Raw genomic sequence first — 115,343 nt, 5'->3', positions numbered from 1 at the left:
CCCGCCTCAAAGGTCGTTACGACGTCAGCGGCCTGCCGCTGGAACCCTACCTGCGCGCCAACGTTTGGCATACCTTTTCCGGGACCGACACGGTCACTTTTGCCGAAACCACCGACATCGACACCGAACAAAAGACTTCGTGGGCCGATCTTGGCCTCGGCGCCATCCTGACCCTCGCCCCCAGCGTCAGCGTGTACGCCAACGCCGATTACAGCAGCAATATCGACAGTAATCAGCAGCGAGGAATGGCCGGCAACCTGGGAATCAGGGTCAGCTGGTAACGCCGAGCAATCGCTCTAGCCCGCGAGTTTTTTGACGAATTTTCCAATAAACAAGAACTTAGGGATGCGCCGTAAATCAGTCACTTATATAAGCAAAAATAGCCCTACCATTTATCGGCCATTTTCTTGACGCAGTGGCAGGGGTCTTCTTGACTTCACCGTACTACCCCCGGAAACACAATCAGGGACAAGCCCGCAAGACACCCGCGAAAACGGGCGGCCCCCGGCTTGCCCCCATACATTCGGTCGCCCCTCGTTCGGGGTAGGAGAGACGCCAAGGCAAGTACGGCACGCGATTGCAAGGTAGCCCCGCCATGAGAACTTCACTCACCCAACAAGAGATCAAAGTCACTTTTTGCACTGTCTCGAGTTCACTCCTGCTGTGCTCCTCCATGGAAGTACAGGCCCAACCGGCCGAGGAAGAAGTAACGCCCTGGTACCGCCAGGACGTTCCCGTGCTTACCTTGCCTGCTCTTGACACCACTTACCCTGGCCGTTTCAGCCCCAATCCCGACATACGAAGTAGCCGCTTCACCACCGAAGACGCAACGCCCTATGCCTGGGATCAGATTTACGGACAGGCATCACGCCAGGCACAAACCGACGCCCTCGCCCAAGGCTTTACCAATTTCGGTTCAGGCGAACTCAAAGGCCCGGCGATCCTGACCCTGCAAAGCAACAGCGGCCATACCCAACGGGTCGGCCTGATTGGCGGCACCAGCCAGATCCAGGGCAACAGCAATGGCCTGGTGACCAATCGCGGCATGTCCGACCCGAATACCGATACCCTCAACCTGCAAGGCCAAAGCCTCGGCGCCTACTACAGCCTGACCGGCCCACAAGGCTGGCACGTCGATCTGTCGGCCAGCGGTGGCCGGGTCAACGGTGTCAGTCGCAACGAACAAGGCGCGCGGCAAATTACCGAAGGCAGCGCGATGACACTGTCGGTCGAAGGTGGCTTCCCGATTGGCATCAGCGAAAATTGGGTGGTTGAACCCCAAGCGCAATTGATCAATCAGCGGATCACCCTGGATACCCCTTACGCGGGCTCAGCCAATGCGTCGTCCAGCGACTTGACGTCGTGGAGCGGCCGGGTCGGTGCCAAATTGAAAGGGAGTTACGACATCAACGGCCTGCCCGTCGAACCCTATGTGCGGACTAACTTGTGGCACACGGTGTATACCGGCAATACCGTGACGCTCGATCAGGTCGACAAGATCAGCAGCAGTCGCAACTCTTCGACGGTCGAGTTGGGATTGGGGTTGGTGGCAAAGGTCACGCCGACAGTGAGCCTGTATGTCAGCGCCGATTACAGCAGCGATGTGGATGACAATGATCTGAACGGGATCATCGGCAGCCTGGGTGTGCGGATGCGGTGGTGAGGAACAGACCTCAAGAGTTGTATTGACTGGGCTGACGCCATCGCGGGCAAGCCTTGCTCCTACAGGTATTCGGCGCTTTTGCCTTTGTAGGAGCATAGCTTGCTCGCGATCAGCGGTTTGGGATCAGCCCTCAGGACTCAACATCAACACCGCCAACGGCGGCAAGTTCAGCACCAGCGACAACGCCTGCCCGTGGCTCGGCGCTTCCTCGGTAAACGCCCCGCCACTGTTGCCGTAATTGGAACCGGCATAGGTCGCCGAATCGCTGTTGAGCAACTCGGTCCAGCGACCGGCGAACGGCACGCCGACCCGATACGCCTCACGGGGCACCGGGGTGAAGTTGGCCACCACCAACACCGGCCGCCCTTCCTTGCTCCAACGCAGCCACGCATAGACGCTGTTGATCGCGTCGTCACCAATCAACCACTGGAAGCCTTGCGGCACATCGTCCTGCTCGTGCAGTGCAGGCTCTTCGCGGTACAGGCGATTGAGGTCGCCCACCAGCTTCTGCACGCCTTTGTGTTCGGAGTATTGCAGCAAGTACCAGTCCAGTTGCTGGTCGTGATTCCACTCGCGCCACTGACCGAACTCACAGCCCATGAACAACAGCTTCTTGCCCGGATGCGCCCACATGAAACTCAGGTAGGCCCGCAGGTTGGCGAATTTCTGCCAGCGGTCGCCGGGCATCTTGTCGATCAGCGAATGTTTGCCGTGCACCACTTCGTCGTGGGAAATCGGCAGGATGAAACGCTCGGACCAGGCGTAGACCAGACCGAAACTCAGCTCGTTGTGGTGATGCGCGCGGTACACCGGGTCTTGCTGGATGTAGTGCAGCGAATCGTGCATCCAGCCCATGTTCCATTTGTAGGCGAAGCCGAGGCCACCCTGTTGCGTACTTTGGCTGACACCCGGCCACGCGGTGGACTCTTCGGCAATCACCAGTGCACCCGGTGCTTCGAGTGCGACCACATCGTTGAGGTGGCGCAGGAAGTCGATCGACTCAAGGTTTTCCCGACCGCCATGGCGGTTTGGCACCCACTCGCCGGCCTTGCGTGAGTAATCGCGGTAGAGCATCGAGGCCACGGCATCGACCCGCAGGCCGTCGACGTGGAAGTGCTTGAGCCAGTGCAGCGCCGAGGCCAGCATGTAGCCGTGCACCTCGGTGCGGCCGAGGTTGTAAATCAGCGTGTCCCAATCCTGGTGAAAGCCTTCCTGCGGGTTGCCGTATTCGTACAGCGCCGTGCCGTCGAACTGCGCCAAGCCATGGGTATCGGTGGGAAAATGCGCCGGTACCCAATCGAGAATTACGCCGATTTCGGCCTGGTGGCATGCGTTAACGAACGCCGCGAATTCATCCCCCGTGCCGTAACGGGCGCTGGTGGCAAATTGCGAGAGCAACTGATAACCCCACGAACCACCGAACGGGTGTTCCATGACCGGCATCAGCTCGATGTGGGTGAAACCCAGCTCTTTGACGTAAGGAATCAGCCGCTCGGCCAATTCGGGCCAGGTGTACTGGCGAGCCACTTCGCCAAGATCGTCCAGTTCGCATTGCCAGGAACCGGCGTGCAATTCGTAGATCGACAACGGCGCGGTCGGGCGATGACGTTCGCCTCGGGACAGCATCCAGTCCTGGTCCTGCCAGTCAATCTTCAAGGGTGAGGCGACTTTCGACGCGGTATCCGGCGGCAGGCTGGTGGCCAGCGCCATCGGATCGGCCTTCAGCGGCAGAATCCCGTCCTTGCCGAGGATTTCGTATTTGTAGGCTTCGCCCGCTTGCAGGCGTGGAATGAACAACTCCCAGACGCCGGTCGGGTGGCGCAGGCGCATCGGATGACGGCGACCGTCCCAGACGTTGAAGTCACCGACTACCGATACCCTCTTGGCATTCGGTGCCCACACCGCGAAGCGCACGCCGTCGACCCCGTCCACGGTCTTCAACTGTGCGCCGAGGGCGCTGCTCAGATCACGGTGATTGCCCTCGGCGAACAGGTACAAGTCCATGTCACCGAGCAATGGGCCAAAGCTGTAAGGATCTTCGGCAGTCTGTTCGCCACCGGCCCAGCGGGTCCGCAGCAAATACGGTTGCGCCCGGTCGAAGTGCCCGACGAACAACCCCGGTGTCTGGGTCGCTTCAAGGTTGCCGAGCTCTTCCCCGGATTCCTTGGCCACCACCTGCACGCTCAAGGCGTCCGGCAGGTACGCTCGAATGAATTGTCCGCCGGCACCGTCGCCGTGAGGGCCGAGAATTGCAAAAGGGTCGTGATGCTCGGCACGCACCAGTGCGTCGATATCGCGCGCCCTGGGTAGCAGCGCCTCTTTGTGATGATGACCCTGTTCCTTGTTCGAGAAACTCATGACTACTCTCCACCAAGATCGGAAAAGGGTTTAAGCCCACTCAATAATCCATATAAACCGTGCAACGGCACGGGCAGCCAGGTGGGGCGATTTTCCGCCTCATAGGCCACTTCATACGCCGCCTTCTCCAGGCCGAACAACGCCAGTGCGGCGTCCTCGCCTTCGGGATCTTGCCATGCATGGCCAAGCGTAGCTGCCGCCAGCCGATAAGCGTCGACAAATGCCTGTTTTGCTTCACTCAAATAACGATCCGCCACTCGCTTGCGAGCCGCCTGTGCCTGCTCCGTGTTGTCGACGTTGTGCACGTTGATGGTCATCGCCGCCGCATAGTCGAAGGAACGCAATACACCGCTGACATCCTTGTACGGGCTGTGCTTGCCTCGGCGTTCATGCAACGGTCGCGCCGGTTCGCCTTCGAAATCGATGAGGTAGGCATCGCCCTTGATCACCAGTACCTGGCCAAGGTGCAAGTCGCCATGTACGCGAATCCGTAGCCCACCCGTAGTCTTTTTGCCCAACTCCTGCACGTGGCTGAGGATGGTTTTTTTGTTGTCCAGTAAACGGCTGACCAGGGTTTTGTCCGCCGGGTTCAGTTCGTTTTGATGCTGCTTGAGCAATTTCAGCGCATGCTCGATCTGCGCCGCCACATCCTTGGCCGTTGCCATTGCATCTTTTTGCGTGGTGTTTTGCGGCTCGAAATCAGAGTTGTTGCTCGGCGCTGCAAGCACCTGATGCATTTCGCCCAGCCGTTGACCGAGCATGGCCGCGAAATCCTTCAGCTCGCCAAGCGCGTTGTAGTGCTGGTCCTGATCGGACATGGCGTCCGCCAGCTCGTCGCGCAACGCCCGTTCCAGGTTGTTCTGGGTCCATTCCCAGGCATCGCCCTGATTGCTCAGGTAGCCTTGGGCAATCATCAGCAGGTTGTCTTCGCCCGCCGCATCCCGACGCACCACCGCCCCCAGCAGCGGCGAGATATTGCCGAACCCGGCACTGGTCAGATACGCGCTCATTTCCAGTTCCGGGTGCACGCCCGATGCAACTTTGCGGATCAGCTTGAGCACCAGGCTGTTGCCGATCACCACCGAGCTGTTGGATTGCTCGGCGGACAGGTAGCGCACTTCCGACTCTGCCGTCAGGCCCAGTTTCGCCAGTTCGGCCGTCGGTTCGAAACGGATCTCGCCGCCATCGGAAGGCAACACCCGATTGTCGTGCATGCCTTGCAACACCGTGCGGATAAAGTTCTCCAGGCTGAAGGCATCGGTGATCAAACCGACCTGCGGCCCACGGCGCACCCGTGACAGCGCCAGTTGCTGGGGCAAAGCCGCGCCGACCTGATCTTCTGCAATAAAGCCGAACGGCAGTTGATAGCGACTGGTCTGGCCGCCGCTGGTGACTTCGATTTCACTCAACAACACCGGATGCTGCGCATCACCAAAACGCACGCCGTAAGCCAGGTTGACCTGCTCGATGGCCGCGTCCTTGCCGGCAAACCAGCGACGGTTCTGCAACCAGTTCGGCAGGATGCCCTGCTCCAACGTATTTCTGGACGGTGACTCCAGCAGTTCTTCCATGCGTTTTTTCAGCACCAGCGTGGTGAAGTCCGGCAGGCTTTGCGCCGGTTCCACGTGCCAGCTCGGCATCTGGTTTTCGGCGGCGAGGCCGAACCAGTAGAACCCGTAAGGCGCCAGGGTCAGAAGGAAATTCAACTGGCCGATGGGCGGGAATGCGTTACCGCCGAGCATTTCCACCGGCACCATGCCGACATAAGCGGACAGGTCGAGTTCCACTGCCTGGGCGCTGCGCGACACGTTGGCCACGCACAGAATGATTTCGTGCTTGCCGTCAGGCCCGGTGTATTCGCGGGTGTAGGCGAGAACACGACGATTGGTCGGCGACAGCATTTTCAGTGTGCCGCGACCGAAGGCCTTGGACTGCTTGCGCACCGTTAGCAGGCGCCGGGTCCAGTTCAGCAGTGAATGAGGATCACCGGACTGGGTTTCGACGTTGACCGACAAATAACCGTACAAGGGGTCCATGATCGGCGGCAGGACCAGACTGGCCGGATCGGCGCGGGAGAAACCGCCGTTGCGGTCAATCGACCATTGCATGGGCGTGCGCACGCCGTCGCGGTCGCCGAGGTAAATGTTGTCGCCCATGCCGATTTCATCGCCGTAGTACAGGGTCGGCGTGCCGGGCATCGACAGCAGCAAACTGTTGAGCAATTCCACCCGGCGACGGTCACGTTCCATCAGCGGCGCCAAGCGGCGGCGAATCCCCAGGTTGATCCGCGCCCGACGGTCGGCCGCGTAGTAATTCCACAGGTAATCGCGCTCCTTGTCGGTGACCATTTCCAGAGTCAGTTCATCATGGTTGCGCAGGAAAATCGCCCATTGGCAGTTGGCCGGGATTTCCGGGGTCTGGCGCAAAATATCGGTGATCGGGAAACGGTCCTCCTGGGCCAGCGCCATGTACATGCGCGGCATCAGCGGGAAGTGGAAAGCCATGTGGCATTCGTCGCCGTTCAGGCCCTTTTTGTCGGTGTCGCCAAAATACAGCTGGGTGTCTTCCGGCCATTGATTGGCCTCGGCCAGCAGCATGCGGTCGGGATAATTGGCGTCGATTTCGGCGCGGATCTGTTTGAGGACGTCGTGGGTTTCCGGCAGATTTTCATTGTTGGTGCCGTCGCGCTCGATCAGGTACGGGATCGCGTCCAGACGTAAACCGTCGATGCCCATGTCGAGCCAATAGCGCATCACCGACAGCACAGCTTTCATGACCTGCGGGTTATCGAAATTCAAATCGGGCTGGTGGGAGTAGAAACGGTGCCAGAAGTACTGGCCGGCGACCGGGTCCCAGGTCCAGTTGGATTTTTCGGTGTCGAGAAAAATGATCCGGGTGCCGTCGTATTTCTGATCGTCATCGGACCACACGTAGAAGTCCCGCGCCGCCGACCCTTTCTTGGCCTTGCGTGCGCGCTGAAACCACGCGTGCTGATCCGAGGTGTGGTTGATGACCAGCTCGGTGATCACTCGCAAGCCGCGCTTGTGCGCCTCGGCGATAAAGCGCTTGGCATCGGCCATGGTGCCGTAGTCGCTGTGCACGCCGCGGTATTCGGCGATGTCATAGCCATCGTCGCGGCGTGGCGAGGGATAGAACGGCAACAGCCAGATGGTGTTGACGCCGAGGTCGGCGATGTAATCGAGTTTGGCGATCAGGCCGGGAAAGTCGCCGATCCCGTCGTTGTTGGAGTCGAAATAGGATTTGACATGAACTTGATAGATCACCGCGTCCTTGTACCAGAGCGGGTCCTTGATGAAGGTGGCTGCCTTGGGTTTCTTCGCCATTGGAAACTCCTGTTGAACTCTCTACACATCGGTCAGATGTGCTAATCCTCTGTAGGAGCTGCCGAAGGCTGCGATCTTTTGATCTTCGATTTGAAAGGCAAAAGATCGCAGCCTGCGGCAGCTCCTACAGGGCTAATTGCCTGGAAGACTGCTCGGCGCGATCAAGACGCGGTAATCCTCCAGATCCCGAACGGCTGATACGCCGGGTCGATCCGCATGAACTGGTACTTGCCGTGCCACGTCCAGCGATGGCCGTTCATCAAGTCTTCGCCCTGGGTGCTGGCGTCGTCCGGCAAACCCATTTCCCACAGCGGCAATTCGAAGTTCGCCTCCTGTACGTTATGCGGATCGAGGCTGACCGCCACCAGAATGAAATTGCTGCCGTCGGCGCTGCGCTTGCCGAAGTACAAAATGTTGTCGTTCCAGGCGTTGTAGATTTTCAGCCCCAGATGCGTGTGCAGCGCCGGGTTCTGCCGGCGAATGCGGTTGAGCTGGGCGATCTCGGCAATGATGTTGCCCGGCGCAGTGAAATCCCGAGGGCGGATCTCATACTTCTCGGAGTTGAGGTATTCCTCTTTGCCCGGCACCGGTGCCGACTCGCACAACTCGAAACCGGAATACATGCCCCACAGGCCCGAGCCCATGGTTGCCAGCGCCGCGCGAATCAGAAAGCCGGGGCGTCCGGAATCGTGGAGGAACGCCGGGTTGATGTCCGGTGTGTTGACGAAGAAGTTCGGCCGGTAGCATTCACGCCATGGCGACTCGTTAAGTTCGCTGAAATAAGTGGCCAGTTCGTGTTTGGTGTTGCGCCAGGTGAAGTAGGTGTAGCTCTGGGAGTAACCGACCTTGCCCAAGCGCGCCATCATCGCCGGCGTGGTGAACGCTTCGGCGAGGAAAATCACGTCAGGGTAAAGCGCCCGCACATCGGCGATCAGCCATTGCCAGAACGGCAGCGGTTTGGTGTGCGGATTGTCGACGCGAAACAGCTTCACGCCCTCCTCGACCCAACCAACGACGATGTCGCGCAGTTCGACCCACAGGCTCGGAATCGCCTCGGCGGCATAGAAATCGACATTGACGATGTCCTGGTACTTCTTCGGCGGGTTTTCCGCGTATTTGATCGTGCCGTCGGGGCGCCAGTTGAACCAGCCCGGATGTTGCTTGAGCCAAGGATGGTCCTGGGAACACTGGATGGCGAAATCGAGGGCGATCTCCAGACCGTAGTCCTTGGCCGCCGCCACCAGCCGACGAAAGTCTTCGCGGGTGCCGAGCTGTGAATGAATCGCCTCGTGGCCACCCTCTTCGCTGCCGATGGCATACGGGCTGCCCGGATCATCCGGTCCCGCCGTCAGAGAGTTGTTGGGGCCTTTGCGAAAGCTGCGACCGATCGGGTGGATCGGTGGAAAGTACAACACGTCAAAACCCATGTCCTGGATCATCGGCAGCCGTGAATGCACGTCGTTGAAGGTGCCGTGGCGGGTCGGATCGTCAGTGATCGAACGCGGGAACAATTCGTACCAACTGGCGAACTGCGCGAGTTCTCGCTCGACGTCCACCGGATACTCGGGGCTGAGACTGAGGTAAGCGCGGTGATCGGCCAGGGCCATCAGTTCGGCGCTACGCTGGTGCAGAAACAGCGCGATCTGCTCGGTTTCGAGCAGGCCCGACAATTCATGATGCAGTGCTGCCAACTGTTCGCTCAGTTGCCCTTCGCTACGTTCGGCGGCTTGTTGCACGTGAAGGCGGCCTTCCTGCAATTCCAGGCTGACCGGCACCGCGGCGGCGTGCTTCTTTTCCAGTTCATAACGGAAACTGGCGAACTGGTCGATCCAGGCTTCGATGCAGTAGACATGACGGCCCTGGTTAACCACGCGAAACCGGCCCTGCCAACCATTGTTGCCCAGGTCGTTCATGGCTTCGCTTTGCCAGACCTCATCACCCTCGGACCGCCAGCGAATGCGCACGGCCAGTTTGTCGTGACCGTCGGCAAACACTTTACTGGTGACCACTACGTCCTCGCCCACCACGGCCTTGACGGCGAACTGCCCGCCATCGAGGGTCGGCATGGTGTTTTCGATCGCGATACGTGGCAGCAATAAAGCCTGCGACAGTGGAATGTGCGGGTTGTAATTCAATTCATTCGGTTTTTCAGCCGTCATCGAGCATCACTCCTGTACGCCCCAAGGACGCTCTTGTGTCTGGTTGCCACCCCGTCAGGCAATCCGCCCCGGAATGAACTCACTTAGGTTCCGAGCGACATCCGCCGGGAAAAGTTCATCGGCAATTGGCTGGAATCAAATCCCTTGCGAAGCGGTCAATCAACTTAAGCACGACTCACGCCATGTGCCACTGGAGGCAGGAAGATGAACAATCCATTCCCGGCTGAAACACCTGATCCGAACATCGACAACCCGGTGATTCCACCAACCGATCCGCAGCCCGTGCCCGAACAAGACCCGCCGGGCATCCAGCCACCGCCACGGGAAGAACCGCCTACGACCATGCCACCGGTGATTGTTGCGCCGGAATGAAGACAGTTGATCGGTGCTTCGCCAATCCCCTGTAGGAGCTGCCGGAGGCTGCGATCTTTTGACTTTGCTTATTAAGATCAAAAGATCGCAGGCTCCGCCAGCTCCTACGGTTCGCGGTCCTTTTCGAACAGGCTCACGATCCTCGGCATCACCCCGAGTATCAGCAGCGCCAGCAACGTACTGAGCAACGCCGTCGCCTCCTTTCCCAACCCCGCCGAGACACCGATCGCGGCGGTCATCCACATGCCAGCCGCCGTGGTCAGGCCTTTGACGTGGCCTTCATCACCCTCCTGGTTTTTCAGGATGGTGCCGGCACACAGAAAACCGATCCCGGCGATCACGCCTTGAATGACCCGACTCATGGCGTCGGCCTGTGAGCCGGACATCTGCGGCACCAACACAAACAGCGCCGCGCCAATCGCCACCAGCATGTGGGTGCGCACCCCCGCCGCCTTGCCCTTGTGTTCGCGCTCGAAACCGAGAATCCCGCCGAGGACGGCCGCCATCAGCAAGCGCACCGTGATGCGCGTCAGTTGCGCGGCATCGCCGATATCGGCGAATTCCGCTTGCAGGGTCACCCAGACTTCATGCCACCAGGCGTTCATGGTGCTGTCCTTTTGAAGTACTCGCGAAAGGTCATGGAGGATGGACCGCGTCGACCATTAATCGGTTGCACAGAACGATGGCCGGTACAGACGCCCTAACCTTTTAATACCCGTTGAAAAAAGGATCACGCCATGACCGTGCGCATCGAAAACCAGACCTGTTTCTTCACCACCGAGAATGGCGAAGAGATTCGCTTGTGCCCCGACGTGACCATCGTCACTGACAGCGCCAAAGCCATGTCGGCGGTGGACCTCAATGGCCAGCGCATCTACATCACCGAAGCAGAAGCCGATGCATTGACCGTAGCAGGTGCAGTGGACGGACGCCGGCACTTGAAGGCCACCGACAGTGATTCGGTGATTTGACTGACCCGGATCAACAACTTCCGCCAGCGCCTGATATAGGCGCTGACGGCCCGCCGAGACAGGTGCTTCAACTTGTCGCAGGTGGTTCTGCAATACGCATCTGATCCGGTTTTTAAAGCAATAGCTGAGTCTGTTATGCAAACAGATCGCCGCTCATAGTGCTCATGCCTGATGGAGGCTGATGAGCGAAAGACCATGAGCGAGAGAATCCCCGTCCGAACCGTTGAAACATTCGAACCTTCACGCCCGAAGATGAAGGTCAAAACCAGCGACAACCTGATCCACACCCGTAGCTTCACCGGCCTGTTCCGTTCCTTGCGTATCAGCGGCGCGGGATTTCTGTTTTTGCTGTTCTTCGGCACGGTGTGGCTGAACTGGGGCGGCCGTCAGGCAGTGCTCTGGGACCTCTCCGAAAGCAAATTCCACATCTTTGGCGCAACGTTCTGGCCGCAGGATTTCATCCTGCTCTCGGCGCTGCTGATCATTGCCGCGTTCGGCCTGTTTGCGATTACCGTGTTCGCTGGCCGCGTTTGGTGCGGCTATACCTGCCCACAGAGCTCCTGGACCTGGATCTTCATGTGGTGCGAGAAAATCACCGAGGGCGAACGCAACCAGCGCATCAAGCTGCAAGCCGCGCCCTGGGGCCTGAACAAACTGATGCGCCGCTCGGCCAAACACACCTTGTGGCTGGCCATCAGCCTGCTGACCGGTTTGACCTTCGTCGGCTACTTCACCCCGATCCGCCCACTGGCCGAACAACTGCTGACCTTGCAAATGGGCGGCGTCAGCCTGTTCTGGGTGCTGTTCTTCACCGGGGCCACTTACATCAACGCCGGATGGCTGCGCGAAGCGGTGTGCATGCACATGTGCCCGTATGCGCGCTTTCAGAGCGTGATGTTCGACAAAGACACCCTGACCATTTCCTACGACGTCGCCCGTGGCGAGAACCGTGGCCCACGTAAACGCGAGGTCAAACCGGCCGAGGTCGGCCTGGGTGATTGCATCGATTGCCAGCTCTGCGTACAGGTCTGCCCGACCGGCATCGACATCCGCGATGGCCTGCAGATGGAATGCATCGGTTGCGCGGCGTGCATCGACGCCTGTGATTCGATCATGGACAAGATGGGCTACGAGCGCGGCTTGATCAGCTACACCTCCGAGCGCCAGTTGCAAGGCGGCAAGACTCACTTGCTGCGGCCACGACTGATCGGTTACACCGCCGTGTTGCTGGTGATGATCGCCGCGCTGGTCGTCGCACTGGTCGAACGGCCAATGGTGTCGCTGGACGTGAGCAAGGACCGTGGCCTGTTCCGCGAGAACAGTCAGGGGCAGATCGAAAACATCTACAGCCTGAAGGTCATCAACAAGACCCAACAACGTCAGGGCTATCGACTGACCCTCGTCGACGGTGACGGCTTCCAGTTGCAAGGCAAGACTGATTTGAGCCTGGCGCCAGGCGAGATTGTCGACGTGCCGGTATCGGTGGCGATGACTACAGACCGGCCGAGCAGCAGCTCGCAGGGCATCAGCTTCAAGGTGGTCGACAGTGACGAACCCGGCATCTACAGCGTGGCCAAAAGCCGGTTTGTTGCGCCGATGAATCGTTGAGCCTTTAAACTGCAAAGCCTAAAAGATCGCAGCCTTCGGCAGCTCCTACAGGTGTATGCCGTACCATGGTAGGAGCTGCCGAAGGCTGCGATCCTGGCGATTTCAACCGCGACCACTTTTCGATTCACGACACCAATTCGGGATACCGATGAAACGCTACGAAAAATTCGCCGACGACATCGCTGAACTGATCCGCACCGGCGTCCTTGACCCCGGCCAGCGCGTGCCTTCGGTGCGCTACGCCAGCCAGACTTACGGGGTCAGCCCGTCCACGGTGTTCCAGGCTTATTACCTGTTGGAGCGCCGCGGCCTGATCCGCGCCCGGCCGCGCTCCGGCTATTTCGTCAATGCCAACGCACCGCGGCCATTTTCCGAGCCGGTGATCAGCAGCCAGGTCAACGAATCCACCGAAGTCGACGTCAGTGAACTGGTGTTTTCGGTCCTCGATTCGATCAAGGACCCGAACACCGTACCGTTCGGCTCGGCGTTCCCCAGCCCCACGCTGTTTCCGCTGCAACGGCTATCACGCTCGCTGGCCAGTGCCAGCCGTGAGATGGACCCGCGCATGGTGGTCACCGACATGTCGCCGGGCAACCCGCAACTGCGTCGGCAAATTGCCCTGCGCTACATGGTCGGCGGGCTGATGTTGCCCATGGAAGAACTGCTGATCACCAACGGCGCGCTGGAAGCGCTGAACCTGTGCCTGCAAGCCGTGACCCAACCCGGCGATCTGGTGGCCATCGAAGCCCCGGCGTTCTACGCCTGCCTGCAAATACTGGAACGGTTGAAACTCAAAGCCGTGGAAATCCCGGTCCATCCGCGGGACGGCATCGACCTCGGCGTGCTTGCGCAAACCCTGGAACGCCATCCGATCAAGGCCTGCTGGTGCATGACCAGTTTCCAGAACCCAATGGGCGCGACCATGCCCGAGACGAAGAAACAGGACCTGGTGGAGTTACTGCGCCAGCATCAAGTGCCGCTGATCGAAGACGATGTCTACGCCGAGTTGTATTACGGACAACAGGCGCCAAAACCGGCCAAGGCGTTCGATACCGAAGGGCTGGTGATGCATTGCGGTTCGTTCGCCAAAAGCCTCGCGCCGGGCTATCGCATCGGTTGGGTCGCGGCCGGCCGCTATGCGCAGAAGATCGAACGCCTGAAGCTCATGACATCGCTCTGCGCCTCGATGCCGGCCCAGGCCGCCATTGCCGATTACCTGCAACACGGCGGCTACGACCGGCATCTACGCAAGTTACGTCACGCGCTGGAAGACCAGCAAGCCGCCATGCTCGCCGCCATCGCCCGTTATTTCCCGGCGCAGACGCGGGTCAGCCAACCGGCGGGCGGATACTTTTTGTGGCTGGAACTGCCGGCGCAGATGGACTCGCTGAAACTGTTTCAGATGGCGTTGGCCCAGGGGATCAGCATCGCGCCGGGTCCGATTTTTTCGCCGGCACAGCGCTTCAGGAATTGCATTCGGTTGAATTACGGCAGCCCATGGACCGAGGACTCGGAAAAGGCGATGGAGACGTTGGGGCGGATTGTCAGGTCTTTCTGAAGGCCTCGACCGGCATCACATACGGGCTGAGCGCCGGCATGAACCGGGCGATCAGCCTCGGTTCACAGTTGGTTTTATAGAACTCAGCCTATGTCGTCTAACTCCAAGACACCGGCGCCTCTGACTTGCACGCCAAACTCAGCGGGCAGCGGGTTCCAGATAACATTCTCGGCCCCCAGGAATGTGTCGGAGAAGTATTGCTGCCCATCGTTTTCGAGTGACGTTTTATTATTGTAAATATAAGTAGCACCCTGAACTTGATCCTGTATGAACGATGCGGTCTCACTCGCGATCGGCGCAATTAACAAACTTTCATCTACAACAAGCTTTCGAGCGACATTGAACAACCGCTGATCACCCTGGCCAAATACATTCATATAAAAGCGTGTTGGATTCTCCGGCATCACCACAATATTTCCGACGTCCGTCGTCTGCCCGTTGGTTTCCCGTATTTTCTCCATGCTCAGGAAATAACCAAAAAACTTCCCAGGTGTGGCCACGCGTAAGGTGTATCGATCATTTTCCGAGCGAAAATGAATCAACAATGGCTCATCGTCGTCACGATCCGCCACGGTTAAAAAGCCCCCTTCGCTTTTGAGTTGGCGGGTATATTCCGTACGTTGAGCCGGCGTCAGGCGCGGGCGTGCGAGCCGCTTCTCCATCAGTTGGTAATTCAATACCAGTGGCTTTCCCCCCAGGAAAAGATGAGCGATAACTGATTTGTTCAGGTCGTCTTGGTTCATATCAGTCTTCCACCACATTACGCTTGCGACGTTCAACAATCATCTGATCCGCCAGGTAGGCAGCTCCCGCCAGATAATCAATCGATGCCAGGCCCGAGTATTCCCGGTGCAAATAACGCAAAACAAATTCATCCCAGAAAGCGACTTCGTCTTTGTAAAGATCCATTTACTTACATCTCCATGATTTAAATTAGAACCTCGCTAACTGCGAAGTCGATTCAAAGGTATGATCGGCACTCAACACTTTCAAGCAATACATAAATCACATGTAATGCACGATATATCAAACACCACGCAGCAAGATTTAACGCAACAAGCAACGCAACCTGATTACAGGATGCGTTGCTTGTTGCGTTAGTATTCTTGAAAGAAAAACTACAAGCGTTTCAAAGTCGATATGTTCAATGACTTATCCGACTTCAACGACCACCGCCCAAATCAACAAAAGTCCCTGTGGCATACGAAGCCTTGTCCGACAACAACCAGACAATCGCCTCGGCCACTTCATCCGGCCGGCCACCACGGGCCATGGGAATCGCCGACTCCAGTTTGCTGACCCGGTCCGGATCACCGCTCAAGGCATGGAAATCGGTATAGATGTAGCCGGGGCGCACCGCATTGACGCGAATGCCTTCACCCGCCACTTCCTTGGACAGGCCGATGGTGAAAGTGTCGAGCGCGCCCTTGGAAGCGGCGTAGTCAACGTACTCGTTGGGCGCACCCAGGCGTGAGGCAACCGAGGACACGTTGACGATGCTGCCGCCCTGCCCGCCGTGTTTGGGCGACATGCGCAGGATCGCGTGTTTGGCGCACAGCACCGGCGCCAGCACGTTGGTCTTGAGGATTTTCAGGATGCGGAATTCGGACATTTCGTCGACCCGGGACTTGTGCCCCACGGTGCCGGCGTTGTTTACCAGTGCCGTGACCCGGCCGAGTTCGCTGTCGACCCGATTGAACAGCGCGATTACTTCGTCTTCGATGCTGACATCGGCGCGCACCGCAATGGCTTGCGCACCCAATGCGCGGAGTTGCTCCAGCACACTGAGCGCCGCCTGTTCATCGGCCTGATAGTTGATGCAGATCCGATAGCCTTGACTGGCGGCCAACAGGGCTGTGGCGGCTCCAATGCCGCGGCTGCCGCCGGTGATGACGATGACTTTTTCCATGCAAGCTTTCCCCGTTTAAAGCGTAAGCGGTCGGGGGCAAGAATAACCGTCCTTTACGGTTTTTGCATGGGCTGTAGCAGCTGCCGAGCCTGCGAGGCTGCGTTCGGCGGCGCAGCCGTCGTGAAATCAGGCACTGCGGTGTTTCAGATGAATCTCAGGTTCAGGGTTTACGACGGCTCTGCCGCCGAACGCAGCCTCGCAGGCTCGGCAGCTGCTACGGGCGCGAGTTCCAACTGCTCCGCACGATGGATTTCCACCATAAAGCGTTCAGCCGGCAACGGATGCCCAAGCAGGTAGCCTTGCAGCGAATCGCAACCCAGTTGAGTCAGGAAATCCTGCTGCACGCCGGTTTCCACGCCTTCGGCAACGATCCGCAGCCCCAATGCCTGACCGAGGGCGACGATGGCGGAAACGATGGCCGCATCATCGCTGTCACGCTCCAGATCACGCACGAAACCACGGTCGATCTTCAGCTCATTGGCCGGCAGGCGCTTGAGGTACATCAGGCTCGAATAACCGGTACCGAAGTCATCGATGGAAAGGTCGACCCCCATTTCCGACAGTTCCTGCAACACCGTCATGCTGGCATCGGCATCGCTCATGGCAGTGGTTTCGGTGATTTCCAGGGTCAGGCTGTTGGCCGGCAGATGGTGCGTGGCCAGCGCCTTGGCCACGCTTTGCACCAGCCCGGCGTGGCAGAACTGCAACGCAGACAGGTTCACGGCAATGCGCCAATCGGTGTAGCCGAGCACGTACCATTCGCGCATCTGGCGGCAGGCCTCGTTGAGCACCCATTCACCAATCGGAATGATCAGGCCGGTCTTTTCCGCCAGCTCGATGAATTTGTCCGGCAGCAGCATGCCCTGCGTCGGGTGTTCCCAGCGCAACAGCGCCTCGGCACCGACCGGCCGGCCGTTGTTGGCATCGAACTTGGGCTGGTAATACAGGCTGAACTCTTGATGCTCCAGGGCATGGCGCAGGTCTTGCAGCAATTGCAGTTGCTTGCGTGCATTGCTGTTCATCGAGGCGTCGAAGAAGCTGTAGCCGTTTTTGCCCGCCCCTTTGGCGTGATACATCGCCGCATCGGCGTTCATCAGCAACTCATGAGCGGTTTGGCCGTTGCCCGGATACAGCGCGATGCCGACGCTGGCCGAGATCTGCAAATCATGTTCGGCAACGCGGAATGAGCGGGCGATCAATCCGACCTGCCGCGCCGCGAGGCCCATCGCGTCGTTTTGTTCGCTGAGTTGCACCAGCAACACGAATTCGTCGCCACCGATGCGCGCCAAAGTGTCCTGACTGCGCAAATCCTCACGCAGGCGCAGGCTGACTTCTCGCAGCAACTGGTCGCCCATGTGATGGCCGAAGGCGTCGTTGACCGGTTTGAAGCCATCCAGATCGATGAACATCAGCGCAAAGCAACCGCCCTCGCCGTTCACCCGCGACATCGCCTGGTCGATGCGATCGGCGAGCAGTATCCGGTTCGGCAAACCGGTCAGGGTGTCGTGCAGCGCCAGTTGCGTCAGTTCGCGGTTGGCTTCGGTCAGCGATTGGGCCAGGTCTGCGGTGCGAGCTTCGAGCCGGGCGTCGAGAATAGAAGTCAGCAAGGCAATGCTCAGCACCGCCAGGGTGGTGATCAGCACCAGGTTATCCAGGCCCTTGCCGTTCAAACCGTCGACCGCAGCCCCGCAAAAACTGCCATCGGCGAAGCGTGCCGCGGCCATGCCGGTGTAATGCATGCCAACGATGGCTATGCCCATGATCATTGCCGCGCCGCCGCGAATCAGTCGCACATAAGGCGTGTGCTGGCGCAAGTGGAACGCGATCCACAGCGCCGCGCCGGAAGCGACGACCGCAATGAGCAGTGACGCGCCGAACAGCGTCGGGTCGTAATCGATGCCCGGCTGCATGCGCATGGCGGCCATGCCGGTGTAATGCATGGCGCTGATGCCGGCGCCCATGATCAGCGCACCGAACGCCAGTTGCCACAGCGGCAAACGCGGCTGGCTGACCAGCCACAAGGCGAAGCCGCTGGAGAGAATGCCGGTCAGCAGCGAAAGCAAGGTAATGCCGATGTCGTAGCCCAGATCGATGGGCAACTTGAAGGCGAGCATGCCGATGAAGTGCATCGACCAGATGCCCACCCCCATGGCGAAGGCGCCGCCGGCAGTCCATAGATGCACGGCGCGACCCTTGGCCGTGGCGATACGGCCTGTCAGGTCGAGGGCGGTGTATGAGGCAAGAATCGCCACACACAGCGAGATGATGACGAGCGTGGGGGAATAACTACCGATGAGCATGGGGATGTCTCGCAATCACCCTCGTACTGCTTCCGTTCTCGAGGGCGCAAATTTTGCGCGATTGTACTGATTCCAAATGAGAACGCACTCACAAAATGAGCAAAGGGCCATCAAGCCGATGAAACGCTTGTTTGATCGACCCTAAACCCTCTAGAGCAACCCACTCCGCCCATGTAGGAGCTGTCGAGAGAAACGAGGCTGCGATCTTTTTGTTGAGCAAAATCAAGATCAAAAGATCGCAGCCTCGTTTCACTCGACAGCTCCTACAGTCCTACAAGCCTAGCTGTCCGTCCCAACCACCGCCCAGCGCGGCAATCAACTGCACGCTGGCAATCAGGCGGCTTTGCATCAAGTCCAGGTTGCTGCGTTCATTGCTCAGCGCTGCCGCCTGAACCACGACCACGTCCAGGTACGCAATGACCCCGGCCTTGTACTGGTTCTGGGTCAGGCGCAGCGATTCGCGGGCCGCATCCAGTGCCTGTTGCCGCACCACGGCTTCGTCTTGCAGCACCTTGAGCTGGACCAGATAGTTTTCCACTTCGCGGAAGCCGTCGAGCACGGTCTGGCGGTATTTGGCCACGGTTTCGTCGTAGGCCGCTTCGCTGCGATCCACCTCTGCCGAGCGCTGTCCACCATCGAACAAGGTCATGGCCAGTTGCGGGCCAACCGACCAGAAACGGTTCGGTACGCTGAACAGGTCTTTCGACGTGCTGCTGCTGTAACCCCCGTTCAGACTCAGGGTCAGGTCCGGGTAGTAAGCGGCCTTGGCCACGCCAATGTTGGCGTTGGCAGCGATCACCGAACGCTCGGCGGAGGCGATGTCCGGGCGCCGTTCCAGCAGTTGCGACGGCAGGCTCAAAGGCACCTCCGGCAACGCCGGAATGTTCTCTGTCTCCGCCAGGCTGAATTCGGCCGGCGGCAAGCCGATCAGCACGGCGATGGCGTTTTCGAACTGGGCGCGTTGCCAGATCAGGTCGACCATATCGGCTTCGGTGCCCTTGAGCTGGGTTTGCGCCTGCGCCACTGCGTCCTTGCCGGACACACCGGCGCGATACTGGTTTTCGGTCATTTTCAGCGAGCGCTGATAGGCCTCGACGGTCGCTTCCAATAGACGTTTCTGTTCATCGATCACCCGCAGTTGCAGGTAGTTCTGCACCAGCTCCGACTGCTGGCTCAGGCGCATCGCCGCCAGATCGGCAAAACTCGCCTGGGCATTGGCGGTGTCGGCCTCAAGGCCACGACGCAGTTTGCCCCAGATATCCGCTTCCCAACTGACGCCAGCCTGGGCGGTGTAGGTATCACGAATACCGCTGGACGAACTGGTCAGGCTGGAACTGCTACTGCCGGTGCCCTGGCTGGAACGGTTTTTCCCCAAGGTCAGGTCGACCGTCGGGAAAAACGCGCCCCGAGCGCTGCGTACCAACGCCTGGGCCTGCCGGTACTGGGCTTCGGACTGGGCAACGGTCTGGTTGGAGGCGTTGAGTTTCTCGATCAGGCCATTGAGTTGCCGGTCGCCATACAGCTCCCACCACGCACCACGGGCCAGGGAATCACTCGGGCTGGCCTGACGCCAGCCGGCCGCTTCCTTGTACTGCGCAGGCTCGGCGGTTTGCGGACGCTGGTAATCCGGGCCGATGGCGCAGGCACTGAGCATCGCCACGCACAGCGACAGGCTCAGCAAACGCGAACCTCGGGCGGTGATCAGCGGTGTAGCCAGTTTGAACAGCGAACGGTCAGTCATAGCGGAGTTTCCAGAGCAGCATCGGTACGCACCCCACGCCAATGGTTGAAACGATGGCGCAGTTTGTCGAGATAGAGGTAAACCACCGGAGTGGTGTAAAGGGTCAGCACCTGACTGAAAATCAGCCCGCCGATGATGGTCAGGCCCAGCGGCTGGCGCATTTCCGCCCCTTCGGCACGGCTCAGCAGCAACGGCAAGGCGCCGAGGATCGCCGCGAGAGTGGTCATCAGGATCGGCCGCAACCGTTGCAAACAGGCGTTGCGAATCGACTCCAGTGGCGCCATGCCCTGATGTCGTTCCAGTTGCAGCGCCAGGTCGATCATCAGGATGGCGTTCTTTTTCACCACGCCGATCAGCAGGAACAGGCCCAGCAACGAAATCAGACTGAATTCGCCACCCAGCGCATAGATCGACAGCAAGGCGCCGACACCTGCCGAAGGCAAGGTCGAGAGAATGGTCAGCGGATGAATATAGCTTTCGTACAGCACGCCCAGCACCAGATACACCGCCACCAGCGCGCCCAGGATCATCCACGGCTGGCTCTTCTGGGTCGCGGCGAAGGCATCGGCAGTGCCGGCCATTTTCGCAATGACATCTTCCGGCAGGCCCACCGAAGCAATTGCCCGTTCGATGGCAGCACTGCCCTGCTCCACGGTCACGCCTTCCGCCATGTCGAAGGAAATGCTCTCCGAGGCGAACTGGCCTTCGTGGCTGACCCGGTCGTCTTCCAGGCTGTTTTCGTAATGGGCAATGGTCGACAAAGGAATCCGCGCGCCATCGGCGGTAATCACCTGCACCTGCTTGAGGGTGATCGGGTCCTGGGCGTATTTCGGATTGACCTCCATCACCACCTGATACTGGTTGAGGCTGTCATAGATGGTCGAAATCTGCCGCTGGCTATAGGCGTTGTTCAGCACCGCCGTGACCATGTCCATGTCGACACCCAGGCGTTTGGCCTGGTCGCGGTCGACAATCAACGTCACCTGCTGCGCGCCTCGGCCTTCGCGGGCGTCAATCGCCGTGAGCTCCGGCAAAGCCTTGAGCGCGGTGACGACTTTCGGATACCACTCGCGCAACGCTCCCAGGTCACCGCTTTGCAGGATGTAAGAATACTGCGACGTGGTTTGCTCGCGGCCACCGCCGAATTGCAGGTCCTGATCGGCCATCAGCATCAGTTGCGCACCGGCAACCTTGGGCATTTCCTTGCGCAGGCGTTCGATCACCTTTTGCGCGGAAATGCTGCGTTCCTTGATCGGTTTGAGGCGTACCAGCATGAACGCGTTGTTGGTGCCGTTGGTGCCGCCGATGAAACCGGCGACGCTTTCCACCGCTTCGTCCTTGAGCACGGCGCGGCGGAAGATTTCCATTTTCGGCTGCATCACGCTGAACGACAGACCGTCATCACCGCGTACGAAACCGATCAGCTGGCCGGTATCTTGCTGGGGCAAAAATGTTTTGGGAACAACCACATACAGCGCAACGTTAACGCCAATCGTCACGAATAAACTGAGCAACGTCAGGCGCCGATGGCGCAGCACCCAGTCGAGACTGGTGGCGTATTTGCCGACCATCCATTCGTTGGCCCGCTGACTCCAGCGTTGCAAACGGTTTTCCTGCCCCGGCGTATGCGGCTTGAGCCAGCGGGCGCAGAGCATTGGGGTCAACGTCAGCGACACCACCAGCGACACCACGATGGCCGCCGCCAGCGTAATGGAGAACTCGCGGAACAGGCTCTCGATGATCCCGCCCATGAACAGGATCGACAGGAACACCGCCACCAGCGACACGTTCATCGACAGCAAAGTGAAGCCGACTTCCTGGGCACCGAGATACGCCGCTTTCATCGGGCGAATGCCCGCATCGATGTGCCGGGAAATGTTCTCCAGCACCACGATGGCATCGTCCACCACCAGGCCGGTGGCCAGGATCAGCGCCATCAGCGACAGGTTGTTCAGGGAAAATCCGTAGAGGTACATCACCGCAAACGTACCGACCAGCGACACCGGAACCGCCAGCGTCGGGATCAGCGACGCACGGAAGTTACCCAGAAACAGGAACACCACCAGAATCACCAGCACCACGGCGATCAGCAGGGTCATTTCCGCTTCGTGCAACGTGGCCTTGATCACTGGCGAGCGGTCCATTGCCACGTTCAGCTTGACGCTGGCCGGCAACACCGCCTGCAACGCCGGCAGTTGAGCCTTGATCTCGTTGACCGTCTCGATGATGTTGGCGCCGGCCTGCCGGTTGATCACCAGCAATACCGCCGCGTCGTCGTTGAAGAAACCGCTGTTGTAGCGGTCTTCGACGCCGTCGCTGACCTTGGCCACATCCTTCAGGCGCAGGGCCGCGCCGCCGTTGTAATGGATGATCAGCGATTCGTAATCCTTGGCCTTTTCCAGCTGGTCGTTGGCCTGAACCTGCCACAAACGCTGATCGTCCTCCACCGAGCCCTTTGGTCGACGCACGTTGGCATTGGCGATGGTGTTGCGCACATCGTCCAGCGCCACGCCGTACTGGTTCAGCGCCTGCGGCTCAAGCTCGATGCGCACCGCCGGCAGGGAGCTGCCGCCGATCTGCACTTCGCCCACGCCCTGCACCTGCGACAGGCTTTGGGACAGGATGGTCGAGGCCAGGTCATACAGCTGGCCTTTTTCCAGCACGTCCGAGGTCAGCGACAGCACCATGATCGGCGCCTGGGACGGGTTGACCTTCTTGTAGGTCGGCATGCTGCGCATCCCGCTCGGCAGCAGGTTGCGCGAGGCGTTGATCGCCGCCTGTACTTCCCGCGCCGCACCGTTGATGTCGCGATCGAGGTCAAATTGCAGGATCACCCGGGTTGAGCCCTGGCTGGAGCGGCTGCTCATGGTGTTGACCCCGGCGATGGCGCCGAAGGAACGTTCCAGCGGCGTGGCCACAGTCGAGGCCATCACTTCCGGGCTGGCACCGGGCAGGCTGGCCTGCACCACGATCACCGGGAAATCCATTTGCGGCAGCGGCGATACCGGCAGCAGGCCGAAACTCACACCCCCCAGCAGCATGATCGCCAGGCTCAGCAGCATGGTCGCGACCGGGCGTTTGATGAAAGGTCCTGACAGGTTCATGGCTGCCCTACCGCTTCCACGGGCTCAGGCTTGCGACCCCAACGTCGACCGAGACGGTCGAAGTACAGGTAAATCACCGGCGTGGTGAACAGCGTCAGAATCTGGCTGAGCAACAAACCACCGACCATCACCAGACCCAACGGCTGGCGCAATTCCGCACCGGAGCCGGTGGCCAGCATTAATGGCACCGCACCGAACAGCGCGGCCAAAGTGGTCATCAGGATCGGCCGGAAACGCAGCAACGCCGCTTGATAGATCGCCGTCTCGGGATCCATGCCCTGATTGCGCTCGGCGTCGAGGGCGAAGTCGATCATCATGATCGCGTTCTTCTTGACTATACCGATCAGCAGAATGATGCCGATGATCGCGATCATCCCCAGATCGTTGCCGCTGAGGATCAACGCCAGCAAGGCGCCGACCGCCGCCGAAGGCAAGGTCGAGAGAATGGTGATCGGGTGAATGTAGCTCTCGTAGAGCACGCCCAGCACGATGTACATGGTCACCACCGCCGCCAGAATCAGCAGCAAGGTACTCGACAGCGACGCCTGGAACGCCTCGGCCGCACCCTGGAACTGGGTCTGCACGCCGATCGGCATGCCGATGTCTTTTTGCACCTGTTCGATGATCTCGACTGCATGCCCCAACGCCACGCCAGGCGCGAGGTTGAACGACATCATCACCGCCGGGAACTGGCCGATGTGGGTGATCGCCAGTTGCGCCTGACGTTCTTCGATATGCGCCAGGCTGGACAGCCGGACCTGGCCGCCATCGGTGGTCTTGACGTGGATCTGGTCCAGCGCCTGCGGGCCGATCTTCTCGCCGGACTGCGATTGCAGCACCACGCGGTACTGGCTGGCCTGGGTGTAGATGGTAGAAATCTGCCGCTGGCCGAAGGCGTCATACAGCGCATCGGTGATGTTCGACACCGACACCCCAACCCGCGAGGCGGCATCACGGTCGATCACCAGATAAACCTGCAAGCCTTTGTCTTGCAGGTCGCTGGCAACGTCGGTCAACTCCGGCCGTTGGGCCAGGGCTTCCACCAGACGGCCGCTCCACAGGCTCAACAGTTCCGAATCCGGCGACGACATACTGAACTGGTACTGCGTGCGACTGACCCGATCTTCGATGGTCAGGTCCTGCACCGGCTGCATGAACAGGCGGATACCCACCAGTTTGTCCAGTTCCGGTTGCAGGCGTGCGATGACTTCTGTCGCGCTCAGGTCGCGGTTGCTGTGGGACTTGAGGTTGATCAGCAGTCGGCCGCTGTTGAGCGTCGAGTTGTCACCGTCGACACCGATGTAGGACGACAGGCTCTCGACCGCCGGATCCGCCAGAATCACCTTGGCCAGTTCCTGTTGCCGATCACTCATTGCCGCAAAGGAAATCGACTGCGGCGCTTCGGAAATCCCCTGGATCACCCCGGTGTCCTGCACCGGAAAGAAACCCTTGGGCACGACCATGTACAGGAACACTGTCAGCGCCAGGGTGCCGATTGCGACCATCAGGGTCAGCGGCTGGTGCTTGAGCACCCACTGCAATTTGCGTCCGTAGGCGGCGATCATCCAGTCGATGAAGGCACCGCTGGCGCGGTAGAAACGGCCCTGCTCTTCTTCCTTCGGTTCACGCTTGAGCAACCGCGCGCACATCATCGGCGTCAGGGTCAGGGACACCACCAGCGAGATCAGGATCGCCACCGCCAGGGTGATGGCAAATTCTCGGAACAACCGCCCGACCACGTCAGCCATGAACAGCAGCGGGATCAACACGGCGATCAGCGACAAGGTCAGGGAAATCAGGGTGAAGCCGATCTGCTTCGCACCCTTCAACGCCGCGTTCAGCGGGCTATCACCCTCTTCGATATAGCGGGAAATGTTCTCCAGCATCACGATTGCATCGTCCACCACGAAACCGGTGGCGATGGTCAGGGCCATCAGGGTCAGGTTGTTGACCGAGAAGCCCGCGAGGTACATCACGCCGAAGGTGCCGATCAACGACAGCGGCACGGCTACCGACGGAATGACCGTAGCACTGGCCCGACGCAGGAACAGGAAAGTAACCATGACCACCAACGCGATGGCGATCAGCAGTTCGTGCTGCACGTCCTTGACCGAGGCGCGGATGGTCTGGGTGCGGTCGGTCAGTACCACCACGTCGAGGCCGGCCGGCAGGTTGTCGGTGATGCTCGGCAGCAACGCCTTGATGCGGTCGACCACTTCGATGACGTTGGCACCGGGTTGTCGCTGGATGTTCAGCAACACGGCCTGGTTTTCGTTGGCCCATGCGGCCAGACGTTCGTTTTCGGCGCCGTCGACAATCTCGGCCACATCCTTGAGCCGCAATGGCGCGCCGTTGGCGTAGGCCAGGATCAGATTGGCGTAGTCCTTGGGCGACGTCAGTTGATCGTTTGCATCGAGCATCGAAACCCGGGTCGGGCCGTCGAAGTTGCCCTTGGGCTGGTTGACGTTGGACGCGCCGATCAGCGTGCGCACGTCCGACAGGTTCAGGCCATTGGCCGCCAGGGCCTCAGGATTGACTTTGATCCGCACGGCCTGACGCTGACCGCCGGCAATGCTGACCATGCCGACGCCGCTGATCTGGGCGATTTTCTGCGCCATGCGCGTGTCGACCAGATCGTTGAGCTTGGGCAACAGCATGGTCTTGGAAGTGATGGCCAACGTCAGCACCGGCGTATCGGCCGGGTTGACCTTGTTGTACACCGGCGGCGCCGGCAGGTCCTTGGGCAACAGGTTGGTCGCGGCGTTGATCGCGGCCTGCACCTGCTGCTCGGCGACATCCATATTGATGTCGAGGCTGAAACGCAGGGTCAGCACCGAGGCGCCACCGGAACTGGTGGATGCCATTTGCGTCAGGCCCGGCATTTGCCCGAACTGCCGCTCAAGTGGCGCGGTCACGGCGCTGGTCATGACATCGGGACTGGCGCCGGGATAGAGCGTCATGACACGAATGGTCGGGTAATCGACCTGAGGCAATGCCGATACCGGCAGCAGCCGATAAGCGATCACGCCGGCCAGGATAATGGCCAGCATGCTCAGCGTGGTGGCTACCGGGCGAAGGATGAACAGCCGCGAGAGATTCATGCGCCGCCCTTTTTCGCCTTGTCAGTGGTCGCCGGCTCAGGCGTGTTGGCCGCCGATTTGCCCTGCAAGTGACCGGCCGGATTGGTCGGCACTTGCTGCGGGTCATTGACCACTTCGACGTCGCTGCCGTCCTTCAGGCGGTCGGTGCCCTCCAGCACCACGCGGTCGCCTGCGGAAAGGCCTTCGGTGACTACAGTGTTTTCACCGTCACTGGCACCGATCTTCAACTGCCGGATCTTGACCTTCTTGTCGCCGTCCAGGGCATAGACGAATGTGCCATTGGTGCCGAACTGGATCGCGGCGGATGGCGCAAGCACCACGTCTTTGAGGGTGTCGGCGAGCAGGCGCACGTTGACGAACTGGTTGGGAAATAGCGACTGGTCGCGGTTGTCGTAACGGGCCTTGAATTTCAGGGTGCCGGTAGTGACATCGATCTGGTTATCCAGGCTCTGCAATATGCCGGTGGCTTGCAACTTGGTGTCGCCACGATCCCAGGCCTCGGCCGGCAGTTTGGCGCCGCTGCGATAGCGGGCGAGCACGGTGTCGAGACTGTTTTCCGGCAGGGTGAAGGCGACGCTGATCGGTTGGGTCTGGGTGATGATCGCCAGCGCCGTGGTGTCGTTTGCGGCAACGAGGTTGCCGACATCGAGCTGACGCAGGCCGACGCGCCCGGCGATCGGCGCGCGGATCTTGGTGAATTCGAGATTAAGCTTGGCGTCGTTGACCGCCGCCTGATTGGTCTTGACCGTGCCCTGGAACTGACCGACCAGAGCGACGGCGGTGTCCAGGGTTTGCTTGGCGATGCTGTCCTCCCGGTACAAACCGGTATAACGCTCGACATCCACCTGGGCGTTTTTCAATTGCGCCTGATTCTGCAGCAAGGTGCCTTCGGCCTGGAGCAAGGCGTTCTGGTACGGACGCGGGTCAATCTCGGCGAGCAGGTCGCCGGCCTTGACCATCTGTCCTTCCTCGAAATTGATCTTCATCAGCTCACCGCCGACACGACTGCGCACATTGATGGTGTTCAGCGCAGTGACCGTACCCAACGCCTTGTAATACAGCGGGAAATCCCCCTTGACCGCCGGGGCTACGCGCACCGGAACCGGGCCGGTCGCACCGCCGAAGCCTGGACGCATCGCTCCCGACCTGCCGGTGTGCCCGGCCACGGCTTTTTGCCCCGCACCCTCTTTCGGTGCAGCACTGCCTGGCCAGAATTTCCAGCACAGGGCGGCGATGACCAGCAGGACAAGCAGGCCGAACAGCCAGCGACGGGGACTACGGGAAGCGGAGGATTGCATTGAGTGATCAACCATTGGGCGCGTGGGCTTTCTTTACATGAGGCTGAACGATAAGCACTGGCGGGTCTTAAGCAAAGCGCCTTTACCGGCAATTTACCTTCGGCTTACGTAACAGGAGATTTATCCAAGACACTGAAACACAAATGAAAACGGCCTGGACAGGGCCAGGCCGTTAAACTTTGTAAGCGATACTTACTTCAGTACAGCAAGTGCCGCTTCGTAGTTCGGTTCTTCAGCGATTTCCTTGACCAGTTCGCTGTGCAGCACGTTGTCGTTTTCGTCCAGTACCACAACGGCACGGGCGGTCAGGCCTTTCAACGGGCCGTCAGCGATGGCCACGCCGTAGTTCTCGATGAACTCGGCACCGCGCAGGGTCGACAGGTTCTGTACGTTTTCCAGACCTTCGGCGCCGCAGAAACGCGCCTGGGCGAACGGCAGGTCAGCGGAGATGCACAGCACAACGGTGTTGTCGACGCTGCTGGCCTTGGCATTGAACTGGCGCACGGAGGTGGCGCAGGTCGGGGTGTCGACGCTTGGGAAGATGTTCAGCACTTTGCGCTTGCCGGCGAAGTCTTTCAGGGTGACGTCGGACAGATTGCCGGCAACCAGGGAAAAGGCTGGCGCCTTGGAACCGGCTTGAGGCAGTTGGCCGTTGACTTGAACCGGGTTGCCTTTAAGAGTGACTTGAGCCATGAACGGAGTCCTTCTGAACGTTGTTGTAGAGAATTTTGAAGAGGCCGAAGTTAACCACGAAATTGCCCGGTGACCTACCCCGGATACAAATTGTGGAGAGTTGCTCTCACCGACAACCCGATACCCTGTGGGAGCGGGCTTGCCCGCGATGACGGCGGCACATACAACATAGATCTCCCACAACGAATGTGGTGCCCCAGCCCCGTCAGAGACTTTTTTTGAACCCGTGTCGAATTCGCATTCCATCAAACGACTATCACTGAAGCATTCAAATCCAGCGGGGACACCACCATGCGTTTCATGATCATTGTAAAGGCCAGCCAGGATTCCGAAGCCGGCATCATGCCCAGCGAAGAGCTGCTCACAGCCATGGGCAACTACAACGAAGAACTGGCCAAGGCCGGCATCCTCCTCGCCGGCGAAGGCCTGCAACCGAGCAGCAAAGGCGCCCGCGTGCGCTTTTCCGGCGATAAACGCACGGTAATAGACGGCCCGTTCGCCGAAACCAAGGAACTGATCGCCGGTTACTGGTTGTGGCAGGTGAAGTCGAAAGAAGAAGCCATCGAATGGGTCAAACGCTGCCCCAACCCGATGCCGGGCACTGAAGCCGAGATCGAGATTCGGCAGGTGTTTGAGCTGGATGATTTTGGCGCGGAGCTAACGCCGGAACTGCGTGAGCAGGAGGAACGGGTGTTTGGAAAGGGGAAGTGCTGAAAGCATTATCCATAGCCTAACAAAACGCAATGGCGAGGTGCTTGCGTCGTCGCCACTGCAATAACTTCACGGAAAACACCTATCAGATCTGATAGGTAGACATTGCACGTATCAACTATGAGACTAAAGGTCTGCCCGAAAGAATCTTCAGGACCGCATATGATGCGCAAAATCATGCTCTGTCGTTACTTATACGATCCATTGGATCGACTTATCGGCGCGTTGCCGCTGACGGATGCGCACACCCAACATTTCTACTGCAAAAACCGGCTTGCCACCGAATTGCAAGGTACGTTGAAGTACTCGATTTTACGCTACGACGATCAGCTTCTCGCTCAACTGCAAAGCAGCGGAGAAACACTGGACGCCACTCTACTGGCAATTAACCAGCAAAATTCGGTGCTGCGTGCTCTCCACCTACGAGATCCTCATTCATTTGCCTACTCACCTTATGGCCATCGTAACAATGCCAATGAGCAGCGGAGTCTGTTGGGGTTCAATGGCGAATTAGAGGATCGAGTGACCGGCTATTATTTATTGGGTAATGGTTATCGAACGTTTAATCCGACTCTAATGCGATTTAACAGCCCAGACATCATGAGCCCATTCGATAAAGGAGGGATTAACCCATACGCGTACTGTTTCGGAGATCCAAATAATTATCAAGATCCCACAGGAAACTTCCCAATCTTCAGAGCATTAAAATACAACATAAGCTGGGCAATCTCGAAATCGGGCACTGCATCAAAGTATGCAAAAGCTACCATCTCTAACTGGGATATAGCTTCCCGCAAACATTGGATTGGCAATTTAGAGTTACGCCATACCCGTAAAAAACTAGGAAAATTCAACAACTCAAAGGCAAAAAAACAATTCCTACTTGACTATGAAAAAACATTGGGGAGCCTAAACTACGAGCATGACGGAAAAATAGCTCTAAAAACACTTGACCCTAACACCCCTCCAGAACAACAACTAAAAAACGTTCTTAACCATATAGCGCAACACGATCATCGAACTCTCCTTGTTGATGACTACGACCACCAACGTCTAATGCTTGCCGCACGTTACCCGTACGATAGTCGCGTAAAAAACCTACCAGAAGCCGCAAACTACCTTGAAAAGATGAATGCCATTCGAGGTAAAAAAATAACAAACCTCGATAGAAAATATTTGAAACTATCGAAGCAATATCGCGACGGGAGCCGGGATTGGTAACTTTCGCTCCCCTGTGAGTACCAAGTCATGGCTTTTCGCCGCCAGGCCTAATTGCGACTACTCGAGTCTACCGGCATCTGGCTCGATGAGTGCGCTCCATCCGACTCACCATCGAATGCATGTCCAAACACGGCAATTTTTCATCACTTTCACCCTTACGGGCTACCCTAACTTTTTAGTACACAAAATCAGCGAGATTTTGCGCACAAAACCAAAGAATTAATTCTTTCGACTGGCTAAACCGCGGTTAGCTGCTAGCGTCAACCAGACGTGTCCTACAGGCTTGATACCAAAAGAGATTACGTCGTAACGGCCAGCAAGTGCCGAGTCATCTGATGAGCCACCAGGGAACCGGGGGAATCATGTTGAAAAAAATGGGGATGGGCGCCGTTGTTCTGGTGAGTTCGCTTGCGCCTTTCATTTTTGCTCAGGCGGACGACGCCGAGACAGCCAACAAAAGCAACAACCCGTTGAACATCGCGCCGGGGATGAGCCTGCAGGATTACTACACCCCGAAGTTCTACGATTCCAATATTCATACCAATGACGTGCTGGTGCGCGGCACGCTGCCGATTGCGCCCAACGACTTCATTGGCGTCCCGCAATTGATACGTGTCACGGCGCCGATCAGCACGCGCCCGGACCCGAACAGCGGCTACAGCACCGGCGAAGGTGATCTGAACCTGTTCGATATCTTCCTGCTCAAGACCGAAGGCGTGCAGTTGGGCGTTGGCCCGATGATTACTGCGCCCACTGCCGATCAGGACGAACTCGGCACCGGCAAATGGCAAGGTGGCCTGGCCGCTGTGGCCATCGACGCCTCGCCTCGCGGTCTGTTGGGCGCGCTGGTGCAATACCAGAGCTCCTTCGCCGGCGACGATGACCGGCCTCACGTCGAAAGCGCAACCATGCAGCCTTTCATCATCCATAACCTGGAAAAAGGCTGGTATCTGCGCTCCACCGGGATCTGGACCTTCGACCTGAAGAACGACACCCATTACATCCCCCTCGGTCTGGGTGGCGGCAAGGTGTGGAAATCCGGGTCCAATGTCCTCAACGTCTTTATCGAACCACAGTGGACCGTGGACCACAAAGGCGATGGTTTGCCGAAGTTCACGCTGTACACCGGACTCAACGTCACGTTTGGAAAGTGAGGACATTGCCATGCAGATTGCCATTCGCGCAGCCATCTTCAGCCTGATGACCACGTTCGTCAGTTGCGGTGTTGGCGCCCATGACCTGGTTACCCACCCGCAACACACCGAACAGCACTCGACGCTTGTCAGCATCACGGCCGGGCAATGACGCCAAAGGTTGAATAAGGAAGCTTTATGAGTAACCGCCTGCTGCTCACTACACTCGCTCTTTCCCTGAGTACCAGTGCTTGGGCCGATTTCACCGCTACCCCGGAGCAAGCCCGGGGCATCGCCAAGGAAGCCTATTTGTACGGTTTCCCGGTGGTGGAGATGTACAAGACCCTCTACACCCAGGCCGTGGACACGAAGAGCTCGAACTTCAAGGCGCCGTTCAACCAGATCGGCAATACCGCCAAAGCCTTCACCGCCAAGGACACCGCGTTCGTCACGCCGAATGCCGACACGCCCTACTCTTTCGTCTGGATGGACCTGCGCGCAGAACCGCTGGTATTGACCCTGCCACCCATCGAAGAGCACCGTTACTACTCGGTGCAGTTGATCGACGCCTACACACAGAACTTCGCTTACCTGGGCACCCGCAGCACCGGCAACAATGGCGGCCACTTCATGATTGCCGGCCCCGACTGGAAGGGTCGCCAACCACAAAACATCGACCGGCTGCTGCGCAGTGAAAGCAACATTGCCTATGCGCTGTACCGCACGCAGCTGTTCGATGAAAAGGACCTGGCCAAGGTCAAGCAGATCCAACAGGGTTATCAGGTCGAAACCCTCAGCCAGTACGACAAACACAAGGCACCGCCCGCTGCACCGAAGATCGACTGGCCGAAGCCCTCGCCAACCATGAGCGACACCCCGGATCTGTTTCGTTACCTGAATTTCATGCTGACATTCGCCCCAGCCCAGGACGTGGAAAAAGACCTGCTTGCACGCTTCAAGACCATCGGTATCGAGGCCGGCAAGCCATTCAACCTGACCAAACTGAGCGCCGATCAACGCAAGGCGTTGGAGGACGGTATCAGCGACGCCAAGGCAGAATTCGCCGACTTCAAGAAAACCAGGGTGGATACCCACCAAGTCACCAGCGGCGATTTTTTTGGCACCCGCGATCACCTCAAGGGCAATTACCTGTACCGCTACGCCGGTGCCAACATGGGGATCTTCGGCAACTCCGCCGAAGAGGCCAACTACATTGGCTACTTCGTCGACAAGGACGGCCAACCGGTCGATGCCTCGAAACACGACTACACCCTGCATTTCGACAAGGGCGCCCTGCCCCCGGCCGATGCCTTCTGGTCGCTGACCATGTACGACGGCAAGAACAAACTGCTGGTAGCCAACCCACTCAATCGCTACCTGATCAACTCACGCATGTTGCCCGACCTCAAGCTCGACGCTGACGGTGGTCTGACCCTCTACCTACAAAAGAAAGCGCCGGCCAAGGACTTGCAAAGCAACTGGCTGCCCGCGCCGAGCGGCCCGTTCTACGGCATCTTGCGCCTGTACCTGCCCAAACCGGAAGTCACCAATGGCCAATGGAAAATGCCGTTGCTGACGCCGGTCACCCAACAAAATCAGTAAGCGGAGTCAGTCATGATCAAGCCCTACGTAGTGCGCCCGTTGCTGGCGCTGTGCATGGTCGGCGGCAGCCCGCTGGTGCTGGCGGTTGAAGGCGGGGTCGGCCGGCCGATCACCGGCCAGCAGGTGTTTTCCAATGCCGGGATCGTGCCGCCGGAACCCGGTTGGGTGATGTCCCTGACCAGCATCTGGTATGACGGCGATCTGAAAGGCAATTCACAAGTACCGATCGTGGGAGCCTTGAGTACCGGGCTGGACATGAAGGTTTCCTACACCATGGCCAACTTCACCCACGTCTGGGACACCGGCAAAGGTCGCTGGAACTACGCCTCGGCGATCGGCGTGCCGGTGCAGTACACCGACGTTACCGCCAACATCACTGGCCCCCGTGGCAGAACCCTCGGTACCGAGGACAAGGCCACGCAGTTCGCCGACATGCTGGTGACGCCGATTGCTGCCGGCTATCACTTCGACGAAGTCAACCACATCTCGTTTTCCCTGCCGATTTACGTACCGACCGGCGCCTATAACGACAATCGCCTGGCCAACGCCGGGCAGAACACCTACACCTTCATGCCCACCGTGGCCTTTACCCATCTGGATGGCAAAGGCGGCGAAATCACGCTGTCCAGCGGCCTGGAGTTCTACACCGAAAACGACGCTACGGATTATCAGAACGGCGACCTCTTCACCCTCGACGCACTCTGGACCCACGGCTTCGGTAATGGCTGGGCCGCGGGTCTTGCGGCGGGCTACATCCAGCAGATCAATGATGACTCCGGGTCAGGCTCCACCAGCGGTTTTCGCGGGCGCTCGGTGGGCGCCGGCCCGGTGGTGGGCTGGACCGGCAAGTTCGCCGACGCTCAGGCCAACCTCAGTCTGCGCTGGGTGCCGGAGTTCGACACCAAGAACCGTCCGGAAGGCAACGGCATCGCGGTCAACATGACCCTGGCGTTTTTCTAGGAGCTGACATGAGCGCACTCAACGACCTCAACGCCTTGCAAGCGAGTATTGCCGAAGCAGTACTCGGCCAGGATCAGGTGATCCGCCAAATTCTTGTGGGCTTGTTGGCCAACGGCCATTTACTGCTGGAAAGCCTGCCGGGCCTGGCCAAGACCCGCACGGTCAAGGCGCTGGCCAAACACCTGGACGCAAAGATGAGCCGCATCCAGTTCACCCCGGATTTGCTGCCCTCGGACATTACCGGCGCCGAGGTGCTGCATCAGGTGGAAGGCAAAAACGAGATCCGTTTTCAGGCAGGGCCATTGTTCGGCAACCTGATCCTGGCCGACGAAATCAACCGCGCCCCGGCCAAGGTCCAGGCCGCACTGCTCGAAGCCATGGAAGAACGGCAGATCACCGTGGCCGGCAACAGCCATGCGTTGCCGGAGCTGTTCATCGTGGTTGCCACGCAAAACCCGATTGAGCAGGAAGGCACTTACCCCTTGCCGGAAGCGCAGATGGACCGCTTCCTGATGAAAGTGCTGCTCGACTACCCGAGTGCGGAAAACGAAAGCCAGGTGCTGCGCCTGTTGCGCGAAGAAGAACAGGCCCTCGGCGCGAAAACCGCAGCAATGCAAGGCTTTGCGCTGGCTCAAGACGTAATCTTCGCCGCTCGCCGGGAAGTCAGTGCGGTGCATGTTTCCCCGGCCATCGACCGCTACCTGATCGACCTGATCAACGCCACCCGTCATCCCGCCGATTACGACGCCGACCTCGGCCGCTGGATCAACATCGGCGCCAGCCCGCGCGGCGGCATCGGCCTGGACCGTTGCGCCCGCGCCGATGCATGGTTGCAGGGCCAGGATTTCGTTTCGCCGGACAATGTGCGTGCCGTGGTGCATCCGGTGCTGCGCCATCGCCTGCAACTGAGCTATGACGCGGTGGCCGATGGTGTGAGTGCCGATCAGGTGCTCGACCGCTTGCTCGACAAAGTGGCGATTCCTGCATGAATGCCGACGGGTTGGTCTATGTCTCTCTGGCGCAATTGATGGCCCTGGAGTTCAAGGCCCGTGACCTGAGTTTTGTTGCCCGTCAGCCGCAAGGCAGCATTCTTGCGGGCAACCACGCGTCGCGCTTGCGCGGCCGTGGTTTGAACTTCGATGAGTTACGCCGCTATCAACCCGGCGATGATTTGCGCCATCTCGACTGGCGCGCATCGCTGCGCACGGGTAAACCGGTGGTGCGCACCTTCACCGAAGAACGCGATCGCCCGGCGTTGATCCTCGTGGACCAGCGCATGAGCATGTTTTTCGGCTCGCAACGCAGCTTCAAATCCACCCTCGCCGCCGAACTCGGCGCCCTGGCGGCGTGGATGGTGTTCAACGCTGGTGACCGCGTCGGCGGGCTGGTGTTCAACGACCGGCGCATCGACAGCGTCGCGCCGTTGCGCAGCCGCAAGCGGATCGAAGCGCTGTGCAGCCGCATCGTCCAGCAGAACCAGGAACTGAACGCGGCCAATCCGGACGCCGAAGGCGAAGACCAGCTCGACAAGGTGTTGCAGCAATGCCTGGCCGTGGCCGGGCACGATCACCTGATCTGCATCGTCAGCGACTTTGCCGGCGCGGGCGAGCGTACGTTACAGCTGATGCGCCAGTTGGCGGCGCACAACGATGTGATCGCCATGCAGGTCTACGACCCGTTGGCGCTGAACTTGCCGAAAAATGGCCGACTGCTGATCACCCAAGGGCAGTTGCAGGTGGAACTGGCGGTGGAACGGCGTCAGGTGCACCAGCCTTTGGGCGACTTCCTCAGCGGACGGCTCAAAGATGTGGCCACGCTACTACGTCGCAGCCAAGTGCCGTTGATGATGTTCAGCACCGCCAGCGAAGCGCAGGAACAACTGCGTGCCGAACTGGGCAAACTTGTTGGGGGGCGGCGATGAACCCCAATATTCCGAGCATCGAGCAACTGAAGGAAATCGCCCTGCCGGCACCGGTCAGCTATGCACCGCAGACCTGGGGTTGGTGGGTGTTGCTGGCATTGCTTGTGGTGACGGCACTTCTGCTGGGTACGCGGCGTTACAGGCAATGGCGGCGTGACCGTTATCGGCGGGAGGCGTTGGTGCGGCTGGCGCAGTTGCAGCAGCGCAGTGGTGATCTGAATGCTTTGCGCGAGTTGCCGGAATTGCTCAAGCGCATCGCCCTTTCCATGCCCTCCACACACACCACAAAACCTGTGGGAGCGAGCTTGCTCGCGATGGCGTCCGGTCAGTCGAAATCTGCTTTGAATGTGCCGTCCTCATCGCGAGCAAGCTCGCTCCCACGGGGTCCTGCTGCGTTAGGGAAAGATGATTGGCAAGCCTTTCTGCAGCAACACATCAAACAGCCGCTCCCCGCGGATTTCGGCCAGCAACTGGCCGTGCTGGCCTACGCCCCGGACGCCACCCTGCGCGCCCTGCCCGCTGAACAACGTCAACAACTGTTCGACACCTGCAAAACCTGGGTGGAGCGTCATCATGTGGCAGCTTGATTACCCCTGGTTGTTACTGCTGCTGCCCTTGCCGTGGCTGGGTTATCGCTACCTGCCCGATTACCGTGAAGCGCGCAGTGCCGTGCGCGTGCCTTTTTTCAACGCCATGAGCCGGGCGGTGGGTGAGGCACCGAGCCAGGCCGGCACCCGCAGCAATCGCTGGCAGTTGCTGTTGAACCTGTTGGTGTGGGGGCTCTTGCTGTTGGCCGCGGCCCGGCCAGTGCTCGTGGAAAAGCCCATCGAACGCCAGCAACCGGTACGCGACCTGATGCTTGCCATCGACCTTTCCCAGTCCATGGAAACCACCGACTTCACCGACGCCAATGGCCAGAAGATCAATCGTCTGGCCGCCGTAAAAGAAGTGGTCCACGGCTTTATCGACAAGCGCAAAGAGGATCGCCTCGGGCTGATCGTGTTCGGCAGCGGCGCGTACCCGCAGGCGCCGCTGACCCTTGACCACGCCAGCCTGTCGTTGCTGCTGGACGACACGGGGATCGGCATGGCCGGCCCCAACACGGCCATCGGCGATGCAATCGGTCTGAGCCTGAAACTGCTGGACCAGGCCCATGAACAGGAGAAAGTCCTGATTCTGCTCACCGATGGCAACGACACCAGCAGCGCCATCACGCCGGACCATGCAGCGGTTATGGCGGCGGCCAAAGGCGTGGTGATTCACACCATCGGCATTGGCGACCCGAATGCCGAAGGCGAAGCCAAAGTGAATCTGCAGGGCTTGCAGGACATTGCCAAAACCACCGGTGGGCGCTTCTTCCGCGCCGAAGACCGCAATGCGCTGAATCAGGTCTACAGCACCCTCGACCAGCTCACCCCGCATCAAGTGAAAACCCTCAGCCATCAACCCAAACGGGATCTGTTCTGGTGGCCGCTTGGCGTTGCAATCGCCGTGCTCGCGTTCTATCACCTGTGCGCGCTGCTGCGTCCGCGCCTGACCATTGCCCGTCAACGGCAGGAGGCCTGAGATGGATATCAACCTCAGCGACTTCCACTTCCTGCGCCCTCTCTGGCTGTTGCTGCTGCCCTTCGCCGCCCTGCTGCCGCTGCTGTGGCGACGCAGCCAGGATCTGCAACGGCGTTTGCGCAGCAACATCGCCGAACACCTGCTGCCGCACCTGCTGATCACGCCGAAGGATCAGCACTGGCTGCGTCCGGTGCATCTGGTCTGCGCTCTGCTGGTGTTGGGTGCGATTGCCGCTGCCGGCCCCACCTGGGAACAGGATCGACCGGAATTTCTGGAAAACCGCGCGCCGCTGATCTTCGCCATAGACCTGTCGCCTTCCATGGATGCCAGCGATGTACAGCCGTCGCGGCTGGAGGCGGTAAAACACAAGTTGCACGACTTGATTCAGCGTCGCGCCGGCGCACGCAACGCGCTGATCGCGTACGCGGGCAGTGCTCATCTGGTGCTACCGCCGACCGATGATCCGGCCTTGCTCGACACGTTCATCCAGGCGCTGAGCACCGATCTGATCGGCAAACCGGGGAAAGATGTCGGCGCCGCTATCGACCAGGCCAAACGTCTGCTGGCCGCTGAAAAATCACCCGGCACCCTGCTGCTGATCACCGACGGCGCAGACACTTCAGCGCTGACAGACCTGGACAAGAAGCTCGACGGCAGCGCCCTGCAAGTGCTGATTCTGGCCGTCGGCAGCGAGGACGGCGGCATCATCCGCGATGCCAGCGGCCAGGCACGCACCGACAGCAATGGCCGTCCTGAACTGGGCAGTTTCGATCAGGATGCACTCAAGCAATTAGCCTCTGCGGTAGATGCGCCGCTGGGCAGCCTGACCCTCGACAACGACGATCTCGACTGGGTCGAACTGCACGCCCAGCAACACTTTCAGGCTACCAGTGACGAACAGCGCGAACTGCACTGGAAAGACGCCGGCTACTGGTTGTGCTGGCCGCTGTTGCTGATTGCGTTCTTCAGTGTGCGCAAGGGCTGGAGCCTGAACTGGATGGCGGGCTTTGTGCTGGTTGTCGGGCTCGGGTGGCCACCGGCCCCCGCGCAGGCCAATGCACTCGCCGATGTTTTTTTCACTCGGGACCAGCAAGGTCGTTGGGCCTTTGAGCACGAACACCTTCCGCAGGCCGCCGCGCTTTTTGTCGACCCTTACTGGAAAGGCATCGCCGCCTACAACGCCGCCGACTTCGATCTGGCGCTGGCCAGTTTCGCGCGCCTGCAAACGCCGCAGGCGTATTTCTATCTGGGCAACATTTACGTGCGTCGCTTCAAATTCGACCAAGCCATTGCGGCCTACACCCAGGCGCTGAAATTGCAGCCGCAATTCCCCGAGGCCACCGCCAACCTGGCCTTGGCCATCGCCTTGCAGAAAGACACCGAAAGCGCCGAGCAGAATGCGCCGGAGGTCAAACCCGACGAAATCAAAATGGACAAGGCACCGGGCAAAGGCCAGAGCAAAGCCTTGGAGACCGAACAGGCGGCATCGGATGAACAGTGGTTGCGGAACCTCAGCACATCGCCGGCCAAATTCCTGAAACAGAAGTTCAGCTTGCAGGATCAGGCGGGGGCGAAGCCATGAGCAGTCTGTTGAACCGGGTTGCGGCCATCGCGGGCAAGCCCGCTCCCACAGGTTGCTGTGTCATGTTCAAAGGGTATGAACGACGCGGAACCTGTGGGAGCGGGCTTGCCCGCGATAGCGGTGGATCATTCACAGCACTACTCGCCACGGTTCTCATTTGCCTGTTCAGCACAACCGTCATAGCCGCCGAACCCGAACTGCGCGTCCACGCCACCCTGCAATCCAACAAACCGGCCATGGTCGGCAGCCTGATCGAGCTGCAACTCGAAGTCCTCACCGACACCTGGTTCACCAGCGCCCCCACCTTGCCCGACCTTAAGTTGACCGGCGCACTGGTCATGCCGCCCGACGGCCACGCCGAACACATCAATAAAACGCTCGATGGCAAATCCTTCAGTGGCATGCGCTACAGCTACCTGATCACCCCCAATCTGGCACAGGGTTTCGACATCCCGGCGCTGACGGTGCGCGCCACTCCCGGTCAGGCCACCACCGAGCTGAGCGCCCAGAGCCAGCCCTTGCATTTCACCGCGACACAACCACCAGGATTTCGGGCCGGTGAGCCGGTGCTGGTGGCTCAAGGGCTGCGATTCACGCAAAAAACCATCCATTCGGCCACGCCATTGAAGGTCGGCGACAGTATTACCCGTAAGCTGACGCTCCAGGCAGATGGCGCCCTGGCCATGTCATTGCCGACGCCACCGCTGGGTGATGTCCGAGGCCTGAGTCGTTACGCGAAATCCCCGCAGATCAGCAATCTGGATGACGGCCGCGGCCACTTCAACGGCGGGCAGCGCATCGACTCCGCGACCTACCGGGTCGACACCGAAGGTCATTACAAACTCCCGCCGATCGAGGTGAAATGGTGGGATGCCAGCACCGGGCAAACCCGCACCGCGCAAGTGCCTGAGATCGATTTCGACGCAGCGGCCAACAGTGCTTACAAACCGGTGTTCTCGATCACCGAAGACCTGAAAAAACTCGGCCGGCAAAACAGCCTGCATCTTTCCGGCTATGGCTTGGGGCTGTTCGTGCTGCTGTTGGTCGTCGCCGGGTTGTACGGGTTTGCCCGCCCGCTGTGGCAGCGCACCCGTTCTCGCTGGCAGGCCCGACGTCGTGCACGGCACGCGGCATGGCTGGAGTCCAGCGACTTCGCCTGGCGCCAGATCCCGGCACAACTCGACGGCAATCCGCCGCAGTTGAGCGCTTTGTACCTGTGGACCCGCCGCAGCCGCAAAGGCCTGAAGCTCACCGGTCTAGGCCCTCGTCTACAGGCGTTGTTACGGGCCTGTTACGGCCGAGAGCCGACCAAAGATCAGGCAATGCACCAACTCAAGGAATCCTTGACTACGCTGCATAGTCAGGCCGAACACAACAAAGAATCAGTCGCTCCCGCACTGCGACCACTCAACCCCGTTCACGAGAAGGAATTTCGATGATGAACCCGATATCGCTACGCCAACTTCACGGGTTTAAGTTTCTACTGACACTCGCCCTGAGCCTGCCCTTGCTGGTTCAGGCCGCCGAGCCACTGCCGTCCTGGAACGACGGCCCGTCAAAAAAGAACATCATCGAGTTCGTCCAGGCCGTGACCGATCAAAGCAGCAAGGACTTCGTCAAACCCGAGGACCGCATCGCCGTGTTCGACAACGACGGCACCTTGTGGAGCGAGCAACCGATGTACTTCGAGTTTCTGTTCGCCCTCGAAGAGGTCAAGCGCACCGCGGCGCAACACCCGGAATGGAAAACCACCCAGCCCTTCCAGGCCGTGCTGGAAAACGACCACAAAGCCCTGGCCGCCACTGGCACTGACGGGCTGATGAAAATCTTCGGCGCGACTCACACCGGCATGACCACCGAAGCCTTCGACGACTACGCCAAGACCTGGCTTTCCCAGGCCCGCCACCCGAAAACCGGCAAGCCTTACACCGAAATGATCTTCCAGCCGATGCTGGAAATGCTCGACTACCTGCGCAGCCAGGACTTCAAGACATACATCGTCTCGGGCGGCGACACCGGGTTCATGCGCGCCTTCGCCGAAAAGGTCTACGGCATTCCGCCCGAGCAAGTCATTGGCACGACTTTCGTCACGACGTTTGAATACAAGGATGGCAAGGCGTCGATCATGCGCACGCCGAAACTGGCACATAACGACGACGGCCCGGGCAAACCGGTCAGCATCGACGCCGTCATCGGGCGTCGACCAATCCTCGCCTTCGGCAACTCCGACGGCGACCTGCAAATGCTGCAGTGGACCGCTGCCGGAACGGGCAAGCGCTTCATGGGCCTGGTGCATCACACCGACGCCAAGCGCGAATGGGCCTATGACCGTGAATCGAAAATCGGCCGTTTGGACAAGGCTCTGGACGAAGCGAAATCCCGCGGCTGGACCGTCGTCGACATGGCTGCCGAATGGCGCCGGATCTACCCGTTCGACGCGCCCGCAACCGAGCAAGTGCAATAAAAAAGCGTAATGCAGGACTGCAATAAACGTTTGTCGCATCAGGCGACACAAGTGAGCATAAGGAGCCAGTCAGATGACTCGCATACGTAAGTGGCTACCGAAACTCGCCCTCGTGGCGACTTCGGTCATGGCGATTTCGGCGACAGCCGGGGCCGCCGAAAAACCTAACATTCTGGTGATCTTCGGCGACGACATTGGCCAGACCAACATCAGCGCCTATTCCATGGGTGTGGTCGGCTACAAGACGCCGAACATCGACCGCATCGCCAAGGAAGGCATGATGTTCACCGACTATTACGCGGAGAACAGCTGCACCGCTGGGCGGTCGTCGTTCATTACCGGGCAGACGCCACTGCGTACCGGGCTGTCCAAAGTGGGTATGCCAGGCGCGCCGGTCGGACTGCAAGCAAGGGACGTCACCATTGCCCAGGCGCTGAAGGCCCAAGGCTATGCGACGGGTCAATTTGGCAAGAACCACCTGGGCGACAAAGACGAGTATCTGCCCACCAACCACGGTTTCGACGAGTTCTTCGGTAACCTCTACCACCTCAATGCCGAAGAGGAGCCAGAGCGTCCCTACTGGCCCAAGGATGACGCTGATTTCGTCAAGGCAGCCTCTCCGCGTGGCGTGATCCACAGTTTTGCCGACGGCAAGATCGAGGACACCGGCGCATTGACCAAAAAACGCATGGAAACAATCGACGACGAAACCACCGCAGCCGCTCAGGCGTTTATCGAGAAACAGGCCAAGGCGGACAAACCGTTCTTCGTCTGGATGAACACCACCCGTATGCATGCATTCACTCACGTGCGTGAATCCATGCAAGGCCAAAGCGGCATGGTCGGCAACGAATACGCCGATGGCATGATCGAGCATGACGGTGACGTCGGCAAGTTGCTGAAAACCCTGGATGACCTGAAGCTCACCGACAACACGATCGTGGTCTACACCACCGACAACGGCCCTAACCAATGGTCGTGGCCGGACGCTGCGACTACGCCGTTCCGCAACGAGAAAAACTCCAACTGGGAAGGCGCTTACCGGGTTCCGGCGATGATTCGCTGGCCGGGCAAGGTCAAGCCAGGTGAAGTGTCTACCCAGATGGTCTCCGGGCTGGACTGGTTCCCAACATTGCTGGCCGCAGTAGGCGATACCGACATCAAGGACCGCCTGCTCAAAGGGACTGACCTGGCAGGCAAGAACTTCAAAGTGCACCTGGACGGTTTCAACCAACTGGATTACCTGACCGGTAAAACCGACAAGAGTGCGCGTAACGAGTTCTACTATTTCAACGATGACGGTGTCCTGGTGGGCATGCGCTTCAACGATTGGAAAATCGTCTTCTGTGAGCAGCGTGCGCCTGGTGGCCTGCAGGTGTGGAGCGAACCGTTTGTCTGCCTGCGTGTACCAAAAATGTTCAACCTGCGCATGGACCCGTACGAGCGTGCCGACGTCGTGTCTGACCAATATTATGATTGGCTGACCAAAAACGACTATCTGATCTTCGACGGTACCCGCAGATCTGCAAAATTCCTGCAAACCTTTGTCGACTATCCACCGAGCCAGCGTCCGGCGAGCTTCAGCATCGACCAGATCCGCGAGGCGGTAGATGCCAAGATTGCGGAAAAAATGAAAGCGGCACAGTAATACCGTTGGACCGCCGCTCGCCTTAACCGGCGAGCGGCCTTTTTCGGGGGAATGCAAATACATTCCCTGTAGGAGCTGCCGCAGGCTGCGATCTTTTGATCTTCAGCCATCAGGATCAAAAGATCGCAGCCTGCGGCAGCTCCTACATTGATTGATGTTTACTTTGCTCATTGCACAAGGCAACAAATCCATGTCCTCACGTGTCGCCAGCAAGTCGTCGGCCATACCTGCCCCTCACGTCGCCTCCCCGGCGCTGTTGATCCCCGCCCTTTTACTGTTCGTATCCGGTGCCGCGGCGCTGGTGTATCAGGTGCTGTGGATCAAGCAACTGTCATTGGTGGTCGGCGTGGAGGTGTACGCCATCACCACCGGGATCAGCGCGTTTTTTGCCGGGTTGGCGTTGGGTGGCTTGCTGTTTGGACGCTGGGCGGACAAGTTGCAGCAACCGGTTCTGTTGTACGCCGGGCTGGAAGTGCTCGTGGCGATACTCGGTGTTGGCGCGACGTTCGCCATGAGTCTGGCGGCCAGCCCGTTTGCCTGGCTGGAACAACATATCGGCCTCATGGCGTGGGTGTTGCCGTTTTTGCTGGTGGGCATCCCGGCGCTGCTGATGGGCGGCACCCTGCCCGTGCTGGTTCGCTCTCTTGCGACTGACCCGCAACAACTGGGCAAGGCCGGTGGGCACCTGTATGCAGCGAATACCGCCGGGGCCATTGCCGGCACCCTGCTCGCCGCGTTTGTGTTGATTGCCACCCTCGGCGTGCGCGGCAGTGCTCTGGCCGCCGCAATGCTCAACCTGCTGGCCGCCGCTGGCGCGTTGTGGTTTCAACGTCACCGCTCCATACCTGACGAGGCACCAGTGAAGCACCACGCCGACAAGGCACCGGATCGCCTCGCCCTGTGGCTGTATTCGATTGCCGGCGGTGTGGCGCTGGGCTACGAAGTGGTTTGGTCGCAATCGATCGTGCAGTTCATGAGCACGCGCACTTATGCGTTTGCCGTGGTCCTGGCGACTTATCTCGCCGGACTGTTCCTCGGCAGCGCCCTGCTTGCCCGTCGGGTCGATCGCCTGCGCGATCCCTGGGGCGTGTTCGGTTTGCTGATTGCCGGTGCCGGGCTGGTTGCGTTGCTGGAAATCGCCCTGCTGGGACGCTGGCTGATAGTTGCCCAAAGCGTTGTCGAAGCCTGGGTGCTGTCGTTTGGCGCCAGTGAATTGTTGGGCATGAGCGCACGCTTTGCGGTGGCGGCACTGAGCATTGTTTTTGTACCGACCTTGCTGCTCGGCGCGGCCTTTCCCGTGGCCCTGCGCTTGAGCGTCGGCCGTGACCATGTGGGGCGCAATGTCGGTGAGGTTGTCGCATTCAACACCCTCGGTGGGATTGTCGGCGTGATGCTTTGCGGCTTCGTGCTGATCCCTTTGTTGGGACTGGTTCGTACCTTGGGTCTGTTGGCGATCATCGCGGCCGGGATAGGATACTTCGCGGTGCGCAAGGGGCATGGGGTCAAGAAAGGCCGGCGTCAGGGCGTGATCGCCATCGGTTTGTTGGCCGTCGCATTGGCCGTCTTTACGCCGGTCAACAAACTGGCCAGCCTGCTGCCCGGCGCACGCAACGGCACGTTGACGTTCTATGAAGAAGGACGCGGCGGAACCGTCGCCGTGGTCACCCAAGGCAAGGGGCAAAAAACATTCGAGCGCCTGTATATCCAGGGCGTATCCAACACCGGCGACGCCATGCCGTCCCTGCGCTACATGCGCATTCAGGCGCTGTTGCCGCTGCTGATCCACAACGCTGAACCGCGTTCGGCACTGGTGATCGGCTTCGGTACAGGCATCACCGCCGGCGCGCTGACGCAGTACCCAGGCCTTGAACATCGCGTCGTCGCCGAACTGCTGCCCTCGGTGGTCAAGGCCGCGCCGCTGTTCAAGGGCAACTTCAATGCCGCCGCCAATCCCGGTGTCGATGTGCGATTGCGTGACGGTCGCCAGGAACTGCTGCGCAATCCACAACGCTATGACCTGATCACTCTCGAACCACCACCGCCCTCCGCTGCCGGAGTGGTGAACCTGTACAGCCGCGATTTCTATCAACTGGCCGCGAGCCGTTTGCAGAAACAAGGCCTCGTGGCTCAGTGGCTGCCGCTACCGACGCAGAACATCGACGACTCGCGCGCGCTGGTGCGCAGTTTCCTCGACGTGTTCCCCTACGCCAACCTGTGGACCAGCGAGTTCCACGAGATGTTGCTGGTAGGTTCAATGGAGCCGATTGAGCTGGATGCCGCGAAAATCAACCAACGCTTCCAGCAAGACAGCGTGCGCAGCACCTTGCAGGATGTCGGCATCGGTTCGGCCGCCGCATTGCTCGCGACCTGGGTGACGGATCGCGCCGGCCTGGAACGCTTCGCCGCTGACGCGCAACCGGTGACCGACGATCAACCGCGTATCGAGTACGCGCCGTGGGTCCGGGCCAAGGAAATCACCCGGGTGCTGCCGGCGCTGCTGGACTTGCACATCGAGCCGCCACTGGTGAATGCCGATGCTGGCTTCAACGAGCGCATGAACGCGCACCGGCAACGCCTGATGCAGTTTTATCGGGCGAGCCTGCATGCCTATGACGGCGATCGTGATGCCTGGGCGCGGGATATCCGCGAAGTGATGCGCGGCGATGGCGGGAATCCGTATTACCGGTGGTTTGTCGGCGAATGAGAGATCGCCATCATTTGACACACGCCGGCCATCCGGCAAAGCTGCATCGAGCAAGAACGCGCGCCTGACGGCAAACGCACCTGGACTACGGAAGTCGCAATGCCGAAACATAAAAATAAAGCAGCAAACCCAAACCCTGATTCGCGTCCCAACCTGATTAGTCGCTACCTGTTCCCTGTCACCATCGGCGCCCTGCTTTTGGCTGTCGCCGGTATCGGCTGGTTTCTGCTCAGCAGCACACCGGCTCCCGTGACCTATGCGCCGCCCATTGCGCCCGCCGCTCAACCGGCCAAACCGCAACCCCAACCGGTTGCCCAGGCGTCGGCAAAAATGGTCGACGAGCAGCAATGCCAGGGCTGTCACAGCGTCCAGGTCAAGGACTGGCAAGGTTCTCACCACCAATTGGCGATGCAGGAAGCCAACGCTGAAACCATGCTCGGCGATTTCAACAACGTCACCTTCAAGGCGGAAAACGAAACCACCCGTTTCTCGCGCAAGGACGACGGTTTCTGGGTCAATACGCCCGGCATCGATGGCAAGAACGCGGACTTCAAAGTCGCCTATACCTTTGGCATCGCACCGTTGCAGCAGTATCTGATCGAGGTTGGCGAAGGCCGCTTGCAAGCCCTCGGTGTGGCCTGGGATACAGAAAAGAATCGCTGGTTTCATCTCTATCCGGGCCAGGGCGTGACCTTCAAGGACCCATTGCACTGGAGCAAACCGAGCCAGAACGCCAACTTCATGTGCGTCGAGTGCCACACCACCGGATACAAGCGTAATTTCGATGCGGCCAAAAACACCTTCGACAGTCAGTGGAACAGCCTCGGCGTCGGCTGTCAGGCCTGCCATGGTCCGGCTTCCAAACATCTGGAATGGACGGCGAAGAAAACCGACCTGATCCATGCCGGTTTTGCCGTCGACCTCAAGGACAAGAACGCCACCGTCGAGATCGAAACCTGTGCGCGCTGCCATTCCCGTCGCGCGCCGCTGGGCGATGGTTTCACCGTCGGCAACCGGCTGATGGATGATTACCTGCCGAGCACCCTTACCCGCGAACTGTATGCGCTGGACGGCAAGATCAAGGATGAAGTGTTCGAACACGGCTCCTTCGCCCAAAGCAAAATGTTCGACAAGGGTGTGCGCTGCAGCAATTGCCACAACCCCCACAGCACTCAACTCAAGGCGCCGGGCAACGGCGTTTGCCTGCAATGCCACAACACGGCAGGCAAGACTTCGGTGGAAGGTGTCGACGGCAAAGGCCTGCAAGCGAAAAACTACGACTCCATCGAACACACTCGCCACACCATGGGCCAGCCGGGTTCGCAGTGCATCGATTGCCACATGCCCGGCAAGTTCTACATGGGCAATGACTTCCGTCACGACCACAGCTTCAGCATTCCCAACCCCGAACGGGCGAAGAAACTCGGTACGCCGGACGCCTGCCTGACTTGCCACCAAGGCAAGGCCGGCGACAAGGTCACCGAGCAGTTCAAGCTGTGGAACAGCGCCAGTACGGCGCAAGCCCCGCGTTACGACGAAAGCCTGTGGCTGATTCGCAACGGCCAGCCCGGCGCGGCGCAAGCCTTGTACGAGCAACTGCAACGCAGCAACCTGCCGGCGATTCAACGGGCCACCCTGCTGACCGAGTTGCCGATGTACCCCAGTGAACAAGCGCTGAAACTGGCGACCAAGGACTTGAGCAACCCTGCGCCGCAAGTGCGTGAAAGCGCCATTCGCGCAATCAGCGCCTTCCTGCCGCCACCGGAACGTGCGCCGCTGTTGACGCCTTTGCTGAGCGACCCGGTGAAAGCCGTACGCATTGCGGCGGCCCGGGACTTGCTCAGCGTGGCGCGCAACGGCTTGGGCACTGCGCAAGACAGCTGGAATGCCGCCATTGGCGAATACGAGGCGGTGCAAAAAAACCTGGCCGAACGCGCCGAAGCCAATCTCAACCTGGCCATGCTGTATCAGGCCAGCGGCCGCACCGGTGACGTCGAAAGTCTGCTGCGCACCTCGCTCAAGCGTGACCCGGATTTCTACCCGGCGCTGGTGACGCTGGTGCAGTGGCTGGAAGCCAATGGCCGCGGCGCGGAGGCTCAGGCGCTACTCGCACAAAGCCTGAAGGAACACCCGGATGCTGCGCTGCTGCAGCACACCCAGGGCTTGTCGCTGGTGCGTGCCGGCAAAGCGGATCAGGCCATGCCATACCTGCGCAAAGCCGCACAACTGGAACCGCAAAGTCCGCAGTACGGTTACGTTCTGGCCGTAGCGCTGCATGACAGCGGCAAGATTGATCAGGCCTGTGAAGAACTGGAAAGGTTGTTGAAGGTGCAACCAGCCAACCGCAACGCGCGTTTGTCGTTGATCCAGTACTACCTGGATAACGGACAGGAGCCCAAGGCTCAGGTGCTGTTGCAGGGCTGGAAGAAAATGAACATGGGGGATCCGGCGTTGAAATGATCGAGGAAACATCAAAAGATCGCAGCCTGCGGCAGCTCCTACAGAGAAACGCGTATTCCGGTAGGAGCTGCCGCAGGCTGCGATCTTTTGATCTTGTTGCTATGAGCGCCGCCGAAACAACGGCCGCGGCTCAATCACCGAACGTCCGTACAGCACGCTCATCCCCGCCAGTCCCTTCAACGCATCTTCCGCGGATTTGTCTTCGCGCACCGCGAAACTGTCAAAGCCGCATTGGCGCATGTGGCTGAGCTGATCGCGCAGCACATCGCCGATGGCGCGCAATTCTCCGGTCCAGCCCAATCGAGTGCGCAGCAGATACGCCTGGCTATACCCGCGACCATCGCGAAAACTCGGAAAGTCCAGGGCGATCAGGGGCAGTTGGCCAAACCACGGCTTCAGGCTTTCCACTTCATCGTCCGGCCCCAGCCACACAGCCTGTTGCTGCGGATTTTCCAGCCAACGGCTCAGCGGCAGTATCACTGCACCTTCGGGCAACGGTCCTTGCGGGTCACGCACAAGCGTCCACGGCCACGCCCTCTTCCAGCCGCAACAGATTGTTCATGCCGACACCTCAAGCACTTTCGGGTAGACCGCTTCCTTGAACGGCTCCAGCCCGATCCGCTGGAAGGCATCGACGAACAGCTCTTCGTTCTCGCGATAGCGCACGAAGGTGTCGACGATCTGCTCGATCACATCCGGCACTTCGGCGGCGCTGAAGGACGGGCCGATCACCTTGCCCAATGCGCTGTTCTTGCCCTGGGCGCCACCGAGGGTGATCTGGTACCACTCGCTGCCGTTCTTATCGACCCCTAGAATGCCGATGTTGCCGATGTGATGGTGACCGCAGGCATTCATGCAGCCGGAGATGTTCAGGCTGATGTCGCCCAGGTCATGCAGGTAGTCGAGGTCTTCGAAGCGTGCGGCAATGGCTTGGGCGATGGGGATCGACTTGGCGTTGGCCAGTGCGCAGAAGTCGCCACCGGGGCAGGCGATGATGTCGGTGAGCAAGCCGACGTTGGCGCTGCCCAGGTTGTGTTCGCAGGCCAGGCGCCACAGCGCGAACAGGTCGGCCTTGGGCACGTCCGGCAGGACGATATTCTGTTCATGGGCAATGCGGATTTCACCGAAACCAAAGCGCTCGGACCACTGCGCCACCGCGTCCATTTGCGCGTCGGTGACATCGCCCGGCGGCGCAGATTCGCCCGGTTTGGTCGACAACACCACGCTGACATAACCCGGCACTTTGTGCTGCTGCACATTACGTCGCACCCAGCGAGCGAACGCCGGGCTCTCGGACAGGTGCGTGCCGAAATCAAGGTTGGTGTCGGCCAGCTCGCGATATGGCGGCGCGACGAACGCACTGGCCACTCGCTGGTATTCGTCCTCAGTCAGTTGCGCCGGGCCGTCCCTGAGGTACTGCCACTCCTCCTCCACTTCCCGGGCGAAGGCCTCGATGCCCAGGGCCTTGACCAGAATCTTGATCCGCGCCTTGTATTTGTTGTCCCGCCGGCCATGGCGGTTGTACACCCGCAGCACCGCCTCGACGTACGACAGCAGATGCTGCCACGGCAAACCTTCGCGGATTTGCAAACCGAGGATCGGCGTGCGCCCCAGACCACCGCCGACGATCACCCGCAGCAGCATTTGCCCGTCGTCGCCGGGATAAAGATAGAGGCCGATGTCATGCATCATGATCGCCGCGCGATCCTGCTCGGCCGAGCAGATGGCGATTTTGAACTTGCGCGGCAGGTACAGGAATTCCGGGTTGATGGTCGACCACTGCCGCAAAATTTCCGCCAGCGGTCGCGGGTCGATCATTTCATCGGCCGCCACCCCGGCAAAGGCTTCGGTGGTGATGTTGCGCACGCAGTTGCCGGAAGTCTGGATCGCGTGCATTTCCACCTGGGCCAGGCGTTCGAGAATGTCCGGCACCTGAGCCAGTTCGATCCAGTTGAACTGCATGTTCTGCCGGGTGGTGAAGTGGCCGTAACCGCGATCGTAGTCCCGGGCGATGCTCGCCAGCGTGCGCATCTGCCGGGCACTCAAGGTGCCGTAGGGGATCGCCACCCGCAGCATGTAGGCGTGCTTTTGCATGTACAGGCCATTTTGCAGGCGCAGCGGCAGGAACTCTTCTTCGCTCAGCTCGCCAGCCATGAAGCGCTCGACCTGATCGCGAAACTGCGCAACACGCTCGAACACCAGCGCCCGGTCGTAATCATCGTATTGATACATCGGCTACCTCATCAGGATTGGTCGCAATACCTGGGGGAGCGAGCTTGCTCGCGGTGGCGTCAGTCCCGTCAACATCTGCATTGACTGCAAGTCCGTCATCGCGAGCAAGCTCGCTCCCACAAGGATTTTTCAGCGACTATGCGCCAGCGGTGCAGCGCGTTACAGATTCACCTGAATCGATAAAAACCGTATCAGATCGCGTCAGATTGCCGCAGTGATGCTGCAAAATCTGATCCGCATAAATGAAATATTCCTGAGTCTGTTTTGTTTCCGGTCAGGTTTTTACAGTGCAGCACGACTATGCAACCGTGGAAGCATTGACCATGAACACAACAACTATCGGACAGGCCTACAACTACAAGGTCGTCCGCCAATTCATCGTGGCGACCGTGTTCTGGGGCGTCGTGGGGATGGCGATGGGCGTGTGGATCGCCTCGCAACTGGTGTGGCCCGAAATGAACCTGGACCTGCCGTGGACCACCTTCGGCCGCTTGCGGCCATTGCACACCAGCCTGGTGATTTTCGGATTCGCCGGCAGCGCCCAGTTCGCCGCCAGTTACTACGCGGTGCAACGTACCTGCCAAGTGCGGCTGTTCTCGGACACGCTGGCCGCGTTCACGTTTTGGGGCTGGCAGTCGGTGATCGTGATCATGCTGATCAGCCTGCCGCTGGGTTACACCACCACCAAGGAATACGCCGAGATCGAGTTCACCGGCGCGGTGTGGATGACTGTGGTCTGGGTCGCCTACGCCATCGTGTTCTTCACCACCGTGGTACAGCGCAAGACCAAACACATCTACGTCGGCAACTGGTTCTTCGGTGCGTTCATCGTGGTGATCGCCATGCTGCACGTGGTCAATCACCTGTCGATCCCGGTGGACTGGTTCAAGTCCTACCCCGTGTATTCCGGGGCTACCGATGCCATGGTGCAGTGGTGGTACGGGCACAACGCCGTAGGCTTTTTCCTCACCACCGGATTCCTCGGGATGATGTATTACTTCGTGCCGAAACAGGTGGGTCGGCCGGTGTATTCCTATCGTCTGTCGATCGTGCATTTCTGGGCGTTGATCACCCTGTACATCTGGGCCGGCCCGCACCATTTGCACTACACCGCGCTGCCGGACTGGGCGCAATCGCTGGGCATGGCCATGTCGCTGATCCTGCTGGCGCCGAGCTGGGGCGGGATGATCAACGGCATGATGACCCTCTCGGGTGCCTGGCATAAGTTGCGCACCGATCCGATCCTGCGTTTTCTGGTGCTGTCGCTGGCGTTCTACGGTATGTCGACTTTTGAAGGACCGATGATGGCGATCAAGACCGTCAACGCCCTCTCCCACTACACCGACTGGACAATCGGCCACGTGCACGCCGGTGCTTTGGGTTGGGTGGCAATGATCACCTTCGGCGCGACGTACCACATGGTGCCGAAAGTCTTTGGCCGCGAGCAGATGCACAGCACGCCGCTGATCAACGCGCATTTCTGGCTGGCGACCATCGGCACGGTGCTGTACATAGCCTCGATGTGGGTCAACGGCATCACCCAGGGCCTGATGTGGCGCGCGATCAACGACGACGGCACGCTGACCTACTCCTTCGTCGAAGCCTTGCAGGCCAGCCATCCGGGGTTCGTGGTGCGTTTTACCGGTGGCGTGTTTTTCCTCAGCGGCATGTTGCTGATGGCGTACAACGTGTGGCGAACGGTGCGGGTTGCGGATGTGTCGATGGCCGAACGTGAGGCGCAGATAGCCTGATGACTGAAGTCATATTGAACATTCTGGGCGTGGCATTTTTATGGTTCGCCATCGAGTACTGCCTGCGCCACCAGACCGTCGAAAGCCTGGACGACGCCAGCCTGATCCCGTTTGCCGATGACCCGGAAGTAGCAAAGCGCGTGGAGTTGGCGACGGGCAAGACGGTGAAGGCGGTTGCGCCTGAAGTAGCGAAACCGGGTTGGGGTAACCTAGAAATCTGATAATCACTTAAGACTGTGGGAGCGAGCTCGCTCCCACAGTGGGCCTAGTCTTAGCTGCGCTCGCGGGGAATCAGGCTCTGCAGTTGCTGCGCCAGGAAATTCGCGTCAAACGCAAAGGTATCCGGGTCTTTCAAGCCATTGGTCTTGCGCCACTGCCAGCTCGTGGCCGGCGGCAGGCACACCAGCGACACGCTGCCAACGCGCGCGCCGGTGAACCCCGTCACCGCCACGGAAATCTGCCCGCCGACACCCATCACATCCGGCACGAAATCCACCGGTTTGCCGGCGATCAGGATGCTCAGCTTTTCGGTTTTGAAGGTCGAAGTCTCGACCGGAACACTTGGCCCCGACGCGACATACGCCTCGCGGCTGACCTCCAGCAGATGCGGTGCCAGTACCGGCTCCAGCCACTGCTGGATCTGATCGAACAATTCGCCAATGCGCGTCGCCCATTCGGCCGATTGCGACTCGAACAGCTGTTTCTTGTGCGCTTCGCTTTCTGCGTAGTGACGAAGCATCTCGCCCAGTTGCTGTACATCGTCCATTGCGGTGTTCCTTTGCCTGAAACCAGTGCTGCGGACATCGAGCATGGCAGATGTCCGCAGGTCGCGTACGACTAAACGCCCGGAGGTCGCCCGTATCCAACCGGGTCAGGCCCTGTGGCGCAGGCGCGCCATGCTCAAGGTGATGTGGGATTCGTTGAAACGTTCGAGGGTGATGACGCAATCAGTGGTCGTCATGGGTGATTCATCCTTGAGGCAGACATGGCCAGTCACTGTATATCGCAAACCTCCCGGATGGCGAGAACCCTTGTAGGAGTGAGCCTGCTCGGGATGAAGCCCTGTCAGACATATAAATGGCGGCTGATACAACGCTATCGCGAGCAAGCTCGCTCCCACATTTGGAGCGACGATCAGCCTTCAAACCACTCGCGGCGTTCGCTGAAGGTGTTCTGGATCAACTCGACAATCATCTGCACCTGCGGCTCATCCCGGGACTCGGCATTCACCGCCAACCACACCTGGCGCTGCATCGGCTGGTTGAACAGCCCCGGCAGTTCAATCAAGCCGCGATCGAAGCGGCCCATGTATTGCGGCAACAGGCCAATGCAGGCGCTGCAGCGGATCATCTCCAGCATCAACTCATAAGAGTGCAACTGCACCACGCCAGCCAGGCGCTGATCCACCAGTGCATTCCACGGCCGGAAGCTCTCGATCTGCCGGTCATGCTGCCATTGCACCAGCAGGAAATCGGCGAGGTCATCGAGGGTTTCGGGGCGCGAGGTAACCCGTGAGTAGCGTTTGGCGATATGCGGCTTGTAGTCCAGCCGCGCCAACGGTTGGGGCTTGCTGGTGGAAAAGCTCGGGCCGGGCACCGGAGATTCGGTCCCGGCCAGCCACACAGCCACATCGGCGCTGATGGCTTGCAGAGTCAAATCGCTGTCGATCGAGATGATGTCCAGGCGCACGCTGGCGTTGCGGCGCAACAGCGAAACCAGATCACGCCCGAGGATGTCGTGCAGGATGGTTTCCGCCACGGCCAGTCGAATCAGGGGTTGCTCGACCGCCGGCAGCGTGCGTTCGTGGGCCAGGGCAATCAACCGGGCGTGCAACTGCTGCCCATCACGAGTGAGCGTCAGTGAACTGTCCTTGAACTTGAACAACGTGCGTTGCAGTTGTTCCTCCAGTTGAGCGAGGAACTTGCGCAGGATGGTCGGCCGGACATTGAGGCTGCGGGCAGCCTGCATGAAACAGCCACAGCGGGCGCTGACCAGAAAATACTGCACCACCTCGACATCGATCCCGGCTGCCAGCGCCAGCCAGGATTCGGACTTGGCATCCTGGGGTCGGTAATCGGCGACACTCTGAGGTCCTGTTGATTCGGTCAATGACATCGATGACTCCCTGTCGATCTTTGTTGATTTAACTGCTCGCTCCCACAGGTAAAGTGCAACAGCTATTGGGGTTTTGCCTCCAGTATTTTGTTGAGTTCGGCGCCGTCGATGCTCAGCGTAGCCGTGTTGAGCATGCCTTCCAGGTAGGCTTTGGCGATCTGTTCCTGACGTTGGGCACGCAAGGCCTGGGTCAGGCGCTCACGCAGTTCGTCAAGAGTGGCCACCCGCGCCGGTTGCAGCTCGGTCAGCTTGATCACATGGAAACCCGCCGAACTCTGCACAGGCTCAGATACCGCTCCGACCTTCAGCCGCGAAACCGCACCGCGTACTTCCGGCACCAGTTGCGCCAACGGTTGCAACCCGGTGTCACCACCGCGCTCGGCGCTGGCGCGATCCTGGGAATACTGGCCGGCCAACGCAGCGAATTCTGCCGGGGTGGCCTGAGCTTTTCGACTCAGTTCCTGCGCTTGTTTGCGCACGCTTTCAAGGGTCTGCGGATCGCTCGCCCCGAGGAAGATCTGACTGACACGGTACAGTGCCGGGGTCACCCACTCTGATTTGCCTGAATCATAGGCTTGCTGCAATTCAGCGGCGCTCGGGTAATCCGTCGGCACTTGGCTGACGGACTGCAAGTAGTTTCGAAAGACGATCTGCTCGGTGGCGGCGCGGGTTTGCTGCTCGACATCAGGGCGCTGACGCCAGCCTTGGGCGTCGGCCTGTTCGAGAACCGCTTTCTCGGCCAGCCGCGAGCGAATCCAGCTTTCCAGTGTCGCGCGATTGCCACGCAGTTGATCCCGAGTCTCCGCAGGCAGGGACGCCAGCAATGCCTTGAGTTCTTCGCTGGCGACCTGCTGATTACCGAGTCGCGCCACTGCCGGTTCATTCGTTACCGCCAGCGATTTTACCGGTTGCGGTGCCGCCACCGGATCGTTACCCGGTCGCAAACCCGAAACCACCGCAACCACCAATACGGCCAGCGCTCCGGCGCTGGCCACTACCGTGCGCTTTTTCACAGGGCTGCGACCTCTTGCTCTGTGGTTTCAGCCTGGGTCTGCAACTGCGCGGCATTCTGGCTGTAGTCGCGCAGGTAAACGATGAACTCTTGCAGCAGGCGATCCCACAGTTCCAGATTGCCGCGAAGGTATTCGGCGCTGACACCGGCGGCCACCACCACGTCCATTTCCATCACCAGGAATTCACCCTGCACCGACAACCGGGCAAAACGTCGCGACGCGTTCCACAGTTCCGCCAGCCCGGCCGGCAATTCGCCCTGCACGCGCAAGGCGCAACTGAAAGTGAAGTCCACGTATGTGCCCTGCTCCGCCGCCAGGTTGCCGAAGCGTACGGCGTAGCCGATGCCCTGGCTGGCGCTGAGCAATTGCACGATGCCGTTCTGGTCAGTCTGGTTGACGCGATAACCGGCGGCTTGCAGCACTTCGGTCAGCGATAGAGGCGATACGTGAGCGATCAATTGAGTCATGTGAAGTTCTTCCCTGTTTTCAGTGAGTGACAGCAGCCTGAGGCGCGTCGAATTGAGTCTTGTAGAGTTCGTCGCCAAAGCCCTGGGCCAGTTCTTCGAACTTGACCCGCGCGGTGCCGGCGAACGGTTGGCGAATCTTCATCACTTCAGCGACGTCGATTTTTTCGTAGGCCGCGAGGATCTCCTTGGCCACGCCATACATCTGTTGATTCTTGACCGAACATTGCTGCATTTGTGTGTCACGTTCAGCCAATTGCGTTTCGAGCCGGGCGCGTTCGGCTTCTTTGCCGCGCGCCATGACCAACAGATCGTCGTAGGCCTTCTTGAACTTGCCGATCTGCTCGTTGCTGGCCGCGACTTGCGCCTGGACCTGGCTGTGCAGGCTGTCTTGCTGGCTCGCCAGCTGCTCGGCCGCGCCCTTGTATTTGGCCAGCTCGACGGTCAGTTGCTTGATCTGCGCCTGCGCAGCCTTGGCTTCGGCTTGCGCTGCAACCTGGGCGGCACTGGCCTGGGCCTGCTGGCTTTGCAGGGCCTGCAACTGTTGGGTGGTGCTGCGCAATTGCGTGCGCAGGCGTTCCTCCATGCCCTCGGCGCTCGCCCCTTGGGCCACCAACGCGCCCAGGGCAAACAACAGGATTTTTCTGTTCATCACGTTCTCCCTGCGCCTTAGAAGCGCGTGTTGATCTCAAGCTGCAAGACGTCGATATCAAACGGCGCGCCGTACACGGCTTCGGAACTCAACCAACGACCGGTGGCATAGACGTTCTTGGCCAGACCGTAGTTGCCGCCCAGGAAGTAACCCTTGGCGTTGGTACCGCCCAGGTGGAACGAGGAATCGTTGAAACCGTCCGGCAAGGCATCCGGCTGGATGTACTTGTAGCCGGCGAACAGGTTCCAGTCGCCCTGCTTGCGCATATCCAGAGCGCTGCCGAGGGTGAACTGCACCATCCACGCATTGGCACCGCTTTCGATGTCGCCATCGCTGTCGAGGTTGTTGACGATCTGCCCTGCCGCACGTTTGCGCATGTCGCCTTCGTCGTAGCCCAGGTTATGAACATAATTGGCCTGGCTGCGCAGTTTGAAGTCTTCCGGCAGGTCGCTGTCCCAGACAAAGTTCAGGTCCAGCAGGTTGAACTCCGAGGCCAGGCCGACGAATTGCGGTTGCGGCGTGGTTGCCGGGTTGAGCGGGTTCGGCGTGATGTCACGCAGCAGGAACACAGTGTTGCCCTTCTGCATGAAGGCCGAGCGACTGCCGTCAGAGTCACAACCCGGCGCGCCGGCCCAGGGTTCGCAAGGGCTGGAACGCTGGCCTTCGATGTCATCGAAGCGGTAGTAGGCCAACGCACCTTTGAGCCGGTTGCTGGAGTTGATCGCCCAGTTGGCGCCGATCTGTGCGCCGAACAGCCATTTGTTGTCGCTCTCTTCCTTGTCGAAGCCGTTGCTGGAACTGGTGTCGTTGGTGTACTCGATCGGGAACGCACCGACGGTGCCGAACATGCCCCAATCGCGGTTGAGCTTGTGATCGAACATCGCCGCAATACCGTCGAAGTTCAACTCGTTGGAATAGAGCATGTCGGTGGAGAAGAACGGGTTGGTGAAGCGGCCACCGGTGAGGGTCAATTCATTCGTGGCTTTCCAGGTCAGGTAGCCCTGATCGAGCCAGATGTCTTTCTTGCCAAAACCGCCACCGAGGGTCTGGGTGGTCGACACCGGGCTGTTGTCGGAACCGGTGCCGATGCGGATGCCGGCGGTCCAGTCCGGCGCGATCACCGCTTTCATGCCCAGGCGCGCCCGCAGACGCAGCAGGTTTTCGCGGTCTTCACGAGTGTTGAGCAACGGCGGCAGGCTGGTGCTGCTGTTAGGGTTTACGTCGTAGGGGCCATTGTTGTTGAGCTTGGCGAAGTCGACGATTTCGTTGCTGTTAGTCCCCGAGTAGTAGCGCGATTCGTCCCGCAGGCGAATATCGCCGTCGAAGCTGACCCGCGACACCCAGTCCGGAAACGTGTTGGGCTGTGCCCAGTTTTCCTGCTTGGCGGTGGCCATGACTTCGGCCTTGACCTGATCGCGGATCTGGTCGCGCACGGCGGCCGGCACGTACTGCACACGCACATCGCCCGGTGCGGCGGCCGGGCCGCTGGCGGCGACGGCGGTCGGTGCGGAAGCCGCTTTACGGGCCTGATCCGCCTCGCTCTGGGCCTGGGCGATCAGCTTGTCGGCCTTGTCCTGTTTCAACACGCCTTGCTCCACCAGCAAGCGGATCAGATTGATCGTGGCGTTCTCCGAGGGCGCAGGCGCTGCCACGGCCTGACCGACCAGGGTCGCAATGACCATGCCGACCGCCAGGGACAATCGATTCACATTGGAAATCATCTGCACACAACTCCTTATGGCAAAGCTTTGATAATTGGGTTAACCCGGACGCCGCCCTTGCAGGGACACGCGCATGGGCACAGTGAAAGAAGCCGGTGGCCGCTGGCTCATGCGCGGCGCACCACGAAGGGCGGCGAGTATTTGCGCGTCGACTTCGGCGTTGCCGCTGGACTGGGCCAGCTCGACCCGAGAGATGTCGCCCGAACTGCTCATCCACACGTCGACCTGCGCCTTGTAGGCCTGGTTGCGCAGGTCCGGGTTGTCGCGTAACAAGCGCTGGAAGCTGACGGCCATGAACTGGCTATACGTGCCGTTGCCCAGGCGTCCACCGCCGGAACCGGCCATGCCGCCGCCCTTGCCAACCGGAATGCCGCCCACGGCGGTCTGCGCGTTGGCGTCCATGTCCATCGGTTTCGCCAAGTCGTCGGCCGGCGATGGCGGCGCCTCTTCCTCCGGCTGAATCTCTTCTGGTTCGGGGGTCGGTTCCGGCTCGACGACTTTCTCTTCCACAGGAGGCTCCGGCTCCGGCGGTTTTTCCGGTGGTGGAGGCGGTGGTGGCGGTAACGGAATGATGGTCGGCACCTTCGGCGCTTCGCGGCGGATGCCGCTCATGTCGTTGGCCCATTGCCACAGAAACCAGGCGGCCAGGCCGGCCACAAGCAACCCGGCGCCCCACTTCACGAAGCGCACGGGTGACTTCTTGACGGGTGACGGGCTGATGGGAAGTTGAGCAGTCATGGTCAGCCCTGTGTCGGTTTGCCGGTCACCAGACCGACTTGTGACAGTTCCAGACGGCGCAGCAGGTCCAGCACCTCGATGACTTTCTGGTACTGCACCGTAGCGTCGCCGCGCACGATCACCGGGAAGTCCGGGTTCCGGGCTTTCTCGATACGCAGTCGGTCTTCGAGTTCGGCCAATGTCACCGGATAGGCATCGAGGAACACCTGGCCGCCGTCGTTCACCGAGATCGCCTTGGTCTTGGCTTCGGACAACGACACCGAGGCGCTGGCCTTGGGCAGGTTGATCTGGATACCCGAGACCTGCGCGGTGGCGGTGAGGATGAACATCACCAGCACCACCATCAGCACGTCCACCAGGGGGGTGATGTTGATGCTGTCCACCGCTGCGTCATCGTCATCGTCGTGAGAGGCATTTACGGAAGCCATGTCTGTGCTCCTCAGGCCGGTGCTTGGGCGTTGGTGTGATGGGCGCTGCTGTTTTGGGCGCCGGAGTGATTGCCACGGCGATGTGCCGATTCACTGAACTGGCTCTCGCCGTGCATCTCCGCCAGGCGAGTGATGAACTCGTCGACGAATACGCGCATGTCGGCACTGACTTCCTTGTTGCGGGTGATCAGGCGGTTGTAGCCAAACAGTGCCGGGATCGCGACGAACAGGCCCATGGCCGTGGCCAGCAACGCGGCGGCCATACCCGGAGCGATGGCGTTGATGTTGACGTCGCCGGCCATGGCCGTGCCGAGGAACACCACCATGATCCCCAGCACCGTGCCGAGCAGGCCGATGTAAGGGCCGCCGGCGATGGCGTTGGACAGGGTCGAGAGTTTCGAGCTGAGTGCCTGGTTTTCCCGAGTGCGCACGCCGTCCATGGAGCAGCGGATCGCTTCGATGGTGGCCGCCGAGACGGAAGAGGTATCAGCGCCTTGCTCACGGCGGGTACGGATTTCCTTGACCGCCACCTGATACAGGCGCCACAGCGAAGAGTCCCGCAAACGCTGGGCGAGGTCCTGGTCGTCGGCGAACATTTCCAGGCGCGTGCCGACCTTGGCGAATTGCTCGCGGAACGCTTCGTTGGCCGCCGTGACACGGCTGACCATGCGGTTCTTGCGAACCATGATGATCCACGACTGGAACATCATCAGCACCAGTACCGCGATGATCACCCAGGCGTCCATCGGCACCGCGTTGAGCAGGAAACCGAGACTGCCGAAACCGTAACCCGATTGCTCTTCATCGACACCGTAAGCCACCAGTTTCGATTCAGCGCCCTGGGAATTGGCATCGGCCAGCAACTGCGCGGCGGGACGGGCGACCTTCGACAGACGCAACTCATCGATCGCGCCGGCAAACGGCAGGTAAACGCTGGCGGACAAATCAGCGCCAATCGCCATGACCGAATTGAACGCCGGCATTGCCAGCGCCAGACTCGCGGTTTCACGGCCATTGATGTACAGCGAGACTTTGCTGCCTTCAGCAGTCAGCGCCAGGTGCTGCCATTGACCGGGGTTCAATGGCAGGGTCGACATCGCACGCTGACCGTCGATTTCCACGAACGGCATGCCCTGGTTCAAACCAACCAGCAGGCTTTGTTCGCCCTCACGACGGGCCAGAATCAGCTGCTCGCCATTGGCCTGTTCCAGTTTCAACCAGGCGCTGAAGGTGAACGCACTGCCTGCGTTGTGCTGCAATGATGGACTGGCCGGCAACAACAGCGGCTGGCCGCTGAACTGCAAGGCACGACCGATCACGCCGTCGATGCTTGCGCCGGTGGCGCTTTGCGCGGTGTTGCCATAGGCGGTGGTGTCTTTGGCCGGGGTGCCGGTGGCGCCGTCGAAATGGTAGAGCGCGGTGTAGTTCGGATCGAACGTCAGTTGGCCGTTGCCGGTGGCTGGAGCTTTCGGGTTGCCGTAGTACATCCAGATGTCTTGACGCTGACCGCCCTCGACTTTCGGTACGTCTACCCACACCAGCGCCATGCCCATCAGCGCATCGAAGCTTTCGATCTGATGGTTGAGCACGGTCTTGTCATCGGCGGCGACGAAGCGCAGGTCGGAGCCGTCCTCCTTGACGCCGTCGAAGGTGAAGTTGCCGGTGTGCAGACGCACCAACAACGCAGTGCGGCCCAGCGCTTCGTTGATCGCCGCGCCTTGGGGCGTGGTGTCCACCGAAACCTGTTTGCGGTAATGCCAATCGTCCTGCCACCACGCTTGGGCGGTGGCCGGGAGCACGAAGCTCAGGCACATCAGGAAAGCCAGAAATATGCGCTGCATGAAAATGTCTCCGTAGGTTCAGAACGTCGCTTGCAGGTTGAAATGCAGGCGCGATTCCTGTTTCGAGGTATTCGGCCCTTCGAGCAGCGGGTAGCCCCAATCGAGGCTGCCGGACAGCCATTTGCTCAAGCTCGCGCGGGTGCCCAGGCCAACACTGGCCAAGGCGTAATCGGCGTCTTGATCGGGAAGTTCGTCGCGCAGGTACAACTGGGCGCCTTCGGCAAAGGCATAGAAGCGCCACTCCTGCACGTAAGTGCCCAGGTACTTGGCGAGCGATGGCGTGCGCAGTTCCTGGCTCAACAGATAGCCGTCGTCACCAGTGCGCTCGGCTGCGAGATAACCGCGTACCGACGTGGCGCCACCGGCGGAAAATTGCTCGTTGGATACCAGCGGCCCAGAGGCGAGTTGGAACGCAGCCTTGCTCGCGGTCTGCCAGTCGTTGCCGAAGGTGTAGGTGTAATTGGTATCGCCCTTGAGCACGGCGAAACTGGGACTGGCGCGATAGCGTTTGTAGTCGAAGTCTTCGTCGGAACTGCCGTAACCCAGGAAGCTGCGAGTACCGGCCACCAGACTCAGGCCAAGGCACAGCTGCGAGCTTTCGGTGTAGCGAAAGCCGTTGTAGGCGAAGGTGAACGGCGCGTACTTGAGCGGCACCTTGTCGCTGTCACCGGCGAAGTCCAGTTGCTCGTCGAAGTCTTTGAAATCGATGCCGGCCGACAGCGAATTGGACCAGTTGCCACTGGACGGCAGCGTGTAGATCGCCGACACGCCGTAGGAATGGCCCTTGCCCAACACGTTGCTGCCGCCGATGGTCGCGACGTTGCTGTCGGACTGGTAACCGGCAAACTGCACGCTCCAGCGCTCGCTGAGCGGCGCGGTGTAGGAGCCCGACCAGACCTTGGCGTTGGAGGTATCTTCAGGGGCCGTAAAGAACGTCAGCGACACACTGTGGCCCAACTGCCACAGGTTGTTGTAGCCAAGGCTCGCAACGCTGCGCAATTTTTCGGTGTCGGCGCTGTAGTCGTTGTTCAAACCGAGACTGGCCTGCCATGGGTCCTGGTCCTCAACTTCCAGATCGACATCCATGGTTCCGGGGCGCTGGCCTTCGCGTACCAGCGGCATCACCTGGCGCCCAGGGTTCTTGTTGAGCTGCGCAAGTTCTGTCTGCACCTGGGCGAAGTCCGGCACCTGGCCTTCTTTCAGCGCCGGTACGTCGTCGCGAATTTCCACTGGCGAATAGTGCTTGGCGCCGACCACACGCACCCGGCCGATCCTGGTTTCGCTAACTTGCAGATAGACGATGCCGTCCTCGACTTTCTGCTCCGGCAACTCGACGAATACCGATTGATAACCTTTGGCCTGATAAGCCTTCTGCAACGCATCGCGGGCGCCTTCGATGTCGGCCAGATTCTTCTGCGGACCGAGGAACGGATACACCGCTTCCTCGATCGTGCGGGCATCTAGCACTGTGTTGCCACGCACGAAGTATTCGTTGACGTCCACCGGTTTGGGTTCCAACAGCTCAGCGCTCTGCTCCGCCCACGCCGGCTGCGCGCCTGCCGTCACCAGCAGCCAGCCCCACAGCGCCAGCCGTGACTTGAAAAAATGATCCACATCACCCCCTGAATTCGAAATACCGGTAACCGTCTGCACTGCGGCAGGCTGGCTTGATTGCCCTGCTCCCGGCGTCCCGCCATCGGCTGGAAAAGTGGCCTCTCGGCCGCCTCAAGCACGTCACATAGGCATGACCGGACGGGCGATGTGCTACCGAACTTTTGTCATGAAAGCTTCATTCAAAGATTCAGCGGCATACCTAAAACCCTGTGGGACGGGGTGAAACTCAGGGCATAAAAAAGGCGACCCGAAGGTCGCCTCTGGTGCTCCTGGATGGCGCGCTACAACGTCAGATTGCCCCGCTCTTCTTCCGTCAACTGCTCCCGCGCGCGCTCGTCCAGCACACCGGCGCCCAGCACCTGCACCGGGCTGTTGGGGTTGTACCCCGGCGTCGGCGCTCGACTGGCACCATCACTGCTCGGAGTCAGCGGTTCGGTGCCCAGGCTCAGCACCTGCACGGTCACAATCGACGGCAGGTTTTTGCGTGCCGCCGCCTGCTGTTGACGCGACATGTCCTCGGCCGCTTGCGTGGCGGATGTTGCCGCGGAGCTGGCCGACGTGATTGCGCCGGTGTTCACCGACGCCGTCACCGGGATGCCTGACGACTCGCCCTGGACCTGAATGTTCGCCGCGTTGACCACCCGCAAGGCGATGATGTTGATATTGCCCGACACCCGGATCCCCGCCTCGCCCGCATCGATCGTGCCCAGCGGAGCGATCAGGTCGATGTCGCCCGGTGGCACTTCGGCAATCGGGTTGAGCGTGGCGATACCGGCACCGGTGCTCGGCACGGTCGGCGACAGCGTCACGTTGCCCCAGGTGTCGTAGATCCGTTTGGGCGGCGTGAACACCACGGTGGTTTTCGAACCCCGGCCGGCGTTGATGTCGCCTTCGGCCGACCAGCCGAGAATGCCGCCGCCGAACGTGGTCATGACCCGGCTCTGCCCAAGCAGGATGCTACCTTGGGAATACAGCTGAATGTTGCCCTCGCCCTGGGTGACGATCCCCGCCGTGGACGGCGGCGCCGCACCTTCGACACCGAACACCTGGCCACCGCCGGGGGTGAGCATCTGAATGTCACCGCCGAACAGCGTCTTCACGCCTGCGCCGCCGTACAACGTGATGTCGCCGTCGTAGCGAATGGTATTGCCCGCCACATCGGTAGTCGGGAACAACGCCGCAATCGCGTTGCGACCGCGCAGATAACTGCCCTGGCGCGGACCGTTTGCATCGGCGTATTCCAGGCCACCGGCACGCAACTCGGCGAAGTACACCTGACGTGCGAACACGGCTTGCTCGGTGCTCGGCAGTGCGGCGTAGAACGCCCGTGCCTGATCTGCGTTGCCGTTGAATCCGTAGCCCAGGGTCAGCCAGGACAGCAGTTCTTCATCGTAAGTCTTGACCACTTTGCCAGGCTGACCGTTGAGCGGCGTGCCGCTAACGGCCTGGTTTTTCGGGTCCAGGTAACGGGCGATGAAGCGACCGTAATCCGGGCCGTCGGCCCCTGCACCCGCCTGCAACACCAGGCTGGCACCCGGACGGTTATCACCCGCCATTACTGGCCCCATACTGGTGATGCTGGCGCGTTCTTCCATCAGGATATTGCGCCCGGCATTGATCTCCAGCGTGCCGGGGCCGGCAATGTCGAAGCTGCTGTAGATGATGTCGCGCCCGGCGGAGACGCGGGAGACGTCGTTTGCGTTGTTGTGGATGAACAGGTTGCCCGTGGCGGTGATGGTGTCACTGCTGTTGCCCATACCATCGCGGTTCACGGCCTGTGGCTGTCCGACGGTTGTACCCGACGCGACGATATCGCGTCCGGCCAACATCCAGACCGGCCCGGCCGCTTCGTACCAGGTGCGTTTGGAGTTGCTGAAACTCAAGGTTTCGCCACTGCGAACGCCAACCAGATCGCCGGTTAGCGCGTAGAACCGCGCAGGGGCCTGAACCCCATTCAAGCCTGAATAGCTCTCGGCACCGAAGGCGAACAATGGATAACGGCTGTTGAGTCCGGGCGAGACGCCATCAGCGCCGCTATTGGACATCAGCGTTATCACTCGCTGACCATCCTTGGCATAACCATTGAACGCAGGCGTAAATGGCGTCGCGATGGACAGCGGGCTGGCACCCGATTGATTGATTGCGTAGCCACCGGCATAGATGGAATCCCCTGCCAGCAATTCAAGCTGCCCGGATTGTGAGGGTGCCAACAACAAGGAGTACGAAATGCCCGGATAGTTACTCCCCCCACCATAGAAACCAGCAGACGGACCGGCATAGATTGAACCTTGCCCGGCGACTGCACGCAGGATCGAGGGGATAACGAATCGATTATCGGTGGGTGAAGTATTGCTACCGCCGGGGATCGTTGAATTGTTGATCGCTTCAGCCATCAATGTACTTGGCGTGAGATTGCCTCCCGCCGAGAAAAGATCGATGGCTGTGTGATCGGTCCACAACGAGAAGCCTGTCAAACCACCGCCCGCATGCACCACCCCATCAGGCGTAGTGAACGATGTGGAGTTCTGCAGTACTACCCGACCAGGGTCCGCCGCGCCTCCCAACACCAGATCACCTCGGGTATTGAGCTGCATGCCCGAGTCCCCCGGAATCAACACCAGGCCGCCGGTCGCGCTGCTGGTGGTGGCCGTAAACGGATCGTAGCCGCGAGCCTCGCGCTGGTCCTGGTTGCCGGAAAATGAACCGTACTGCATTTGGATTCCACCCACCGCCGAAGCGCTCAATTGTGCAGCTCCCCGCAGGTTAATCAGCGCACCCTGCAGATCATGTATAGGTGTGCCGACACCGGTCGCTCCCGCCCTGGCTTGCAGTGACGGGTTGAGCGTGCCGCCGATGCGGATATCCATGTCACCGCCACCGGTCAGTTGCAGGTTGCCGTCGCTGCCCACACGCCCGGTGCTACCTACAGCCACAATCAGTCCTTGGCTGCGTGCGGCCTGATTCGTACCCGTAGATGCCCCCAGCGGTCTAAGCATCCCACTGTCAGTACCCGCCCGCAGGCTGATGTTGCCACCACCGAGCGTGCCGAAACCGGTGAAACCCACGAGATAGGGTGCAGGGTCTGCATCTGATGTAAGAAGCGGCTGGGTCGCATAGCTACCGAAATTGATCCACCAGGCAGTAGGCACATCGCTGGTGCCGGAGCCTTGGCGCCACAGCCAGTTACCTACGGCAACGCTTGGGTTTTGAACCCGCGTAGGAGCCGCCAGCCTGCGTCCAACCACATCACCGGACACAGAACCGCCCGCATTGATTGTCAGGTTCCCGCCCATCTGTGGAAACCAGGCCTGATACAGGCTATCGCTGCCGCCATTGACCCATTTTTCATAGTCACTGCCAGCGCTGCCCAATACCGAACCATCGTCAGACAGCCGACCGCGAGGCAGGTTGTAACGTGGGTCGACATTGTCGGATTGGGTGCCGGCGGTGTACACGCCGAACGGTGAGTCCATGCTCAGATTGCCGCTGGCGATCAAGTCAAGATCACCGGTGCCTGTGCGCAACACGCTGAACATTTGCGTATGTGCCTTGGCTGTTTGCCCCACGACGGTCTCGACACAAACCTCCGGATAGCTCTGGCAAAGCGAAAGCTCATCGTCTTTTACCGGTGCGTAATCAGGCATACCTACCCAGTTGCCAGGAGCCCAGGTCCATCGCGCCATCGGTACACAGGCGCCAGGGTCCCACTCGGCACAAATCAACATGTACTCATCAGAAACAGGTTCGAACGCAGGCATGCCCCAACCATTACCTTCAGCCCACACCAGTCTTGCTGCGCCACTTGTCACGTTCAAACCATAGTGAGTATCTGCCAGCCTCAAGTTGCCTTCGACAGTCAGGGGGTTCACCGTTCGACTGTCGGCCGCCTCCAGATCCGCCCCCGCCACCGTGCGTATCGACCAGGACGCGCTACCTGATGGCAGCATGCTCGCCACCGCCCAATTACGGCCTTGTTGAGTACCAATCAGCGGGCGCAACTCGATAAAAGCGGTGCCATCAGCGAGTTTCACATCCGTCATCGACGGAATCAGCGAACCGCGCAACAACGCCAGCGAACCACTGAGTTTTACGCCAACCGTCGCGTTGTCGAAAATAGTACCCGGCAGCGGCACGCCCTTTGGCCAGAGCATGGCTTGCATCGCGGTGGTTTTGTTCAGCCGTGTACCCGCGCCGAGACGACTGCCCGCCGGTAGGGTGACGTCGGCCCCCAGCAAGGTGCCGGCGGCATACAACAGATTGCCCGCCGCGTTATGCACCGCCCCCGCCAACACCGTGCCGGCGCTGAACGTGTATGTGTCGGCCAGCACGCCCTGAGTTGGCAACAGCGTTCCACTGACCATCGCCGCCGCCTGGATCGGCAGGTCGTAGTTCAAGGTTGCACCGACCGTATATTGAGTGCCGTCAGCAAGAGTCACACCCGCACCCGGCACAATCAGATCGCCACCGAATGGCTGCACACCGGACAGCAGTTTCCAGCCGGCGTCGTCCACGGTTTCCGCAGGTGGGGCGAAGCCATCGTTGATGCTGCCGTAGATGTCCAGGTTGCCACCGGCACGCATCACCAGGCTGCCGGACTCGCCGGAACCGTAGACCGAGGTTTTCTGCGTGTGCGGGTTGAGGCTGGCGTAACGGTAGCCGGACAGGTCCAGATCGCCTTGCACCACCAGATCGCCGTCAGCGGTTTTGCTGGCGATTTCTACGCCGGGACGCAGGTGGAATGCATCGGCGTAGGCAGCGTTATTCAGGCCGGCCAGTTTGCGTTGCAGCAAATCCGTATTGGCCAGGGCTGCGTTGATGAACGCGGTGCTGTCGACGTGAATGCCGTCCAGATAAGCCTGGTCGATGACCTGGTACGGACGACCGCTGGCGGCCGGGTCGGTGCCGTCGGCGGAATCGATGTAGCGGCGCGTGGCGTTGAGCCCGATGGAGCGTGCGCCCTGAATGTTCAGCGCACCGCTGGCATCGATGGCGATATCACCCGCACCCACACGCGGTGCGTTGAGCTCTAGTGTGCCGCGCAAACGACCGTCATGCTGCCCCGGCAAATTACCGATGGCGACGTCGGTGCCGTGACGCAAATCGATCCGCGCCCCGGAGGCCAGCGTCAACAGGCCATCGCCGGAATTGAGTTCGATCATGGCACGGTTCGGCGCGTCGATGATTTTGCCGTAGCTGTCGACCCGCAACATCTGGCCATGGGCATCGAGCACTGCGCTGCCAGTCACGATCAGGCCATTTTTGCCCGACAGGCGAATGCTGCCGACGCGTTCGCCACTGGCGTCGATCAGGCCCACGACGGTAAGGCTGCCGTTGTCCACCGAGACATTGACCTCGCCAGCCTTGAGCCCGTCACCAATCACCAGGTTGCCCTGCTTGAGCTGGAAGCTGCGACTGCCGAACACCTGTCCGACATTCAAACGCTGGTTGAGCGCGGCGAATTCGCCGTTGAGGTCACCGCTGCTGCCCAGCTGCTGCGCGCGAATATCCACACCGCCCGCCTTGTACGGCACCCAGGTGCCGCCCGCGTCGTAATAGCCGCTGCTGCTGCCGAGGATTTCCCCCTGTAGATCCACCACCCCGGCGCCCGCCGCCAATGCCACGGCGCTCAGGTTGCCGCCCTGATTGTTGACCGCTGACAGGTCGATGCGTGAACCAGCGGCCTGGCGAATATTGCCGTTGCTGCTGTACAGCGCCACGTCGCCGCCCCAGCTGTATTTCTTCACGTCGTTGAACGGCAGCGTGCGTCCGGCCACGTCCAGATAAGCGCCACTGCCCAGGGTCAGATCATCTTCAGCCTTGACCACCAGTTTGCCGCTGGCCAACACGATGCGGCCGTCCAGCAACACGTTGCGTGCTTCGAGATTCAGCTCCGCGCCCAAGGCATCGGCAACGGCAGTGTGGTCGCCGGTTGGCGACGTCAGGGTCAGGCTGTTGCCCGCCTTGAGCAGGTTGACCGAGCCGGCTTCACCGGTGAGCAGCGGCGTGCGCAGGTTGAGGTTGCCGCCGCTGTAGGCATAACCCTTGACCGGGTCGTAAGCGCCCTGCTGTTCGTAAACGGCCAGGCTGCCCTTGTGATTGGCGGTGATGCGTTCGCTGGCATTGAGGTTGACGTTGGCAAAACCCAGCGCCAGGCGATTGTTCTGGTCCAGGCCATTGGGCTGCGGATTCGGACCATAGCCGAACTCGATGCGTTGCGCCTCGATATTCAGCGTGCCATGGCCGGTGCCTGCGCCGCCGTTGACCACGGTGCCGGGGGCCTGGGTCGCGCCGTTCCAGATCAGGTTGGCGGTGCGAATGGTCGCCACATCACTGGCATCGCCCAGGCCGTAAACAGCCGGCGTCACCAGTATCAGGTTTTCCAGCCTGCTCTTGCCCGTTTGTGGGTCCAGGGTGTCGAGGGTCACGTTGCCGATGAAGTTGAATGAATCGCGGGTGGTCAGGCTCAGGGTTTCCAGAGCCGGCGCACCGAACTGCGTGTCGCCGCGCAGCAGTCGATCGAGGACGTTCTGGTTCAGGGTCAGGCCGGCCGGCAAGCGACCGCTCGCCGCCGCAAGCGCTTCAGCGCTGCCGGCGTTCACCGCGCCAACGGCCAACGCCAGGTGACGAGTACCGAAACGCACCGCTTCGCCCAACTCAAATTGATTGTCGGTAGCTGCGGTAATGCTGCCGTTGGAATAGAGCAACGAAGGATTGATGCAACCCTGCGCCGGGCAGGTGCCGATCCGGATACTGCCGGCGCCTCCTCCGTTTGTGCCAGCGTCCGGCGCCAGCACATTGGTCCAGCCGTTGGACACCATCAACAGGCTGGCTTGCCCTGGTTGATAGATGAAGCCCGCCGTGGAGTCATAGGGTACGTTCCCACGCCCCAGCGTATTGATGCCCGCCCCCGCTTCAAGGGTGATGCCGCCATTGAGGCCCGTCGTCCACAGGACGACTTCAGGTGCCGAGAGCATCGCGCCCTCGCGCAGGGCAATGCTCCTGGTATCACCTCTGAATTGAATGAAATTGCCCGCGGTGTCGTATTGCACAAACGGCGTTGCACCGATGGCCAAACGCCCGGCACCGAGATTGTTAAGGGCGTCGGCATACAACGAAACACCGTCGAAGCCCTGAGTGCTGACGGCCCCAGTGCCAAGAATTTCAAAAGCCCATGATCCCCTTACCGCTGCGGTGCCGAGCACACCGCCCTCGGCGGCAGCGAACAATGCCTTGCCGTTGAAATCCAGGGCTGTGTCACGATCACTTGATTTGAACAAAAACGTCAGTGATTTGCCGTCCAGGGTCGTCTGCCCGCGCGGCACCCCGCGACGTGCAGCATCGCTGTTAACGAATTGGTTGTAGCTGGTTTCGTTGTATTGGGAATAGCGGCGCAGCACATCCGCCGAGGTCAGGATGACCTGGCTGGAAAGACTGTCACGCAGCCCGGTGTTGGCAATCGACATCTGCCCGGAACTTGCCCAGGAACCATTGCGCATTTTCAGCGCGCCGTTGATTGCTCCCGGCGCTGCCTGACCGCTGACTTCGACCCGGAAGGCGCCGGGCAGCAAGGCAAAGGTCGATGGCAACAGGGTGTAAGTACCCGCTGCCAGGCCTGGAACACCGGCACCGATGCTGATCTGCTGGCCAATGCGTGGATCACTGGCGCCCGCCTCGCCAAGCATCGGTGCATAGGCGTTCTGATTGCCTGGCACGATGGCATACACCGGGTTACTGCTCAGGCCCGGCAGGCTGAAGGTGCCATCAGCGGCGTTGCGAACCAGTGGGTTGAAACGCGCATCGGTAGAGCCGCCACGTCCGGAGACAAACCCGGCTCCACGCAAATCTCCGCCGCCGGACAAGTCGATCAGCGAACCCGTTTGCGCGTCGACGTACTGGGCACTCAGGACCACACCGGTATTCTCGTTGGCAATCCCTTGCAGCACCACTGACTGGCCGTTGTATCGGTAGTCGGTGCCATCGGTTGTGCCGCCATACGGCATGACCAGTCCGGCGCCACTGACCGAGGTCACGCTGCCCGGCAGCAAGTGAATGGCCCGGGTATCGCCAAACGCATCGTTGCCCAACGTGATCAAACCCAAGGGGGCGCGAATGACCCCGCCTTGCTCGATATTCCCCCCGTACAGTTTCAGCCTGCCGAACACGGAATAAGGCGGCACGGCCGGTGCCGCACCATTGCCGCTGATACTCAGCGTACGGTCGGGATCTATCCTGCTCTCGCTCTGATACCCGGCGCGTATATCGGACCAGACTCGGGTGCCCGGATAGATCTGTGCCGCGCGCAAGTGCATATCGCCCGCTGTCCACACCCTGGAACCCGTCTGGAAATCCGGTTTTGCGAGCAATCGTATGTCGCCACTGCTGTCGAGGGTGACCAGGTCAAAACTGCGGCGACTGACCGCCGTGGTCGCCCCGTTGAGCAACTTGATCAGCCCGTCGCTACCGAACGAGAAGGCGTTGCCCAGATCAAGCAAATTCGCGGTGGCGCTGAACTGCGCCGCCGATACCCGGTTGGTGGGGGTGTTCAGCACTCGAGGGCGGGTTAACGCGCTGGGAGGGCTGTAATACTCACCCAACCCCGACAGACGCACATAAGGCGCTGCCAGATTAATGCGCGCGGTATCTTTGGAGCTTTCGGCGAGGGACAGTGATCCGGCGTACAGGCTCAGGCTCTGGTTCATGTGCAGATCGACATCACCGTCGAACGTCAGCAGGCCGTTGCTCAGCAAACTCAGGCTATCGAAACCGCCGGTCATCAATTGATCGGCGCTCAGTCGGGTGTAGCCATAACGCAACGGTGCAGCGGCCTCTCCAGGCCGCAAATCGGCGGGTAGCCGCACGTCGTCCGGCCCCTGGCCAATGATCAGCTCCCTGGCGACCCGAACAGCGTTGTTTCCCTGAGTATCGCGATACAACGGCGAATCGAGGGCGATCTCTAGACGTCCCCCGGCTGCACCAGCCCCGCCAGCGCCGGCTCGCAGGGTGCCGTCGATGAACAACCCGTTGTAGGAACTCAAGGCAATTCGCCCGCCGTCCGTGGCGACCCGGGTCGGGCCAGCGCCGGCAATATCCAGCAAGGCCTCGGCACCGGACGCCTCCAGACGAGCGCCCGGCCGCACGATCACATAGGCATCCGCCGACGTCGCGGTGGCCTTTTTGGCGTCGATCTCGCCACCAATGATGATGCTGCCGCCCTTGCCCACCTGACCGTAGACCCGGCCGAGCGCATCGACCGCCGTGGTCGCGCGTCCCGCCACGTCCAGCACCGCATGGTCACCGATCCAGATCGAACGAGTATGGGCCGTCGGATCCGCCTCCTGCTGCGAGGTTTCAACATCGATCGAACCGAACTGCTGCTGACGAATGTCGAGGGTGCCGCCCCAGGCGTTGAGTTCACCGTCAACAGTGAGCTGCCCGGCACTGCGCAAGTTGATGCGCTGGCCGGGATCGACGCTGATGCGCGCGCCTTGGCCGATGGTCAACAAACTGTTCAGCGGGTCTATCTGGTTGATCTGGCTGCCGCCCGCTTGCAGTGACAGACTCGCGCCGCCGCGTTGGGTCAGCACGCCTTTGGCCGGGTTCTCCTGGAACAGGCTTGGTGTCCACAGCTCCAATGCCGTCAGCGGATCGGCACCACCGGCTTGGTTCGCTGCCGAATCGGAAAAACGGTAGACCGGCATGGACACGTCGACCACCGCATCGTCCGCCACTTGCAGGGTCGTCAGGCCGATGATGTTGTAGGCCGAGAACCCCTTGTTGAACGTATCCGCCGCCAGTCGCAAGGTGTGATCGGCCAGTGGGTCGTCAGACTCGCCGATCAACACCTTGTTGGCCTGGATCTTCAGTGTGCCACCGCCCGTGACGCCGTAACCGCGCACTTCGCCGTCCATGATCAATTTCGATTGGCCCGGCAGGGTGTCTGCACTGGATTCAAGGGTGACGTCGCCGCCCTTGCCGCCCCGGGTCTTGCCATTGCTCAACACCGCGCCGCCGGACGAAACGTCGATAACGCTGCCGCTGGCCACGGTGATATCGCCGGTGCTGCGGATCGACACCAGGCCACCATTCAAATAGGCCAGGTTGTTGGCATCGGTCGGATCGACACGCGAGTTCACCCACAGACCACGGGTGTCCAGGTGCACACCTTCGGCCACGGTCGTATCCGTGGGTTTGCTCGTTTGCGCCAATTGGTTACCCAGATGCAGGCTGCCAGCGCGGGCGGTCAGGTCGGCATTGATCTGCACGTCCTGCCCGTACAGGGTGATGTCACCGCCGGTGTCCACGGTCACGGCTTCATTGACTTCAACCTTGTCTTTGGCCGCGACTTTCAACGCGCCCAGACGGAAACCATTGAGCATGTCGGTATCAAGGAACAGCTTGCCTTTGCGGTCATCGGACACCGCGCCAGTCAACCCCAGGTCGCTGCCATCGGCGGGACGCTCACCGCCGATCTGCACCTGATCGAGCATGGCGAGATGCTGATACACCAGGCCGTTGGTGGTGGCCGACCAACTTGGATCATAAGTACCGACGATCAACTGTGCCCGGCGCGCCATGGCAGTCTGCGCCTGGTCATAGCCGTCGAGCCCGGCACGAGGCGCCTGGTTCTGACGTTCGCCCTGGAACACTTCGCCCACCAACTGGCCATCGAGCACCGCGTTGTTGGTGGCGATCACCAGTTGCCCGGCGTCGCGTCCAACCGAGTAACCGGACTCGAAACGTTGTCTCGGCGCGATCAGCGGGTTGAAGAAATAACTGGTCTGGCCCCAGCGTTCGCTATGGTCTTCATAACCTTTGTAGAGGCCGGTGTAGAGGATGTCGCCCGGTGCCCGCGAGACTTCGTACAAACGGCCATCGGCGCCACGCAACCAGCTCTGGCGAATGAAACCGCTCTGCACATCGAGCGTGCCACCGGACAGGTTGATCACCGAACCCTTCTCGGTCACCACGTCATTGCCGGTGAAACTTACCGTGCCACCCTGGGCCATCCACTCACCGATGCTGTGCCCCTGCGTGCCGAGGTAACCACCGACTTCCAGCAGACCACCGGCCGTGTACCAACGGTCAGTGGCATAGCCGTTGGTGCCGGCCGGCACGAAGATCAGCTCGCGCACATCGACCCACACGTCATTGCTGTTGAGTGCGCCGCTTTCCCGGTTGATCGATGAATCGCGCTGCTCGTTGCCTTGCACGTTGATCTTGATGTTGTTGGCTTCCATCGCCACTTTGACGCCGAGGGCACCCGAGACATCGATCAGCGCGCCGTTGCGCACCAGGCTGCGTTGCCCCGCCGCCACCGCGACCTGGCCACCGGTGGCAAGCGTCACCGAACCGTTCTGAAACTCGACGGTGCCGCCGCTGCCGATGTCGATGCGCGACTGGTCGCTGCGGATACGGTTGTTGAGCGTCACCCCGGTCAATGCGGCATCGTGCTGACTATCGAAGGCAGTGAGATCACTGCTGTCGAGCATGATCGCGCTGACGCTGCCCTGGCCGAGGGTCACGCTGCCGCTGGCGTCGGTAGCGGGGTTGAGCAAATGAATCGTGCCACGGGTATTCACCGCGGTACTCGCCAGCAACACGCCGTTTTGCGCTACTTCATGACCGGTCATGGTGATGTCGCCGGTCGATGCCTGGATCAGCCCGGTGTTGCTGACCCTACCCGAACCACCGGCCTTGAAACCCGGAGTGATTTCGCTGCCGAACGTGGTAGAGAAACCATTGCCTTCGGTGCCCGAGCCTTTGCGAATGTAAAAGCGGTCACCCGCGCCGAGCACGGTCTGGCCCTTGGCGGTGCTGATGGAACCGGCGTTCTCGACTTCGTTGCCCAGCAGCAAGACGTAACCACCGGAGTCAGTGGACAGCGTCGGCTTGTGGGTTTCAATCCGCGCCCCGCGCTCCACCAGCACTTTGCCGGCGGCATCGGTAAAGGTCGGCTGGCTGCCGGTGCTGTCGTAATACAGGCCGCGATCGCGGAACTGGGCATCGCTGATGTTCGTAGCCGCCGCCACCAGGTTGCGCACGTTGACCTGGCTGGTGCCGCTGAACACGATGCCGTTGCGGTTGATCAGCATCACCGTGCCGTCGCCCTTGATCTGGCCCTGGATCTGGCTCGGCCGTGCGCTTGGGTCGTTAACGCGGTTGAGCACCGCCCAGTTCGACTGCTGAGCGAATTCCACAGTGGTGTCGCGCCCGACGTTGAAGGTTTCCCAGTTGAGAATGGCCTTGTCGGCGGTCTGCTCGATCTTCACCGTGGTCTTGCCATTGGCCTGGGTCTGCTGCGGCCCCTTGGCGTTCTGCCAACCCTGGGCCAGGCCGGTATCGACTTTCAAGCCACCCTCGCCCAGGCCGTCTGGCACGAACTGTACGGTGGCGAACGCCGCTGCCCGCCCGGCGGCCTGCGCAGCCTGTTGCGCGGCGATGGCGGCCACGGTGTTGTTGAGCGTCTGCACTGAACGTTGTAACTGTTGCCTGGCTCGTTGCTGTTGCGCCAACGGTGGTGTCATGCCCGGCAAGCCGCCACCCGGTCGCGATGCCGCGGCCTGTTGCGCTGCGCCCTTGGCGGCGAACCAGCTGGAACTGAACGCCGTTGCCGCCTCGGCACTGCCGGCCACCAGGCACAGCGCAATCGCCTGCGCCAGCGGCTTGAGCAACCACTGCGCCGGGTCCACCGAACGCGCAGTGTCACGGCGGACAGATAGAGAACGGGTATTGCGACGGGCTTGGCGAACGAGCATCACTACTAGGTCCTTTTCAATTGGCGCAAGAGGCCGCAGGCCGAGTAGAACCTGCTGTTACGTCATAGGCGGTTGGCGAGGCGCAGGACCGAACGGATGTCACACAAACTTCATGATTGGGGAGTAGCCAAAAAAAATGGCAGCCTCAAAGGGCTGCCATCCAAAGTCACCGCGTCATCGTTCATCGCTAGCAGGCTCGCTCCCCCGAGGGAACGCATTTCAACTGTAGGAGCGAGCCTGCTCGCGATAGCGTCAGAACATTCAACTCACTTCCAAAGCCAGGCATTAGCTGAGCACCACCACCCCACCCGGCAACTCAGTGCACTTGACCCCATACGCATCGCGAATCAACAACGCCACCCCAGCCAATTGATCCAGGTTGAACCGCGCCTGTACCTTGCGCTTGCCCAGCTCACTATTGAGTAGCAGCAGCATGCCCGGACGGTAACGATTGATCTCATCGATCACCGACGCCAGCGTGGCGTCGTTGAACACCAATACTTGCTGACGCCAGGCAATGACCGTCGACGTATCGGTTGTTTGCGGCGTGCCGACCTGACGGACGTCATAGGTCAGTTGCTGGCCGGATTCCAGGCGAATGCTGTGGCCCAGCGCGTCCACTTGCAGCGCCCCTTCCAGGCAAGTGACACATACACTCTGATTGAGATTGCGCAGATTGAACCGGGCTTGACTGGCGCTCAGCCAACCGCCTCCAGCCTGTACTTTGAGGGGCGTATCGGCGTGTGCCAGGACTTCGACTTCACCGCTGAGCAATTCGAGGGCCTGACTGCCATCGGCGCTTTGCTGGCGATTGATACGCGTCTGTGTATTGAGTTCCAGGCTCACACCATCGGCCAGATCAAACCGACGCTGCTCCCCGACTTCGGTGATGTAGTCCGCGCCCAATCCCGAAAATCCACCCGGCACCGTCCCGCGAATGAGGAAGAACGCCGCGGACGCCGCGATGGCTCCACCAAGAAACGCCCGCCGCCCCAGATGCCGCGGTGCCTGCATTTGTTCGACCGCCGGGCGCAAGTGCTGCCACAACACCTTGGCCTGCTCAAACGCCTGGGCATGTTCAGGGCTTTGCGCACACCACTCGCGCAAGGCACGGGCATCGGCAACGGTCGCCCGGCCGGAGGTCAACAGGACCAACCAACCCTGGGCTTCGCGAGTGAGCCGGTCCTGAGGCTCGGCGTCAGGTGGCGAAATTCGAAAGATGTTCAAAGCGCGGGGGTACTCACGGATTATTCGGGACTCTACTATCAAGACGGTTTTCCCGCGCCGGGACCGAACCGCTGAATGACTTTTCTTTCCAGCCGTCCTGCGCAATGGCCCAAAGCGGCTTTGATTTCCTTCTCGACCATCCGTGTCGAAATGCCGAACCGTTGTGAGATTTCCAGGTGCGGCGCCTCTTCCAGGCGTGCGGCGATAAAGATTTTGCGGCGACGCGCGGGCAATTCGTACAGAGCTTTTAGCAACAACTGGATTTCTTTCTGCCCGCCTACTACACGGGCTGGATCGAGCGCCTCATCGGATACCTGCAACAGCTCTTCCACTTCACTCCCTGTCAACAAGCGGGCGTCCGACTGACGACGGTCGGCGGCGATGTTCAGCGCCATGCGATACAGATAGGCATTGGGCTGGGCGATGTCCGGCACGTCTTCCATGCGGTCGACCCGCAGGTAGGTTTCATGCAATACATCATTGGCCAGATCCTCAGACCCAAGACGTCGACGCAGACGCACCTTGAAGTCGTCATAGGATGTCAGGAACAGCCTGACCATCGATTTTTCCCCGGTGTCTTTCATCCCCCGGAAACTCCTTTCCACTGTGGGCATTCCATGCGTTTTCCTGACGACTCCGGTAGCAAAAGCAGCGTGACTGGCTGGCTCAGAGAGCTTGGCGCCGGCCGTTCGATGTCCAGGTTTCGTAAACTTTCCACCAGCGCGGCATCGCGCTGCACATCTCCCGTGGAACTGACCAGCCGGCTGTGCTGAACCACACCGTCGCGGCCGATCCACAACTGGAGCAAGGCGCGAAAACTGCCAGGCCGGACCAATGGCGAGCGGCACAGGCTGTGTTCGATCGCCGCTTGAATCGATGTTGCATAACTACTGCCGGCAAGCGTTGAACCCTGTGCCGTCGGCCCCGAAACGGCTGGCACCGGCGCAACCGTTGCTTTCTGCAAGGTAAAGGCATCCGCCCTGGCATATCGGGCCATCAGCCCGCTGCCGCTGAGCATCAGGCTCAGGGCATCGCTGGCGCTCATGCTGCCCTTGACGGCGAGTGAGCGTCTGCCACGGGTCAGTTGGCGATCCACCAATACGGCCATGCCGGTTGAACGACTGAACTGCTCAAGTGCGCCGGCCAGTTCCTGTGCGGGAATATCCAGTATTTGAGGCGCAGCCGTATCGAGCGGCCCGGCGTTGACCACCGATGTGATCAGCCAAAGCAGCAACGCCAGGTAACCCTGACGAACAGGAGTCAACAAAATCTGGCGCGCGTCCCTGACTCTGCCTCGCTGCACGGCTGACCTGTCCCTGAAAACCGTCATCGTGATGGCTGTATATGAACCTGATGTGACGGGCCGTGCAAAAAAACCATCACGAGATATCAAATCGCTATGGATTAGACTCAAGCCCATCCATGGCCCGTTCGGGCTGGACAGGAGGTCTTGAATGAACACAGCATCGAGGATCGCATCGGGCGTATTGCTGATGAGCGCTTTATCACTGGCGCACGCAGTGGAGCCGTCGGGTTGCGTAGAGGTGTCGGTTGCCGGGTACAAGGCGCCGGACTACGACTGCCTGAGCCAGCTGATGGGCAATAACCCCGAGGGGGCCGCTGCCGCGCAAAAGAATCTGGAAGCGATGAATGTGCCGGTCAACAAACGCCCGCCAAACCAGGTGGGTTTGGCGACTCCGGCAGCCACCAGCACGCGCATGGGCAATGCCTTCGGCAACTCGGTGAAACCGCAGCGCCCCGCTCCGGCGCCCTGAAGGTTCCTGTAGGAGCTGGCGAGTGAAACGAGGCTGCGATCTTTTGATTTGATAAAAGCCAGATCAAAAGATCGCAGCCTTCGGCAGCTCCTACAGAGGCTTCAGGTGCTCGGCGTTTGCCGAAAACTCACCGCCAAGCGGTTCCAGCTATTGATGGTAGTGACCGCAATGGTCAGGTCCACCAGTTCGGCTTCGTTGAACTGCACCCGCGCCTGCTCATAGACATCGTCCGGCACACTATTTTGCGACAGCAGCGTCACCGCTTCAGTCCAGGCCAGGGCCGCGCGCTCGCGGGGATTGAAGAAGTTGCTGTCGCGCCAGACCACGATGGAGTACAGGCGTCGGTCAGTCTCGCCGAGGCGGCGGGCGTCCACTGAGTGCATGTCGGTGCAGAACGCACAGCCGTTGAGCTGCGAGGCGCGGATCTTGATCAAATGCAGCAGCGGTGCCTCGATGCTTAAGCTGCTGGTCAGCGCTTCCATGGCAATCATCGCTTTCATCGCTTTGGGCGAAGCGCTGTAGTAATCCAGTCGGGGGTTCATGGAATGACCTCATGCAGCGGTGATGTGTCGTTCAAGGTAACCATTGATACGCCCGTGATACAGATCCAATTCTGCGAAAAAACCCTGTACCACCCGAGAGCAGACCAATTGACGGTTTTTCTGCTACTCAACTTCTGACAACGACTGGTTGCGGGTAATCTGGCGCGACGCACACGCGCCCCAATTGCATCGGAGCTACGCCGGTATGGAACTACATGTTGTCATTAACGGCCGCAAGGATCTGGCGGGCCAGGTGTACAACCAACTGCGCAGCGCCATCGAATCAGGTCGTCTGGCAGCAGGGACGCAGCTTCCACCGAGCCGCTTGCTCGCCGAGCAACTGGGCATTTCGCGCAAGACCATTTCCGATACCTACGCGCAGCTGACTTACGAAAATTACCTTACCGGGGTGATCGGCAAGGGCACTTACGTCAATGCCCGCGCGTCGAAAGTCGAACGCAAACAAAGCCATTCGGAGTTGGCCGGTTTCGAGGTGATCGAGTCCTGGCGCAACCTGCCGGTGTTTTTGCGCCATCCGACGCTGGAAGGCTCGCTGCGTTATGACTTCATTGGCGGCGCCACCAGCAAGGGCCAGTTTCCCCAGGATGACTGGCGTCGCTGTACGTCCCATGCCTTGCGCCAGATCGCTGCATCCAAAGGCTTCTACAGCTTGCCCGAAGGCCTGCCGGCGCTGCGCAATGCCATTGCACGGCATATCGCGTTTTCCCGTGGGGTCAATTGCCAGGATGAAGACGTGGTGGTGTGCAACGGCGCCCAGCAGGCGCTGGACCTGATCTCCCGCGTGCTGACCCGACCCGGCAGCATCGTCGCCATGGAAGATCCCGGTTATCCGCCAGCGCGCCTATTGTTTGGCACCCACGGCGCCACGGTGATTGGCGTACCGGTGGATGCCGAAGGTATCCAGGTGGACAAGATTCCCCTCGGCACACGGCTGATCTACGTCACGCCTTCGCACCAGTTCCCGCTTGGCATGCCGATGAGCCGGGCACGCCGGGTGGCTCTGCTGGCCAAGGCCCATGAACTGGGCGCGATCATCATCGAAGACGACTACGACAGCGAATTCCGCTACGAAGGCCGCCCGACAGACTCGCTGCAAAGCATGGATGAGCGCGGCATCGTTGCCTACGTCGGGACTTTCTCGAAAACCCTGCTGCCGGAGTTGCGCCTGGGTTACGCGATCCTGCCGCCGGCGATCCTTGAAGCGGTGATGCGTGCCAAGCAGCTCACCGACCTGCACACCTCTACCCTGCCCCAGTGGGCGCTGGCCAAATTCATCGCTGAAGGTTGCCTGCTCAAGCACATTCGCCGCTGCCATACGATCTATGCGGGCCGGCGTGACCGGATCCTGGCACGCATGGCCGGCGATCTCTCGCCATGGCTTGAGGCGGTGCCGACCACCGCCGGTTTCCACATGGTGGTGTTGTGCAAAGTACCGATTGACGTTGCGCTGGTGATCGAACTGGCTAAAAAGGTCGAAGTCGGGCTCTACGCGATCGACAGCTTTTTCTACCAGCAACCGCCGCAAGCCGGGTTTTTCCTGGGGTTTGGTGCCATCGAAACCCTGGACATCGACACCGCGCTAGACCGTTTGAGAGATATTTTGCAACAGCTTGCGTAATTGGACTGCGTCTTTATCCGGCGATTGGCTATTGGTGGTCCGGGGGTGCAGGCCTATCCTGCAAAGGCGTTATCTCTCAATGAGCAGGATTCGTCCGGCCTGATTCAGGAGTGTTAGCAATGTCCTACAAAGTGATCAATACCGTAAAGGTGCAGGCCGTCGCCGGCCGCTCGGAAGAACTGGGTAAGCAACTGCAAAAGATTGTCGACACCCTGCGCGAACTACCGGGCTGTGACTCCTATATGGTCGACCGCTGCCCTGAGGACAGTAATCGCTGGACCGTCAGCGCCCACTGGCAATCGGAATCGGCGATGCAGTCGCATTTCAACAGTCCTCAGGTGCAAGGCTTCATCGACCTGATCGACTGCCAACTGGCGAATGCCGTCGACTTCAACAGCTTTCCGATCCGTTAAAAGACAAGATCAAAAGATCGCAGCCTGCGGCAGCTCCTACACGGGATTATGCATTTCTCTGTAGGAGCTGCCGCAGGCTGCGATCTTTTGTTTTACACAGTGGACATTGGTCACCTGACCTTCCCGAATATTGGCTGTTTGATTGCCACTCGCCGCGCACTAGATTGGTTCTACACCACTAACCCACCGCAGGTGATGAACCATGAACGTTTTGCGCTTCTGTGCCACTTCCTTTGTTGCTCTGTCCTTGACCCTTTCCGCCTCGGCATTCGCCCATGAAGCCGGTGACCCTTCGGAAAAAGTCACGGTATTGCAAGACCAGATGCTGAAAAACGTACCGGGGAAAAAGGCGCTGATGATCGAGGTCGACTACAAGCCCGGCCAATCATCCATTGCCCACAAACACGACGGCACGGCCATGGCATACGTCCTCTCGGGATCCATTACTTCCCAGGTCAAAGGCGAAAAAGAAGTGACCTACAAGACGGGCGAATACTGGTACGAAGCGGCCGGTTCCGAACATCTGGTGTCAAAAAACGCCAGCGCCACCGAGCCGGCCAAGTTGCTGGTATTCATGGTGTTGTCGCCGGATGAGAAAGTGTTGATCCCCTTGAAAAACTGATCGCTGAATCGACAGCCATAAATAAAAACGCCCGAATCGATGTTTCGGGCGTTTTTATTTCTCCGGGCAATTAACCAGACTTCTTTAAGCCAAACAAAACTATTGGCCACCTGATAACGAAGGATATTGGCTATTTCATTTCGTTCTTCACGGTTTAGTCTGAAACTCACTGCCGGCCACTTCCGGCAACTTCAACTTCCCTACTGATGTTGTTTCACTGGAGAAACACAATGAAACTTGCACTTGTCAGTACGTTATCGTTGGCTGCTCTCATGGCTGGCTGCTCGGTGCCCACGGCGCCTTCGGCGGTTTCCTCGCTGGACGGAATCTTCACCGAACCGGTAGGCCGCAGCAACGCGACCCGCATTTCCAACGGCAGCAATGTTTCCCTGGGCGTGGTGTACAGCCAAAACACCCAGGCCAACCGCGCTTATCTGCAGGATTACCAGGCCAATGCCGGCACCGGTTTCGGCCAGAGCCTGCTGGTGCAGGACATCCACGACGCCTACGTCGCCACCTCGAAACCCGACCTCGCGGTGGACTGGGTCAAGGCTTCGCTGCAACGGCAGTTCGGTACGGTCACGGTGTACCCGGACATGCAAAGCCTGAAAGCGGCGAAACCGGATGTCGTCGCCATTATCGACAGCCGCAGCCAGTTGATCACCTCACGCAGTTCGGACGTTGAATCCAGAGTCAGCGCGGAATTTTATGACAGCAACTTGAACTACATCGCCACTGCCCAAGGTTATGACGCCAAAGCGCTCAGCCCGGTATGGGCAGACTTCAAACGTAGCGAAGAGATTGTTGCCGACATTAACGAACAACAGAATGTGCAAGTAAGGGCCCTGCAGAAGTTTGACCAATCGCTCAGCAATTTACTGACTAGTCCGACAAGTAATGTATCGATGATTGATACTACAACGGGTCAGAAGTTGTATTGAGATCAATGGCCCCATCGCGGGCAAGCCTTGCTCCTACAGATCCAATCATTCTTCTGTAGGAGCAAGGCTTGCCCGCGATGGGGCCAGCACAAACACCACAAATCCCACAGACAAAAAAACCCCGCATCTCTCAATGCGGGGCTTTTTCATTCAACGCCTGATCAGGCAGCCGGTTCCAGCTCGACGGCGACAGCGGCAGGCACTATCGCTTGACCGCTCAACGCCAGGTCCAGCAGCTCACGGTTGGCCACTGCATACATAGCGTAGTCAGTGCCGCTGGCGGCACGGATTTCCACCAGCATGGCACGCCAGCGTTCAATCATGCTGCCGTGCTGCGCGATCCACAGCGCCAAACGTGTTTCCACGTCCTGGGTGCCGTCGCCCTGTTGCAGGACCGAGATGGTGATCGCACGTTGCTGCCAGTCCACATCATCACGGAACGCTTCACGGGCCAGGGCCTGCCAGTTGTTTTCAACCGGCAGAGCGCTGATCTGTTGCATGTACCAAGTGATGTCCAGGGCACTGCCCACGGCGAAGTAAGCCTTGGCTACCTCGGCCGGATCCTGGCCAGTCACGTCGGAAGCCTCGATGATCGGCAGCAGCGTGTACAGGTGCGAAGTACCAGCCACCATGCGCGCCAGCAACTCCGGCACACCGGCTTCGACGTACGCCTGATAACGGGTCTGCCAGGTTTCGCGGATCTCGCCACTGAGCAACTCGTCGAGCTTCAGGCCCAACTCTTTCAGGTGCGGACCGAAGTGCGCGACGTCACGGGCAGCGTTCTGCTCGTTGCGACGGGCACGCAGGAACCAGCGCGTGGCGCGACGGCCCAGACGCATCAGCTCGTCCATCAGCTCCAGTTGCACGTCGGCGGAAACCTGGTAGTCCAGGGCTTCAATCTGACGGAACCAGTGCGGGAGATGGAAAATGTCGCGCACGATCACATAAGCACCGGCCACGTTCGCCGGGCTCATGCCGGTCGACTCTTTGAGTCGTTGAACGAAGGTGATGCCCATGTGGTTGACCAGGTCGTTGGCGATCTGGGTGCTGACGATTTCGCGCTTCAGACGGTGACGGCGCATGGCTTCGGAGAACTTGCTCACCAGGGTCGGCGGGAAAGCGGTTTCCATGTCGCGGGTCAGGTAGTCGTCATCCGGAACCAGGGAGCCCAGCAGCTGCTCCTTGAGGTCGATCTTGCTGTAGGAGATCAGCACCGACAGCTCGGCACGGGTCAGGCCATGGCCTTCAGCGATGCGCTCGTTGAGCGCATCTTCGGCAGGCAGGAACTCAATGGCGCGATCCAGCTTGCCGCGACCTTCCAGATCGTTCATCAGGCGCTTGTATTCGGCAATCCGCGGCAAGGCGCGACGGGCTGCCAGGGACAGGGCCTGAGTCTGCTTGTAGTTGTTGCCCAGCACCAGGTTGCCGACTTCGTCGGTCATGCTCGCCAGCAACTGGTTGCGTTGCTTGTCGGTCATGTCACCGGCCTGAACCACTTCGTTCAGCAGGATCTTGATGTTCACTTCGTGGTCGGAGCAGTCCACACCACCGGCGTTGTCGATGAAGTCGGTGTTGGACCCGCCGCCATTGAGGCCGAACTCCACACGACCCAGTTGGGTCATGCCGAGGTTACCGCCCTCGCCCACGACTTTGCAGCGCAGTTCGTTGCCGTTCACGCGCAGTGCATCATTGGCCTTGTCGCCGACATCGGCGTGGCTTTCGCTGCTGGCCTTGACGTAAGTACCGATACCGCCGTTCCACAACAGATCCACCGGCGCCTTGAGCAAGGCGTTGAGCAGTTCGGTCGGGGTCAGCTTGTCGGCCTTGATGTCGAAGCGTTCCTGCATCTGCGGGGAAATCGCGATGCTCTTCGCGCTGCGCGAGAAGATACCGCCGCCTTCGGACATGATGCTGGTGTCGTAATCCGACCACGCCGAACGTGGCAGGTCGAACATGCGCTGACGCTCGACGAAGCTGGTCGCCGGGTTCGGATTCGGGTCGATGAAGATGTGCAGGTGGTTGAACGCAGCAACCAGTTGCAGCTTGTCGGACATCAGCAAGCCGTTACCAAACACGTCACCGGCCATATCGCCGACGCCCACTACGGTGATGCTGTCTTCCTGGACATTGATGCCGCGCTCGCGGAAGTGGCGTTGTACGCCGACCCACGCGCCCTTGGCGGTGATGCCCATTTTCTTGTGGTCGTAACCGGCCGAACCACCGGATGCAAACGCGTCACCCAGCCAGAACCCGTAGTCGATGGCGATGCCGTTGGCGATGTCGGAGAAGGTCGCAGTGCCCTTGTCCGCCGCCACCACCAGGTACGGGTCATCGTCGTCATGACGCACGACGTTGGTCGGTGGCACCAGGGCGCCGTCCTTCAGGTTGTCGGTGATGTCCAACAGGCCCGAAATGAAGATGCGGTAGCAGGCGATGCCCTCGGCCGCGATCTCGTCACGGCTGCCGCCCAGTGGCAGGCGACGCGGCAGGAAGCCGCCCTTCGCGCCCACCGGCACGATGACCGAGTTCTTCACTTGCTGGGCTTTTACCAGGCCCAGGACTTCAGTACGGAAGTCTTCTTCACGGTCGGACCAGCGCAGGCCGCCACGAGCAACGTTGCCGAAGCGCAGATGCACGCCTTCAACGCGTGGCGAGTACACGAAGATTTCGAACTTCGGCACAGGTTTCGGCAGTTCTGGGATCAAGTGCGGGTTGAACTTGAAGCTGAAGTACGACTTGTTCTGGCCGTTGGCGTCGGTCTGGTAGAAGTTGGTCCGCAGGGTCGCTTTGATCAGATCAAGGTAGCGACGCAGGATGCGGTCTTCGTTGAGCACCTGAACGTCGTCCAGAGCGGTCAGGATCGCGTGTTCCAGACGCTGCTCAAGGTCGTCGCTGCTCAGCTTGCGCGCCAGGTAGAAACGGGTCTTGAACAACCGGGTCAGCTCGCGAGCGATGTCGGTGTGGTTGTTCAGGGTGCTGGCGATGTAACCCAGGTCGAAGCCCAGACGGATCTGCTTCAGGTAGCGGGCGTAGGCACGCAGCAGCGCAACGTCACGCCAAGGCAGGCCGGCGGTCAATACGAGACGGTTGAACGCATCGTTCTCGGCATCGCCACGAACGATATGGACGAACGCGTCCTGCAGGGTGTCGTTGAGTTGCTGGATGTCCAGGTCCAGGCCTTCAGCAGCCGTGAACGCGAAATCGTGAATCCAGAACTCGCGGCCATTGGTGTGACGCAGGCGATACGGGAATTCACCCAGCACGCGCAGGCCGAGGTTTTCCAGGATCGGCAGCACGTCGGACAGTGCCAGCGGAGTATCGGCGTGGTACAGCTTGCAATGCAGCTCGCGCTGACCGGACACCTGGCCCAGCGGCTGGTAGAAGCTCATCACCAGCGGATTTTTTTCGTTGAGGCTCAGCAGGTGCTGCATGTCGACCACGGCCGAATGCGCTGCGAAACGCTCGCGGTAACCGGCCGGGAAGCCTTTCGGGAAGTCGGCCAGCACGTTGGTGCCGTTGGCTTCGCCGAAGCTTTCGACGGTCAGGGCCGAGTAGTCGTCCTGCCAGCTGCGGCAAGCCTGCACCACTTCTTTTTCCAGCTGCTGCGGGTCGATGTCGAGGCGGTTTTTCGGGTCTACACGCAGGATCAACTGCACGCGAGCCAGGACGGACTCGGAGAAGAAGGTCCAGAACTCGCAGTCCGAGGCCTTCAGGCGATCCATCAGCACTTGCTGGATCTTCTGGCGCACTTCAGTGGAGTAGATGTCACGCGGCACGTAGGCCAGGCAGTAGCAGAAACGGCCGTACGGGTCTTTGCGCAGGAACACGCGGATCTTGTTGCGTTCCTGGATCTGCACGATCGACATCACGGTGCTGAACAGCTCATCCACCGGAGTCTGGAACAGATCGTCGCGCGGCAGCACTTCGAGTACCTGCGCCAGTTCCTTGCCCAGGTGAGCCTTGGCCTGGAAGCCGGAACGGCGCTCGATTTCCGCGACCTTGCGGCGGATGTACGGGATAACCCGCACGCTCTCGCCATACACCGACGAGGTGTACAGGCCCATGAAACGGCATTCCTTGATGACCTTGCCGTCGGCATCGATTTCACGGATCGACACGTAATCCGGGTAAGCCGGACGGTGTACACGGCTTGGGTGTGCGGCCTTGGCGAACGACAGCAGGGTCGGTTCGCGCAGGTAGTTCACGGCGTAGTCTTCGATGCGCAGGTCATCGTAAGTCAGGCCGGCGCGCAGCAGTTTGGTCAGGCCAAGGAAGGAATCCTTGTCATAGGCGATGTGGCCGCCATCGGCTTCATCGCTGACCACGAACTCTTCGTAGCCGAGGAAGGTGAAGTGGTTGCCCACCAGCCATTCCAGGAAGCTCTTGATTTCGTTCTTCTCGTCGGCATCGACGGCGAAGCGGCTGTTGTCCAGGTTGGTCAGGATCTCCTGGACCTTGGCTTTCATCGGTTCGAAATCGCCAACCGCGACGCGTACTTCGGCGAGCACTTGCTCCAGCTCTTTGGTCAGTACGTTCAGTTCAGCGGTGTTGGCGCAACGGTCGATTTCCAGGTACATCAACGACTCTTGCAGCACGTCGTCGCCCTGGGTGCCTTTCGGCAGGATTTCCAGCAACTCGCCCTTGCTGCCGCGACGCACGCTCAGCACGGTGGTTTGCAGGGTGTGGATGCTGTAGCCGCGACGGTTCAGCTCGGTGCGCACCGAGTCCACCAGAAATGGCAGATCGTGGTGCAGGACTTCGACCGCGGTGTGGGTCGACTGCCAGCCGTGGCGTTCGTAATCGGGGTTGTAGACGCGCACTTGCGGTTGCGCGTGATCGAAGCGCTCAAGCAGGCGCCACGCAGAAAGGGTACAGCCAGCGAGGTCGGACAACCGACGTTGGGTCAGTTCATCCAGGGAAATGATGCCGAAGAATTGTTCAGCGAACAGCGCCACTTGTGGCAGTGCCTGTTCACTGATGTGCTGCGCCAGTGCCGCTTGCAGTTGGTGCTGGAAGTCGGCTTTGCTGGCTGCGGTGAAGAACGCCATCTGTGGTACTCCGCTTGGGCTTGTTATTGATGGTAGTGTCGCGCGAAACACCCCTTTCGGGGCTATGTTTCAAAGCTGCCCGTCACCCGGTTCCTGATTCTCGGGCAGAGGAAACAGGGTGACAGGTGGGTGAAGCTGGACGAGACACTCGGGTCACATTCACCTTCCGTGAATGGGCATCTGCAAAAACGACTGGGCTGCGTGCAGCGCAATGTCTTTACGGGTGCTCATCCGTTGCGCAGCTTAACGAGTGCGGCAAGGCCCGTGCTTGCGGTGCTGCGACATATTCGGTCAACGGTACGCAGCGTGGCGGCGGCGCATCGGATAACACTAGCAGCCGCATGGGAAATTTGGGCGCTTTATGCCCGACTTGCGGTACCGACGTACCAGAAATGACCGTGCAAGGTATTATGTTCAGGGGATCGCTCAGGCCCGGAAAGCGCGCTTTGAGGGCTAGAGCCTTCTGAAATTTGTGCCCACATTGCGCACCTCAGGCGAGCCAAAAGTGACCGGGCGATAATTGAAGTTGTTCTTAGATTGGTTATTGAATGAATTAGGTTTCTTTGTAATTCCGAGACTATACCCACCTTCAAATCTTTCACCCACCTTCAAACTATCAAAATCCTGAAATATGTCCTTTCCAAAAACTTCGCCCTCATAGGCTTTTACCGGACGACTTAAAATTGCCGACAATCGCGCCCCTATCGACTGCCCATCTAACCCCCTATCAGCTGAACTACATATCAATAGCCGAACTGAATCAAATCTCCGAGCATCAACGCCGCTTTCTTTTGCAACCTCAATCAACCTCTCCGGGCCTATAACCTGATTATCAGCTGCGCCTATCCCACTTGAATAGCCATGCGCATGAAAGGTTATTCTAGAGCCCTTTCTCGTAAAATCTTCAGACGTAAAAATCCCCTTGGATATCCTTGTTACATTCCTTTGAGGCTTATAACTAACGCCATCCTTGACAACAGACTTCATTCTAAGGAGCAGAAAACTTGGAACAGCAGAAAAACCCGGAGCATGCCCCGTCGAATCCTCTCTGTTAACTGGGTCGCCCAAACAATATGCATACGCATTCAAACCACCCTTCGCAAACGGACTCAAACTATCCGGACTATTAAATCGCATCAGCCCCGGATTAAACGCCCGATAGCCATTGCCCAACAAATAGTGCCCCGTCACCGGGTCCGATCGTTGACCATTAAAACCCAGCAAGCTATACAACCCATCTTTGCCGGGGCGATGACCATACGGAGAATAAGCGCTGGCACGTGGGTTATTCGCACTCAGCGCGGTTAGCACCGAACGTTGCAGATCCGTGGCCAGCAACGTGCTCTCGATACTTCCGCTATCTTGCTTTTGTTGCGCCAAGAGCTGATCGCCATGCTGGACAATCGAGTGCCACTCCCCTCCTTGTACCTCGGTCATCAAACGGTTTTCACAGTAAAAGCGTTGAGACGCAAGCCTGTCCGGCTGCCCGTGAACGGCTAGTCGATCCAGTGCATCGTATTGATAACGCGCGAGCATTGTTTTCGGTTTAGCGAGCATGAGCTACTCCAATCAGGCAAGAACCAGAAGTCTTGATTATCGAAGTACATCCAAAAGGCAGCTACTGGCAGAACTGCTAGGTATCCCCTCCGGCAGTGAATTACCCAACACAATCCAGTATAAAATCGCCCGCAGTGGCAAAATTGCGCTTTACCTGCCTCCAACCCGCCTAGAATCAGGACCATTCCCATGCAAATGACCACCGCCCTCTTGATCGTCAACCCGTGCGACGACGAGGAAGACAACATGGCCATGCTCTGCTGCCATAGCGAAAAGGGCGAAATGTTCCTGATGAGCCGCTATCCGGACGAAGACGAGCTGGAGATCACGCTGGATGGCGAGCCTTCGACGCTGGATGGCGTGAAGGTCACGTTGAGCCCTACCCTGTTGAAGATTGAAATTGCTGCAGCGGATGCCGATGCGCTGAATGGGGATGATGTGCTGGAGATCACTTTCAACCCGGACATGGTGGATATGGATGAAGTTGCAGAGACCCTGAAAAACATTCTCGATGGGACTGGCACCTTCATCAGCCAGATTTGAGGTGTTTGATGTGTCCTCATCGCGAGCAGGCTCACTCCTACAATTGATCGTCGTACACCGTCAATGTAGGAGTGAGCCTGCTCGCGATGAGGCCGGCACAGCTGCCCAATCACTCCCCCGCTACAAAAAACCAGCAATTACCCCAACCCTTTCCCGCACTTTGCACAAAATGCCGTTAGTCGCCGCCCCCCGCGATGGATTAAAGTAACGCCCCCAGCCCTGGCGTATTACGCACGCCCTTGGCCACCCTTTTGCAGGAACAGTCATCGATGGAACATCGTGAAGCGCTACTAGCGCTGCGAACCTTTCTTTCAACGCAGATTCTCGGCCAGGAAAAACTCATCGAGCGCTTGCTCATCGCCCTGCTTGCCGACGGCCACATGCTGGTCGAGGGCGCTCCTGGCCTGGCCAAGACCAAGGCCATCAAAGAACTCGCCGAAGGCATCGAAGCCCAGTTCCATCGCATCCAGTTCACCCCCGACCTGCTGCCTGCCGACATCACCGGCACGGAAATCTATCGTCCGGAAACCGGCAGTTTCGTGTTCCAGCAAGGTCCGATCTTCCACAATCTGGTGCTGGCAGACGAAATCAACCGCGCCCCGGCGAAGGTTCAGTCAGCGCTGCTCGAAGCCATGGCCGAGCGCCAGGTCAGTGTCGGGCGCAGCACTTATGAGTTGTCGCCGCTGTTTCTGGTGATGGCCACGCAAAACCCCATCGAGCAGGAAGGCACCTATCCGCTGCCCGAAGCCCAGCTCGACCGCTTTTTGATGCACGTAAAAATCGGCTTCCCTGACGCTGCCGTCGAACGCCGCATCCTGCAACAGGCCCGTGGTGAAGCGCTGAATGGCGAAACCAAGCCCGAGCGCCGGGTCAGCCAACAAGCCATTTTCGCCGCACGCAAGGAAATCCTCGGCTTGTACATGGCCGACGCCGTGGAGGAATACCTGGTGCAACTGGTCATGGCCACGCGCACCCCGGCCAAATTCGACCCGGAAATGGCCGAGTGGATCGCCTACGGCGCCAGTCCTCGCGGCTCCATCGCCCTCGACCGTTGCGCCCGTGCCCACGCCTGGCTGGCCGGGCGCGACTTTGTCAGCCCGGAAGACATTCAAGCCGTGCTGTTCGACGTGTTGCGCCATCGCATCATTCTTTCCTTTGAAGCCGAAGCCGCTGGCATCGATCAGGACCGGGTGGTCCAGCGGATTCTCGACGTCGTAGCCGTCGCTTGAGTCCGATGAACGCCAATCTCCCGCCCGAACCGGGCATCCGCATCACGCTCGCCGAGCTGATCGAGATGCGCCACCGCGTGCGTGAAGTGCAGCTGTTTTCCACGCCGAGCCAGCGCAGCCCGCTGATCGGCCTGCACCACTCCAAGCTGCGTGGCCGTGGTGTGGATTTCGATCAGGTGCGGGTTTATCAGGCCGGCGACGACGTGCGCACCATCGACTGGCGTGTCACCGCGCGGACCCAGGAGCCGCACACCAAGCTGTTCCATGAAGAACGCGAACGGCCGATTTTCATCATGGTCGAGCAAAGCCGTCGGCTGTTTTTCGGTTCGGGACTGATGTTCAAATCGGTACTGGCCGCCCAGGCCGCGAGCCTGATCGGTTGGGCTGCGCTTGGGCACAACGATCGGGTCGGCGGGCTGGTATTCGGCGACAACGAGCACTACGAAATCAAACCGCGGCGCAGCAAACAGAGCCTGCTGCAATTGCTCAACCGTCTGGTACGGGTCAATCAGTCGCTGCACAGCGAAAGCGAGCCGGACCGCGACGCCTTCGGTATCGCCCTGCGTCGCGCCCGCGAGGTGTCGCGTCCGGGCAGTCTGGTGTTTGTGATCTGCGACGAACGCGCCCTCACGGAAAGTGCCGAGCAGCAGTTGAGCCTGTTGTCACGGCATTGCGATCTGTTGCTGTTGCCGGTGTCCGACCCGCTCGATCATGCGCTGCCCGCCGCCGGCCTGCTGCGTTTCGCCGAGCGCGGTGCGCAACTGGAACTCGACACGCTCAATTACGACCTGCGCCAGACTTATCGCGCCCAGGCTGAAGCTCGGGTAGCCCGTTGGGAATTGCTCGCACAGAAGCTGCGAGTGCTGCTGATTCCCTTGAGCACCCAGAGCGAGATGGTCGAGCAATTGCGCGATTACCTGAACCCGCAGAAACCGGGGAAAACTCGATGAGCGGCCTCGAGCAATTGCAACCGCTGATCTCTCCGCCTCCGATCGCCTTCTGGCCGCCGGCGCCGGGCTGGTGGTTGCTGCTGTTGCTGCTGCCTGTCATCGGCTTTGGCCTGTGGAAATTGCGGCGTTTCATCCCGCAGAAACGCCGTATCGTGCGCGCCGAACAACCGCTGGACCCGGCGCGCGTCGCTGCGCTGGCGGAGCTGGCATTGATGCCCAAGCCCTACGACGGTGCCCCCGCCGGCGCGTGGCTGCAACAGCTCAATGGTCTGCTCAAGCGCCTGTGCCGCAACCATTACCCGTACAGCCAGAGCCACACCCTCAACGGACGCAAATGGCTGGCTTTCCTCGACAACCGCTGCCCGGCAGCCGGCCTGACGCGCTGGATGGTGCTGGTCGAAGGCGCCTACAAACCCGAATGCAAACTCGACGACAAGGCGATTGCCGGCCTGACCCAGGCGGTCGATACCTGGATTCGCAAACATGTTTGAGTTCGCCTGGCCGTGGATCTTCGTCCTGTTGCCGTTGCCGTGGCTGATGCGCCTCGTGCTGCCGGTGGCCGACAGTGGCGAACCGGCGCTCAAGGTCAGTTTTCTCAGCGACCTCGAAGGCCTGGCCCGGCGTCGCGCCCGGGCCAACCTGCCAGCCTGGCGCCAACAGGCACCGTTCCTGCTGCTGTGGCTGATGCTGCTGACTGCCGCCGCACGCCCGCAATGGCTCGGCGAACCCTTGCCGATTGCCGCCAGTGGCCGCGATCTGCTGGTGGCGGTGGACGTGTCCGGCTCAATGGATTTCCCCGACATGCAGTGGCAAGGCGAAGACGTCAGCCGCCTGGCGCTGGTGCAGAATCTGCTCGGTGATTTCCTCGAAAGCCGCGAGGGTGATCGGGTCGGTCTGATCCTGTTCGGCAGCCAGGCCTACCTGCAAGCGCCGCTGACCTTCGACCGGCACACCGTGCGCGTCTGGCTTGACGAAGCGCGCATCGGCATCGCCGGCAAGAACACCGCCATTGGCGATGCGATTGGCCTGGGCCTCAAGCGCTTGCGACAGCGCCCGGCGCAGAGTCGCGTGCTGATTCTGGTGACTGACGGTGCCAACAACGGTGGCGAAATCGACCCGCTGACCGCCGCGCGCCTGGCGGCCAAGGAAGGCGTGAAAATCTACCCGATCGGCATTGGTGCCGATCCGGAGCAAACCGGTTCTCTGGGTTTTCTTGGCATCAATCCAAGCCTGGACCTCGACGAACCGGCCTTGCAGGCAATCGCCGACGCCACTGGCGGCCAGTATTTCCGCGCGCGCGACGGCAAGGAACTGCAAGCGATCAAGGACACCCTCGACCAGCTGGAACCGGTGACTCAGCAACCGACCCAGGCCCGTCCGGCCCGGGCGTTGTATCACTGGCCATTGGCAATGGCGCTATTGCTGAGCATGTTGCTGGTTGCCCGTGTACTTTGGCCGGACAACCCGTTGCAGCGTCTGTTTACCAAGGATCTGTTTTTGCAATCGCAAATGCCTGACTGGCGCCAGCGTCTCAAGCGCCTGCGTCTGCGGAGACGCCGATGAGCGAACTCTGGCCCTTCTGGTTCCGCCCTTTTTGGCTGCTGTTATTGCCTCTGCTGGGCTGGTTGCTGTGGCAACTCTGGCATCGGCAGAAACGCGCCGGGCGCTGGCAGATGATTCTGCCGCCCGCCTTTCATGCGACGCTGCTGCGCGGCGGCAGCGGTCGTGACAGCAAACTGCCTTGGGTGGCGCTGGGTGTGGCGTGGCTGCTGACCATTCTCGCGTTGCTGGGGCCGAGCTGGGAGCGTGTCGAGCAAATCAGCCAGAAGCCTGCCGACCCCTTGGTGGTCATTCTGGAGCTGACCCCGGAAATGCTCGCCACCGACGTTCAGCCCAATCGCCTGGAACAGGCCCGGCGCAAACTCTTCGATTTGCTGCAAATTCGCAGCGATGCGCAGACCGCAATCGTGGTCTATGCCGGCAGCGCCCACACGTTGGTACCACTGTCGGACGACCTGGCCACCAGCCGCAATCTGCTCGATGCGCTCAAGCCGTCGCTGATGCCCGAAGCCGGCCATCGCGCGGATCTGGCGGTGATCAAGGCCTTGGCCCTGCTGGAGCAAGCGGCACTGGGCGACGGCCGGATCCTGCTGATCGGTTCGTCGCTGACGGATCAGGAACGCCAAGGCATTCGTCGCGCACTGAGCGACAAATCGACCCAGTTCCTGATGCTCGGCATCGGCACCGCCGAAGGCTCGCCGATCACTCAGGAGGACGGCAGTTTCCTCAAGGATGAACAGGGCGCGATTCTGGTGCCGCATCTGGACGAGCCCGGCCTCAAAGCCTTCGCCAATGATCTGGATGGACGCTATCGCCACGCACGCCTGACCGACAGCGATCTGCGCGGCCTCGGCCTGCTCGACGGCCCGCGCCATCTGCGCAACGACGATCAGACCCTGCGCCTCGACACTTGGGCCGACCAGGGTTACTGGCTTCTGTTGCCGCTGTTGTTGCTGGCAGCCTGCGCCGGTCGTCGCGGCTGGTTGTTGTGCCTGCCGCTGCTGCTGGCGCTGCCACAACCGAGCTATGCCTTCGAGTTCCAGGACCTGTGGTTGCGCCCCGACCAACAAGGCCTGCACCTGCTCAAGCAGGACCGCCCGGCCGAGGCCGCGCAGCACTTCGAAGATCACCAGTGGCAAGGCGTGGCCCTGTACGAAGCCGGCGATTACAGCGCTGCCGCCCAGCGGTTCGCCGAAGGCAACGATGCCCACGCCCACTACAATCGTGGCAATGCCCTGGCCAAAAGTGGTGAGCTGGAGGCCGCGCTGGATGCGTACGAACAGGCACTGGAACGCCAACCGGACTTGCGCCCGGCGTTGACCAACAAGGCGCTGGTGGAAAATCTGCTCAAGCAGAAAGCCGCGCCACCCGCTACCGAAGCGGACAAGACCGCCGACGAAACCACCAAGCCGTCGGAACAGGAACCACCGCCGGGCGATGCGGCGCAACCGTCGACTGCCGGCGAACCGAAAGCCGCCGACCAACAGGCCAGCCACGAAGCTGGCGAACCGTCGACAACCCCGCCGCGCCCCGGCGCCAATGAAGTCCCGGGCAGCGAACTGGGCGACGAACAACACACCACGCCCCCCATGCGCCCGGTCGGCGACAGCATCGAGGGCGAACAGCAGCAGGCACTGGAGCAATGGCTGCGGCAGATTCCGGATGATCCGGGGGAATTGCTCCGACGCAAATTCTGGTACGAACAGCAACAACATCAGGATCAGGGAAAAACTCGATGACCCGCTTCACCGCCTTCATGTTCGCCACATTGCTGTGCACCTTCCAGGTCCACGCTGCGGAGCTGGTCGCCAGTGTCGACCGCACACGCCTGAACTCCGGCGAAACGATCGAACTGACCCTGGAATCCAACGACGTGACGCAGTTCGGCAAGCCTGACCTGGCGCCGCTGGAGCCACTGTTCGAAGTCCGTGGCACCCGCCAGGTCAACCAGTTGAACACGCTGAACGGCGACAACCGCGCCACCACCCGCTGGATCGTCACCCTGCTGCCGCTGCACAACGGCAGCGTGGTGATCCCGTCGCTGAAACTGGGCGATATCCAGAGCCAGCCGATCACCGTGCAAGTGGTCGAGAGCGAAACCCAGGAAAACCCCAACAAACAGGCCGCGGTATTCATCGACGCCAGCCTCGATCAAACCAGCGTGTACGTGCAGGCCCAGGCGATCCTGACCCTGCGCATCTACCATTCGGTGTCGCTGTACGACGACAGCAGCCTGCCACCGCTGCAAATCCCCGACGCCCGCATCGAACAACTGGGCGACTCGCGCACCTACGAGAAAGACATCAATGGCGTGCGTCACGGCGTGATCGAAATGCGTTACGCCATCTACCCTCAGCACAGCGGTGAACTGATCATTCCCGGGCAGATTTTCAACGCCGCGCTGGTGGACGCACAACCCGCGCAGGACAACGCATCGCAGGCGCCAAAGTCCGGCAAGCTGATGCGTGTCAGCTCCGGCGAACTGCTGCTGACGGTCAAGCCCAAACCCATCACTTACCCCGCTGACCTGCCTTGGCTACCGGCGCGCAGCCTGACGCTCAGCGAGACCTGGAACCCGGAGCCGGAGCACGTTCAGGTCGGTGATTCACTGACCCGCAGCCTGACGGTGCAGGTCGAAGGTCTCGCCAGTTCGCAACTGCCGCCGCTGCCCGGCACCGAAGCCAGTGGCTTGCGCCGCTATCCGGACCAACCGGTGCTGGGCAATCAGAACAGCGAGCGTGGCCTGGTCGGCAGCCGCGAAGATCGCGAAGCGTTGGTGCCTTCCCGAAGCGGCTCGATCGAATTGCCGTCGGTCGAAGTGGTCTGGTGGAACACTTTCGAAGACCATCTGGAACACAGCAGCCTGCCCGCCAGAACCCTGCAAGTGGCGGCCAACCCGAGTCTGATGGTCGATACCCCGGCCGGCACTTCACAACTCAACGCCGCCGCCGACAGCGAATCGCTTTGGCGCTGGAAGCTCAGCACGCTGATCCTGGCGTGCACCACCCTGCTGGGCTTCGGCCTGTGGTGGCGAGCACGCTGGCAGCCGGCAATCCTGCGCGCCGCGCAAACCGGCCCGAGCCCGCGCACCGTGCTCGACGAACTCAAGCGCGCCTGCCAGGCCAACGACTCCCACGCCACGCGCCAGGCCCTCGACGCCTGGGCCCGGCAGCAACCGGAAACCCTGGCCGACATGGCCGCACGCTTCGTCCCCCTGTCCGACGCCCTCGATGGCTTGAACGGCGCGCTGTACAGCGAAACCGGCCAGCACTGGCAAGGTGAAGAGCTGTGGCGGGCGATCCGCACGATCCCGATCGCCGAACGCGTCCAGGACCCGGTCGGCGACAGTGGCTTACCGCCGCTTTATCCCAAATAAGTCAAAAGATCGCAGCCTTCGGCAGCTCCTACAATGGATCGGCTTACACCTTGTAGGAGCTGCCGAAGGCTGCGATCTTTTAGGGTCGTTCAGCAACCACAGTCGTTTGCCAGTAAACTCTCTCCCCTTTCGCCGCCGTCATTTGTTCTCGCGGCCATCACCTTTATGTAGCGGAGTTCGCCTTGCGTCTGTTTCACACCTCCGACTGGCACCTCGGGCAGAACCTGCACGGCCAGGATCGCGATTTCGAGCACGGTTGTTTTCTCGACTGGCTGCTGCGCCAGCTCAAACTGGACCAGCCGGATGTGCTGTTGATCGCCGGCGATATCTTCGACACGGTCAACCCGCCGGTCAAAGCCCAGGAACGCCTGTACGACTTCATCGTCAGCGCCCACGAGCAGCAACCGTTGCTGACCATCGTGATGATTGCCGGCAACCACGATTCCGGCTCGCGCATTGAACTGCCCGCGCCATTGATGCGCCGTTTGCGCACCCATGCATTGGGCCGGGTGTTGTGGCTGGACGACGGGCAACTCGACGCCGAACGCTTGCTGTTACCGCTGCCGAACGCAAAAGGTAAAACCGTCGCCTGGTGCCTGGCGTTGCCGTTCCTGCGCCCGGCCGAAGTCACGGGTGCGCATTTGGGCGACAACTACCTGCGCGGCATTGGCCAGGTTCATGAGTGGCTGATCGAGGCGGCCAACGCCAAGCGCAAGAAGGGCCAGGCGCTGATCGCCATCAGCCATGCGCACATGGCCGGCGGTTCGGTGTCGGAAGACTCGGAACGCAGCCTGATCATCGGTAACGCCGAAGCCCTGCCCGCCAGCCTGTTCGGGCCGAGCATCAGTTACGTCGCCCTCGGTCATTTGCACAAACCGCAGAAGGTCAACGGCGAAGAACGCATCCGCTACAGCGGCTCGCCCATTCCTTTGTCGTTCTCCGAAATCGGCTATCAGCACCAGATTCTCGACATCAAGCTCGATGGCGAAACCCTGATCAGCGTCGAGTCAAAACTGATCCCGCGTGCAGTCAATCTGCAACGCATCGGCCCGGCACCTTTGGCTGAGACCCTGCTGCAACTGGCCGATTTGCCGAACATCGACCTGTTGGCCGACTACCAGCGCCAGCCCTGGCTGGAAGTGCGGGTACGTCTCGACGAGCCGCAACCCGACCTGCGCAATCAAGTGGAAACCGCCCTGCAAGGCAAAGCCGTGCGTCTGGTGCGTATCGCCGCCGAATACGCCGGCAACGGCAGTCGCGAAGGCGCCGAGGACGGTGTCGCGTTGATCGAACTGGACCAGCTCACGCCTCAGGAACTGTTCAGCCGCGCCTGGCAGGACAACTACGGCAGCGAGGTCGACGAGCAAACCCTCAAGGACTTTGCCGAGCTGCTGCAAGACGTACAGCTGGAGAGCGAACAGCCATGAAGATTCTCGCGATCCGCCTGAAAAACCTCGCCTCGCTGGCCGGGCCTTTTGAAATCGACTTCACCGCCGAACCGCTGGCCAGCGCCGGACTGTTCGCCATCACCGGCCCCACTGGCGCCGGTAAAAGCACCCTGCTCGACGCCTTGTGCCTGGCGCTGTTCGGCGCCGTACCGCGACTGAACAACACCGGGCGCGACGCCAAGGTGCCGGACGCCGATGGCGAAATCGGCACCGGCGACCCGCGCACCCTGCTGCGTCGCGGCACCGGCGAAGGCTATGCGGAAGTCGATTTCGTCGGCGTCGACGGTCGCCGTTACCGCGCACGCTGGGAAGCCAATCGCGCCCGGGAAAAGGCCGGTGGCAAGTTGCAAGCCAGTCGCCAGAGCCTGCGCGATATCGATCAGGATCAACTGCTGGCCAGCCAGAAAGGTGAATACAAGGCTCAGCTCGAAGCCGCGCTGGGGCTGAACTTCGAACAGTTCACCCGCGCCGTGCTGTTGGCGCAAAGCGAGTTCAGCGCCTTTCTCAAGGCCGATGACAACGACCGCAGCGAACTGCTGGAAAAACTCACCGACACCGCGCTCTACACCCGTCTCGGCCGTCGAGCCTTCGACAAGACCAAAGAAGCTCGCGAAGCCCACAAGCTGTTGCAGGATCAGGCCAGTGGTGTCACGCCGTTGGCGCCCGAAGCCCGGGCGGAACTGGATGAGCGCTTCAATGCGGCGCAACAACAGCTGAAACTCCAGCAGGCGCAACTCAAGCAGCTGGAATTGCAGCACACCTGGCTCAAGGAGTTGCGCCAGCTACAGGACGCGCAGCACAGCGCCACCGAGCAACTGCAATCGGCACAGGCCCATTGGCAAAGCCTCGACGGCGAGCGCCTGAAGCTGACTCGTCTGGAGCAACTGGCGCCGCAACGGCATCAGTTCGCCCGCAAGGCCGAGGTCGACGCGTTGCTGTCACCGTTGGCGGCGTTGATTGCCGAACAAACCCGGCAACAGGCCGAACTTGGCCAGAGTCAGACTGAACTGGAGCAACAAATCAGCGCTGCGCGCGTCGCCTTGGGCGAAGCGCAACAGCAACAAACCGACGCTGCGCCGTTGTTGCGTCAGGCCTTCGAAGCACAAAGCACCCTCGCCCGCCTGGCCAAAGACACAGCCCTCAGTGCCGAAGCAAAGCACAGTGCCGAACAGGCCTGCGCCCAAGGCCAGAGCACGATTCAAAACCTGCTCGATCAGCAAACCCAAGTCGCCGGGCACTTGCAGCGCATCGCCACCGAACTGGAGCAAAGCGTGCATCTGGCGCCGTTGAGCGACGCCTGGAATGCCTACCGCGATCGCCTGCAACAGCTGATGTTGATCGGCAATCGACTGAATAAAGGCCAGGCCGAACTGGCCAGCCTCGAACAAAACGCCACGCGCACGGCACAGGAACTCACGACGCAGAAACAGCAGCTGGAAGTGCTGTTCAAGGAAGCCGGCGCCGAACCGGATGCCGTTGCCGAACAGATCGGTATTCTCGGCAGCCTGTTGCAGGACAACCGCAAGCAACTGCGCGCCATCGAAGACCTGACGCGGTTGTGGGCCAGCCAACAGGAACTGGACAAGCGCGGCGCCGAGTTGCAACAGCGCCAGCTCAACGCGCAACAGGAACGCGAGCGGCTGACTCAGGACGGGGTAAAAACCAAGGCTGAACTGAGCGTCGCCGAGCAAACCCTCAGCGTCACCCGCGAACTGCTGGAACGCCAACGGCTGGCGCGCAGTGCCAGCGTCGAGGAGTTGCGCGCACAGTTGCAGGATGATCAGCCGTGCCCGGTCTGCGGCAGCAACGAGCATCCGTATCATCAGCCCGAGGCACTGTTGCAAAGCCTTGGCCGCCATGACGAAAGCGAACAGGCCAACGCGCAGAAAGCCGTCGATCTGCTCAAGGAAAAGCTCACTGACCTGCGTGCAGAAGTCGGTGGTTTGATCGCTCAGCAAAAGGAGTTGTTGCAACAGCAGGAGCAACTGGCGACTCAGCAACAAGCCCTGGCGCCAAGCCTTGAAGCGCACCCGCTGGCCGCCGCATTGCTGAATCAGGGCGCCGATAAACGCGATGCCTGGCTCGCTCAGCAAAACAGCCAGTTGAATCAGAGCATCAGCCAGGATGAGCAACGGCAAACCGCCCTGCTCACCCTGCAAAAGGATGCGGCTCGCCTGACTCAGCAACTGCGCCACGCCGAAACCGCGCACCAGCAAGCAGCCCAGCACCTGGACAACCAGCAGCGCGAACTCGGCAGCGACCGTGCGCGCCTGGACGAAGAACTCAACGCATTCGCCAGCCTGCTGCCCGCCGAGACGCTGGAGGCATTGCGCATTGAGCCGGCTGCGACCTTCATGCAGCTCGACCGGCAAATCGCCGAGCGTCTGGCGCAACTCGATCAGCAGAAGGAAGAGCTGGCCGAACAGCAACAACGCCAGCAAATCCTAGAGAAGGAACAGGACCGGCAGCAAGCCCGCCTCCAGCAACGGCAAGTCGCCGAGCAGCAGTTCAACGCGCTGGCTGAACAACAACAGGCGAGCCAGCAAACACTCGCGCAGTTGCTCGGCTCACACGACAGCGCCGAGCATTGGCAACAGCAACTGGAACAGGCGGTGGAAACCGCGCGCGGTGCGGAAACCACAACCGCCCAGACACTGCAAGGCGTACTCACGCAACAGGTGCAAATCACCGCCGAGCTCAAGTCACAGCAAGAACGGTTGCAAGCACTGGAAAACGAGGAACGTGATCTTTGCGGCAAAATCGCTGACTGGCGCGCCCGCCATCCGGAACTGGATGACGGTGGCCTCGAAGACCTGCTGCGGATCGACGACGTTCATGTCAGCGAGTTGCGCCAACGCTTGCAGCACGCCGAAAAAGCCGTCGAACAGACCAGCGTCCTGGTGCAGGAGCGCGACAAGGTTTTGCTCGATCATCAAGCGCAGCACAACGGCAATCTCGACGCCGAACAACTCGACAGCGCTCTCGCCGAATTGCAAAACCAGTACGCCGTCAGTGAGCATCTCTGCGCCGAACTGCGTGCCGAACAGGCCGAAGACCAGCGCCGACAGAATGCCAATCAGGCCCTGGCGCAAAAAATTGCCGACGCCTACGCCGAGTTCCAGCGCTGGGCGCGCCTGAATGCGTTGATCGGTTCCGCCACCGGCGACACCTTCCGCAAGATCGCCCAGGCCTACAACCTCGACCTGTTGGTGCACCACGCCAACGTCCAGTTGCGGCAACTGGTGCGCCGTTATCGCCTCAAGCGTGGCGGCAGCATGCTCGGTTTGCTGGTGATGGACACCGAGATGGGCGACGAACTGCGTTCGGTGCATTCGCTGTCCGGTGGCGAAACCTTCCTGGTGTCGCTGGCGCTGGCGCTGGGCCTGGCATCGATGGCGTCGAGCACGCTGAAAATCGAATCGCTGTTCATCGACGAAGGCTTCGGCAGCCTCGACCCGGAATCCCTGCAACTGGCGATGGACGCCCTCGACGGCTTGCAGGCGCAGGGGCGAAAGGTCGCGGTGATTTCCCACGTACAGGAAATGCACGAGCGGATTCCGGTGCAGATTCAGGTTCGTCGCCAGGGCAACGGCCTGAGCACGCTGGAGGTGAAATGATCACGCTGTACTCGTTCCGCCGCTGCCCGTACGCCATGCGGGCGCGCATGGCCTTGCGTTACGCGGAGGTTGCCGTGGACATTGTTGAAGTCAGCCTCAAGGCCAAACCCGCCGAGATGCTCGCGTTGTCGAGCAAGGGCACGGTGCCGGTGCTGAATACGGGTGACCAGGTCATCGATGAAAGCCTGGAAATCATGCGCTGGGCCGTGGCGCAGAACGATCCGCAGGACTGGTTGCTCAAGGATGATCCGCAAGGACAAGCGCAAATCACCGCGCTGATCGAAGAGAACGATCAGGCCTTCAAGGTGCATTTGAACCGCTACAAGTACGCCGAACGCTATCCGGAGCAACCCATGGAGGTTTATCGCGCCGAGGGCGAAGCGTTCTTGCGCAAGCTCGATGAGTTACTGCAAGGACGTGAGTACTTGCTGGCCGACCATCCAAGCCTGGCCGATGTGGCGCTGATGCCGTTCATACGGCAATTCGCCCATGTCGATCGCGAGTGGTTCGCGCAGACGCCCCATCGGCGTTTACAGGCCTGGTTGCAGCGGTTTCTGGAGTCAGAGTTGTTCACATCGGTGATGAAGAAGTAGGCATTACGCCAACACTTCACACATTCCAATCACCGAGCAATCCACTTCGAACGGCCCGAAAAACCCGCTTTCAGGTTCGACCGGCGGGTTACCGGCCAGCATCCCCATGGCCTTGCCGGTCTCGATGCTGCGCGCGATGTTGTGGTTGGCCTCGATGGCCCGTGCCACACCGCCTATCGAACCTTGCCCGATCCCCAGCAAGGAAAATCCATTGGTGATGAATGCCAGGAAGGCGATCACCAAAAGTTTGCATCTGTTCATGCTCCGCCGACTCCTGCGAGATCAGCCTGATCGACCATCGCTTGTTGGGCGCGGTGTTCAAACTGGATGCCAGGATGGGCGACTTGGATCGGCGCTTCGAAGGTTTGTTGCGACTGCGGCGAAAGACTGATGACCAGCACCATGACCAGGTAAAGACCGATAGCCACATAGGCGCCGCGTTTGGCAGAAGTGATGATTGCATGGGCCATGATGAACTCCGTGGACATGTTTCAGAGTCCACAGAATCATTCAAAACAGCCCCGAGAACCAACGAGTCTCATCTATAGCGAATATCAACTTCGTTGATCATTGAGCGAGACTATTTCAGTCTTCGATAAAACTAATCATGCGCTCGCGGGCAGCGTCAGGTTCGCCGGAAATTGGCTCTGCAGCCGACAGGATTGGAGTGGAATAGAGGAACAGCAGCACCACGGCCAGACGCATCGCCATATTGTCGGTCCTTTTCTTGAGAAGGAGTCAATAAATCCGCGTCAAATTTAAACCGGTGGCCATGTGATATCAAGCAATACCTTGATGCCAATTTGATGTTGTCGCAAACACGTTATGCAGGAGCGACATCACTTCAACGCTTTGCGAGACATCAAGACTCGATCGGCAAGTGACTTCGCTCCTGCACAAAGGGTGCAGGGAGTAACTTTCAGTGTTGGGCTTTGTGATCGAGCGCGGCGTAGAAGTTGGCGCTCTGTTGCAGGTATTTCTGGGTGTAGCTCTGGGTGTGGGATTTTTTGTCACTGATTTCAACGTTGGCACTGGCTGGCAAGGCAACAGTGGCGGAGATGGCGGAAGCGGCGATTACGGAGAAGAGATTGATGTTCATGTGGGTATTCCTCGAAGTCAGTTGGCTTGCTTGCCCGGTGGGGCCGTGAAGCAAACTTAACCTTCGAGGAACGAAGCCTTGAAATGCTTTGTAGCATTACCAAATATCAGCCTCATTGATAGAAAGGCGCAGGCCCCGAAAACCGGGGCCTGCGGTCTATTGTCGCAGCAGAAACTTCAAGTCGCTCGGCGCATCCATCGGCAGTTTTTGCACGGTTTTGCCCAGCAGACCGGTCTTGGCATCGCGCTCGACGACGACAATCTGGTTGCTTTTCTGGTTGGCGATCAACACGAACTTGCCACTCGGATCGAGGCTGAACTCACGCGGATGATCGCCCTCCACCGCTCTGCGTTGCAGCTCCTTGAGATGCCCCGTCGCCGGATCGATGGCGAATACCAGCAACTGATTGGCGGTGCCGCGGTTGCTCACGTACAGGAATTTGCCGTCGGCTGAAGTGTGCGACGCGGCAGCCGCTTTGTCGGACACGGGCTGGCCGGCAGCCAGTTCGACCATTTGCGTCTGCTCAAGCTTACCGTCGCGGTAATCGAATGCGGCCACCTGGGCACTCATTTCCATGGTCAGCCAGGCGTGTTTGCCATCGGCGCTGAACAGCAGATGGCGCGGACCGCTGCCGGGTGGCAATGGGACAAATGCCGGTGTGGCGGGAGTCAGCGGCAGGTCGGGATTGGCCTTGGGGTCGAAATGGTAGACAAACACCTTGTCCGCGCCCAAGTCATTGGAGAACACGAACTTGCCATCCGGCGAAGGGACCGTCGAATGCACATGCGCCGACATCTGCCGTTCGGGATTGACCCGGCTGGACGGATGGCTGCTCATCTGCACCACTGGTTTGAGCGCGCCATCGGCGCCGATCGGCAGCACCGCCAGGGTTCCGCCCGGATCTTCGGCCACCGAGTAATTACTGACGAATAGATGGCTGGAGTCCGTGCTGAGGCTCGAATGCGTCGGCTCGTTGCCCAGGCTCTGCACTTGATTGATCAGGGTCAGTTCATGGGTCTTGGGGTCGATGGCGTAGCTGCTGACGCGCCCTACCGGATCGGTCTGGCCCGGGCCGTTTTCGTTGACCACGAACAGCTGTCGCTGATCTTTGGAAAGGGTCAGCCAGGACGGGTTTTCGTTTTTGATCACTTGCAACGGCTTGGCGTTGATCTGCCCGGTGGCGCTGTCGAAGTTCAGGCGATAGATGCCTTGGCTTTGCCCGGCGGTGTACGAACCTACGAGCAGTTGATAGTCATCGGCGCAAGCGGCTTGAACGCCCATCGCGCCGATGCTGCCGGCTATCAGCAGTGGCCAGAGATTACGCATCGTCCTGGTCATCATCTTCGTTGTCGCCGCTGATCACGTCGCCCAGGCACACCAGTCGGTGTTCGCCTGAATCACCCGTAATCAACCAGCTTTGTAGAGTTGTGTCGAAGGTAGCGGCCTGGATCTGCGCCGGGGTGAACTCCCAGTGTTTGGCCGCACGGCCATCCATGCATTCAATGTGCAGGTTATCGAACTCATCGAGGGAGAATTCGAAGGCATGCAGCCCGTCGATTTCCACCATTCCGCAGTGTTCGAGGGCGTTGAGCAAGGTGTCGGTTGGGGCAGTCATGGCAGTCAATCTTTGAATGGGAAAGACGCAATGATAGCTCAATGTTCCCTACTCTCCCCTGTAGGAGCTGCCGAAGGCTCGGGCCGCGATCGGACGATCTTTTGATTTTGCTTTTTAAGATCAAAATCAAAAGATCGCAGCCTTCGGCAGCTCCTACGGGGGTGTGGGTTGTTAGAGAGCCTCGCGCGTCGGCTTGCCATCCACCAGCCGCTGAATGCGCAACGGATTACCGTTCTTCAACGCATCTGGCAGCAGGCTGTCCGAGTAGTTCTGGAAGCACACCGGACGCAGGAAACGGTCGATGGCCAAGGTGCCCACCGACGTACCGCGCGCATCCGACGTCGCCGGATACGGCCCGCCATGCACCATCGAATCACATACTTCGACACCGGTCGGATAACCATTGAGCAGGATTCGCCCGACTTTCTGCTCCAGCAACGCCGTCAGTTCGCTGAACTGTTGGAAGTCCGCCTGCTCGCCGATGATCGTCGCCGTCAATTGACCGTGCAGACCGTTCAACGCAGCGCTCAGTTGCGCCTGATCCGCCACTTCAACGACGACGGTGGTCGGCCCGAACACTTCCTCTTGCAGCACTTCATCGCCATTGATCAACAAGCTGACATCAGCCTTGAACAGTTGCGGTTGCGCCTGACGACCTTGCTGCGCATTGCCCGCCAAATGCTTGATGCCCGGATGATCGATGAGTTTTTGCAGACCTTTGCCGTAGCTGCTCAAAGTCCCGGCATTGAGCATGGTTTGCGCCGGTTGATCGGCCATCATGTCGGCCAGCAACGTGAGGAACGCGCTGAACTGCGGCGAACGGATGCCAATCACCAGACCGGGATTGGTGCAGAACTGACCACAGCCTTGAACCACCGAAGCCGACAGGCCACGGGCAATGGTTTCCGTGCGGTCTTGCAGCGCCTGCGGCAGCACGATCACCGGGTTGATGCTCGACATCTCGGCGAACACCGGAATCGGTTGCGGGCGCGCGGCAGCCATGTCGCAAAGGGCGCGGCCACCTTTGAGCGAACCGGTGAACCCTACCGCTTGAATCGCCGGATGCTTGACCAGCGCTTCGCCGACACCGCCGCCGTAGATCATGTTGAACACACCGGCCGGCATCGCGGTTTTTTCCGCAGCGCGAATGATCGCATCGGCCACTTGCTCGGCTGTCGCCATGTGGCCGCTGTGGGCCTTGAACACCACCGGGCAACCGGCGGCCAGGGCCGCAGCGGTGTCGCCGCCCGCGGTAGAAAATGCCAGGGGAAAGTTGCTGGCACCGAACACGGCTACCGGCCCGAGACCGATGCGGTATTGGCGCAGATCAGGACGCGGCAACGGCTGCCGTTCAGGCAATGCCTGATCGATACGCGCACCGTAGAAATCGCCGCGACGCAGCACATTGGCGAACAAACGCATCTGGCCACTGGTGCGCCCGCGCTCACCCATGATCCGCGCCGCTGGCAGCGCGGTTTCGCGGCAGACCAACGAAACGAAATCATCACCCAACGCATCCAGCTCAGCGGCAATCGCGTCGAGAAACTGCGCGCGACGCTCGGCGCTCAGGCTGCGATAAGCCGGAAATGCTGCAGCGGCAGCCTTGGCGGCGGCGTCCACTTCCTCCGGGGTGGCCTGGATAAAATCATGGGGCAACGCCTCGCCGGTTTCAGCATCGACGCTTTGTAGCTTGACGCTGCCCAACGCACTGCGCTGGCCGCCGATGTAGTTGTGGCCAAGAATCAGGGTCATGCATTTCTCCTCAAAGTGTGCCGACGGTGCCGGGCTCGAACGCGGCTTCCACAGGCTTGATGCCGTTGATCAACGGCGCGCCGAATTCGGCCTGACTGATCTCGAATACATCGCCTGGTTGCGTGCGGATACCATCGGCAAACGACAGGGTCGCGGTGCCGAAGAAGTGAATGTGCACATCCCCCGGACGCAGGAACTGGCTGTATTTGAAGTGGTGGAATTCCAGGTTCGCCAGGCTGTGGCACATGTTGGCCTCGCCGCTGAGGAACTCGTTCTGCCACAGCACTTCGCCGTCGCGAAGAATGCGGCTGGTGCCGGCCAGGTGCTGCGGCAATTCACCAACGCGCAATTCCGGACCGTAGCTGCAACTGCGCAGTTTCGAGTGGGCCAGATACAGGTAGTTCTTGCGCTCCATGACGTGGTCGGAGAACTCGTTGCCCACGGCAAAACCGAGGCGATACGGTTTGCCGTCTTGGCCGATGACGTACAGGCCGCTGAGCTCTGGCTCCTCACCGGCATCTTCGGCAAACGGCGGCAACGGGAACGGCTGGCCGGGACGCACGACGATGCTGCCATCGCCTTTGTAGAACCACTCCGGTTGCACACCCGCCTGACCCGCTGCCGGTTTGCCGCCCTCCACGCCCCATTTGAAAATGCGCATGGTGTCGGTCATCGCCGCTTCGTCGCCAGCCTGCTGGTGCATTTTGTCCCGGGCCGAAGCGCTGCCCAAGTGGGTCAAACCGGTGCCGCTGACCAGCATGTGCGCCGGGTCCGGATGATCCAGCGGTGGCAGGATGCGCAATTGCGCCAGTAGATCGGCATAGTCGTGGCTGATGCCCAGGCCCAAGGCTTTGACTTGTTGCTCAAGGCCGACGCCCGCTTCGATGGCCGCCAGGGCCAGGTCACGCACGGTGCGTGCGTCCTGCACTTCGCGGACCAGCCCTTCTTCGACGACGCCAACGCGGCGTTCGCCGTTACTCAATTCGAATTGAACCAAACGCATGGATTTTCTCCCGAGTACAAATTTCGAAAACAATCGCAGATCCCTGTGGGAGCGGGCTTGCCCGCGATAGCAATCTGTCTGGCACATCAATGGTGAATGTGCCTCCGTCATCGCGGGCAAGCCCGCTCCCTCAGGGTCGGTGGTGATGCTTATTTCGAGGTCATGTACGAGTCGCCCCACGCGCACTCGCCGCAAATTCATCTGCCGGCAACACATGCTTGCGCTCCAGCAACCGGTAAACCACGCCAGTCAAAATCAGGCCGAACAACATTACGCAGGACAGGAAATACAGCCCCGAAGCCAGGTTGCCGGTGTATTCCTTGAGCGCGCCGATGACGAACGGGCCGATGTAGCCGCCGAGGTTGCCGACCGAGTTGATCAGGGCAATCCCCGCCGCCGCACTGGCGCCGGCAAAGAAGCGACCGGGCAAGGTCCAGAACACCGCCGTGCAGGAGAACAGCGAGAACGCCACCAGGCACAACGCCGCCAGTTGCAACACCGGCACCGACAGCCAGGCGCTGAGGAACAGGCCGATGGCGCCCAGTACATAAAGCACCGCCAGATGGCCGTAGCGATCATTCAAACGGTCGGAACTGCGCGGGATGATCAGCAGGCCGATGATCCCGAAGATGTACGGCACCGATGACACGAACCCGGTTACCAGGTCGCTGCCACCGAACTGCTTGATCAGCGTCGGCAGCCAGAGCCCCAGGCCATAAATGCTCAGGGTCACCGGCAGGTAGAACAACGCCAGCAGCAACACGCGCTTGTCCTTCAGAGCGTGCAGCGGGTTGCCGTGACGGGTCTGGCCGTACTGTTCCAGGTCTTTTTTCAGCTCGCCGGCAAGCCAGTCCTTCTCCGTCTGATCCATCCATTTCACTTGTTGCGGTCCGTCTGGCAGGTAACGCAACGTCGGCCAGGTCAGCAGGATCGCCGGGGTGCCGATGACGATGAACAGCCACTGCCAACCGTGCAGCCCGAGCACGCCGTCCATGCCCAGCAAGCCACCGGACACCGGGCCGGTGATCATCATGGCGATGGGTTGGGACAGGATGAACAGCCCGAGGATCTTGCCGCGATGGCGCACCGGGAACCATTGGGTGATGTAGTACAGAACGCCCGGGAAGAACCCGGCCTCGGCGGCGCCGAGCAAGAAACGCATCAGATAGAAGCTGTTGGGCCCCTGGACGAAGGCCATGCCGATGGTGATGGCGCCCCAGGTGACCATGATCCGCGCGAACCAGCGTCGTGCGCCGAAGCGGTCGAGCATCAGGTTGCTGGGGATTTCCAGCAGGAAGTAGCCAATGAAGAACAACCCGGCGCCGAGACCGTACGCCGCATCGCCGAGGCCGATGTCGGCGCCCATGTGCAATTTGGCGAACCCCACTGCGGAGCGATCCACATAGGCGATCAGGTACAGCAGGATCAGGAAGGGAATCAGTTTCAGCGTGATGCGACGAATAAGCCGCAGTTCCTGGCTCATGAGATCGGTCTCCGATTGTTGTTTTTATAGAACCTCGGGAGACGCCTCTCACGGTAAACCGTCAGGGCCATCCCTCCGCTGAAAACGACTATATAGTAATACTAATTACCCAACAACACTTCCAAACCGCCGAATTTGAGCTTATGTTACGCTTCAGCTCGAACAATATAGTCATACAATAAGAGAATCGATCATGTCTGATAAGAAACCCACCCTGCGCTCCGCCCAATGGTTTGGCACTGCCGACAAAAACGGCTTCATGTATCGCAGCTGGATGAAGAATCAGGGCATCGCCGACCACCAGTTCCACGGCAAGCCGATCATCGGCATCTGCAACACCTGGTCGGAACTGACCCCGTGCAACGCGCATTTCCGCCAGATCGCGGAACACGTCAAACGCGGCGTGATCGAGGCCGGTGGTTTTCCGGTGGAATTCCCGGTGTTCTCCAACGGCGAATCGAACCTGCGCCCCACCGCCATGCTCACCCGTAACCTGGCGAGCATGGACGTGGAAGAAGCCATTCGCGGCAACCCGATTGACGGTGTTGTGCTGCTGACTGGTTGCGACAAAACCACCCCGGCCTTGTTGATGGGTGCGGCCAGTTGCGACGTCCCGGCCATCGTCGTCACCGGCGGGCCGATGCTCAACGGCAAGCACAAAGGCAAGGACATCGGTTCGGGCACCGTGGTCTGGCAGCTCAGCGAACAGGTCAAGGCCGGCACCATCACCATCGATGATTTCTTGGCAGCCGAGGGCGGCATGTCGCGTTCGGCGGGCACCTGCAACACCATGGGCACGGCGTCGACCATGGCCTGCATGGCTGAAGCGCTCGGCACTTCCCTGCCCCACAACGCGGCAATTCCAGCGGTAGATGCGCGGCGTTACGTGTTGGCGCACATGTCCGGCATGCGTGCCGTTGAGATGGTCCGCGAAGACTTGAAGCTGTCGAAGATCCTGACCAAGGAAGCCTTCGAAAACGCCATTCGCGTCAACGCTGCCATCGGCGGTTCGACCAACGCCGTGATCCACTTGAAAGCCATCGCCGGTCGCATCGGCGTGGAGCTGGATCTGGACGACTGGACCCGCATCGGTCGCGGCATGCCGACCATCGTCGACCTGCAACCTTCCGGGCGCTTCCTGATGGAAGAGTTCTACTACGCCGGTGGTTTGCCAGCGGTGTTGCGTCGCCTCGGCGAAGCCAATCTGATTCCGAACCCGAACGCCTTGACCGTCAACGGCAAATCCATTGGCGAGAACACCAAGGACGCACCGATCTATGGCGAAGACGAAGTGATCCGCACCCTGGACAATCCGATTCGTGCTGACGGTGGCATCTGCGTGTTGCGCGGCAACCTGGCGCCACTCGGTGCCGTGCTCAAGCCTTCCGCCGCCACACCTGAACTGATGCAGCATCGCGGCCGTGCGGTGGTGTTCGAGAACTTCGACATGTACAAGGCGCGGATCAACGATCCGGAACTGGATGTGGATGCCAACTCGATCCTGGTGATGAAAAACTGCGGGCCAAAGGGTTATCCGGGCATGGCCGAAGTCGGCAACATGGGCCTGCCGGCCAAACTGCTGGCCCAGGGCGTGACCGACATGGTGCGCATTTCCGATGCGCGCATGAGCGGCACCGCGTACGGCACCGTTGTTCTGCACGTGGCTCCGGAAGCGGCGGCTGGCGGGCCATTGGCGGCAGTGAAGGAAGGCGACTGGATCGAACTCGATTGCGCCACTGGCCGTTTGCACCTGGACATTCCGGACGCTGAACTGGCAGCACGCATGGCTGACCTGCAACCACCGCAGCAATTGCTGGTGGGCGGTTATCGTCAGCTGTACATCGACCATGTGCTGCAAGCGGACCAAGGCTGCGATCTTTTCAAGGGTTGAATCGCCTATCGTCCGCGCCTGCTATCATGCGCGACACCCCATCGCACAGGACCGCGTCGCGCCCCATGGATTACCGCAAACCCTCCGACCGCAAAAGCATGCACTCGCGCATCGTCCAGGAATTGGGCATGCAGATCGTCTCCGGACGTTTCCTGCCGGACGACAAACTGCCCGCCGAAGCCCTGCTGTGTGAGGAATATGCCGTCAGCCGGCCGGTATTGCGTGAAGCCACGCGGGTGCTGGTCGCCAAGGGTTTGGTGTACTCTCGTCCGCGGGTCGGCACCGTGGTCAAGCCGCGTCGGGAATGGCACATGCTCGACCCGGACGTGCTGCACTGGCTGATGCAAAGCAGCCCGCAGAATGAATTCTTCAGCCTGTTGACCAGCGTGCGCAGCATCATCGAACCGGCCGCCGCCGCCCTCGCTGCGCAATTTGCCACCGACGACGACATCGCCTCCATCGGCGAAGCCTACCAACGCATGGAAGCCGCACCGACGCCGGAAGCCTTGCTGCAACCGGACCTGGACTTCCACAGCCGCATCGCCGATGCGACCCACAACGATTTGCTGGCCAACCTGTGCAACATGCTTTCGGTGGCGATCGCCGAAGCGTTGAAGCATTCCAACCAGCGACCGAACCTGCATGAACTGGCCCTGCCACGGCACAAGGCGATTCTCACCGCCATTGAGAACCGCGATGCCCTTGGCGCGCGGCATGCGACGCTGGTGCAACTCGATGATGCGCGCAGTGCGTTGAATGTGGTGCTGGGAAGCGATCCTGCCTGATCCCGTCAGCCCGGTAGCAGTTCGTCGATGTGCCGATAGTCGGACTGCAACTGCGCCGCCAACACCTTGCTGCGACCGAGTCGAATCGGTCCGCGCTCGATGTCGATCAGCAGTCCCGGACACTCAAGAGCAGGTAACGCCTGCCAGTCCTTCAATCGGCCATCGGTAAGCAACAGCAGCCGTTGCTGCTCCGCCGGAAAACGCTTTTGCCGCGCAGTGAGCCAACGCCCCGCTTCGCCCAACGCTGCCAGCAACGGCGTGCCGCCACCCGCGCCGAGGCCATCGAGCCAATGGCGCAAACCACGGGACGCTTTCAACCCTTGAACCTGCCACTTCGGCACATGCCCGCTGGCCGTCAGCAAGGCCAGGCGCGCGCGTTGTCGATAGGCATCATCGAACAGCTGCGCGAGCAAGCCCTTGGCATCACTCAACGCCTGATGCCGGCGAGTCGAGGCCGAGGCATCGACGATCACCAGCCACAGTTCATGGGGCGAACGGGTACGCAGATGGAACAGAAGCTCTGAGCGCTGACGCGGCCGGCCGTTGAGCAGCGTGCCAGGCCAGTTGACCGTGCCGTTGCGGGCGGCGTGACGCTTGCCTTGTTTGCCGTGATCCAACTGTCCGGCGCGGGGTCTGGCATTCGCCCCCGCGTCAGATCGAGGGCGAATGCCTAGGGCTTTTTTGGCCAGCTCGGCACTTCACGTCGGGCGCCGATCGGCAGCGCTTGAGCAGGCATTTCGCCCCACTGGCCCTGACCTTCGCTCGGGTTGGTGTTTTGCGGAGCCGTCTGTTGCGGCGCTTGTGAGGATTGCGGCGCGGGCGGTGTGTGTTCGCGACGGCGATGGCGCAAGGCGAACTCGGCAACGGCGTCGATATCTTCCTCGGCGATGCTGCTCGCCCCGCGCCAGGCAGCGTGGGCACGTGCGGCACGCAACCAGACCAGATCCGCACGCAAGCCATCGACCCCGGCGGCGAAACAGCGCTCGGTGATGTGCGCCAGCGCAGCATCGTCGAGGGGAATCGTCGCTAAAGCGCTGCGCGCCTTCTGGCATCGCTCGCGCAGGTTCGCTTGCTGGCTCTCCCACTCGGCACAGAAGCCTTGAGGATCGCTGTCGAAATCCAGGCGTCGACGGATGATCTGGCCGCGTTCAGTGGGTTGGGTGTGACCGCTGAGCGCGACGTTCAAGCCAAAGCGGTCGAGCAGTTGCGGACGCAACTCGCCCTCTTCCGGGTTCATGGTGCCGATCAACACGAACCTCGCCGAATGCCGATGGGAAATGCCATCGCGCTCCACCAGATTGGTGCCGCTGGCGGCGACGTCGAGCAGCAGATCGACCAAGTGGTCGGGCAGCAGATTGACTTCGTCAACGTAGAGCACGCCGCCGTCAGCCTTGGCCAACACACCGGGAGAAAACTGTGCACGACCTTCGCTCAGGGCCGCATCCAGGTCGAGGGTGCCGACCAGACGCTCTTCGGTCGCGCCCAAGGGCAAAGTGACGAATTGACCACTGGCGAGCAAGTCCGCCAAGCCTCGGGCCAGGGTCGACTTGGCCATGCCGCGCGGACCTTCGATCAGCACGCCGCCGATCTTCGGGTCAATGGCGGTCAGGTACAAGGCGAGCTTCAAATCGTCGGCGCCGACCACGGCGGAGAGCGGGAAATGCGGGGTGTCGGTCATTGTTCTATCTCAGTCATGGTCGGTGATGTCATGAACAGCGATGCGGTCAGCCATCTTCTTCTATATCCAATAGCAGGTTTTCCAGCGCCTCTCGGTACTCGCCCGGCTCTTTCCACATTCCGCGCTGTTGCGCTTCGAGCATGCGCTCGGTCATATCGCGCAAGGCATGGGGATTGTGCTCGCGGACAAAATCCCGGGTGTTCGGGTCGAGCAAGTAGGCATCGGCCAGCAACGCGTACTGGTGATCGTCGATCAACTGCGTGGTGGCGTCGAAGGCGAACAGGTTATCGACCGTCGCCGCCATTTCGAACGCGCCTTTGTAGCCGTGACGCTTGACCCCGTCGAGCCACTTCGGATTGGCCGCCCGCGAGCGAATCACCCGGTTCAGTTCTTCCTTGAGTGTGCGGATCTTCGGCAGGTCAGGCTGGCTGTGATCGCCGTGGTAGCTGGCCGCGGCTGCACCGCTGAGGCTTTCCACCGCCGCGAGCATACCGCCCTGGAACTGGTAATAGTCGTTGGAATCCAGCAGGTCGTGTTCGCGGTTATCCTGATTTTGCAGTACGGCCTGCACCTGGCTCAGACGCTGGGCGAACTGCTCGCGGGCCACGGTGCCTTCGTCAGAACCGCCATAAGCGTAACCGCCCCAATTCAGGTAAACCTCGGCCAGGTCCTCACGACTCTGCCACAGGCGACCGTCGATGGCGCCCTGCACGCCCGCGCCATAGGCACCGGGTTTGGCGCCGAAGATCCGCCAACCGGCCTGACGCTTCGCAGCTTCTTCATCGAGCCCCGATTTCAGCAACGCTTCTCGCTCGGCGCGGACCTTGGCTGCCAACGGATTGAGGTCGTCCGGCTCGTCCAATGCGGCGACGGCTTGTACGGCGGCATCAAACAAACGGATCAGATTGGCAAAGGCGTCGCGGAAAAAACCCGAGACTCGCAACGTGACATCTACTCGCGGGCGGTCGAGCAGGCTCAGCGGCAGAATTTCAAAGTCATCAACCCGCTGACTGCCAGTGGCCCACACCGGACGCACGCCCATCAGCGCCATGGCCTGGGCGATGTCATCGCCGCCGGTGCGCATGGTCGCCGTGCCCCAGACCGACAGGCCGAGCTGACGCAAATGATCGCCGTGATCCTGCAAGTGCCGTTCAAGAATCAGGTTGGCCGATTGGAAACCGATGCGCCAAGCGGTGGTGGTCGGCAAGTTACGCACGTCCACCGAATAGAAATTGCGCCCGGTCGGCAGTACGTCCAGACGACCACGACTCGGCGCGCCGCTGGGGCCGGCCGGGACGAAACGACCGTTCAGGGCGTCGAGCAGGCCGCGCATTTCGGCTGGGCCGCAGGCGTCCAGTCTGGGAGCGACTACTTCACGCAGGTGGTCGATGATGTCGCTCACTTCAGAGCAATGTATTTCCTGTGGGAGCGAGCTTGCTCGCGATGGTGTGTCAGCCACATTGATGTCGACTGACACACCAT

General features: G+C 60.3%; 84 protein-coding genes and 1 pseudogene (1 of these 85 running past the window's edge). 41 read left to right on the top strand and 44 right to left on the bottom strand.

Annotated features, from left to right (window positions below):
- Together ACM110_RS04925 and ACM110_RS04920 are read left to right on the top strand one after the other, a co-directional pair.
- Window positions 1-281, top strand: the 3' end of a protein-coding gene (locus tag ACM110_RS04925; RefSeq protein ID WP_416126846.1) for an autotransporter outer membrane beta-barrel domain-containing protein. It extends 2,263 nt beyond the left edge of the window; 281 of the gene's 2,544 nt are visible here — the last part of the coding sequence; its start codon lies off the left edge, out of view; its stop codon occupies window positions 279-281.
- 314 nt (window positions 282-595) lie between these two features.
- Window positions 596-1,663, top strand: a complete 1,068-nt coding sequence (locus tag ACM110_RS04920; protein ID WP_416126845.1) for an autotransporter outer membrane beta-barrel domain-containing protein — start codon at window positions 596-598, stop codon at window positions 1,661-1,663.
- Window positions 1,664-1,786: 123 nt separating this feature from the next.
- On the opposite strand, the gene glgB is transcribed toward ACM110_RS04920, so the two are convergent.
- From glgB to ACM110_RS04905, 3 genes are all read right to left on the bottom strand, one after another.
- A complete protein-coding gene (gene glgB, locus ACM110_RS04915) occupies window positions 1,787-4,021 on the bottom strand; it encodes a 1,4-alpha-glucan branching protein GlgB (RefSeq protein ID WP_416126844.1) in 2,235 nt (744 codons plus the stop codon).
- Between the two features lie 2 nt (window positions 4,022-4,023).
- Window positions 4,024-7,365: a maltose alpha-D-glucosyltransferase gene (treS, locus tag ACM110_RS04910; protein WP_416126843.1), complete on the bottom strand. Its 3,342-nt coding sequence runs from the start codon at window positions 7,363-7,365 to the stop codon at window positions 4,024-4,026.
- Window positions 7,366-7,526: 161 nt separating this feature from the next.
- Window positions 7,527-9,524, bottom strand: coding sequence for an alpha-1,4-glucan--maltose-1-phosphate maltosyltransferase (locus tag ACM110_RS04905; protein WP_416126842.1), 1,998 nt, complete (start codon window positions 9,522-9,524; stop codon window positions 7,527-7,529).
- A gap of 204 nt (window positions 9,525-9,728) precedes the next feature.
- On the opposite strand from ACM110_RS04905, the gene ACM110_RS04900 reads away from it, so the two are divergent.
- Window positions 9,729-9,896, top strand: coding sequence for a hypothetical protein (locus tag ACM110_RS04900; RefSeq protein ID WP_338580716.1), 168 nt, complete (start codon window positions 9,729-9,731; stop codon window positions 9,894-9,896).
- A 104-nt stretch (window positions 9,897-10,000) separates the two neighbouring features.
- On the opposite strand, the gene ACM110_RS04895 is transcribed toward ACM110_RS04900, so the two are convergent.
- Window positions 10,001-10,501, bottom strand: a complete 501-nt coding sequence (locus ACM110_RS04895) for an MgtC/SapB family protein (protein ID WP_416126841.1) — start codon at window positions 10,499-10,501, stop codon at window positions 10,001-10,003.
- Between the two features lie 132 nt (window positions 10,502-10,633).
- Between ACM110_RS04895 and ACM110_RS04890 the strand changes: the two genes are divergently transcribed.
- From ACM110_RS04890 to mapR, 3 genes are all read left to right on the top strand, one after another.
- The gene (locus ACM110_RS04890) at window positions 10,634-10,867 is read left to right on the top strand and encodes a DUF3203 family protein (RefSeq protein ID WP_416126840.1); all 234 of its coding nucleotides are present in this window, start codon (window positions 10,634-10,636) and stop codon (window positions 10,865-10,867) included.
- Between the two features lie 195 nt (window positions 10,868-11,062).
- Window positions 11,063-12,475, top strand: a complete 1,413-nt coding sequence (gene ccoG, locus ACM110_RS04885) for a cytochrome c oxidase accessory protein CcoG (RefSeq protein WP_416126839.1) — start codon at window positions 11,063-11,065, stop codon at window positions 12,473-12,475.
- A gap of 148 nt (window positions 12,476-12,623) precedes the next feature.
- A complete protein-coding gene (gene mapR, locus ACM110_RS04880; RefSeq protein WP_416126838.1) occupies window positions 12,624-14,033 on the top strand; it encodes a GntR family transcriptional regulator MpaR in 1,410 nt (469 codons plus the stop codon).
- 83 nt (window positions 14,034-14,116) lie between these two features.
- On the opposite strand, the gene ACM110_RS04875 is transcribed toward mapR, so the two are convergent.
- The 9 genes from ACM110_RS04875 to tpx all read right to left on the bottom strand — a co-directional run bounded on the left by ACM110_RS04875 (window position 14,117) and on the right by tpx (window position 28,179).
- Window positions 14,117-14,776, bottom strand: coding sequence for a hypothetical protein (locus tag ACM110_RS04875; protein WP_416126837.1), 660 nt, complete (start codon window positions 14,774-14,776; stop codon window positions 14,117-14,119).
- Window position 14,777: 1 nt separating this feature from the next.
- A complete protein-coding gene (locus ACM110_RS04870; RefSeq protein WP_416126836.1) occupies window positions 14,778-14,942 on the bottom strand; it encodes a hypothetical protein in 165 nt (54 codons plus the stop codon).
- A 253-nt stretch (window positions 14,943-15,195) separates the two neighbouring features.
- Window positions 15,196-15,942, bottom strand: a complete 747-nt coding sequence (locus ACM110_RS04865; protein ID WP_416126835.1) for an SDR family oxidoreductase — start codon at window positions 15,940-15,942, stop codon at window positions 15,196-15,198.
- A gap of 167 nt (window positions 15,943-16,109) precedes the next feature.
- Complete coding sequence (locus ACM110_RS04860; RefSeq protein WP_416126834.1) at window positions 16,110-18,242, bottom strand: putative bifunctional diguanylate cyclase/phosphodiesterase; 2,133 nt, start codon at window positions 18,240-18,242, stop codon at window positions 16,110-16,112.
- Window positions 18,243-18,513: 271 nt separating this feature from the next.
- Entirely contained in the window at window positions 18,514-19,983 is a 1,470-nt protein-coding gene (locus ACM110_RS04855; protein WP_416126833.1) for an efflux transporter outer membrane subunit, read from the bottom strand.
- Complete coding sequence (locus ACM110_RS04850; RefSeq protein ID WP_338580707.1) at window positions 19,980-23,087, bottom strand: efflux RND transporter permease subunit; 3,108 nt, start codon at window positions 23,085-23,087, stop codon at window positions 19,980-19,982. Before ACM110_RS04850 ends, ACM110_RS04855 begins: the two co-directional genes overlap by 4 nt.
- A complete protein-coding gene (locus ACM110_RS04845; protein ID WP_416126832.1) occupies window positions 23,084-26,188 on the bottom strand; it encodes an MdtB/MuxB family multidrug efflux RND transporter permease subunit in 3,105 nt (1,034 codons plus the stop codon). The genes ACM110_RS04850 and ACM110_RS04845 overlap by 4 nt, the downstream gene beginning before the upstream one ends.
- Complete coding sequence (locus ACM110_RS04840; protein ID WP_416126831.1) at window positions 26,185-27,501, bottom strand: MdtA/MuxA family multidrug efflux RND transporter periplasmic adaptor subunit; 1,317 nt, start codon at window positions 27,499-27,501, stop codon at window positions 26,185-26,187. The genes ACM110_RS04845 and ACM110_RS04840 overlap by 4 nt, the downstream gene beginning before the upstream one ends.
- 177 nt (window positions 27,502-27,678) lie before the next feature.
- Complete coding sequence (gene tpx, locus ACM110_RS04835) at window positions 27,679-28,179, bottom strand: thiol peroxidase (RefSeq protein ID WP_338580704.1); 501 nt, start codon at window positions 28,177-28,179, stop codon at window positions 27,679-27,681.
- Between the two features lie 291 nt (window positions 28,180-28,470).
- On the opposite strand from tpx, the gene ACM110_RS04830 reads away from it, so the two are divergent.
- From ACM110_RS04830 to ACM110_RS04755, 16 genes are all read left to right on the top strand, one after another.
- Entirely contained in the window at window positions 28,471-28,893 is a 423-nt protein-coding gene (locus ACM110_RS04830; protein WP_416126830.1) for a YciI family protein, read from the top strand.
- A 159-nt stretch (window positions 28,894-29,052) separates the two neighbouring features.
- The gene (locus tag ACM110_RS04825) at window positions 29,053-30,111 is read left to right on the top strand and encodes an RHS repeat-associated core domain-containing protein (protein ID WP_416126829.1); all 1,059 of its coding nucleotides are present in this window, start codon (window positions 29,053-29,055) and stop codon (window positions 30,109-30,111) included.
- Between the two features lie 362 nt (window positions 30,112-30,473).
- On the top strand, window positions 30,474-31,265 hold the full coding sequence (locus ACM110_RS04820; RefSeq protein ID WP_416126828.1) for a hypothetical protein: 792 nt from the start codon (window positions 30,474-30,476) through the stop codon (window positions 31,263-31,265).
- 10 nt (window positions 31,266-31,275) lie between these two features.
- A complete protein-coding gene (locus ACM110_RS04815; protein ID WP_416126827.1) occupies window positions 31,276-31,416 on the top strand; it encodes a hypothetical protein in 141 nt (46 codons plus the stop codon).
- Between the two features lie 26 nt (window positions 31,417-31,442).
- The gene (locus ACM110_RS04810) at window positions 31,443-32,846 is read left to right on the top strand and encodes a DUF1254 domain-containing protein (protein ID WP_416126826.1); all 1,404 of its coding nucleotides are present in this window, start codon (window positions 31,443-31,445) and stop codon (window positions 32,844-32,846) included.
- Between the two features lie 12 nt (window positions 32,847-32,858).
- On the top strand, window positions 32,859-33,806 hold the full coding sequence (locus ACM110_RS04805) for a transporter (RefSeq protein WP_416126825.1): 948 nt from the start codon (window positions 32,859-32,861) through the stop codon (window positions 33,804-33,806).
- 8 nt (window positions 33,807-33,814) lie between these two features.
- Window positions 33,815-34,795: an AAA family ATPase gene (locus ACM110_RS04800; protein ID WP_416126824.1), complete on the top strand. Its 981-nt coding sequence runs from the start codon at window positions 33,815-33,817 to the stop codon at window positions 34,793-34,795.
- Complete coding sequence (locus tag ACM110_RS04795) at window positions 34,792-35,727, top strand: DUF58 domain-containing protein (RefSeq protein WP_416126823.1); 936 nt, start codon at window positions 34,792-34,794, stop codon at window positions 35,725-35,727. Before ACM110_RS04800 ends, ACM110_RS04795 begins: the two co-directional genes overlap by 4 nt.
- Window positions 35,724-36,314 carry a DUF4381 domain-containing protein gene (locus ACM110_RS04790; protein WP_416126822.1) on the top strand — a complete coding sequence of 197 codons (591 nt, stop codon included), beginning with the start codon at window positions 35,724-35,726 and terminating at the stop codon, window positions 36,312-36,314. Before ACM110_RS04795 ends, ACM110_RS04790 begins: the two co-directional genes overlap by 4 nt.
- A complete protein-coding gene (locus ACM110_RS04785; RefSeq protein WP_416126821.1) occupies window positions 36,301-37,293 on the top strand; it encodes a vWA domain-containing protein in 993 nt (330 codons plus the stop codon). Before ACM110_RS04790 ends, ACM110_RS04785 begins: the two co-directional genes overlap by 14 nt.
- A gap of 1 nt (window position 37,294) precedes the next feature.
- Complete coding sequence (locus tag ACM110_RS04780) at window positions 37,295-38,875, top strand: VWA domain-containing protein (protein WP_416126820.1); 1,581 nt, start codon at window positions 37,295-37,297, stop codon at window positions 38,873-38,875.
- Window positions 38,872-40,314: a hypothetical protein gene (locus tag ACM110_RS04775; protein WP_416126819.1), complete on the top strand. Its 1,443-nt coding sequence runs from the start codon at window positions 38,872-38,874 to the stop codon at window positions 40,312-40,314. The genes ACM110_RS04780 and ACM110_RS04775 overlap by 4 nt, the downstream gene beginning before the upstream one ends.
- Window positions 40,311-41,339, top strand: coding sequence for an HAD family hydrolase (locus ACM110_RS04770; RefSeq protein WP_416126818.1), 1,029 nt, complete (start codon window positions 40,311-40,313; stop codon window positions 41,337-41,339). The genes ACM110_RS04775 and ACM110_RS04770 overlap by 4 nt, the downstream gene beginning before the upstream one ends.
- A 73-nt stretch (window positions 41,340-41,412) precedes the next feature.
- Complete coding sequence (locus ACM110_RS04765; RefSeq protein ID WP_416126817.1) at window positions 41,413-42,987, top strand: arylsulfatase; 1,575 nt, start codon at window positions 41,413-41,415, stop codon at window positions 42,985-42,987.
- A 190-nt stretch (window positions 42,988-43,177) separates the two neighbouring features.
- On the top strand, window positions 43,178-45,691 hold the full coding sequence (locus ACM110_RS04760; RefSeq protein WP_416126816.1) for a fused MFS/spermidine synthase: 2,514 nt from the start codon (window positions 43,178-43,180) through the stop codon (window positions 45,689-45,691).
- A 99-nt stretch (window positions 45,692-45,790) separates the two neighbouring features.
- Window positions 45,791-48,151, top strand: a complete 2,361-nt coding sequence (locus ACM110_RS04755; protein ID WP_416126815.1) for a tetratricopeptide repeat protein — start codon at window positions 45,791-45,793, stop codon at window positions 48,149-48,151.
- Between the two features lie 99 nt (window positions 48,152-48,250).
- Here ACM110_RS04755 and ACM110_RS04750 read toward each other — a convergent pair.
- Both ACM110_RS04750 and ACM110_RS04745 read right to left on the bottom strand, forming a co-directional pair.
- Window positions 48,251-48,713, bottom strand: a pseudogene (locus ACM110_RS04750) (DUF934 domain-containing protein).
- Window positions 48,710-50,383: a nitrite/sulfite reductase gene (locus tag ACM110_RS04745; RefSeq protein ID WP_416126814.1), complete on the bottom strand. Its 1,674-nt coding sequence runs from the start codon at window positions 50,381-50,383 to the stop codon at window positions 48,710-48,712. Before ACM110_RS04745 ends, ACM110_RS04750 begins: the two are co-directional and overlap by 4 nt.
- 323 nt (window positions 50,384-50,706) lie before the next feature.
- Between ACM110_RS04745 and ccoN the strand changes: the two genes are divergently transcribed.
- Together ccoN and ACM110_RS04735 are read left to right on the top strand one after the other, a co-directional pair.
- Window positions 50,707-52,134, top strand: coding sequence for a cytochrome-c oxidase, cbb3-type subunit I (ccoN, locus tag ACM110_RS04740; protein ID WP_416126813.1), 1,428 nt, complete (start codon window positions 50,707-50,709; stop codon window positions 52,132-52,134).
- Entirely contained in the window at window positions 52,134-52,355 is a 222-nt protein-coding gene (locus ACM110_RS04735; RefSeq protein WP_416126812.1) for a cbb3-type cytochrome c oxidase subunit 3, read from the top strand. The genes ccoN and ACM110_RS04735 overlap by 1 nt, the downstream gene beginning before the upstream one ends.
- A 50-nt stretch (window positions 52,356-52,405) precedes the next feature.
- On the opposite strand, the gene ACM110_RS04730 is transcribed toward ACM110_RS04735, so the two are convergent.
- The 14 genes from ACM110_RS04730 to ACM110_RS04665 all read right to left on the bottom strand — a co-directional run bounded on the left by ACM110_RS04730 (window position 52,406) and on the right by ACM110_RS04665 (window position 77,966).
- Window positions 52,406-52,900, bottom strand: coding sequence for a hypothetical protein (locus ACM110_RS04730; protein ID WP_416126811.1), 495 nt, complete (start codon window positions 52,898-52,900; stop codon window positions 52,406-52,408).
- Between the two features lie 368 nt (window positions 52,901-53,268).
- Window positions 53,269-54,249 carry a LysR substrate-binding domain-containing protein gene (locus ACM110_RS04725; protein ID WP_416126810.1) on the bottom strand — a complete coding sequence of 327 codons (981 nt, stop codon included), beginning with the start codon at window positions 54,247-54,249 and terminating at the stop codon, window positions 53,269-53,271.
- A 62-nt stretch (window positions 54,250-54,311) separates the two neighbouring features.
- Complete coding sequence (locus ACM110_RS04720; RefSeq protein ID WP_416126809.1) at window positions 54,312-55,262, bottom strand: peptidylprolyl isomerase; 951 nt, start codon at window positions 55,260-55,262, stop codon at window positions 54,312-54,314.
- Window positions 55,259-55,729 (bottom strand): YbjN domain-containing protein, encoded by a 471-nt coding sequence (locus ACM110_RS04715; protein ID WP_416126808.1) that lies wholly within the window; start codon window positions 55,727-55,729, stop codon window positions 55,259-55,261. Before ACM110_RS04715 ends, ACM110_RS04720 begins: the two co-directional genes overlap by 4 nt.
- Window positions 55,730-55,748: 19 nt before the next feature.
- Entirely contained in the window at window positions 55,749-56,378 is a 630-nt protein-coding gene (locus ACM110_RS04710; protein ID WP_416126807.1) for a DNA repair protein, read from the bottom strand.
- Window positions 56,379-56,395: 17 nt separating this feature from the next.
- Window positions 56,396-58,099 (bottom strand): putative porin, encoded by a 1,704-nt coding sequence (locus ACM110_RS04705; RefSeq protein ID WP_416126806.1) that lies wholly within the window; start codon window positions 58,097-58,099, stop codon window positions 56,396-56,398.
- A 39-nt stretch (window positions 58,100-58,138) separates the two neighbouring features.
- On the bottom strand, window positions 58,139-58,837 hold the full coding sequence (locus tag ACM110_RS04700; RefSeq protein WP_416126805.1) for an energy transducer TonB family protein: 699 nt from the start codon (window positions 58,835-58,837) through the stop codon (window positions 58,139-58,141).
- A gap of 2 nt (window positions 58,838-58,839) precedes the next feature.
- A complete protein-coding gene (locus tag ACM110_RS04695; protein ID WP_416126804.1) occupies window positions 58,840-59,265 on the bottom strand; it encodes an ExbD/TolR family protein in 426 nt (141 codons plus the stop codon).
- An 11-nt stretch (window positions 59,266-59,276) separates the two neighbouring features.
- Window positions 59,277-61,106, bottom strand: a complete 1,830-nt coding sequence (locus ACM110_RS04690; protein WP_416126803.1) for a DUF2341 domain-containing protein — start codon at window positions 61,104-61,106, stop codon at window positions 59,277-59,279.
- An 18-nt stretch (window positions 61,107-61,124) separates the two neighbouring features.
- Window positions 61,125-62,720, bottom strand: a complete 1,596-nt coding sequence (locus tag ACM110_RS04685; RefSeq protein WP_416126802.1) for a ShlB/FhaC/HecB family hemolysin secretion/activation protein — start codon at window positions 62,718-62,720, stop codon at window positions 61,125-61,127.
- Window positions 62,721-63,001: 281 nt separating this feature from the next.
- Window positions 63,002-75,475, bottom strand: a complete 12,474-nt coding sequence (locus ACM110_RS04680) for a filamentous haemagglutinin family protein (protein ID WP_416126801.1) — start codon at window positions 75,473-75,475, stop codon at window positions 63,002-63,004.
- Between the two features lie 285 nt (window positions 75,476-75,760).
- Window positions 75,761-76,702: a FecR family protein gene (locus tag ACM110_RS04675; protein ID WP_416126800.1), complete on the bottom strand. Its 942-nt coding sequence runs from the start codon at window positions 76,700-76,702 to the stop codon at window positions 75,761-75,763.
- 38 nt (window positions 76,703-76,740) lie between these two features.
- Window positions 76,741-77,286 (bottom strand): RNA polymerase sigma factor, encoded by a 546-nt coding sequence (locus ACM110_RS04670; protein WP_416126799.1) that lies wholly within the window; start codon window positions 77,284-77,286, stop codon window positions 76,741-76,743.
- On the bottom strand, window positions 77,283-77,966 hold the full coding sequence (locus ACM110_RS04665; RefSeq protein ID WP_416127032.1) for an STN domain-containing protein: 684 nt from the start codon (window positions 77,964-77,966) through the stop codon (window positions 77,283-77,285). The genes ACM110_RS04670 and ACM110_RS04665 overlap by 4 nt, the downstream gene beginning before the upstream one ends.
- Before the next feature lie 190 nt (window positions 77,967-78,156).
- Here ACM110_RS04665 and ACM110_RS04660 point away from each other — a divergent pair, with 190 nt between their 5' ends.
- A complete protein-coding gene (locus ACM110_RS04660) occupies window positions 78,157-78,477 on the top strand; it encodes a hypothetical protein (RefSeq protein ID WP_416126798.1) in 321 nt (106 codons plus the stop codon).
- Window positions 78,478-78,578: 101 nt separating this feature from the next.
- On the opposite strand, the gene ACM110_RS04655 is transcribed toward ACM110_RS04660, so the two are convergent.
- Window positions 78,579-79,019 (bottom strand): carboxymuconolactone decarboxylase family protein, encoded by a 441-nt coding sequence (locus tag ACM110_RS04655; RefSeq protein WP_416126797.1) that lies wholly within the window; start codon window positions 79,017-79,019, stop codon window positions 78,579-78,581.
- Between the two features lie 205 nt (window positions 79,020-79,224).
- Here ACM110_RS04655 and ACM110_RS04650 point away from each other — a divergent pair, with 205 nt between their 5' ends.
- The 4 genes from ACM110_RS04650 to ACM110_RS04635 all read left to right on the top strand — a co-directional run bounded on the left by ACM110_RS04650 (window position 79,225) and on the right by ACM110_RS04635 (window position 82,634).
- Window positions 79,225-80,658 carry a PLP-dependent aminotransferase family protein gene (locus tag ACM110_RS04650; protein ID WP_416126796.1) on the top strand — a complete coding sequence of 478 codons (1,434 nt, stop codon included), beginning with the start codon at window positions 79,225-79,227 and terminating at the stop codon, window positions 80,656-80,658.
- Between the two features lie 119 nt (window positions 80,659-80,777).
- Entirely contained in the window at window positions 80,778-81,071 is a 294-nt protein-coding gene (locus ACM110_RS04645) for an antibiotic biosynthesis monooxygenase family protein (protein WP_150734329.1), read from the top strand.
- Between the two features lie 202 nt (window positions 81,072-81,273).
- Window positions 81,274-81,693 carry a cupin domain-containing protein gene (locus tag ACM110_RS04640; RefSeq protein ID WP_416126795.1) on the top strand — a complete coding sequence of 140 codons (420 nt, stop codon included), beginning with the start codon at window positions 81,274-81,276 and terminating at the stop codon, window positions 81,691-81,693.
- A 230-nt stretch (window positions 81,694-81,923) separates the two neighbouring features.
- Window positions 81,924-82,634 (top strand): ATPase, encoded by a 711-nt coding sequence (locus ACM110_RS04635; RefSeq protein WP_416126794.1) that lies wholly within the window; start codon window positions 81,924-81,926, stop codon window positions 82,632-82,634.
- 161 nt (window positions 82,635-82,795) lie between these two features.
- Here the strand turns inward: ACM110_RS04635 and ACM110_RS04630 are convergent, their stop codons facing one another.
- Window positions 82,796-87,682, bottom strand: coding sequence for an NAD-glutamate dehydrogenase (locus ACM110_RS04630; RefSeq protein ID WP_416126793.1), 4,887 nt, complete (start codon window positions 87,680-87,682; stop codon window positions 82,796-82,798).
- A 453-nt stretch (window positions 87,683-88,135) separates the two neighbouring features.
- The gene (locus ACM110_RS04625) at window positions 88,136-89,239 is read right to left on the bottom strand and encodes an RHS repeat-associated core domain-containing protein (RefSeq protein ID WP_416126792.1); all 1,104 of its coding nucleotides are present in this window, start codon (window positions 89,237-89,239) and stop codon (window positions 88,136-88,138) included.
- A 189-nt stretch (window positions 89,240-89,428) separates the two neighbouring features.
- Here ACM110_RS04625 and ACM110_RS04620 point away from each other — a divergent pair, with 189 nt between their 5' ends.
- The 10 genes from ACM110_RS04620 (at window position 89,429) to ACM110_RS04575 (ending at window position 102,555) form a co-directional block, all read left to right on the top strand.
- Window positions 89,429-89,782 (top strand): hypothetical protein, encoded by a 354-nt coding sequence (locus tag ACM110_RS04620; protein WP_416126791.1) that lies wholly within the window; start codon window positions 89,429-89,431, stop codon window positions 89,780-89,782.
- A gap of 269 nt (window positions 89,783-90,051) precedes the next feature.
- On the top strand, window positions 90,052-91,011 hold the full coding sequence (locus ACM110_RS04615; protein ID WP_003218556.1) for an AAA family ATPase: 960 nt from the start codon (window positions 90,052-90,054) through the stop codon (window positions 91,009-91,011).
- A 5-nt stretch (window positions 91,012-91,016) separates the two neighbouring features.
- Window positions 91,017-91,961 carry a DUF58 domain-containing protein gene (locus ACM110_RS04610; protein ID WP_416126790.1) on the top strand — a complete coding sequence of 315 codons (945 nt, stop codon included), beginning with the start codon at window positions 91,017-91,019 and terminating at the stop codon, window positions 91,959-91,961.
- Window positions 91,958-92,452, top strand: coding sequence for a DUF4381 domain-containing protein (locus ACM110_RS04605; protein ID WP_416126789.1), 495 nt, complete (start codon window positions 91,958-91,960; stop codon window positions 92,450-92,452). Before ACM110_RS04610 ends, ACM110_RS04605 begins: the two co-directional genes overlap by 4 nt.
- Window positions 92,445-93,524, top strand: a complete 1,080-nt coding sequence (locus ACM110_RS04600; RefSeq protein WP_416126788.1) for a vWA domain-containing protein — start codon at window positions 92,445-92,447, stop codon at window positions 93,522-93,524. Before ACM110_RS04605 ends, ACM110_RS04600 begins: the two co-directional genes overlap by 8 nt.
- Window positions 93,521-95,260 (top strand): tetratricopeptide repeat protein, encoded by a 1,740-nt coding sequence (locus ACM110_RS04595; protein WP_416126787.1) that lies wholly within the window; start codon window positions 93,521-93,523, stop codon window positions 95,258-95,260. Before ACM110_RS04600 ends, ACM110_RS04595 begins: the two co-directional genes overlap by 4 nt.
- Window positions 95,257-96,897 carry a BatD family protein gene (locus ACM110_RS04590; protein ID WP_416126786.1) on the top strand — a complete coding sequence of 547 codons (1,641 nt, stop codon included), beginning with the start codon at window positions 95,257-95,259 and terminating at the stop codon, window positions 96,895-96,897. Before ACM110_RS04595 ends, ACM110_RS04590 begins: the two co-directional genes overlap by 4 nt.
- Window positions 96,898-97,079: 182 nt before the next feature.
- Window positions 97,080-98,324: an exonuclease SbcCD subunit D C-terminal domain-containing protein gene (locus tag ACM110_RS04585; protein ID WP_416126785.1), complete on the top strand. Its 1,245-nt coding sequence runs from the start codon at window positions 97,080-97,082 to the stop codon at window positions 98,322-98,324.
- Window positions 98,321-101,962 carry an AAA family ATPase gene (locus ACM110_RS04580; protein WP_416126784.1) on the top strand — a complete coding sequence of 1,214 codons (3,642 nt, stop codon included), beginning with the start codon at window positions 98,321-98,323 and terminating at the stop codon, window positions 101,960-101,962. Before ACM110_RS04585 ends, ACM110_RS04580 begins: the two co-directional genes overlap by 4 nt.
- Entirely contained in the window at window positions 101,959-102,555 is a 597-nt protein-coding gene (locus ACM110_RS04575; protein WP_416126783.1) for a glutathione S-transferase, read from the top strand. Before ACM110_RS04580 ends, ACM110_RS04575 begins: the two co-directional genes overlap by 4 nt.
- 3 nt (window positions 102,556-102,558) lie before the next feature.
- On the opposite strand, the gene ACM110_RS04570 is transcribed toward ACM110_RS04575, so the two are convergent.
- The 9 genes from ACM110_RS04570 to ACM110_RS04530 form a co-directional block, all read right to left on the bottom strand.
- On the bottom strand, window positions 102,559-102,816 hold the full coding sequence (locus ACM110_RS04570) for a hypothetical protein (protein ID WP_338580630.1): 258 nt from the start codon (window positions 102,814-102,816) through the stop codon (window positions 102,559-102,561).
- The gene (locus ACM110_RS04565) at window positions 102,813-103,025 is read right to left on the bottom strand and encodes a hypothetical protein (RefSeq protein WP_338586505.1); all 213 of its coding nucleotides are present in this window, start codon (window positions 103,023-103,025) and stop codon (window positions 102,813-102,815) included. Before ACM110_RS04565 ends, ACM110_RS04570 begins: the two co-directional genes overlap by 4 nt.
- 115 nt (window positions 103,026-103,140) lie before the next feature.
- The gene (locus ACM110_RS04560) at window positions 103,141-103,266 is read right to left on the bottom strand and encodes a hypothetical protein (protein WP_256590244.1); all 126 of its coding nucleotides are present in this window, start codon (window positions 103,264-103,266) and stop codon (window positions 103,141-103,143) included.
- Window positions 103,267-103,474: 208 nt separating this feature from the next.
- Window positions 103,475-103,654 (bottom strand): hypothetical protein, encoded by a 180-nt coding sequence (locus ACM110_RS04555; RefSeq protein ID WP_416126782.1) that lies wholly within the window; start codon window positions 103,652-103,654, stop codon window positions 103,475-103,477.
- 156 nt (window positions 103,655-103,810) lie between these two features.
- Entirely contained in the window at window positions 103,811-104,980 is a 1,170-nt protein-coding gene (locus tag ACM110_RS04550; protein ID WP_416126781.1) for a lactonase family protein, read from the bottom strand.
- On the bottom strand, window positions 104,973-105,269 hold the full coding sequence (locus tag ACM110_RS04545; protein ID WP_416126780.1) for a DUF5629 family protein: 297 nt from the start codon (window positions 105,267-105,269) through the stop codon (window positions 104,973-104,975). The genes ACM110_RS04550 and ACM110_RS04545 overlap by 8 nt, the downstream gene beginning before the upstream one ends.
- A 171-nt stretch (window positions 105,270-105,440) precedes the next feature.
- Window positions 105,441-107,021: an aldehyde dehydrogenase (NADP(+)) gene (locus tag ACM110_RS04540; RefSeq protein ID WP_416126779.1), complete on the bottom strand. Its 1,581-nt coding sequence runs from the start codon at window positions 107,019-107,021 to the stop codon at window positions 105,441-105,443.
- 10 nt (window positions 107,022-107,031) lie between these two features.
- Window positions 107,032-108,024 carry an AraD1 family protein gene (gene araD1 / locus ACM110_RS04535; RefSeq protein ID WP_416126778.1) on the bottom strand — a complete coding sequence of 331 codons (993 nt, stop codon included), beginning with the start codon at window positions 108,022-108,024 and terminating at the stop codon, window positions 107,032-107,034.
- Between the two features lie 160 nt (window positions 108,025-108,184).
- Entirely contained in the window at window positions 108,185-109,507 is a 1,323-nt protein-coding gene (locus tag ACM110_RS04530) for an MFS transporter (protein WP_416126777.1), read from the bottom strand.
- A 193-nt stretch (window positions 109,508-109,700) separates the two neighbouring features.
- Here ACM110_RS04530 and ACM110_RS04525 point away from each other — a divergent pair, with 193 nt between their 5' ends.
- Together ACM110_RS04525 and ACM110_RS04520 are read left to right on the top strand one after the other, a co-directional pair.
- On the top strand, window positions 109,701-111,398 hold the full coding sequence (locus ACM110_RS04525; RefSeq protein ID WP_416126776.1) for an IlvD/Edd family dehydratase: 1,698 nt from the start codon (window positions 109,701-109,703) through the stop codon (window positions 111,396-111,398).
- Window positions 111,399-111,463: 65 nt separating this feature from the next.
- The gene (locus tag ACM110_RS04520; RefSeq protein ID WP_416126775.1) at window positions 111,464-112,183 is read left to right on the top strand and encodes a FadR/GntR family transcriptional regulator; all 720 of its coding nucleotides are present in this window, start codon (window positions 111,464-111,466) and stop codon (window positions 112,181-112,183) included.
- 5 nt (window positions 112,184-112,188) lie between these two features.
- On the opposite strand, the gene ACM110_RS04515 is transcribed toward ACM110_RS04520, so the two are convergent.
- From ACM110_RS04515 to ACM110_RS04505, 3 genes are all read right to left on the bottom strand, one after another.
- Window positions 112,189-112,734: a vWA domain-containing protein gene (locus ACM110_RS04515; protein ID WP_416127031.1), complete on the bottom strand. Its 546-nt coding sequence runs from the start codon at window positions 112,732-112,734 to the stop codon at window positions 112,189-112,191.
- Between the two features lie 119 nt (window positions 112,735-112,853).
- Window positions 112,854-113,861: an ATP-binding protein gene (locus ACM110_RS04510; RefSeq protein ID WP_416126774.1), complete on the bottom strand. Its 1,008-nt coding sequence runs from the start codon at window positions 113,859-113,861 to the stop codon at window positions 112,854-112,856.
- Window positions 113,862-113,907: 46 nt separating this feature from the next.
- Window positions 113,908-115,343, bottom strand: a 1,436-nt coding sequence (locus ACM110_RS04505; protein ID WP_416126773.1) for a cobaltochelatase subunit CobN, incomplete at its 5' end; no start/stop codon positions are given.

The sequence above is a fragment of the Pseudomonas sp. NFX98 genome (assembly GCF_047784845.1).
Lineage (GTDB): Bacteria > Pseudomonadota > Gammaproteobacteria > Pseudomonadales > Pseudomonadaceae > Aquipseudomonas.
The sequence above is the reverse complement of the archived record's forward strand: the minus strand, read 5'-3'. Positions and strand labels throughout refer to the sequence as shown.

Bases quoted from the DNA above. Each gene is read 5' to 3' on its own strand.
- ACM110_RS04635 (WP_416126794.1), top strand. From the start codon at position 81,924: ATGAAACTTGCACTTGTCAGTACGTTATCGTTGGCTGCTCTCATGGCT.
- ACM110_RS04760 (WP_416126816.1), top strand. From the start codon at position 43,178: ATGTCCTCACGTGTCGCCAGCAAGTCGTCGGCCATACCTGCCCCTCAC.
- ACM110_RS04595 (WP_416126787.1), top strand. From the start codon at position 93,521: ATGAGCGAACTCTGGCCCTTCTGGTTCCGCCCTTTTTGGCTGCTGTTA.
- ACM110_RS04560 (WP_256590244.1), bottom strand. From the start codon at position 103,266: ATGGCGATGCGTCTGGCCGTGGTGCTGCTGTTCCTCTATTCCACTCCA.
- ACM110_RS04865 (WP_416126835.1), bottom strand. From the start codon at position 15,942: ATGGAAAAAGTCATCGTCATCACCGGCGGCAGCCGCGGCATTGGAGCC.
- glgB (WP_416126844.1), bottom strand. From the start codon at position 4,021: ATGAGTTTCTCGAACAAGGAACAGGGTCATCATCACAAAGAGGCGCTG.
- ACM110_RS04615 (WP_003218556.1), top strand. From the start codon at position 90,052: ATGGAACATCGTGAAGCGCTACTAGCGCTGCGAACCTTTCTTTCAACG.
- ACM110_RS04895 (WP_416126841.1), bottom strand. From the start codon at position 10,501: ATGAACGCCTGGTGGCATGAAGTCTGGGTGACCCTGCAAGCGGAATTC.
- ACM110_RS04730 (WP_416126811.1), bottom strand. From the start codon at position 52,900: ATGGACGATGTACAGCAACTGGGCGAGATGCTTCGTCACTACGCAGAA.
- mapR (WP_416126838.1), top strand. From the start codon at position 12,624: ATGAAACGCTACGAAAAATTCGCCGACGACATCGCTGAACTGATCCGC.
- ACM110_RS04850 (WP_338580707.1), bottom strand. From the start codon at position 23,087: ATGAACCTGTCAGGACCTTTCATCAAACGCCCGGTCGCGACCATGCTG.
- ACM110_RS04610 (WP_416126790.1), top strand. From the start codon at position 91,017: ATGAACGCCAATCTCCCGCCCGAACCGGGCATCCGCATCACGCTCGCC.
- ACM110_RS04725 (WP_416126810.1), bottom strand. From the start codon at position 54,249: ATGTCATTGACCGAATCAACAGGACCTCAGAGTGTCGCCGATTACCGA.
- tpx (WP_338580704.1), bottom strand. From the start codon at position 28,179: ATGGCTCAAGTCACTCTTAAAGGCAACCCGGTTCAAGTCAACGGCCAA.
- ACM110_RS04705 (WP_416126806.1), bottom strand. From the start codon at position 58,099: ATGATTTCCAATGTGAATCGATTGTCCCTGGCGGTCGGCATGGTCATT.
- araD1 (WP_416126778.1), bottom strand. From the start codon at position 108,024: ATGCGTTTGGTTCAATTCGAATTGAGTAACGGCGAACGCCGCGTTGGC.
- ACM110_RS04845 (WP_416126832.1), bottom strand. From the start codon at position 26,188: ATGAATCTCTCGCGGCTGTTCATCCTTCGCCCGGTAGCCACCACGCTG.
- ACM110_RS04805 (WP_416126825.1), top strand. From the start codon at position 32,859: ATGATCAAGCCCTACGTAGTGCGCCCGTTGCTGGCGCTGTGCATGGTC.
- ACM110_RS04590 (WP_416126786.1), top strand. From the start codon at position 95,257: ATGACCCGCTTCACCGCCTTCATGTTCGCCACATTGCTGTGCACCTTC.
- ACM110_RS04890 (WP_416126840.1), top strand. From the start codon at position 10,634: ATGACCGTGCGCATCGAAAACCAGACCTGTTTCTTCACCACCGAGAAT.
- ACM110_RS04790 (WP_416126822.1), top strand. From the start codon at position 35,724: ATGAACCCCAATATTCCGAGCATCGAGCAACTGAAGGAAATCGCCCTG.
- ACM110_RS04510 (WP_416126774.1), bottom strand. From the start codon at position 113,861: ATGACCGACACCCCGCATTTCCCGCTCTCCGCCGTGGTCGGCGCCGAC.
- ACM110_RS04770 (WP_416126818.1), top strand. From the start codon at position 40,311: ATGATGAACCCGATATCGCTACGCCAACTTCACGGGTTTAAGTTTCTA.
- ccoG (WP_416126839.1), top strand. From the start codon at position 11,063: ATGAGCGAGAGAATCCCCGTCCGAACCGTTGAAACATTCGAACCTTCA.
- ACM110_RS04775 (WP_416126819.1), top strand. From the start codon at position 38,872: ATGAGCAGTCTGTTGAACCGGGTTGCGGCCATCGCGGGCAAGCCCGCT.
- ACM110_RS04545 (WP_416126780.1), bottom strand. From the start codon at position 105,269: ATGACTGCCCCAACCGACACCTTGCTCAACGCCCTCGAACACTGCGGA.
- ACM110_RS04575 (WP_416126783.1), top strand. From the start codon at position 101,959: ATGATCACGCTGTACTCGTTCCGCCGCTGCCCGTACGCCATGCGGGCG.
- ACM110_RS04660 (WP_416126798.1), top strand. From the start codon at position 78,157: ATGAACACAGCATCGAGGATCGCATCGGGCGTATTGCTGATGAGCGCT.
- ACM110_RS04765 (WP_416126817.1), top strand. From the start codon at position 41,413: ATGACTCGCATACGTAAGTGGCTACCGAAACTCGCCCTCGTGGCGACT.
- ACM110_RS04680 (WP_416126801.1), bottom strand. From the start codon at position 75,475: ATGCTCGTTCGCCAAGCCCGTCGCAATACCCGTTCTCTATCTGTCCGC.
- ACM110_RS04810 (WP_416126826.1), top strand. From the start codon at position 31,443: ATGAGTAACCGCCTGCTGCTCACTACACTCGCTCTTTCCCTGAGTACC.
- ACM110_RS04715 (WP_416126808.1), bottom strand. From the start codon at position 55,729: ATGACTCAATTGATCGCTCACGTATCGCCTCTATCGCTGACCGAAGTG.
- ACM110_RS04630 (WP_416126793.1), bottom strand. From the start codon at position 87,682: ATGGCGTTCTTCACCGCAGCCAGCAAAGCCGACTTCCAGCACCAACTG.
- ACM110_RS04820 (WP_416126828.1), top strand. From the start codon at position 30,474: ATGTTGAAAAAAATGGGGATGGGCGCCGTTGTTCTGGTGAGTTCGCTT.
- ACM110_RS04860 (WP_416126834.1), bottom strand. From the start codon at position 18,242: ATGCTCATCGGTAGTTATTCCCCCACGCTCGTCATCATCTCGCTGTGT.
- ACM110_RS04670 (WP_416126799.1), bottom strand. From the start codon at position 77,286: ATGAAAGACACCGGGGAAAAATCGATGGTCAGGCTGTTCCTGACATCC.
- ACM110_RS04550 (WP_416126781.1), bottom strand. From the start codon at position 104,980: ATGCGTAATCTCTGGCCACTGCTGATAGCCGGCAGCATCGGCGCGATG.
- ACM110_RS04875 (WP_416126837.1), bottom strand. From the start codon at position 14,776: ATGAACCAAGACGACCTGAACAAATCAGTTATCGCTCATCTTTTCCTG.
- ACM110_RS04555 (WP_416126782.1), bottom strand. From the start codon at position 103,654: ATGAACATCAATCTCTTCTCCGTAATCGCCGCTTCCGCCATCTCCGCC.
- ACM110_RS04855 (WP_416126833.1), bottom strand. From the start codon at position 19,983: ATGACTGACCGTTCGCTGTTCAAACTGGCTACACCGCTGATCACCGCC.
- ACM110_RS04755 (WP_416126815.1), top strand. From the start codon at position 45,791: ATGCCGAAACATAAAAATAAAGCAGCAAACCCAAACCCTGATTCGCGT.
- ACM110_RS04540 (WP_416126779.1), bottom strand. From the start codon at position 107,021: ATGACCCTGATTCTTGGCCACAACTACATCGGCGGCCAGCGCAGTGCG.
- ACM110_RS04655 (WP_416126797.1), bottom strand. From the start codon at position 79,019: ATGAACCCCCGACTGGATTACTACAGCGCTTCGCCCAAAGCGATGAAA.
- ACM110_RS04650 (WP_416126796.1), top strand. From the start codon at position 79,225: ATGGAACTACATGTTGTCATTAACGGCCGCAAGGATCTGGCGGGCCAG.
- ACM110_RS04815 (WP_416126827.1), top strand. From the start codon at position 31,276: ATGCAGATTGCCATTCGCGCAGCCATCTTCAGCCTGATGACCACGTTC.
- ACM110_RS04605 (WP_416126789.1), top strand. From the start codon at position 91,958: ATGAGCGGCCTCGAGCAATTGCAACCGCTGATCTCTCCGCCTCCGATC.
- ACM110_RS04745 (WP_416126814.1), bottom strand. From the start codon at position 50,383: ATGTATCAATACGATGATTACGACCGGGCGCTGGTGTTCGAGCGTGTT.
- ACM110_RS04830 (WP_416126830.1), top strand. From the start codon at position 28,471: ATGCGTTTCATGATCATTGTAAAGGCCAGCCAGGATTCCGAAGCCGGC.
- ACM110_RS04580 (WP_416126784.1), top strand. From the start codon at position 98,321: ATGAAGATTCTCGCGATCCGCCTGAAAAACCTCGCCTCGCTGGCCGGG.
- ACM110_RS04600 (WP_416126788.1), top strand. From the start codon at position 92,445: ATGTTTGAGTTCGCCTGGCCGTGGATCTTCGTCCTGTTGCCGTTGCCG.
- ACM110_RS04840 (WP_416126831.1), bottom strand. From the start codon at position 27,501: ATGGTTGATCACTCAATGCAATCCTCCGCTTCCCGTAGTCCCCGTCGC.
- ACM110_RS04645 (WP_150734329.1), top strand. From the start codon at position 80,778: ATGTCCTACAAAGTGATCAATACCGTAAAGGTGCAGGCCGTCGCCGGC.
- ACM110_RS04900 (WP_338580716.1), top strand. From the start codon at position 9,729: ATGAACAATCCATTCCCGGCTGAAACACCTGATCCGAACATCGACAAC.
- ccoN (WP_416126813.1), top strand. From the start codon at position 50,707: ATGAACACAACAACTATCGGACAGGCCTACAACTACAAGGTCGTCCGC.
- ACM110_RS04825 (WP_416126829.1), top strand. From the start codon at position 29,053: ATGATGCGCAAAATCATGCTCTGTCGTTACTTATACGATCCATTGGAT.
- ACM110_RS04695 (WP_416126804.1), bottom strand. From the start codon at position 59,265: ATGGCTTCCGTAAATGCCTCTCACGACGATGACGATGACGCAGCGGTG.
- ACM110_RS04640 (WP_416126795.1), top strand. From the start codon at position 81,274: ATGAACGTTTTGCGCTTCTGTGCCACTTCCTTTGTTGCTCTGTCCTTG.
- ACM110_RS04565 (WP_338586505.1), bottom strand. From the start codon at position 103,025: ATGGCCCATGCAATCATCACTTCTGCCAAACGCGGCGCCTATGTGGCT.
- ACM110_RS04690 (WP_416126803.1), bottom strand. From the start codon at position 61,106: ATGCAGCGCATATTTCTGGCTTTCCTGATGTGCCTGAGCTTCGTGCTC.
- ACM110_RS04625 (WP_416126792.1), bottom strand. From the start codon at position 89,239: ATGCTCGCTAAACCGAAAACAATGCTCGCGCGTTATCAATACGATGCA.
- ACM110_RS04780 (WP_416126820.1), top strand. From the start codon at position 37,295: ATGGATATCAACCTCAGCGACTTCCACTTCCTGCGCCCTCTCTGGCTG.
- ACM110_RS04795 (WP_416126823.1), top strand. From the start codon at position 34,792: ATGAATGCCGACGGGTTGGTCTATGTCTCTCTGGCGCAATTGATGGCC.
- ACM110_RS04710 (WP_416126807.1), bottom strand. From the start codon at position 56,378: ATGAACAGAAAAATCCTGTTGTTTGCCCTGGGCGCGTTGGTGGCCCAA.
- ACM110_RS04520 (WP_416126775.1), top strand. From the start codon at position 111,464: ATGGATTACCGCAAACCCTCCGACCGCAAAAGCATGCACTCGCGCATC.
- ACM110_RS04735 (WP_416126812.1), top strand. From the start codon at position 52,134: ATGACTGAAGTCATATTGAACATTCTGGGCGTGGCATTTTTATGGTTC.
- ACM110_RS04870 (WP_416126836.1), bottom strand. From the start codon at position 14,942: ATGGATCTTTACAAAGACGAAGTCGCTTTCTGGGATGAATTTGTTTTG.
- ACM110_RS04700 (WP_416126805.1), bottom strand. From the start codon at position 58,837: ATGACTGCTCAACTTCCCATCAGCCCGTCACCCGTCAAGAAGTCACCC.
- ACM110_RS04800 (WP_416126824.1), top strand. From the start codon at position 33,815: ATGAGCGCACTCAACGACCTCAACGCCTTGCAAGCGAGTATTGCCGAA.
- ACM110_RS04530 (WP_416126777.1), bottom strand. From the start codon at position 109,507: ATGAGCCAGGAACTGCGGCTTATTCGTCGCATCACGCTGAAACTGATT.
- ACM110_RS04570 (WP_338580630.1), bottom strand. From the start codon at position 102,816: ATGAACAGATGCAAACTTTTGGTGATCGCCTTCCTGGCATTCATCACC.
- ACM110_RS04785 (WP_416126821.1), top strand. From the start codon at position 36,301: ATGTGGCAGCTTGATTACCCCTGGTTGTTACTGCTGCTGCCCTTGCCG.
- treS (WP_416126843.1), bottom strand. From the start codon at position 7,365: ATGGCGAAGAAACCCAAGGCAGCCACCTTCATCAAGGACCCGCTCTGG.
- ACM110_RS04920 (WP_416126845.1), top strand. From the start codon at position 596: ATGAGAACTTCACTCACCCAACAAGAGATCAAAGTCACTTTTTGCACT.
- ACM110_RS04620 (WP_416126791.1), top strand. From the start codon at position 89,429: ATGCAAATGACCACCGCCCTCTTGATCGTCAACCCGTGCGACGACGAG.
- ACM110_RS04905 (WP_416126842.1), bottom strand. From the start codon at position 9,524: ATGACGGCTGAAAAACCGAATGAATTGAATTACAACCCGCACATTCCA.
- ACM110_RS04525 (WP_416126776.1), top strand. From the start codon at position 109,701: ATGTCTGATAAGAAACCCACCCTGCGCTCCGCCCAATGGTTTGGCACT.